The organism is Avibacterium paragallinarum (assembly GCF_011765605.1).
Classification (GTDB): domain Bacteria; phylum Pseudomonadota; class Gammaproteobacteria; order Enterobacterales; family Pasteurellaceae; genus Avibacterium; species Avibacterium paragallinarum.
The window spans coordinates 337,461-452,803 of record NZ_CP050316.1 but is presented as its reverse complement, the minus strand read 5'-3'; the positions used below and the strand labels follow the sequence as shown (position 1 = coordinate 452,803).

The following is a 115,343-nucleotide window of genomic DNA, read 5'->3' as shown; positions in this document are numbered from 1 at the left end:
CAACTCGCTTTATTTCCAATCAACTTGCGTTTATAGCTATCAAATGTACCATTCGCATCATAATGATAAACATTCACCGCAATGCCTTCTTGTGCTAAATAGTTACCTTGACGAACACCACGACCATTACGCTGTTGCAAACTATCGGGTGTCCAGCCTACCGTTAAATGATGAATAGCTTGTGTGCCTTTTTGTAGGTTGATTCCCACTTCCGCTTTCTTATTGGCAATAATGATTTCATATTTGTTTTCAGAAAGCGTTGTGCCATTTTCATCAATAACGGTGTCCGCATTAAAGCCATCTTGAATTTCTTGCACCTCTCCGCTGTCTTTCACGGATTTTGCATTAAAAATCACAATTTTATGTGCTGGGATATTGGCTTTATTGACGAGGGCGAGCTTTAATTTATTATGTGAGCCGATCATATCGCAAAAAATAATTTGCTTACACACGCCCCCTTTGGCTTTCGGATTAGCCCGCTCAAGATTAACGTTTTCTAAAAGTGCGGCCATTTTTGAACCGAGTTTTACATCAAGTGCTAACCCCGCTTTTTCAGCAAGTTTCAAAAATTTACTCTGATTTTCAAAATCCGTCGTGGTTAATTCTATCTGGTTGTTAATTAAACGAGCGATAACCTGAACAGTATAAAGCGTTTTTGTTGCGAAATCGTCAATCCCTTCTTTATCTTTCGCCATCATCGTATCAAGAATAATCTCTGCGGTTGTACCAATCAAATTCTCACGTTCTTCTTTTAAATTGAGCTTGTTAAACTGTTCGATCACCGTTTTAGCTAGCGTTTTTTGACTTGGCTCAATAAAATAACGCGTCATCTCTGAACTCAGATCTCGATCAAGTAAGGTTTTTGTTACTTTATTAATAAAATTAAATGGGTGAGCCAACACTTCTGGCGTTTCACCTGTTTTAAGTGTAAGAGCCATCATATGTTCTTGTGTTTCCAAAGACACGTCCCCGTTTTTATCCACATAGCGTTTGGCTAAACGATAATCGGTTTTTAATGTTTCAATTGCTGCTTTAGTTTCTTCAAATAAAGCGATATGAGTTTCGTTTTCTTCACTTTCTGGAATGTAATCTCGCCCATTTGGTAAATCATCAGCATTTTTAATCGCCGCAACGGATTGAATAAGTTTGCGAAGCACGCCAACATTACGTAGCCCAGAAAAAACTTCAGTTTCCACTTCTCGCCCATCTACGGTACTTTCCTCGCGGGTCTCAATATAGCAAAAATTTTCCAAAAATTGATCCGCACCTTTAATCCCTGTAAGACCATTGACTTTTTCTTCGCCGACAGCCAAAGAAAGCATTGAATAAATTTCTAATGGGGAATTCGTAATAGGGGTTGCCGTGAGACAAAGTACACCATCTTGCTTTTGATTTTGCCCTCGTATATACCAGGCTTTAACCGCACCATTCACACCTCTTGCTGAGGGATCAGCAAGTGAAAGCCATTTAACACGGCTACCAAAATTTCCTTTTTTGCCATTTTTGAAATTATGAGCTTCATCAATCACAAGACTATCAATGCCCATCAGCTCCAATAATTCGTTTTTCATTTTAGAGCCAATTAATTTTTTCAATTTGGCTAATGCCGATTTAAGCCGCTCATTATCCGCTGTACGTTCTCCAAATTCATATTGGCGATCAAATTGACCTTGTGCCGATAAATAACGTTCAAGCGTATCGTCTTTCAATGAAATGGATTCAAAAGCTTCCATTGTCATAAAAATCTTATCGTGCTTATTGTCCAAAATTGACACTAAATCAGCAGGCACTTCACTGGATTTTACGCTGAGATTGCCAGCTTTATCTTCTCTAATACCAACAAATAAACAACGTGCAAAAACCTCATCAGCGTAAATGCCTTTTGCCTCTTTTCTCCAGTTAGTCAGCGTCGTATTAGGCACACAGAAAATCGTTTTCTTTTTAATGTTAATGGATTGTAAATGCTGAATGGTTAATAACGCACTCGCCGTTTTCCCAAGCCCTACATCAAATCCACAGATCCCACCAAATTGACGTGATTGCTGGCGAATAAACGCCGCTTGATGAGGGCGGGGTTGGAAATCTGAATTTATCCCTATCATATTTAATGGTTCGCCATTCTCAATATTGCGGAACATTAACGCATCAGGATCATTGACTTTCTTATCGATTTCACCCATTAATTTTGAATTAGATTTCACCCACGCAGAGAAACGAATATTGGCAGAAGCAAGGATTTTTTTCATTAATACTCGACGTTCTTTGTCTTCTTCTTTTGTTTTCGCCGCCGTGGTAAAGCTGTGTGTGGTGACAAAGTTCGCTACACGCTTTAATACTTTGTCTTCAATGCTTTCATAAGAAGATGAACGGGAGGGCTTAAACTCAACCACCTGCTCCCCTTTCGTATTGGTACGAACAATGAAATTGCCCCTGCCATTTGAAACATATTGATTAAGAAAACGTACACGATCTTCAAGGCTAACAAAACTGGTTGTGATCTCAAAATCCATATCACGCACATTTGCACGCAATAACCGTTCTTCTGCTGCATTAAGTTGATTAATGAGCTGTATTTTATGTTCCCCCTCAGCTTGAGCAATCGCCTCTTCGTGTAATGTTCGAAAATCTCCAAAGTTTCCCGAATAATAATCCTCAGCGGAAATAATATTTTCACCGTTTAAGCTCACACACCATTCTTGAGATTGATTTAAATCAATCTCTGGAAAATGTTGTTGGAAAATGGCTTTTGAAATTCCTCCATTAAGCCCAAATTTCGCCCCTTGCTCATACAGCAATTTTTCGTATTGTTGTGAAACGCTAAGCGAGGTGTTTTGTTCTGCTATTTGTGCCGTTTGCCCGAGCCAATACTCAGAAAAACGATTATGTTTTACCTCATAAACTTTAGGCGTTGAAGTCATAATCTTCAATGTGCCTTTCATTCGTTTATCAAACCACACAGGGACGCGTGTTTTAGTAAGACGCAAGCGTTTGATTTGCTCTGAAAGCGTAGGGTAGAGTTCAAGTTTGTTAATGTTAGATTGATTGGCGTGTTTTTGTTCGGCTTCATCATAAGCCAAAACCACAGTTGCCGTGGTTAAATCATTTAAAGAGAGCATTGTTTTCCCCTTGGTCATATTTTCTCAAGAGAATTATGAATAATGTAAAGTTAGACCATTGGGAAATTTTCCTATTAGGAAAAATCAAAATTTCTCTTTTCATCTATTTCTTATTATTCACTCAAGCCCTAAAAGATAGTGCCAGTACTCACGAAAGCAGCGTTTATACTTTCCGCTCGCTGTTTCTTTTAGGGTGCTTGAGTCACCTAGCGGAAATAAGGAAAGTTAAAATGCAATTAGCCAACCCAGAAAATTTTAAACAGTTTGTACAAATTAAAGATAACAGTACGGTAACCACTTCTGAGATTGTGGCAAAAGTGTTTGGAAAGCGACACGATAATGTTATTCGTGATATTCGGGCTATTCTACAAGAATGCGATGAGGATTTTGCAAAACTCAATTTTGAGGTTTGTTTTAAAATCAATAAGTTACAGAATGGTAAACCCACACCTTATTATAATTTAACTAAAAACGGATTTATGTTACTTGTAATGGGCTATAAATCCAAAAAAGCAATGAAGATGAAAATTGCTTATATTCAAGCTTTTGATTATATGGCTGGTGAATTGGCAAAAGGGGCGGCAGGGTTACTAGAGCAGTATTATCAATTATTAGGTGAGCATAATGCCGAAAAACAATTTGCTAGTCTTTGTGGCAAAGGGTTAAACCAATGGAAAGAGAAAAAACCATTAATTGAGGCAACACTTCGATTATTTGAAGACAAAATGCAAATTGAGCTACCATTATTGAATAAGCTCTAAGCATACGAAAAATTAAATCCCTGTTGACCTCAGCAGGGTTTTCTTTTATATTACCCACATAGGCGTCGAAACCTACAACCAAAGGCGGTAATCCGCACCCGACAGCATAGCGGTTTTTTTATGCGTAAAATTTGTGTTTCTCCTTTTTTCTCATAACGAATTGAACGCACATATCACTCTATGCCGAGAGGGCGGAGAATAAAACACCCGAAAGGGGAATAATCCCGACCGTTCCTTTGGCGGTTTTCGAACCTCTTGGCAACCCAACTTAAGGACTAGAAGTGCAATTTGTCGAAACAAGTGAGAATAACATCACTTATATTCATACCGAATTTAATATTGAAAATGTAACTTATTTAGCCATTTTTTCAAAAGATGATGAAACGTTATTTTTCTTTAACGATGACGTAAATATAACAAAATACATTCATCATCGTCAGGTATATTCTATTAAATTTCTTGTGAAAGATTATCTTGAAACAGAAAATGATGATTTGTACGCGCCACCGTTGGATCATAAATTTGGCAAAAAACAAATTGCTGAATTAAAACAAAAACTTGAGGAAATTGTCTATCAGCATTATTTAAGGTTTAAGCCAGATTGCTATGTTTTTGTAGGGGAACGCCCTTCATTAATCAGAATGTATAAAAAACTTTGTGCAAACCCAAGCGATTTTATGGTAAACTTTAAGCCAATAACGGATTTAGGCAGTCATAGAGATTGTTTTGTGATAAAAACCCCATCCTACAAGGAGGAATAAAATGATGAAGAAAACGACCGCTGCCGAAATGAAAAAACAAGCAGCCCAAAAATTTAAAAAAGCGTATCAACAAGCGAAAAAAAATGGCGCACTAAAAGAAATTTCAGAATAACCCCCTTAGTACAATTACCCCTAGCAGTGAAAATTGGTAGGGGTTTTTCATTTGACAACCCAAATTTATTTCATTACTATTAGTTTCATAGGTGTCAGAACCTTAGTAGCGGGAATCCGCAACCGAAATCCAATGCGGTTTTTTTGTGTCTAAAATTTGGTGTTTCTCCTTTTCTCAGCCAAGTTTAACAAAAAACGGTAAATGACAATCAATGATCGAGTGGGTGAGGAATACAATACCCGAAAGGGAAATAACTCCAGCTTACTACTAGGCTTCTGAACCACTCGATCACCAGTTACCTTTATGATAAAGGCAACTGACATTATTCAGAAAATTAGTAGAGGCAATTATGTCAAATATCATCACCGCTGATTACAACGGCACTCAAGTTTTCTTTCAAAACGACGCTTATCTCAATGCAACAGCAATTGCTAAACGCTTTAACAAACGCCCTAATGATTGGCTAAATTTACCAACCACACAAGAGTACATTGAAGCCTTATCAAAAGCCGAAACAAGAAAATCTGGTAACGCTACCAAAGTGGAAAAATCCCACTTTGTAAAAACAGTAAGAGGTGGTAAAAATTTATCAAAGCAAGGAACTTGGCTACATCGCCGTTTAGCTGTTCCATTCGCCCGTTGGTTAAATGTTGAATTTGCAATTTGGTGCGATGAAGAAATCGAGAAAATACTAATCGGGCAAAAACAGGCAAACTTATTAACAACAGAAAACGACACCATCACCCCCGAAGAACAACGCCTTATTCAAAACGCCGTTGCTGCAACTCATCAACGTACCAAAATGAGTTATGGCGAAATCTGGGCAAGAGTGAAAAATAAATTTGCGGTGGCGAAATATGAGCAAATCAAACGCAAAGATCATCGTGATGTGATGATTTACATTGCTTCAATGCACTCAATGCAAGAATTGCCACCCAATAGCCTTGCGTTAGATATGGAAAATTTCTATATGCTAGCTAAAGCAATGAATTACATCAATCATTCTGTTGCCGCTTGGGAGCGTTTAGAAGATTTATTTTCTGATTTGGAAAGCCATAAAAACTACAAAACCGCTTTCAACCTTGGCACTGCGAGCAATCGCCTTGCACAAACGCTAGAAAGCTTTATCGCCAAGCACACCCAATCGCTTAAAGATAAAAACATACGCGAAGAAATCGAAAACTTGATTTTTAACAGCCCAAGAACAGAGCAAAGCCCCACAAAAACCGTAAATTACTTACGTTAAAAACCTAACCAAAACCGACCGCACTTCCTCGTGAACCGTGTGGCGGTTTTGCTCAACCTAAATTCAGTGAAAAGGTGGAATTATGTTCAGAATTTTAATGATTATCGGCTTGTTGTGGTGTGCGTACGAACTCGATTTAGCTTCAGACTGCGATGGGCATTATTGTGGAATAACCACAGATTTGTTAGTGAAAAAGTAAGAAAAAAACGACCGCACTTTGTTGTGCGGTTCTTTATCTTTACCACTTACTGAATAAACGTGTCCGTTTGAACAAATCGCATCGTAAATTCTTGCATTGCGTCTTCTCGGCGACTGAAATCATATTCAATGCCAACAGGGCGGGCGATAATGGTTTCTTCAAAGCCACCGTTATTTGTCGCATCATTCACAAAAGCGTGCAGAATGCGGATTTGCACTAAACCGTCTAATAATACGCCCACCGTGCCATCTTTATGGATCATTGCTGAGGCTTGTTGTTTGAAAAAGCGTTTGATTGTGCCTTGTTCATCGTCCATTGTGGTGATCGATATTTCCGCCTGTTGTGAGCTTTTTACGCCATCAATGATTGCCGAACCGACATTGTACTGATCAGCCTCAATGGAGAATGGCGTGTAATTAATTTCTGTCGCTAACATATTAAAATTAGAGGTAATCCCTCCGCCTTGTTCTCCTAATGCATTCAAAACAGGGATTGAATTAATAGCGTGATTGATGGCAGTTGTTGTAATTGATCCCGCAGCTTTGCCCCACGCACCACCGATACTAGACGAGAGTTCAGAACCGACTGCCTGACTAATCATTCCGCTTAGACTTCCAAATGCAGATCCTGAATAAGGGGAGATATTTAGGAGCCATAAATTCTTTCTTGCTTGCTCTGTCGCATAGGATAACATTATTAATCTTTTGACTTCTTCCTGAGATAACTTCGCTGTCAAAGGACTACTTGCAAGCCAAAACTTACTGGAATCGCTACCTATTAATCCTGGTATAAACTTATTGAGTACATTTGAGTTAATAATTGATCCCACAACATTTGCGACATTCTCAGCATTAAATCCTCCATTGATAAGTTGAACCGCCCCATTAAGAAAAGGGAGCTTATCAGAAGACATTTTAGACGCTGCTATTTTTACGCCCTGATTAACAAGCGTATTTCCTATCTTCCCTAATGGGCTATCGCCAAATAAGTCCATTGCTCCGTTTCCTTTAGAACCAACTTCATCAAAAATTCCCATTTACTCCTCCCCTGTTTTATTTTGTCTAATTTGTGCTTCAACTTGATGCAAGGCAGATAATACATTAAGCTTTTGTTGTGCATTTTTTCTATCTTTCCTAAATCGCGTTGGTGTTGGATTACTTAATGTTTGGCGATAACGAGAAAATAAGGTCGCTGCTATTTTTTGTTCTTGTTCACTTAAAATATCCCCATTTTCAACTTGCATTTTTGCAATATGCCGTTCCATCTGTCGCCTTGTGGTTTGCGTTTTGACTATTTTCGTCTTATCTTTCACTTGATATTGTTTCAAAATCGCTTTCACCAAAAACTTATGAAATCCTGCATTTTTCTGAATGGTTTGCATTACCCGCAAAACGTGTTTACAAGCAATACCGTGTAAATTAGGATTGCGGATTTTAGGATAGGCTGTTTCTTTTCGTGCTAATGGATTTGTCCCCACATAAGCAAACCCGCCAATGGTTGCAATATAGCGATACCAGAATGTATGCCGTCCACAATCACAATCAAATTTTAATAATGAGGTTTTAAGTTGTTTGGCATCAATTTCGGCTTGCTTTTTAGGTTCGAGGTTAATCAGATGTTTGGTAATTGAACCAAATGCAGTAAATTCAACATTGACATAATGTTTAGTCTCATTATATTTACCACTTGCTGCTGTGATAAAAGTAATCACTAAAGATCCTCTTGATGGGAGATAGCTTGCAGCAACAGGCTGTGCCCAAGGAATTTCCTTACTTGCTCTGGTTCTATCAATCGCACGAGACTTATTAATCACAAACTCAGCTGTTACCCCCTCTTTATATTTGCTATCTAAACGATGTCGTTTTCTATCAAATTCAATGAGGTCCTCTGCAGTGATCGGTCTTGACACCCCACCTAATGTGGTATTTAAAATCTCAGAAAAACTCCCCTGAGATAAATCACCATACATTTCAGCAATTCTATGTTCAGGCAATAATCGAGAATGCTCTACGTGATTTCTTCGACTAATCTCTTGTTTAGCCCGAACTTTTTGGTGATTTAATTCAATGGACGCGATAGATGCTTGTCTTGCCATCATTAAATTCTCCCTTTCTGTGCTATTCCACCCGTTACGATATGAGCAATACGACGATCAGAAACATCTTGAGTCAAATATTGAGCAGCTGGATCTAATGAATTCGATGCTTGAGCAGTAGATTGTTCGACTTTTTGTTGCTCTATTGTTGCTTTTTTTGCCGTCTCTTGCTCAACGATTTTTAGCGACTCTTTTGAGGTATCTTGTGGCTGTTTAATCTTAGGTATAACCATACCATCTATCGATGAAACCGGTTTCATCTGAGAAAGTAAGTCTGTATTTTTCTCTACATATTGTTTACTTAATCCAGTCATCTCGACAGGGTTATTCATAAATTTATCAACAGAATTTAATTTGCTTTGCCCTTTAGCAAGGCATCCCTTCCGTGAGCATTTGTCGTTACATTACCAATAATACCCGCACTAAAACGCGTAAAATCTTTTCCATAAGATCGATCTTTTAAATAAGCGTCGGCGACTTTGGCGGCGATAACTGGATCATTAACTAAGTCAGGGTTATTCACTAAATCTTCCCCGATCATTTGTCCATATCGCATATAATTAGCCCTTCCAGTCAATTGAACAAGCCCGCGACCTCTGAAACGCCAACCATCTCCCTCCTGAGTATTACCTAGCTTAGAGCCATTCGCATCAGCATATACAACGTTAGCGAGTGCCTCAGGATTACGAACTAACGTGTTTACATCCCCACCCCATTTTTTTATTTTTGCACCGTGTACAGCCATAATGCGTTCAGCCGAGCTATAATTCATATTTTCAGATGCCCCGTGTGCGAAATCGCCTGTTTCTCTCGCCATATTAGCAAGTGTAAAACGAATATCTTGTTCTGATGCACCATTCTTTCGAGCAATTTCAATATAGGCATCTCTCGCTTTAGCGGCATCCCCTTTATTATCAAATGAAACCACACTAGATGAATTGCTCACAGGCATACCGTTTTCAGTTATAGAAGAAGTCGGGTAGCCTACTTGCTCATTTATATAAGTCGCACCTCCTAATTTCTCTTTTAGAAAAGCAAAAATGTCATTTAATGTTGTAAAAATTAAACTTAGATATTCATTACTCAATGATACTCGTTCATTCGTATTACTGATTGCATTTACATTTTCTTCTTGAGAATGATTAACTTGTTGAAGCTGTTGCTCTACCTCTTGAGGCGAGTTTTCTGTAGGAGTTGAATGATTTAGCCCCAACCACCCACTGATCGTACTGATCGCAGAATCGGCTTTATCGACCGCCCAGTTTTTTACTGATGAACCAATATTTTTTGCACCCTGTACAGCTTGAATCCCAAGTCCTACTGCACCATCCTTTATTTTTGCACCAATATTTTTAGTTGTTTTCCATACGCCTGAGAAATCTAATTCATTCCAAACAGATGTAATCCAACTACTCACGCCCTCCCAAATTTGGTTTAGCTTTTCCCCAAAACTTCCCCAATCAAGACTATCCCATTGCGTTTTGATCCAACTGCTTGTGCTATCCCACGCTGCACTGACTTTAGCGGAAAAACTATCCCAACTAAGATTGTCCCAAGTATCTTTTATCCACGCAATTGAAGCATCCCAAGCACCTGTAATTTTTTTACCAATAATACTCCAATCAAAATCTGCCGCCCACGCACCAATTTTTTCACCTATCCAGTCGCCGATCATTGCCCCTGCAATCGTGCCAACAGGCCCTAAAAGCGATCCAATCCCCCCTCCAATTAAGGTGCCAACAGCCCCGCCGACACGTTTACCACGGTTTGATTTTCCCTCTTCATCTCGGCTATCATCAAATAATCCGCCAATGCCATCGCCAATTGCTAAAAGTGAACCTAATATAGGAATTTTCTTTAATGCCCCCTTCCCTAATCGTCCAAGCCCACCAAATATACCTTTACCAAGTTTGCCAATACCTCCCAAAAGCCCAGCACCCAATTTACCCGCACCGCCAAGCATTTTTAAAAGACCTCTTCCAATTGCAGTGGCAAACATAAAAGGTAATCGAGCCAAAAGGAAAGGGAAGCGGGCAAACATTCTCAATAACCCAAATAATCGCCCAAAAACGCCATTTCCATTAGGCTTCTTCCAGATCCGCTTTAGCCAACTATTTTGTTGGTTATCAGCTTTTTCCTGTTGCTTAGTGAATTTTTTAAAAAATCGAAAGAAACGATTATGCTGACGCTGCTCTTTATCTTGGCCTCCAAATAACTTGCCAAATCCTCGCCCAGTAGCACCAACAACAGTTTTCGTGGTATCAAATACCGAACCTAGCGGCCCTGTAATTTCTTTGACGCCATCAATAAGCGGATCGAGATTATCAGGGGTATCTATGGCATCTTTAATTCCACTTAGCACTTCAACCATTGCGTTTTCGCGTGCAAGTTCCTGTGTTTCCTCCTCCGAATCTGATTTAGTCGGATTTTTTATGCCTTGTTCATCAAGTTCTGCCTCTTTGACAAAACGTCCGTCTTTATCTCGAACACGCCCGTTTTTATCTCGTTGCCATTGGTTAGGAAGCACTTCAGCATTCTCAGTCCTTTCCTTTTTCTTTGGTGGTTTATTCTGTTCAAGAATAGGTTGCGTTTGCTGTTTCGAGCTTTTTGTCTGACGTGCTTTTACAACTGGATTTAATTTTTCTTTTCCTGGATGTGTTTTACGTTCTTTAAAATGTCCAGTGTCAAATCTTGATTTATCATTTCGTTCTTCTTTCTGTTTTACTTTATGCAAATTCTCCTGATTTTTTGACCGCACTTTATCAACGACCTTGGGTGTTTTCAGTGCTTGAATTAATTCCTCGTTTGTGCGTTTTTCTGACAAATGACGCGATTTTGCTTGTTTCTCGGCTTGTGCTAACAGTGCAATTTGACGACCACCAAAATTCTCCAAAATATCGCGAATAGATGCGGTATCTTCCTTAATCTCAACTAAGGTATCACGTTTTTGTTCTTCTACGGTTTGTGCTTCATTTTGATTCGGGTTTTCAAATAACCCATCTTTTTCTGACATTGTGCTACTCCTTGGCAAATTGAGATGCCACATTATCTAGCTCTGCTATCTTCTCGCCTCGGTAATTTTCCTATTAGGAAAAATCCAAAAATCCGAATTCAGCTCATTTCTAAAATGAAAGCTCTATTTACACAATACAGGAGCTTTTTATGGCATTAACAACAGCTGGACATTTGAAAAATCATTTTTCATTACGTCAAACAATGGGGGCAGACGCGACGAACTCTGATGCCACTTTAGTCATTGATGGTTACGAGAATTTCTTCATTAAAGTTAAGTCGTTTCCTGATCCCTCTAGTGGCATTAGCGGGAATATTGAAGTCCCTTCCCCACTTGGCAACATTTACTATAAGCCTCAACAAGCAAAAACGGCATTTAATGGTTCAGCATCATTTTTAGAAACCGAAGATCGTGCTGTTCAAGCAATGCTTGACGAGATCAAACTGAAAGGCGGTTACTTCAATGCGTGGCTATATCACGGCGATCCTGACAAATATGTCAATCGAAAACGCTTAGAAAAATGCTTCTTTGAACAAGCTGCACCAACACAGCGTGATATGCAGTCAAATACCGAAATCCTGCTTATCGAGGGTGATATTTCAGGCAATTACTTCGGTGAGATTGAACAAGGGAACGTTCAAACCTTAATGGGAGGCTACTAATCAATGATAGAAATGACGGTAAGCGAACTTGCTGAAAATTATTCAGGGCATTTGCGTCCGACAGGGCTTGTTATCACTGATGATGTCATTTTATCCCAAGCCCTTAAAGCTACTCGCTATTATGAGGGTTTTGGCGGATTGGCATTTTCTGAAGAAGGATCAAAGCAAATTACTCCTGATACCCCTTTAACCAAAAGTGAACTTACTGTCATTTCACCGTTATTTGAGCTTTATGTGGAACGAGAAAATGCACTCATTCTTGAAGCGAGCCGTACTCTAGGCGTTGAAGTCTATGGACGAACAGTATCGGAAATCAATAGCGATATTGTACAAAAAGAACAAGAAATTCAGCATTTAGCATTTCAATTCGATATTATCACTATCTAATAATGGAAATTATTTTACCTAATAACAAAGTGTTGCGAGGTGATTTAACGCCTCTTGTGATCAAAAGGACAGATTTAACTGCTGTGCCATCAACCCTTGAATGTTTGATTCGAGTTGATAATGAATTAAATGAATTTATTCAAGAAGGGGAAATCATATCACTCGCTGAAAAAGACGTGAAGTATCGAATTATTGCTACCTCAAAGCAAGGCGATGGAATTAGAACCCAGGGAAACCCAGACTACACCCTGACTAAAGTCATTGCAATCTTAGATTCTTGTCATCAAATTGCTTTCGCAAAACAAAAAGCCATCATAAAAGAAAATACGAATTTTAGCACAATTTATCGTGCTTGCGGAGCAACTATTGGCGTATCAAAGGATATTAAAGTGCGTCGTTTTTCCTGTTATATCGGCTCCCCACCGAGTTTTCAAATTCAACAAGCTTTGCAACGTGAAGCAGCAACGATAGTTTGGGATGGCAAACAAACTATCGCTTTTACCCGATTACGAGATCTATTTGAACAGCCACCTAAAGAAATTTTGCAACAAGATTGTACACAAGAATTTATTAGTGGTTTTGTCGAACGACACGAAATACCCGCCTATTATTCAAATACAGAAAATGGTGATGTAATTACATCAACCACCAAATTAGGACGAGGAGCGGATTTTGCAATGTTTGCCGATAAGCAAATCTTAAATAATCTATCCACTTACCTAATTCAACGAAAAGTATGGACAACTAGGCTGACTCCTAATATCAATGCTGGAGATATCATAGAAGTGGAACATAAAAAGTATGTAATCATCACTGCAACCCATCTATTCAGCCAGTTTGACGCTGGTTCAGGATCGCAATTAAGCCGATTTTGGCTGGGCGAATTATCTAATATGGTGAATAAAACAAAATAGGAGGAAAAATGAAATTATTACCTGCTGAAGTGAAAAGTTGGGACGGTGTAAAAATGCGAATCGCCATTCCAGGCTATACCGATGGAGCAGATCAATTTCCCGAAGCGGAAATTTGCTACCCGCTTGCCGATAGACCCGCTGATACGGGCTATAAAATTCTCCCCGGTGATGCCATTTGGATTATGTTTAACGGCGGCGATGAAAATAGCCCTATTGTAATGGGCTTTCGCAATAAAAATACAGGAGTCAATAAAGATAAACGCTTTCTTGAGCATAAAAACTTTGAAACCAAAGCCGAAAATGTAATGAAAGAAAGTGCCAAAACCCACGAAATAACCGCAACAGATTTATTCACCGTAACTAGCGGAAAAATTGTCTTTAATGCACCGGTACAGATCAACGGATCATTAAGTGCTTCTGGCGATGTTTCCATAGAAGGCGGATTTAATGCCAAAGGCAATATTTCAACGGAGGGAGACATTAATGCAACTGGCGATATTCATTCTAACGGCTCTATCACTGACAGTGATGGAGATGGCGGTGCTTAGTTAAGTTATTTTGTTCTGTTCGCGTGTAGTAGTATAAATGGTCACCCTACACGCCAACATCATTGAATACCCATTATTCTAACGATTAACTATAATTTCTTGCACTTACCATCAATCCTCTTACCCATTGCGGGATTTTCTGGCTATCTAGTCCCATTGATCTCACTTGGGCGATAAGTTCCAACAACCGATTTAAATCAAGATCACTTTCAATCGCAACAAGTGGCGAATGGTATTGTTCTAATTCGGTGTAAATATCATCAATCAACGTTGGCTTCGTTTCAGCTAATTTGGCATTCACCCAAGTTCCCTTTTTATATTCTTTAAGTACACCATCAAAATATAAGGTTTCGCCCTCTTGATAGGTGATGACGGGTTCATCTGCGGCATTGAGTAATGCCCAGTCAATCCGTGAACCCTCAAAACGACGTAATAATTTAGCAATATTGGCAACACTCTCATCAGACATTACCGCTAAAACATCTTCACCATATTTTGACCGCACTTTGCTTTCTGTACCCAGAATATATTGTGGGTTCGCTTTAAAATAACGCCCACTGATAAAGGTTTCCCATAAAACGTTCGCTTCTTTTAATATTTCTGGTGATGAATTTGCCAACTCATCAATAATCAGTTTGTTAGGTCGGCTATGTTTCTTAAAGACCAATACATCAGTAACCACATCAGCCCCAGCAGTTTCAAACAGTTTATTCGGCAACCGATACGCCCCCATAAATTCCGCTTTTAGAGAAATTTGATGGCGGATTTTGCGATAGCGTGTTCCCGTCATAATGCCTGTGCCACTCATAAACACAGCCAGCCCATTCGGACGTAATTTATCTAGCGAACGCAAAATAAAGTAACTTTCTAGGTTTTCTTTTTGATAACGGCTATCTTTAAATTGATTACCCCCGCGATTATCCCCAAAAGGAACATTGGTAATCACTGCATCAACAATTTCATCTTCTGTCGCAGCAGCAACCGCCTCAAAGGGACTGATCGTAACTTTATGGCTATCATCATTAAATAAAATCTGATTGATTGTGCCACTCGTCTGATCAAGCTCAATACTTTCCATTAAAACATTTTGGGGGGCTGTCGCACTAAAAATCCCCGTTCCCGCACAAGGATCAAGCACTTTCCCACCACTAAATCCCATTTCCGTTAGCAAGTCCCACATTCCTTGTGCGATGGGTTTTGGCGTGTAATATTCATAGCTTGATCCTCGAGTTCCTTCAGCGGTAGTCAACCCACCACCAGATCCAGAATAATGCGATAAAATGATTTTTTGTTCTTGTGTAATGTCATCAATATTCATCTCACCACGTTGAACTTTCTGTACAATCTCAATTGCCGCATTGTTGGCCGCTTGTCGTTGAGTTTGAGTTATGCCTTCGGGATTGTAATTAAATAAATCTGTAGGATTAACTACTGTTTGTGATTCGTATTTGTCTCCTAGCCCTAAACTTTTTTCATACAATGATTTTAAATCTGAATATTCACCTACTAATTGATAAGATTGAGCATCACCAATAGAAACCCAAGCAAAATCGTGCAATTCTTCTTTTTGTAATTTCACGTTTTGAGAGGCATCAACTACCAATAAGAAACGGTGCGATTCTCCGCCACTTGGTAGCTTTTTTTGCTCTAGAAATTCAACAGTACTAGCTTTAATACCTGTTTCTTCTTTTAATTCACGAATCGCTGCTTGTGCGGGAGTTTCGTTTTCTTCAATATGTCCGCCTGGGATCCACCATTTACCAGGTTTAAATTTGTCAGAAAGCGAACGTTGAACCAATAATATATTGCGATCTAAATCCTTAACCAGCACATCTGCATAGCTATTTTGTTTATTTGACTCACGATCAATCACGCCTAATTGAGCAAGTAAGGCCTGAACCTTACCTGCTAACGCAATTTTTTGAATAGGATTTGCTTCCGCTGTCATTGCATCGACAGCATCATTTAATTCGCCTGCCAACTTAATTTTTAATAAAGCATCCATTATCTATTCCCCTTATGCCTGTCTTGCTTTTTCAGTCATTTTGGAAACATAAGCATTTGCAGCCTGCTGAACTAACTCAATATTAGAGCTTTGCAAGCGACTTGCAATCTCTGATAATTTTGCGTTAAAAGTAGCATCAAATACATTCACATTCCCCTCAATCACATCTTGCAAAAACTGGATATCAGCTTGTTTTTGTGCATTCTCTTCTACATTATTTTCCATTGAGCTTCCCTCTTCGGCTTCTAATTGATCTAAGTCAATAAGGTTACCATTTTTATCACGAATTTCTAAGATCGTGAGCGTTGCTAATGGTTCGTCTTCTTGTGAATCATCTAAAATAGCGGTATTATTGTGCAAACCACCTTCAGCATAATTAAAGTTCCCCGCTTGCGTATTGTTACGTCCAAGACTCTGGAATGCGTTATCTAAGGTGGTTTTATAGACTGCTGATGAATAAGCAATTAACTCTTCAAATGCCTCTAATTCCCCATTTTCTTTTTCTCCAGCCTTAGCAACAGCAAGTACTTTCATTCCATCAATGTCAAGCCATTTGTCATAACGGTGGAAAGCAACAAAATCTTTTCTTGGTTTCGTAAGTTCTTCTCTATCCTGAGCATTTCCTGTTGTAAATACTTCGACAATTTTCGATACGGCAATAGCATTTAATTTCCCTTTTCTGCCATCACTAACTAGATGCTTAACACTTTGCTTACTGTTAAATCTGACTTCTTTGCCATCCACCGTTCTAATTGTTTTACCCTGTAAGTTCGCTTTTAACCATTTTTCAACTGCTGTGCTGAGTGCTTTACGGCTTGCATTCTCTGGTAGCACTAATTCGGGTAAATTCTCTTCTACGTTATTTTCTATTGCGTTTCCCTGTTCAGCTCCTAATCGATCTAAGTCAATTAAATTCCCATATTTATCGCGAATTTCAAGAATTTCCACTAAATAATCAGCGATTTCTTCTTGTGTTTCATCTAAAAATAGCGTACCTTTATTATCAGCGATGGCATAGCCCCCCGAAGGTCTTTCACCATTTGGTGATGTAAGTACTGGGGGTGCGCCATCGCTGTTACTTTCCGCATTATCTAATAACTTATGCGTATAACCGATTAGTTTACCTGTTACTTCAAGTTCCCCATTCTCTTTTTCGCCTGCTTTGGTTTGTAGCAATAACTTCATTCCGTCAATTTCAACCTGTTTTTGGTAAACGTGAAAGGCAATGAACTTATCTTTTCTCTCTTTGTAAGTCTCTTCTCTTCCTACAAATATGCCCTGTGAAAAAACCTCCGCTATTTTAGTTAAGGCTTTCGTTTCTAGCTCGCCTACCTGTGCGTTAAAAGAAAAATGTTCCACACTTTGATCACGGTTAAAATGGACAATTTTCCCATCACTGGTTTTAATGCGTTTACCTTGCAAATGTGCTTTTAAATAATCTTGAGCGATCGCATTTAACGTTTCACGATTGGCATTCTCAGGCAAGACTAACTCAGGCAAGGTTTCCCCAACAGCATTGCTTTGCTCTGACTCCACCGTTGTCTCTTGATCTTCTTTATTAGCATTAATTTCCAAAATATCCGTACCAGAGCTAAGAGTTATTTCTGGCAATGTCCCTTTCACATAAGCTCGGAAATAATTTTCTACCCCCTCTTTTAATTCAGTCAAACTATCAAAAGTCATTTCTTTTGGTTCACCAGATGACCATTGAATATAGGCTCTATATTTTAGCGTTTCTAAATTTTGCGACACATAAAAGAAATAGGTTTTACTCCGCCCCTTTGTAGCAAAATATGTTCCACTAATATAGCCTTTTTCCTTACGTAATGGGCGATAATGTTTTTCTTCTTGAATTAACTCCTCGGCCAGTTGGATCGCATCGGTAACACTTTTTGCGTTTTCATTAGCACCAGATACTTTAGCTTGTCCACCATTGTTTTCTTTGGCATCAGTAACATAGCCCTTTTGTGGCGAAACATTGACCCAATAGCTTTTTTTGCCATCACTGTACCAATTGGCAGTAATATGAATGTTGTAAGGCTCAGCAGTTTTATGCACAGAATAAGTACAAGATCTTCCCTCAACCGAAAATGGCTCTAGCGTATATCCTGCTTGTTTAAATTGTTCGATTTCTTCATCACGCCCAGGTAAGAAAGGTCTATAGCCCTCGCCTTTATAGAGTAAAGAGGTGTGAAGTAAAACAGGTTCAGATTGAATGTTTTCTGGTTGAGCATTGCTGTTTTCAGGCTCTACTTCCTCATCTTCATCTTTCAATTCAACCCAATTGCCGTTTTCGTCTTTATACTCAACGAAAAGATTAAGCACATAGCCATCATCATCGACACCATCTAATGCTGGCTGGGATTGTGAGACACTTAAGGCTTCTTTGATTGAGGCAATATGTTCACGTTCAAGCTCTGCTTGGGCGATATTCCCCTCTTGCTCGTTAATTGGCAAATTATTTTCAAGGACGCTTAATGCTGCTTCAAGCTGATCTTGTGCAAGTTGTGTCGCGTCAATAACCAATCCGTCATCAAGGGTTGCGGCATAGTTTAATGCAATCATTAAGTTAGCTTGTTGCGTATCATCAAGTAAAAGTGGATTGAGGCTATTTTTCACTTGCTTACCATTTAGAATGGCGGTATTATCAGGCTGTAGCTCAGATTGAGCTTGGATTAGGCGACTCTCACCGTATTTGCTCGGCAAGTTTGTCGCCTTTTCTACATCAATACCATCTAGAATAGCGATATTATCAAGCAGTAGCTCAGATGATTGAGCTTGGTAAAGGTTGGAAACAGAGGATTTGTTAGCCTCGTACGATCCAACCTTTTTCATTTCTATGCTATCCATAATTGCATCGAAACCGTCTTTACTATTGCATTCTCCCTCTAAGTTTTCTATACTGTTTCCAGTTGCACTTTTTGCATTGAATGTCCCTGGAATTGTGTTCAGGAAGGGTTCTATGCTATCAAGTGCAACTTTATTTTTCTCAAGCGTTAAATCATAATGAAGTAATCCATTAGTGTCCTCTTCAATTACGACATTAATTTTTAATGGTCTATTATCAACCAAAACGTGATTTTCTAAATGAAAATATCTTAATACATTAGGCTTTTTATCGCTTTTAAAATTATCTTGGATATAGTCCTTGCTGCCTTTAGCCGTTTTGATAATCTCTTCAAGTTGTGCTAATGCTTTTAATTTTAGAGGGTTGGCTGAGTTTGCTAACGTTTTCTTAATACCTCGCTTGCGGATCTCAATATCTCTATCTAAAAATAGGTTTTTAACCCACTTTCCTTTTAAAGTTTCAGTTAAATGTTCTAACACTTTACTCCGTAATGCCTTTTTGCCCTCTTCCGTCTCAGTGTCAAACTCGCCAAATTCTTTGCCTGAAATCACTATAGGTTGATCTTCTTGTAATTTATCCTCTGTTTTTTCTACTTGTACACTTCCCTCTTCCTCCTCAATCACATCGCCTTTTTCATCTAAAAGAATGATATTGATCATATATTCTTCTTGAGCTTCATCTAGAATAATGTTATTGTTTTCTCTAGCAAAAGCCGTTATGGTTGATTGATCTTTCTCTGGATAGGTATCAGAGCCGATATCAATATTATCCATAATGGCTTTTGATTTTCTTGGTAAAATGAAGTCATAATGCAATAGCCCTTTTTCATCTTGCTCAATCAACACGTCAAAATTCACGTTTTCGCCAGCAATATTTACGCTATTTGCAAAACGATAATAGCCTTTTACATTACGCTTTTTCCCCTTTTTCGTGTTTTCTTCCCAAGCTGCTATACCATTCTTAGGTTTTGCTGTTGCAATAACCTGTTCTATAACAGCCGCAATTTGCAATTTTTTAGGATTAGCAGACCACGCGATAAGCTCGTTAATTCCACGTTGTCTAATTTCAATATCTTGATCTAACGCTTTATTTCTAATCCATTTTCCTTTTAAGTTATTTTCTAAGTACTCACGCACTGCCATTCTAAACTTAGTCTTCCCCTCTTCGCTCTCCGTATCAAACTCGCCAAATTCTTTGCCTGAAATCGCTATAGGTTGTTCTTTATCTTCTTCCTTGTCACTTTCCACTTGACTTAAACGCAATGCTTTTAATGCCTTATCAACAGGTTCATTAATCATTTCTGCGATTGCCTCAGGGGTATCAGTTAATTCATCGGTGTAGCTAAGGTTTAATTCAGGAATTGAATAAGTTACGCCGATCATATTTGTGCCTGATTTTGAATAATGATAGGTTTCGGTTAAAACGTACCCCTCTTTACTTAATTCTTTGTAACTCTCACCTTTCCACCCCTTATCTCTCAACATATTGCGAACAGCAACCACTCGGGCTTGGTAAATATTATCTAACTCATCTTCGCGGTCTGATAAACGATCTAAGGCTTTTAATTCAGCGTAAAGCGAAGCGTTAAGTTCGCTATCCATTAAGCGTTCATCTTCAAGGAGCTGGTCCACCTCTTCTTGTGCCTTCAAATATTGAAGTTCATCAATTTTTTTCAATTTCTGAGCAAGAATTTTTTCCTTTTCCGCAACACGCGTACGCAACGCATTGACACGTTCAAGGCGTTCTTTGCGATTTTTATTTTGGCGAGCAAAGGCAGCAGAATTTTTAGCGGCAATTTTCATAATGCGTAATGCCACTTGACGCACATCAATATCCTTACCTTTTTCTGGGGCAACTACAATCGTAATATCTTTTTTGTTTAGCAACCATTTGAAAGAAATCACCTCATCTTGTGGGGTAATTTTTTTCGGGGTTGTATCGGGATTATGAAAATAGATAGAAACGGTTTGCCCATCAGAGAGTTCAAATAAAGCGACTACATTTGCCGTGCCTAATCGCATAAACGGATCGGAGATTTGATAACCTACCACAGTAAGCGGTACTGTTTTCCCTTCACTATCTTTTACATCAACGCCTGATCGGGACATCACACGTTGCATAATATTCATTTTTGCTGTCAATTTGGCATATTGTGCAATAATTGCATCCATAATCAGTGCATTACTTGGTTCTGTTCCATCAAGAACATCATCCATTGTGCAAGGCTCATACATCAGCCCTGCTTTCATATCATCGTTTCGTAATGCGTCAAATAATTGCTCAACAGTGGTATTTACTGGGTTTTGTTGGTTATCCCAAAAAGTCAGATTAAGTGCCATATCAAATTATCCTTTTGTGAAAATAATAGGCACAGCATACGCACTTACTTTAAAGCGATGATTGCAATTTTCCTATTAGGAAAAATACCGCACTTTTTCTCACTGTATTTTTCATAATACGGGTATATATCTCAATAAAAAGGAAATGCAATGACAAAGATGGTAACACCGATCATTCGGTACAACTTAAAAGAACGTATGCGTCGTTTTAACGGTACGGTAAGAAATTTTAATATTCCCAAATTGGTTGAAAATATTAACTCCCCCGCAATGCAAGAGCGGGTAAAACTTGGGGATTTACACGGTTATTATGGACATTGGCCACGTACAAAATTTGGGGCTGAGCCGAAAGAAGGCGGGGTAATTGATGGCAAGGTCATCAATCTTGAACCTTGCTTTCGTACGGTTTATTTAAAAGCCTATGAAGATGGCACAATTGAACATCAAGCAGAATTTTTTGATAATGATCCGGGTCGTAAAGCCTATGCTCAATCACAAGAAAAGAGCGGTGGTTTTTCGAGTGTTATTTTAGGTCGTGATCATTCTTTTCACGGTTTTGATTATGTCTTATTCCCGAATTATTCAGCGAATCGCCCTTATTCTGTAATGCTTGACTCGGCAGACGAAAATGTTGAGCAAGTCGTGCTTGTTCTTGATGAAATAGAAACCAGCACGGGGATCGCTCCAGAGTTACAAGCAGACTATATAGACTATCTACTAGACAGTATAGACCAACTCAAAAAGGATAAGCTGCAGCTACTTACTGAGAATAAACAGCTTGCTGATACTCTTGCAGAAACGCTTAATCATAATGATTTACTCACTGATGACGTGCTTTTTTTGCAACAGAAATTAGTTCGACAAAAAGAAAACGAAAAATTTAATCCGATCGACCTTGATGACGCAATTTCTCAAGCTAACCACTTTAAAACGGCTAAAATTGAAACGGTTGAAACCGAAGAACCCAAAGCGATCACCGAATCAATGAAGCGGTTTAATCAAGTTTGGGGATTTTAACAATGGCAACGCGTGCAATTAAAGAAGCTGCGGCCCATTTTATGCAACGGTTTTTTCAGCAACTTGTCGCCAATGGTAATCAAGCCATTGCCCACTTTATCACCCGCCCTGATAATAAAAAAATGGCAATTGTACCGGGCCGCCTTGTTGATCAAGTAGAAGAAGCATTAAACAAATGGCGAGAAAAAGCCGCAAATGGAACACGCAGCCCGCTACCGATCTTTTTAATGGGCTTCGCTAAGGATTATAGCTCCACGGGCTTAGAAAAAGGGCGTAGTGTGGCACTGCCAAAATACACTGTATGCGATGATCAAGGTAACTTTTTTTATCTTCGTTTAGATAAACACGATCAGCGTGTTCAAATCGTCCTTTTTGCTCCCGATCACGAAACCGCCTTTTCACTTGCTAGCCAGTTTAAATTGTATTGTGGCGATTATGGCAATCGGCATTTATTCTCTATCAACCATTACAATGACTTGAACTACGGCTTTCCAATGCAATTAGAAGATAGCCAGATCTTTGGGGCTTCTCAACAAATTGCAGATCAAGATAATTTGACCGTTTTAGTTTTTGATCTCACCTTTAATTGCAATACTCCTTACTTTTTAGGCGATAAGGTTAATCGCACCCCTTATCTACCAACAGTTCAAGCAGTAGTATTGCAAGAACAGCAAATTAAAACTCGACAAATGTTTTTTCATAATTTAGAAGGTACATCTATTTCGGAGTTATTAGACTAATGTTATTACAAGCAAACATCGGGGGATTTCAGGGGCGACCTGCAACGGTTCTCGCTGTACTAGATGAAAATGAACAGCGTCTCTATATCGATCGTGCTATTGCACTGAGAGAAGAACGAGCAAAAAACGAACTCGGTGAAATGGCAGGCTTAATCACCAATCAACCTCAGAAAGATTTTGATTATTCGTTTTCTGAAAAAGACTTCCGCCAAGCCTTTCAGGATTTTCGTTTCTATCACAATAGTAGTCGGCTTACCTTTGGACAGTTAGCCAAACAAGCCATTCCCGCTGTAGAAATTGACAAAATTACAGAAAATGGCACAAATTTTGCCATTTATGGCGAGATAACCAATGAACAATTTGCCGTAATCGCATTATGTTTCTTCGCCCAAAAAACGACGCAGATGCAAGATTCATTGAATGCCTTTGAGCATTACTCAGATTTCAATGAATGGATTACCATTTAAGGAGGAGCGATGGCACAAACTCAAGTTCATCAACAGCTACACAATATAGCAAGACAGGTTACACTTAATCACCCCAATGCGTTCGATGCAACCTGCTTTCAAAAAATCTATTTATCTGCCAATGGAAAAAATCAAATTGGGGCGTTTGATGTTCTAGGCGGAGAAGATGTATCAGAAATTGATTTTAAACATCTTGGTATGGCAAAAGTCTTATTTGTCGAGCCGTGGCAAGCCTCAAAAATTCTTGCTGACGGTGAAAATGCGAATGATACCCGCATTAAAATAATGGCAATGATTGAACCAGATATTGAGGGAGAATTTACCCTTGATAAAGGGGATATTTTTTATATCCAAATAGATCAATCGCTAGGGCTTGCCTATGAAGTTGTTGGCATTGAATTACCTATTGGGCTTCCTACTGCAATGAATGCGAAACGCTATCTACTGAATAAACGTGATGATTTGGATTACATTGAAGACTTGCCAAAATGATTAAAAAGTGCGGTCATTTTCTACCGCACTTTTTTCTTAGCTAAATTGTTGCTCAAATTCTATATCATAAAGCGAATAGAAACTCCCATCTTCCCAGATCGCAAAATCACGATTTCCTTGAAAATAATTCGCATTATAGTAGTCTTTAAATTCCCAAGCTGCCATTAATGTTGCTAATTCATCAATCTGTAATGTAGCGGGATTTTTGACCGTATAAGCATCACGCAATAGAATTTCTGTTTCCCCCTCATAGCCAACAAATCCTTTAGCGTGCATAATCGCTTTTACTGACCACCAATAAGGCCCAAATTTAAGGTAATTCAGCGGCAATTTCTTGATAAAACGATCGGTGATAGCATAAATTTCTTTATGATAATCGAGATTGGGAGAATGCTGTAAAAAATGGTGTTTGGCATCATTAAATAAATCAATTAAATACTCATATTCAAGAAAAAATTCTGTCGCTTTCATAAGGTGTCCTTAATAATCGTTCTGTTGAGATTGTGAAGATATGATAGCTTTTGCATAAAGCTCCGCTTCATCTTGATCTAACAACATCTGTTTTGTCATAAATAGCACCATCTCTTTTTCACTAAATCCGAGATTTTTTGTTTGCTCTAGGGTCTGAGAGATCAGCCCCGCACTGCCTATCGCATTAGCTCGCGTTTGCTGGCGTTCTGATTCAAAGGCTGAAATTGAGCCATAGTAATTAATTTGGAATGGACGATTTGTGTTATTCCAGCATTTACCGTATTTATATAGCATATGTTTATCAATCAAATCGATAAAAAAATCAGCCATCGCAGCTCGAATAACTCGGCTAGACTCTGCAATTTGTGCCGACATTCTGAAAAATCCGCCATCACCTAATCCGCCAGACAACTGATCAGCAAAACCTAGCATAGACAAATCAATTCCTAATGTTCCCGCCAATAAACGTGCGTGAAGCATAATATCCTCTATTGAGACTGAGCCTTGACGACGAGAGCCCATTCCTTCGCCCTGTGTAACGACTTGCTTCTCTTCGTGGGTAAATAATACGTGGCGAATGCGGCCATATTGTGGCTCACCTTGCATTGCTTTATCTGCAAGGAGTTTAGATTTAAGCAGCGTTTGCTTAACATTTTGTGCAAGTTTTATTTGCTGTTCTCGTGTACCCCCGCTCATATTCACCATAATAAAACTTTCATCAATGGCATCGACTAAACGCTGTCCGACAAGGGAAGCAAGAGAAATATAGAAATCGGTAAAAGGTTTTTCCGCAGTGAATAATAACGATCCGCCAATCATAGCGGGAACTATCGGCAATCGGTCAGGGTTATCTTCAGCAATATTATATTTATAGGATTTTGACAACATTCCCGCCTGCGGAACAGTAACAAATCTCGCCATTGCCATTCTAGCTATTTGTAAAGTCGTTAGTCTGGTCAAATGATGTCGTGTTGATCCCGCTAAAAATCCTACGGTTCGCCCGCCTTGTTCATAAGGCAAAATCAACGTAGGGTGAACCATTTCATCAGTTACTAACCCGACAAGCCCTTTGCCTTTCTCATAATAGGTTCTTGCATAACCATCACCAAAAGCCAACGCGTTGTAGGCAACAGAAAAGGCGTGCTTGTTAAACATTTCAGATAAATCAGAACGCACCTCCTCCAAAACTTTTTTATCCACTTCTGAAGCATTTGCGGCATCTTCAATAAAAACAACATCACCACTGGTTTCGTGTCCGCCCAATGCAGCTGTAACGTGCGTTTTAAGTGCTATCGAAATAACGGGATCTTTTTCCATTAATCGCCATTGCTGGTAAATTGCCGAACGAGAACGAGGCGGAGCATTACTTGTTCCCATCAATCCTGCAATAGTTAATCCACTTAAATCATCACCATAAGGCAACTCATAGGTTGAAGCCCATTGCTGACTTTGACTAATCTCTTTTTCTTCAGGAAAAAGTAAACGATGTCTATCATCATCTAATAAGCGAGAGATTGAATTCGGTTTCGCGACAAGTGCGGTACTCTTTTCCGCTTGTTTTTCACCCAATCCAAACATACTTTTAAAAAAAGGCTTTTTTTTCAAAGGAAGTTCCATTCTCTTATGCCGTTCAAAATTTTTCATAATGACATTTTGGAAGAAGTTAAGCTTAAATTTGTGGCAATTTTCCTAATAGGAAAAAATTTCAATGAAAAAGTAAAATAATAAACGGCAATATCACTTATCGCCGTTTATTTAACTTATTTCGCTTGAAGTTCGTTTAAGGTTTTGTCTGCATTTGCAATTAACTCATCTAACTCTTGTTCTCGCTGAGTTAATGTTGCTTCCTCACTGGTAATCGTTGATTTAATTTTAGGCGGCAAAGCAACTTTTGTTCTCGCTAATTTTTTCTGGAAATCTAAACGTCCTTTATCCAATTTAGCGATAATTTCTTGTATTGCTTGATCAATATTTTGTTGGTTCTTAATAGGCATTTCTTTGCCATTGATTTTCACCTTAAAAATATCGCCTGTTTGTTTAATTTGAAAAATGACTTGCTGTGAATCAGCGAACCCTAACGCCAATTCTTTATAAGAAATCCCACTTGTACGTTTAATCGCTGACAACTCACTTGAAGCTACTTCAATTCCCGCTTTGGTGAAATACTTAATCACCTCTTTCGTGCTTTTGTCATCTTTACCATTCATTTTTTCGAAATCAAAAACAATCACTTTTTATCTCCTTCAATTTGTTTTCCCCACTCAATTATCCCGTTTAGACGGCTTGCACAAATCTCACGTTCTTTCTGCACCACTCGCAAATAAATAATCGCCTCACCATAGGTTGAACCACTGAATGCCGTTTGCGGGCAAGGGATTAAATAAATGCTCGGCGGCAGGCGATATTCCGTTTCAGTTTTTGTGCTGCAACCGCTTAATAACATCATCAGGCAAAGGCTCGCGACTACAATCTTGCCCTTTAATCCTTTTATAAATAACGCGAATATCTTCATCGGCTTTTTCTCGCTGCACTTGTTCAAGTGCGGTCTGTTTTTGTGTCGTTTTTCGTTCATCTTCGAGCTGTTTTGTCTTTTCCGCTAGGTGATGATTAAGTTGCTGTATGGTTTGGGCTTGCATTTGATTTTTGGCACTTAAGCTACTTATCCTCTGCGACTGATACCAAACCCAACCACACAAGCCCAAAATCACGCATAACCACAACAGCGAGGAATATTTACGGATAAACGGCACGATGTAATTCAAAATGCGGGCCATCATAAAAACGTTCATCTTCACTTTTCCCATTACCGTTCCAATCTCCACCCCAGCGAATAGTGACATTTAATTCTTTGGCCGCTCGAAACATTGCCTTCGCAATTTCCTTAAATTTATCCCGTTCTGACCAAGGGATTTTTCCTTCAACCAGCGGGGCTAAATCCACCGCGTGACCGGTTAAATGACGGCTATTCATTGTCTTAGTTGCCCCTTGCTTAAAGAGTTGGGCTTGGCGTTCTTTTGTTCTCACCCCTTCAATCACCGCAAAATCAACAGTGCTATATTCAAGGGCTTTGTTTACTACGAGAATTAAATCTGAATGCACTCCCGAGAGTCGCTTTTTACTCATTGTTGATAGTTTAAAATTACTCATTTTTTATACCAGCTTTACTTTTAAAAAAACCTAGTAAAAGTTGCCTTACCGCACTCGTTCCAGCCAACCCTATCGCAGCTCCAGCAGGCGTTATTAAAGAAATATCAAAATGAAAGTGCATTAATACTGGTTGCATAACCCCAGCAATTAAACTACATAACAGTGCTTCTGCTGTCACACGTCTTGGACTATCTGTCTTACCATATAAAAAAGCCTTAAGTAATGATGCAAAAAATGCAACCACTACCGCACAGATAAGATGATTATGATTAGATAAATGAAATGTAATAAATGTCCAAATTTGATTCCATACATCCGGATTTTTTTCTGGCATAATTCTACAACCTTGTTTTGGCTATTGTTTTTAATAATGCTTCAAATTTTCGCTGCTCATTTTCCTTATAGCGTTTAAACTCCGCACCTTCAAATAAAGACTTCGTATCGCTTATGGTACTATTTGCAGCTTGTTTAAAGCTCCAGTGATACTCTAAAACAAGTGAATTAACCATCTTGGTCAAATTTTCCGAATAATTGTTTCGCTGGATCACTGATTGAGTCAGTAGAGCGAAATCGGGCAGGAAGTAATTCAACTTCCTCTCCTTTTTTATTAGTGGCTATAGGATAAGATGGTTGAATAATTACTCCTTGATTATCAAGATTAATATCAAAAAGATGAGTAATTGATTTCATCCCTTTATAAATAAACATCATTAGCAAAGAGCAAAAAGCACTTTCAGGTAAACGTCTTAATCGCTCAACCCGAGACTCTAGCCAATCACCATAATTTATTGCATTCAGATAAGGGGATACAACCTCCTCCTCTTTGCGAAAAAATTGGGCTGCCATCGTATAAAGAAACCAGTCCGCACGATTTGGCGTTTTATCTGCCATAAAGAGACGTTCTTCAATGACATCAAGCATAGCTCCTGTTAATGGTTGAATAAACCAAAGGTCTTCATCATCTGGAATCTGACCAATTTCAACCTGATCTAATTTATATTGTTTTTCAACTTGCAAATAATTCGTGTAATGCCCATTACCAACATTAAAATCTGGTACATCTGACACGCTAGATAAATAAGTTGCCTCAATAAAAATGCGTTCTTGTGCCGTCAAGTGATCAATTGATAGCTCTGAATAGCCTTTATGCCAAGTAAGTTCTTTGATAGCAAATCGAAGAAATGCAGAGCGTGTAGTCTCAAGTAAATGAGTAGGAATATTAAGCAGCTCTTGTATATCTGCTATAGTTAACTCTTGTAATGTGAAAGTAAAACGTGCTGTGCGTACAGGTTGAAAATAAATCATTTTTTCCCTCCATAAATCCTCTGAATGTCTGCCTTATCCCAAGCGGTCAATGATGATATAGTCAGCGAAACTTCAGCTTTAGCATAACTACCATCAGAAGTGGTTGGAGATGTTATAGGATCACTAATCATTTCTATCACCAGTGGCTTATAAATACGACCTTTATATTCCATTGCAATAAGCCTAGGTGCTTTTGATGGCATTAATACATCAAGCCATTTCCCCTCACCTGATATCGCCTGCATCACATTTACCAATGCACCATCTGGCGACAGTTCTTGTGGCATAGCCCACTTAATAAGCGTTTTAATAGGATCCATAACTTCTGACTTTGGATCGCTATATGCTCGAAATAAAAGCTTCATCGTACATTTAACTGGTGGCATTCCAGCAAACGTTTGGGTAGAGTTAAGCTTTGTTATTCCAGTTCTCCCTTCAAGACTTTTAAGCGCGCCCTGTATTGCACCTTGATTTTGGGTAGGATTCTCGCTATTTGCCCCTCCAACACCAACGGAACGCGTAAACTGACCAAAAAAGTCTGATAATAGCCCACTCTGTAACATTGCACTGATAGCTGGAGCTTTAGCTTCTGTTCCCATTTGTTCAAAAGGTGATTGCCAATTAAGTTGATATTCCATTTCCGCACCATCAAGAATCGGTGCGTATACCGCCAACTCATCAGGGTCCTTGACATATCTACGATCTTTACCTTCCCCTACAGAATTTACTGGGTAAAATCTTGCTATTAAATGATTATTTAACCCTTGCCAATCTGAGCCTAAACCAGGGTTCAAAGAAGTTAATGCCTTATCAAAAGTTCCTTTCAGGAATTCATTCGTTTTATCTACAGCATCAGAAATAAATTGTTTTGTACTATCAAAAATCCCCATAGCATCTAAACTCATAATGTGTCTTTTACGTAAAATATGCTACGGAACAAAAAATCGAACAGTGCAATTTTCCTATAATGACAATATTCAAAAAAATGACCGCACTTTATGCGGTCAATGAAAAATCACTTTATAGCGGTAAAATCCTCCGGATATTGCCGCCGTTTCACCTCGCTTTCATAGGCGGTTTTGCAATGGTCTTTGTCGAAAAACAGCCCATTCACCAGCCGAAACCAAAACCGCCAGCGGGCTTTGGGTTTGCTCTCTAACACGGCTCGGCGGTAACAACGGCTGGAAAAGGTTTCATCTGCCCCACCGCCCGTTAAGGCGTTGCAAAGTTGGTCGAGGGCAATCAAAACGTGATAGCCCCAAGTTTTAAATGGATTTTTCTTGCTCATTTTGGTATTCCTCATAGGTTTGCGACCAGCCGATTGACCAGTCATACTCAAGCGGATTTTCCGCTTGTTCTAACAAAATTTTGTGCATATAGGCGTTTTCAAACATTTTTTCTTTGAGCGTTTTCGCCGCGTTCCACACCGCTTTGAATTTACCAAAATCTAACGGTTGAGCGGTGTTATCCGCACAAATCAGGGTGAAAATACGTGGCTCGCCGTTTTCTTCCGTTTTGCCGTTTAAGTCAAAATCCGCTTTGATTTCTACCAAGGTGGCACGCCCTTTTTCATCTGTATCCACCCATTTGCCGATTTCTGGCACATACACGCCGCCATCAACACAGTTATCTCGTTTGGCATTAATTTTTGACCGCACTTGATTTCGCTGCTCGCTGAGCCGTTCCCCTTGTCTTGCCTCATCCATCACCCATTTTCCCCCTTGCAATCGGTGATATGGGCTTGGTTGTGGCTCAATCAAAACGGGATAGCCCCGCTCATCGGGGATAATCTGTTTTCCCTCACTTTGCCCTTCAAGTAAAGTGCGGTAGGTTTCTTCGCTGATTTCTATAGCACCTTCAGGTGCTGTGCCGTGATAAAAGCCTGATTTAAAATAAATCGTCATAAATTCCCCTTAATGTTAAGTTAATAAGCCAGCTTCTCTAAAATAACTTTCCAGTTCCTCTAATACTTCTGGTGCAAGTACAGTCTCTCTGCTTCTGCGGCTCGTTTTCCATCTACCGATTGCCAAAAACTGAATTCGCATCGCTCCTTGATTAATGGTTCTGTGTTCATACTCATAATAAAAACACTGTGATTTGTTAGATTTAGTTAAAATATTTATACCGAAACTGTGAGGGGTATTAACCGAAGTGGTTAGTGATGCGAAAATTAATGGTATATCAATGAAGGCTTCAGGCCACATAAAGGATTTCTCTCGCGTACCCACAATATCATTTTGATTAAAACAATAGGTCTGAATCATTGTCCCATCGGGGTACTTCATCACTTCGAACCCACCTATGACGGATTTATTTGAAATTGATCTTGCAATAGACTCTTTTATCAATAGCTTTAAATCCGTTATCTCACTTGCGGTATGCGTATGCGAAATGTCCGCTTTTTCTGCCCGCACTTGTTGGATATCTTGAGCCAAACGGCCCACCTCAAGCTCACCCGCATTGCTCACATTGCCAAAGGCTTTAATCCAAAACTGCACCCCATCGAGCGTGTTTTGTGCTTTAATGCAGAGTTTGAGAACAAGGGATTTCGGGCGCGTTTCTTCCGCAGTTCGTGTATCTTTATCCGTACCATCCTTCGTAGAAGCAAGGTAGGTTTTTGCCCTTACCCCATCGGCGACTGCCGTGTTGTTCGCCTGCACCCTGCCTTGTTGTGCAGACTTAAACGAACCTGGCTCCACATCGGTGGTATCACCATCACGAATGACGAGAGTGATATCTTTCTCGGCTTGATAATCGCCCCCTGCTTCGGTAGGAATATAGTGAAAGTGGTCTTGAAGGGTATCTTCTTGCACCTCACCCACCGCAAGCAATGCCCCCGCGTTACGAATAAAGCGGTCTTTCGCTTTCGGCACGGCGGAAAGGCTGCCATATTTCGCCACAAGGTGGCGATACAGTTCGGGATAAGCCTGTTCACTCACCTGCTCTTCAATGTCATCAAAGGCAATCCAGCCCGCCGGAATGTTATCTGTGGGAAAATACGCCGTCATTCCCACATCAGAGCGGCGTAAATCAGGCAGTTTGTTGTTATTGCCTAACGTGCGGTATAAATCGGGGTAAGTGCTACTACCAAAAGTTGAGCCATCGCATCGCAAAAATCCGTGCGGATTTTGCACCGCACTTGGAAATGCCACGACCGCGCCGACAGGAATGATGCTTTGGATTTTCTCGTCGACCCAACCCCGATACGCTACAACCTCATTTTTAGTAAGCTGCGGAAATGCTAAACAGCGTTGCTCGCCACTTGCAGAGCGATAGACATAATTAAATCTTGGGTCGGTTGCTGAGGCAGGATTGACGTCCCACTGCCAATAGCCACCATCGGGTAGGGTGGCACGGATGCGCCCCCAACGATTGTTAGCAATATTAATAAGACCTGTTGCGGTTATATCTGGTGCGGCAATATTACCCGTAAATGTCCCACCAAGCTCGGTCATAATGCGCTTTTGACCAAGGTGATTGCCATTGGCATCAAAGGCTGTCGTAAATATATCCCAAGCAATATTGCCCGTTGAGCTACCATAGCTAAAGCAAATCCCTCTAGCGTGAGCATTGGTGCTGTAGCTTGGGTGGGTAATGTGCATCATCAACCCATTGAGTGGGAGATTATTAAGTCTAGCGCCGTTTGGACGATAAAACCCGCTGTAGGTATAGCCATTAGCCTTGGTATAGTCGATGGTTTTCAAAAATGCCTCGCCACCAACCTTATCTAGCTTGATGTCGTTAAGGTCATACACTGCCTTACTGGTCGCCACGGTGTCGCTACTTGCCAAATTAATTGCATTAGATTTTTTGCTGTTGGGGATATAGTTACTCAGATTGCGGGTTAAGGCATCAATCAGCCCTTTCAACGTTTTCCCCGCTTTGGCGGTGAGCCCTAGGGTTTCTGCTTCGCTATCGGTGGCGTTGGTGAGTTGCACAATGCCCGCTTGGCTTGTGCTTGCTTTGTCGATTTCGTGGCTGTGGCCCGTTTCCTCCACGGCGTTTTGGCTAGTGGCGGTGAGAGTTTTTGGGGTATATTGAGGGTGTGGATTATCTTCATTTTCGTGCTGATTTATGAGCTGAATAAGTTTATCTTGATCTTGCATTATTTGCACATCAATACGTTCAACAGGCATTGCTTCCAAGGCAAGCGAAAATGAAATTGTTGTCTCCACTTTATCAGAGATAAAAATTAACCCTTCGCCTTTTATTTCATCCGAAGAATAAACAGCGATAAGCGTATTATTTGCCCAAAAACCAATTTCATTACACCAAAAACCTTCATCTTGTTCTGCTTTTATAACAAAACGCATCTGGATTGTTTTCTCATCTAATCTTACAGCGGATGCAATACCTACACGCAATCTCTCTTGTTTTAGGGAAGTTTCTTCTCCCGTTGGTCGATATTTTTCCGTACCAAATGCCGCGTGTGTAATAGTCAGCGATAAATGCTGATTATTATTCATCGTAGCGAGTTTTAATCCTGCCTTAGTTATTGTTGGGGGGCTATTGATTTGATTTACAGCCATCACATATCCTTAACGATAAAAATCTGTGAGGCTAGTATAAAAAGATAGATATATTTAATACTTGTTTTTTTCCTAAATCACCGTTTTATAAAATTCTCTTTTTTCTTGGTTATTTTCATATCCAGCACGAGATTTTATTTCTTTAAGCTGTTTTTCAGTAGGCAGAACAAGAATCTGTTCATTAAGTGGCTCATCAAAAGAACCAAGCCCAGCGGCTGCCATAATAGTAAGAAACTCATTTCGTCGCCCATACACCCGTAGGCTTACCAAAGTAAGATCGTGCTTTTCATCAAATTTTGTTTCATAACGAATTGCTGGTTCCCATTTTTTAGTTCTGATCGAAAAATCACGAACAAGTTGTACAAACCTATTACAAGCCATAGAATGACTTTCTATCATAAATCCCCCTGCCTTAAATAATTGGTAATCGGCACTTGCCTTTAAATGAGGCAAAATTAAACCCAGAAAATCCCGTTCCAATAACAACTTTTGAAGGCTTGTTTTTATTTCCTAGTTCTTTTTTTACAGTCAGTCCAACAACAAATCTAGCTCCTATAATTGATTGAATTGTAGATACATACTGCAGTATTTGTTGCCCATCTTCGCTTATATCGGTGATTGAAATTTTTATCCTAGATGTAAGCCAATGAGGGGTGTTTTTTCTACGAACTCCTTCGGCATTTACAAGCGATGTTGTATATGGTTTATCTGTTTCCTGCCACAATTGCTCAATAGTGAAGCCATCTGGATAAAGCATTTGTAAATAAGTACGCAGAAAATGAAAACCTCTTTTAGGGTTTTTAACTCGCCAAGCCTTAAAAAGATAACGAAGTCTATCAATATCGCCATCAGCACGCATTAGACTTAGCCCATCATTTAACGCAAATTTCGTTAATAATGCACTTTGAGCCAAATAAGGCGATCCATAATGTAATAAGTCCCTTTGTCTATGCCATAGCATTTTCTTAAAAACCCTAAGAAAAACATTTTTCCAAGCTAGTTCAATTTCCTCTGTCATTTCTGAGGCCACAAATGGATAAATAGGCGTGACCTCTTTTGCTCCTGTCTGATTTACCATAATTACTCCACTGTATTATATCCACCGCCCCACACGCTACTTTCATACCCATTAGACGTTAAATTAATTGTGATTGACTCTTTATCTAGGTATCGAAATACTTCGGGAGCGGAATTCACTCCATTAGATATTGATACATTTAAATCACTTCTTTTGTCCGCAAGTGCTGGAATTGCCTGCTCTATCAAACTAAATACTTCTTTATTTTTTACAACAACCTTCCCTTGCTTGGTTGAAAAAGCATTTTTGCCATATTCTTGTAACAAAAGATCAATGATTTGAGCTTTAACTTGTAATACATCATAAGCTCTTGCAATGATTGCATTAACGGTAATATGAATTTTTTCTGTAATTGGTTCAACGAACTTTGTCTTATAGGAGTCATCAGCTTCCGCAATGACTTGTGATATTTGTCGCTTGATAGATTCTTTACTTTCAACTGAATTATCGGGTAAAGCAAAAGAGTAAAATAGCGTATTAACATTATTAATGTCAGCCCCTCGTATTTTTTCTTCTATCTGTTCATTCCATACGGCTAGAAATGCCAAATGATTAAAGTTTTTACGAAGTAATTTATCAAACTCACCGAGAAATACAGCATTATCATCATAAGTCGAAGGATAATTACACAAGTTTCTTAATGTTGCTATGTCAATAGGATTTTTCCCCGCCCGTTTTAATGCTTTCATTTCTAAATTAATCTCGTTTTCCTCATTAGCTTGAATATATTGAAATGAAAATGTACTTCCAAGCTCAGGCTGAATGTCGCCAAAACATTGTCCGCACTCTATCGTTATAACATCATTAATCGAGGGTTGAAATCCCACAACGGAGGTTTCACCAAACTTGACATATAAACGTTTATATTCATCTGACTCAATATGAAAAACCTTTTCTCCCGCATCAACACCATTAAATTTAAAACAGGGGTCAAATACCTCACCATTGACTTTCACTTGAATAGTAGATATATAACTACCATCCTTTGGCTCTTCAACCTCAATAGCATAAAATGGATAGGACTCGCTCATAGTATGAGAGTGTTTAACAAATTGTAATTGGGTTGCCATAATTTCTCCCTCACCATTATTTTGCGTTGAAGCTGGTAATGTAACAGGGCTGTCAATTCGATACATACGTCCGCTTGCGTCAAATAAATAACGACCCGCTTCAATCCTAACAGGCGTATTGCCATTATTAATGGCTTTAATCTGAACAATCGCGGGCTTTGCAGTAAAGATTAATCCTTTCAAGGCGGCATCTGCCAATACGGTTGCGTCTCTTGATTTCAAAAAAGGCTCTTGCATTGCGACTTCAAGTTGCTGGCTATACATAGCAAGCATTTGAGCGATTGCCCCTTGCATTTGTAAAAATCTCGGATCGCCCGCGTGATACAAGGCGGCAGTCAGCTCGTTTTTTAACGCCTCTTCTTTCACCGCTTCAAGGAAGTCTTCTTTGGTGTACATTGTTCAATCCTCACATAATATCTAACACAATATTGCCAATCTCTAAGATAAAGTGCATTTTATCTGGACTCACAGGCACAGAATAAATGTTCACCGCATCAGGAGGGAGCATATCCAAAACGGGAACATCTCGACGCAATTTAGCAATCACTTCATCAGCCGCCCCCATTGTAAGCGGAGCGAATAACAGGGCGTGTTTATCAAAACCATAATCAGACCCTAAATAGCTATTCACAGGTGTTGCCAACCAATGCCGCACCATTTTTTCAACATCACTTTGTGTAATTTTTGCTGTTTCCATAATGACAATGAACCTCATCAAATTAATGCTATTATCGGGGTTTACTTTCCTTGACTTCGCTAAATTTTCCTAATAAAAAACCGCACAACAAAGTGCGGTCGTTTTTTTCTTACTTTTTCACCAATAAATCTGTTGTTATTCCACAATAATGCCCGTTGCAGTCTGAGCTTAAATCTAATTCGTACGCACACCACAACAAGCCAATAATCATTACAATCTTGAACATAATTTCACCTTTTTACTGAATTTGAGGTAAGTAAAACCGCCACACGGTTCACGGGGAAGTGCGGTCGGTTTTGGTTAGGTTTTTAACGTAAGTAATTTACGGTTTTTGTGGGGCTTTGCTCTGTTCTTGGGCTGTTAAAAATCAAGTTTTCGATTTCTTGCTGTATTTTTTTATCTTTAAGCGATTGGGTGTGCTTGGCGATAAAGCTTTCTAGCGTTTGTGCAAGTCGATTGCTAGCAGTACCAAGGTTGAAAGCGGTTTTGTAGTTTTTATGGCTTTCCAAGTCGGAAAATAGCTCCTCTAAACGCTCCCAAGCGGCAACAGAATGATTGATGTAATTCATTGCTTTAGCTAGCATATAGAAATTTTCCATATCTAACGCAAGGCTATTGGGTGGCAATTCTTGCATTGGGTGCATTGAAGCAATGTAAATCATCACATCACGATGATCTTTGCGTTTGATTTGCTCATATTTCGCCACCGCAAATTTATTTTTCACTCTTGCCCAGATTTCGCCATAACTCATTTTTGTGCGTTGATGGGTTGCAGCAACGGCGTTTTGAATAAGGCGTTGTTCTTCGGGGGTGATGGTGTCGTTTTCATTTATTGATAAAACTTTTTCTGCCTTGCCTTTATTCCAATAATCAAACAATGCTTGATAACATTCTCTTTTGTAGGTGATCAAGGTTTCTCTGATTTCAGGTTTCACCCGTTTTACATCAATGCCAAATAGCCAGCCGTTGAGGTATTGGATTGGAAGGCATAATGTTTGTTGTTCAGCACCTTGTGAAGGTATGGTTATAATGACCATACCTTGAGAAAGAACTTCATCGCGTTTAATTCTTGCATATTGAGCTTTCCAGTCCAGACCAATATTTTCACAAATTGGCTTCATTGCGACATAATGAACGTTGTTTTGCTCAAATGTAGTTAAAGTGCGGTCGTAAAATTGGATTGTTTGGAGTTGAGTTTGAATTGACATAATAGCCTCTGTAATTTTCGAAATTTTGCTAGCCAATTTAAGGTGTTCTTATAACACGAATACCTTTTGAAATTGGTGATCGAGCGGTTCGAAAGCCTACAGCAGGCTGGAGTTATTTCCCTTGCGGGTATTGTATTCCTCGCCCACTCGATCATAGATTAAAATTACCATTTTTGTCCAAACTTGGCTGAGAAAAGGAGAAACACCAAATTCTAGATACAAAAAAACCGCAATGGATTTAGGTCTTGCGGAACTGACCGCTGTAAGGTTTCGACACCTATCAGACTAATACTAATAAAAAGCCTATTGCTTGTCAATAGGCTATATTGATGTTCGGCAACAGATCACTTTCTACGTCGTTTTCGGCGTTTTTTAGATGAATTGGAACCAAAAATACCTAATATTGATATTGCAACAAACAATACAAAAAACACAATTTTAAATATCCAAACTAGGATAGAAAATATCTTTTTAAATATCTTTTTTTTGCTGCCTTTTCTTTCTGCCAGCCAAACTTCCTTAGGAATAAGATGAAGAACTGGTTTAGTCGGTTCGTTAGACATTTTCGTTATCCTCATCATCTGATTCTGTTATTTCGTTATATTGATTGGATTTTTTCATAGCTTGTGATTGGCGATATTCATTGGCTTCTGCAACCATTGTGAACTCCACTTCACAACCTAATTTTTCAGCAGCTTTTGCAATTTCGGCAAGATCGACCTCAAAAAATTCTTTTTTAGTATTAACTCTATTGACCTGACAATGTGCGAATTTTTTATGTAATGTGTTTTCTAGTTTTGGTGCATCATCTGTCCTAATTAAAGCGTGGACATCAAAAGGGAATGGAACACTGGCATCACCTAATTCTTTAACTCGATCTAACGGTTCTAATCTTCTTGTCATTCCGATTTTATAAACATTTTCCCCAAAAGAACCAATGTTAGAAATGACATATACCGTACCTTGTTTGGTGAGTTGAGCCATTGATATAGCACGTTGAGAGTCTTCTATCGCTTGCTTTAAATCTTGTTCTGCTTGAGCCAGTTTAGCTAATAACTCTTTATTGGTTTTATCTAATTCAAGCAATTTTTTATACTGTGCGATCTCTTTTTGAGCTTCCCTCTCTTTTTGTTCCGCTAGTTTTCTTTGTTTTTCAGCTTCACGTTGAACTTTTTGTTCTTCTCTCATCTCTTCTTGAATACGTTGCTGTTCCTCTTTTTCTCGTTGTTTTTTAAGTTCATATTCAAAGGCTAGGTGTAATTCTTCGTGTTTCAGAGCTAAATAATCTTCGCTAATGAAGATCCGAAATATCACGCCTTGTTTGTTTAACCTTTCAAAGGACTTAGTCATTTTATTCTTGAACAAATCAAAGTTTCGGAAAGAGACATCGTTAATCAATAAATCACATTCTTTGTCAAATGCCGTAAGCATTATAGTTGATATGTTATTCATCATAGTAAAACCATCTTTTTCAGCTGTTTTACCTAGCCCGACGACCCATTCAGCATCGGAATATGTAGCTTGCTCTGATTTTTTTAATTCAGCTTGTTTCTGTTTATTTTCATTCCATTTTTCTTTGAAACGTTTAGAAGAGCGAAATCTGAATTTTGGTGTGTAAGGAGCAATAGTGGAGACTTCTTGAGCGCATTCTGATTGACTGCCCTTAGAAAAGGGTTGTCCTTGATTGTTTTTGAGTTTCTTCCATTTTCTATAGTAAATAACAAATAAGATTAAAAAAATAGGGGAGGATAAAAACCAAATGATTGGTAATGCGGCGTCCATAAATAAACTCCTAAAATGAATGTGGGAATTTATCATACCAAAATTAAGAAACTTTTAAAGTAAGTGAGAACACCTTAATCAGATTGTATTCAACGAGCTTAAAATTGAGCTGGCCAAATTTATCACTGAGATAGCAGCATTAAAACTAACAAAAATTAACTCATTGAAAAAGTGTAGTGCTATGATATACAATAACCGTATTATTAATTAAATTCTTACCTTATGATACTTTCATTTAAGCATAAAGGCTTGGAAAAATTCTATAAAACTGGCTCAACTGCTGGGATTATTGTTGCACATTCGGCTAAATTAAAGCGAATTTTAGCGCGATTAAATAGCTCAAAACAAATACAAGATATGAATATCCCGGGTTGGAATTTGCACCCATTAGCTGGAAACCTAACCAATCATTGGAGTGTTAAGGTAAATGGTAATTGGCGAGTTACGTTTAAACTGGAAAATGGACACGCTGAAATTGTGGATTATCAAGATTATCATTAGGAGATTACGATGAATATGTATTGCCCACCGCACCCAGCAGAAGTTATCAAAGAAGATATTTTACCCGAGTTAGGCTTAACTGTAACACAGGCGGCTAAACAGTTAGGCGTAAACAGGGTAACCTTTTCCCGATTATTAAACGGCAAGTCCGCAATTAGTGCTGAAATGGCTTTACGGCTGCACGCTTGGCTAGGGGAAAATAGCCCTAGTCCAGAGAGCTGGTTACATCAGCAAGCGGATTATGATTTATGGAAAGCCTCACAAAAGCAAACATTTTCGGTTCAGCCTGCTTTTGTAGTATAGCGAATATAAGAAAAGCCTATTGATTATCTATAGGCTTTGAACATATCTATTTTATTGATAATTCAACCAACCTGAAATGGGGTCGGCTAAACTCATCATCGTCCGTGTTTTACGCTTCTTCATTTTCCGCATCTAACAGTGCCTTTCTTTCTTCCATTTCAGCACGCTCCTGCATTAACCGCGTCTCTTCCTGTCCTGAAGCTAAAATTGCGTCAAGTTCTTCGTAAACTTTATCCATACTTTTCACTTCAACGGTTGATTCGACTTGTTGTTTTGGAACTAAATCATAATTTACATTCCCCAAGAATTGCACAAGTCTTGAGTCATACATTCCAACTAAACCGCCCTCAACAAGCATTGTTTTGCCTAGATCTTTAAACCTTTTGTACGCACCGAATAATTGTTTATTTTTTATACTTCCATCTTCATTTTTCGCAGTACAATTATCTGTAAATGTTTGTTCATCAACACCACACAATAGAGCCATTCTTGTTATTGTTGGGAAAGCAACGCCAAGTATATCCATTTTCTTTCCCTCACTGTCTTTTTGAATTAACTCATAGTATTTGAGTTTCCCTTCAACATAATCATTGATCGCAGCCTCCATTTTCTCAATAGCTAAATCTGGATCAAACTTATAGGGACGTCCCCGTTTGGTTTCCCATTGCCCCTCTTCTAATTTGAGTTCCCTCTTCGAAATTGCGGCACTCACTTTTGCTTTACGTTTAACTTTTGTTTTTGCCGTTGTTGCAGCTTCCTTTCTAGTCGCCATATCTATATCCCACTAAATCCAGTTGCTTTTCGCTTCCATCACTTAACACGCTTTTGAATTGACGCAATATATTGTCATCATAGGATTCTTTTGATAGCCTTCTTCGAGTGGATGAAATACGTTGGTTGATTTTATCGACTTGCTTCATCACTAATGACCCCGCTTTAATATCCTCATCGAAATTAGGGTTGAGTTCACGCATTCGATTTACCGCATCAACGAGTTCAGCACTCTCATCACAAAGCATTGATAAGTGCATACTCAGAACCTGAGCTGACGCACCTTTAACTATGGTTTCTGTCAGCCCCTCTAAAAGCTGATTAGCATAATGCTGCACACTGCTATAAATAGCGAGTTGCTCAACACTTCTTGGATCTCGTTCTGGGTAATTCGACATACCCAGCAAATAATCCATTGACACGCCATAGCACAATGATGCCCGAGCAAGAAAATTATGATTAATCGCCGTTTTCGAGGTTTTTCTTTCCATCTTGGAAATCATACTCGTATTAGTATAGCCCATTTCCGCTGCGGCTCTCTCTGGGCTTTTCCTTGCAAGTAAACGCGCACTTAAACAACGTGCACGGATTAAATCAGGATTTAACTTAAAGTTACTAATTTTTTTCGTCATACAACAACCTTACTTAACTAATCCACTTAACCACACTCTCATTTCTAACTTTTTATAAACGACTAAATCAATATTACCGCTCCCGCTTTTCTAATAACTTCACTTTCCGTTCAAAAATCCGCTTAATCCGCCTTAAATCCTCATCGCTATAATGCCTTGGGCGTTGGTCGCTCTCGATCGATTCCACCTTCTCAATACCCAAACGCTCAATGATCCCAATGCGATATTGATGATAGTTTCCGTCAAGCCAGCGATTACAGCGTTTGCACTGACCAAAAATGTTTAACGAATAAAACCGCAAGTGCGGGGCTGAACCCCGACTACGATAATGCCCCGCGTCAAATCCCCCGCCTAATTTCTCGCTAATCAACGGCGTACCGCACGAGATACATTCCTTATTCGCATCACGAAAACGGATATATTTATTCACCGCACTTTGTGCTTCAGCAATGAGCTGATGATGCGTTTTATTCTTCTCTTTAAGTGCGGTCATTCTTTTGCGAGTTTCTGTTCGCTCCACCTTAGCCATTTTTTCACGCTTTTTGCGTGATTGTTCTGCCGATAATTTGATCGCACAATCCACACTACAGACTTTCTGTAAGCTACTTACTGTCTTTGTGTAATAAGTGCCACACACTTTGCATTTATGCTGTTTTGGTGCTTTTGCCATTATTACCCCACAAGCACGAGCGTTATCATATATGTGGTATAGCAAACCACCCCAACGCAAATTGCGATATAAAACCATTTATCGCCCATTGTTACTTTCTCCTGTTAAAAACCGTCCCAAGCCTCTTTCAATTCCATCAATAATCCCTTTTTCATTTGAATAACAACAAGAAGCTCAATCCGCCAACACCGAAAATGACTAGCAACATTAACGCCTCAATTCTATTGATATGGTGTTTACTCTGTTTTTCCGCCACCCAAAAGCCAAAGTACACACCTAAAAAACTTATAACACTTGATAAAATCGATAACATCTTTCCTCCCGTTAAAAAAATGAATGAAGTTGATTGATCACATTCGGATCGGTCGTATCGTTGAAAATATGCTTAATTGCCGCATTAATCAGAGCGGAGTAGCATTGTTCAAACTCGTCTTGTTCCATATTGCCGTAACTTAAACTTTGAGGCTCTACTCGCATTCTGCCGTCAATGGTGTAAGTAACCTCTCGAAACCCAGCAAGCACAGTAAGATTTTTGCGAAAGGTATCAAACTGCTTCGCCTCGCTTTGGAACTGCAGTTCTGTGTTTTCTGCGGCCCAATACTCAAAACAAAATTTAAAGAAAGCGAACACTTTACGATGAAACTGTGGATTGCGTGTACGTTTGATTTCAACGGAATACATTTCCCCGTTTTTGAAGCCTTGAAGTGCGGGCAAAAACATTTCATCAGCTGGCACAAACGTGCCTCCCGCACCTTTAACCATTTCAATAATCACGGGTTATACCCACCGCACTTCTTCACAAAATCCAACGTAACCGACCGCTGTACAAAATCTTCCATCGCGGGATCGAACACCACAACCATTTGCCCTTTTGTGTTGCCTTTGATTTCTTCGCCCGTGATAGGGTGAATAAAATTAATGCGGCCGCCGACAATGTCGATGACCTCATTGGCAACATTGTGAATGTGGTTTTGATACCATTGCGTCGATTTATCGTTATTGAGCAACATCACCACCAAATAACCTGCGTCGCGTAATTCCTTTGCCCGTTTGAGGTAAGGCGTAACGTTGGAGTAAGGCGGATTGACGAAAATACGCAAAGGAAAATGGCAGGTTTCCGCCACCTCATCAAGCAATCGATCGAATAAATCCTCACCGAGAAAATCTGTTGCTATGCACGTTTTATTAAATCCCTCCGCATCGTCATCATCTTCAGGGGCTGGCTTACCGATATAACGGTAAGCCAAGGCATTTTTGTGGTCGGCACAGCCGTCAATATCAAACCAGTTAAAACGCTGTAAAAGCCAGTCAAAAAAATATCTCGGGGTTCGCCACGTGTCTTTGTCAAATTGTTGTTCGGTCATTGTCTGTAGCTCTCCCAATCAAAATTTATCACTGCACCTTTACCTTCCCGCATTCGATCAATGATTCTCTCACCGACATATCTGCTCAATTCATCTTCCGATAGGTTGCTGATTAAAATTGTTGGTTTCATTTGCTCATAACGCTCATTGATGATTTCAAATAAAATAATCTTTTCCGATTCAGAGCCAAATTGAATGCCTACCTCATCAATGATAAGTAAGTCCTTATCTGTGTAGATCTCCATTACTTCATTCTCGGTTAAAGAGGAATTTTTATCCCAAGTTGATTTTACTTTGCGGATAATTCTTAACGCGGTGGTTATCAACACTTCATCTTGATGTTGCTCGATGATGTGATGAGCAATCGCACTAGCAAGATGATTTTTCCCTGTACCGGGTTTCCCACAAAGAATTAGCCCTCCACCAACTGATTTGCGATCAACCCATTTTGTTGCATAAGCCTCACAAAAACGTTTAGCCTTACGGTTATATTCGGTTTCTTGATAATTACTAAAACAAGCCTGTTCAAAACGTTTGGCAATGCCAGAAGTCATTTTTAATACGTTAATGTTATGCTCACGTTCCGTTTGTTCCTGACGCGCTTTATCTGCCTCAAGTTTAAGGATTTTTTCCTTTAGGCATTCTGGGCATTGCGTTTTTGACTCAATCCCTCCCCCCATAGGAAAGTGTATTTTTCGATAAAATTGGCGATACGATCCGTGCTTTTCACAGTCACCAATTTGTTCTTTCACTTCAGCATTTTCGACTTCAGAATTAAACCCTTCTAAAGCATTTTTCAATTCCTTTTGCAGGCCTTCTAGCGTTACTTTAAACATTAATAAAATCCTCCGCCCATTCTGGTGTTTTGGTTTCCCCGTATATTTTTTTTGCAAATCCATTGTGTGCATCTGGCTTGTTATTCAACGGATTTGGCAATGCTTTCACATTTTCAGGTTGTGAATAATCATCTTCCCAACGGCGGTTGTTCAGGTATGTTGTCGGATGTAATTTTTCAAAACCGAACTGCCCAAGTGAAAATCGCCTGCGAATATCCAAAACGAGCATATCGGTAAACTCACGAATGGATTTACCTGATGACTTAAACGCGGTGCCAAAACTTTTTAGTGCTTTTGCACGGTTGACTTTAACCAAGCCTGCCTGCCAGAAATCGGCAAAACACAGCTCAAATTCAGATTGCTCAACCGAGCTTTTTTTATTTATTTTTTTATTGTTATTTTGAGTAGTGTTTTTATTGTTATTTTGTGTGTGAACTTTTTTCACAGGATCTTGTGAACTTTCTTCACAGGTGCTATGAACTTTTTTCACAGGTGAACTTTCTTCACTAGTGAACTTTTTACACAGGTTAGGCGTGAAAACATTCACCCCTCTTGCCCCTTTTTGGCGAGTTAATAACCCGATTTCCGTTAAATGATTGCAGGCATCAATCACAGCTCTGTTGCTCAACCCTGTCACTTCCATTAACTGGCTAATAGAAATCGCATCACAATCTTTGTTCCAGCCTTTTGTTTTACGCACAATCACTAAGTAACATTTAAGTTCTGAACCAGTTAAATCGCAGATTAAGTCATCAACGACCGAATTAGGCAGTTGGAAAGAATTTGGAATAAATTGATTGCTCATAGCCCCACCGCCTTATCTTGTGTAAATTCACCGTTCCACGTTGCTTTCATTGGCAAATTGCCTTTCACATACCATTCATAGAGCTTTGCCGCCCCTTTCTTTAGCAACACAGGTTTATAAGCGATAAACGGCTCTTTGCCGTGCTGAGCGATTTCTGTAGTTTCCTCCGTGAGATATTGATCTCGGGCATAGGCTTTTACTCGCTTACGATTGCCGTCTTGATAAAGCCAATTTTTGCCTAACAGAAACTCACCCACTTTTAACGAATTTACCCCGTTCAAGCCTTTCACAAATTCAAATGGCGAAATCCCATTACGGAAATAGCTTTCCATTGATTCGATTTGTTCGGATTTTTGCTTGCTTTCTAACAAGGCTTGGTGTTCGCGAACTAATGCGAGTTGTTCACTTTCTTTTGCATCTGCCCAAGCCCGAGCGGCTGCCACAGGATCGTTAAAATTAGGCAAAAGTGCGGTGTTTTTTTGCTGATTTTCTAGCTCTTGCCAGCGATCAACCAAGCGAGCCGTAAATTCAGGTGAAAGTTGTGCTACAACAACATAAGTATCTCGCTTAATGAGTTGATACTCTAAAACGCTCTGCCCAAGATGATTTTTAACTTCCACCAATGGTGTAAGTTGAATCAATCCCTTATCTTGCAAGCGTTCAACCGTTCTTTTTACTGAGTCGTGTCTTGCTTCCACCAATTCAGCAATCTCACGACTGCTCATTTTTATGCTTGCATTTTGTTCCGAAATCATTGATAATCCGTTCATAGATAATTCCTTTCTAATGAATTACCACCGCTGCAACGGTGGTTTTTTATTGCTTTAATTCCCATTTCAGACAAACCAGCTGAGAAAGTAGCTGGTTAATCAATCCTGTTAATTTCTCACGCTCTTTTGCTGAAAGCTCTTGCCCTAAATCGGAGTTATCAGATAAGGCATTCGCACTTTCCCCACATAATTTCCCCACTGATTCAGACAAAACAACCACTTCACGCAATAAATCTAACGATCCCTTACATTCTTGCGGGCAAGGCATTAACGTGTGATCTACTGCCTGAGCAATCATTTCAACGATGTTGATTGAATCAGTGAGGGCAATGAGATGAATGGCATCAACAAAGCCAAGTTTGTTACGGTCATAATTCGTATTTAATTCCTGACCTAGTTGCGTTGTCGTTTTTCCCATTGCAGGTGCAAAATTTGAGATTTCGCGACTACGGGATAACTGCGTATGCAGGGCTTTTTGTATGTACAAAAACGGTGATTCATCTTTCATAAAATTTTCTCGTTTTTTTATGGTTACTTTTTGAGTGGGTTTGGTAAATTATGGATTAGCTGGATTCGCTAGTCGCTTAATGTCGTCAGCCGTTATTTTATTATTGAGAGCATTAGCTAGTTTCTCTGCATATTGCGTTTCTCCCGTGTAATCTGTTCTTGGCAATGTATTTGAAGCTCGCCACTTATACACAGCCCGAGAAGTAATACCGCATAATTGAGCAACATTTGAAGCTCCAATATGGTCAATAATTTGTGTAAGTGTTTTCATAATTCCTCATAAAAATATGAACATTAAGTACATAATAAATCAGAACTGAAAGTACTTCAATATTTATTTATAATTGAACCAATGGTACGGAGATAAAAAATGATTACAGAAGAAAAATTCAGAGAGAATTTTGCTAAACGATTAGATCTTGCTTGTAAAGAAAAAGGTTTAGCAGAGTGGGGGCGTGGTGCAGAAATTGCTAAAATCCTTGGAATAACGCCTAAAGCGGTCAGCAAATGGTTTAGCGGAGAAACAACCCCCTCACCGAGTAAAACTTATGCTCTTGCCAAATATTTAGGAGTAACACCAGAATGGCTAACATTTGGCGATCAAAATGTTGTTCCTGCGAACGTTAAAAAATCCCACTCTTATCCCCTTATTAGTTCAATTCAAGCAGGAACGTGGACAGAAGCGTGCGATTTTCACGATAGTATCGGTTATGACTATATTGACACAGAGATAGATGCAGGCGAAGACGCGTTCTTTTTGCGGATAAGCGGCTTATCGATGGAGCCTAAATTTAGCGAAGGGGATTTAGTGCTAATTGACATCCGAAAACGCCCTCACCCCGGTGATTTTGTAGCCGCTGTCAATGGAAACGGTGAAGCAACCTTAAAACGCTATCGTGAATTAGGCGAAATTTCCGAATCAGGTAATCCACATTTTGAGCTTGTTCCCCTTAACCCTGATTTTCCTACCCTTAGTTCAATGAAGCAAGAAATTCGCATTATTGGCGTGGCGGTTGAGCATAGGAGTTATTTGTAAGTCCCAAACCAGTAATTGAATATTATTGGGTAGGTTTGGTGTAGTGTTTGAATTAGAAACTATTTATAACTAATATGAATATAAAAGATGTAAAATCCCATATTCTAAAGGAAGACAATATAATAAAGTTTATACTCACTGCATTAGCTAGCTTTATTGTATTCTTCTTCTCTAATAAAGAAATATTTCAAGGTATATGGATTTTTGACAGGGTGTATTTTCACATTAAAGGCAATTTAAAAATTACTTTGATAGCAATTGCTTTGCTTATTAATTTTTTATATCTTTTTTTACCTATCATAAAAAAAGATATAAAAAATTAATCGGCTAAATATAGAATTAAGGGCTTTAAAAGAGGGTAAAGATATAAGAGATAGTGACTTATCTAAAATAAATGGATACATTAGTAATAAGATTAGACATATTCTTCGAAGTATATTTGATGAATATAATTTAGATAATTCAGATAGAATAACTCTATATGGACAAATGTCATCTATGCAAAATGGAATGATTGTTATTGATAGGTACTCGGGAAACAGGCACTACTCTACATACTCATTACAGAAAGTTTATAGAGATGATATAGGTATTATTGGAAAAGTAATGCAGTCTAGTTTTTATATTGATCTCGAGTCTCCTTGCATAATATCATCAAGGGGGAAAAAGCGAGATAAGGAGGTTAAACTTTATCAAGAATATCATTTAAGTAATTACGAGTTCACAGAAGCTGATATAAACTCTTTAACCACAAAAATGCGACCTAGTCGATTTATTGCAAAATCAATTATGGATAAAAATGGCTATCCATTCAGTATTTTATTAATAGAAGGAGAAAAACCTAGTTCATTATCGCATTTTGATGAAAAGCTACAAAATAAATTCAAAGAGTTTTCAGAAAATGATAAAATGCTTAGCTCAATTCTCGAAATAAATAGATTATTACATAAATATAATTTAATATCTGAAATTCAAATTCAAAATGCAAACGATCCTAAAATACCGGAGTAGTTATGAAACGCAGTGTAGATATAGTAATAAAAGAACTTATAAAAAAAATAGGAAGAAAGCTATCTCTTTTAGAAATTATCAATATGATTTATTTATTAAATTGGTATTCAACCTTAGTAGATGATGAATATTATACAGAAGAATTTGACTGGTTTACTAATCCTATATGTGCAGTATCTAATTCTTTAGAAAAACGTATTCTTTCAAAGAATATATTTACTATAAATAAAGTTAATAATATAGATTTCGTCTCAGAGGTTGATGTCCAAAATTATGAAAAACTTACGCCAAGAGAGGAGGCATATTTAGATCTTATTATCGAAAAATATAATGATGACATTGACAATATTATACGTTTAGTTAAAGCATCTTACCCTTTTGAAAAAGGTATAATGAATGCCAAAATAGACTTATTGAAATTAGCAAAAGAATATAAACAATAATAATTTTCAGGATTAATTTTTTAAACCGCTCCAATGGCGGTTTTCTTTTTCCCAACTCTCCTACCATTTTCGTGACACCACAAAAATGCTACTTCACTCAGATTTACCCCCCTGTTTTCTATTTTTTTATACTTTCTTGCTCAAAAAACAAGCAATCAAACAGATTTTTTGAAATTATTTTTCTTTATAAATCAACAATATGTGTACTTTTGGTACTTTTCTTTTTATGAGATGAACAAAAAGTTCTTTACATATATGAACCAATGGTACATAATACACCCATCAAAACGAAACAACGTTTAATGCTCTTTAACAATCAAGATGAAATAAAAAGCCCTGCGGTAACAGGGCTTGGATAATTAAACTTCGCGAACAGGTGTTTGTCGGTTAGTGTCCATAACAAGACCGATACAATGTAAGCAGTTTTGTTTGGTCGTATAACCTTCACTTTGAGCTATAGGTTCGTGATTGGCGGCTTTTAGTCGCCAATACCACTGACCATTAACACCTTTGAAAATTTCAAAATACATAGAGGTAACTCCTTATGCAAAACGAAATGAAACGCTACGCAATTTCTTATTTCTTCAAAGGAAAGAAGTGGTGTTCAGATGTCTACGCCAACTCGCTTGAAGAGGCACAAGAAAAAGTCAAAGCAATGTCCCAAGCAACTATTGATGGTGAACTTTACTGTTCAATATATGTTCCAGTCAAGCCACAATCACGCATTGCAAGGTTGCTTTTAAAGCTACTACATAAATTTAGCTAATTCAATATTTCATCTTGGTGATGATGCTCTTTAACAATTTAGATAAAACACCTTGTCGCCTGATGGTGAGTAGTTAGTCAAAGCGTGGAAGACCCTATAGCCCCACCGCTACAACAGCATTATGCCCAATAGGGGAAACAGACATAATCCGACAAGGTGTTTAGGTGAAAGCTGGTCGCACATAATAAGGTGCAAGGGAGTAGCCGAAAAGAACAGTAGGACTTTTTGATTATTTTTGACCGAACCGATGACTCGTAGTGAGGTTGAAAGGAATGTTGAAGCAAGGGCGAGGTAACTACCAAAGCGGAATTAACGAAAAAATAATCTAGCAAACGCGGCTATAAGGGCGTGACAGCTTGGAGAGACAGCTTTCTAGCAGGTTAAACCGACCGTAAGGTGCGGTTTCAGGCAACCGCGTAGCAAAAGCCTGATTAACCATTAATTTAGTCAGATTAACGGGGATTTTCAGAGGTGATAACAGTCTGCTACAAGACTGCACGAAACGATTTACAGCGTGAGCCGAATGACAAGGCGTGTCTCTTGCTGACTGTGGCAAGCCTAAATAATCACAGTCGCCCATTCAAAACCGCATTCTTAGCCACTCGTTTTTAGTCTTTTTTCCTCGTGGCTTTGAGTGTGGTTCTGAATGAGATGAGAAATAGGAGAAACTCAGTGAAAAAATATGAATTAACCGATGAATATATCGAGATCGGATTTGTAACTAAAATTAAACTCTATCGCATAAAAGCTTTAGTAGCAATCGCATCAATCGGCGTTAGTGCTGGTGATTTGGGTGGATATGTCGAGAAAGAGTCAAACTTAGATCAGAGTGGTAATGCCTGGGTGTACGGTGATGCCAAGGTGTACGGCGATGCCGTGGTGTACGGTGATGCCGTGGTGTCCGGTGATGCCGTGGTGTCCGGTGATGCCGAGGTGTACGGTAATGCCAAGGTGTATGGCGATGCCGTGGTGTACGGTAATGCCAAGGTGTACGGTAATGCCGTGGTGTGCGGTGATGCCGTGGTGTACGGTAATGCCGTGGTGTGCGGTGATGCCAAGGTGTACGGTAATGCCGTGGTGTGCGGTGATGCCAAAGTGTCCGAGAGATCTGATATTGTATGGTTTTCGAATGTTGGTACGGAGTACGGAACATTAACCGTATTTAAAACTAAGCAAGGAGTATTGTGGGCTACTAGAGGATGTTTTAGTGGCTCTGTTGAGGAGTTTTTGAAAAAATCCGCGGAAGTTCACGATGAAAAAACGAAAAGAGAATATCAACTCTTGATCGAAGTGGCTAAATCCAGATTAGGTGAATAATACGCCCACACGGAAGGCGTTAAACCCGTGCAGACATAAATACTCCTAAGTTTGCCCACTGTAACAGGTGGGCTTTTTTATAGGTACAAAAAAATGAAAATTTTTATTAATTTAACCGCAAAAGAAGCAACACCAGAGCAAAAATCTGCTGGTGTTATTGATGTCGATCCAGCGTTACGCCATCAATTCAACCGAGCATTAACCTTCTTCAGCCAGCCGAGCAAAGCATTGATTGAAGAGCGTGCCGCCTATCTAACCACAATGGCGGCACAACTTAATGCCGATTATGTGTTGGTTGATGCACCTCTGTTTTTAATTTCAACCCTTGAAAGCAAACTCAAAGCAAGAGGCATTCAGCCCGTTTATTCCCTCTATCCCTATAGTGGATTTGTTGAAGTTTAGCCTGCACAGAGGAAACAAAAAATGCACGACCTTATCAAACACACAATACAAACCCTACTCTTTCTTGTTGCCACTATCGTTGTGCTTAGCCTTGCCGAAGCCTACGCACAAACAGCGGAAGATTACTACGCAATGCAAGGTTTCAGCACTGAACAACTCGCCGAAATGGAACGCCAAGCCAACCTTGAGTGGCAACAAGAACAAGGCGACTTACAGCCCAATTTAACCGTTGAGGCTGAAAAATACCTCAAAAATTACACCGCACTTTTGCAGGAGGCGTTAGACAATGGCAAGTAAAAAACGCAAGTATCTTTACAAACTCATTCAAGACCCTGTTTCATTTTATTGGCACGGTGAATGTTGGATTAATGACAAATTATGGAAAGCCACATTAAAAATGGTGAATCAAAAAGTGGCAATCAACCGTCTAAATAAAATTATTGATAGCTACAACTTACAACATTCAGGAGCGGTGAAAACCTCAACGGTTATTCCAAACTTCGACCTTGAAAAAACTTCTCCTTATCAAGTTATTCTGCCCGCAATACCTGATGATAAATGGCGAACTGCCACACCAAAGCCCAAAAATACGCCTGAGTTGCCCGTTATTCCAATGCGAAAAGAAGAACCCACACAGACAAAGGAAGCCACAATGAACACCGAAAGCCCACAAGAAATCCAAACCGTAACGATTAAAACCCAACGTAAAAAAGTCACGCCACGCAAGCCGTTTACGCCTTATGGCTTGAATGGTTATCTCGTGGACAAAAACGGCAAAGTACGGCTAATGCTTGACCGCAAAGCCAACGCCCAAACCATCACGCTTGAACCTGAAATGTTCGCAATGCTTGCGGATATGGTCAAGGCGACACAAGCACAGGAGAGGAACAATGAATTACCTACAAATCGCACAAGCCTACGATCGCCAAAGCGAACGATTGTTAGAAGCCCATTACGCTGAAGATGGCTTTGAAGAACGGTTACAAGCAGAAATCCAACGCATTGACGAGCAAATCAGAAAGGGCGATGAAACGCTCTTTGACGAGTTCACCCAAACCCTGTGCGACAACGATTTATTTTGGCTTGCCGTAGGAAGCGGAGCGGATTACCTCCCCTACCGACAACAAACCATCGAGAAATTAGCCAAGCAAAAAAATCATTCAGAGGATTTAATAATGGAATTCAATTTAATTTTATCCACCGAAAGCAAAGTGCTTTCAACCAACATTTCCACCTTCCAACAACAAGCCGAAAACTATCTTGCCGGGCTTAGCAACAGATTTGAAACGGATGACGACTTCGCCCAAGCAAAGCAAGACATTAAAGATTTAACCGAGCTAGAAAAACGCACTAAAGAAGCCATTGCCAATGCTCAAAATGGCGAAATTAAACAGCTTATTGAACAGGCTCAAGCGATGGCAGAACGTTTCCGCCAAGCTCGTTTAGAGCGTGAAAAGCTGGTGAAAACCAAAGAAGCGGAAATCAAAGCGAGCATTGTTAATGACGCATTTGAGCGACTTGCCGTCATTAAATCAGGCTTTGAAAATGATGTGTGCATTGCACTTGAACAGGTTATCTCAAAAGCCACGATTAAAAAACGCTTAGACGAAGCAACCAAACGCCGTAGCACCCTTGCTACTCTCACGAAAGCTGTAAATGCCGAAGAAACCCTTATCGGGGCAGAAATTGCAGCAGAAGCCGCACGCCTTTCAGCGCGCCGCAAGCTAATCCCTATCTCTTATGAGTATCTCTTTAAGGATTGGCTCAACCTGATTACTGGTGATGACGACCTTGAACCTATCATTCAAGCACGCATTGCTGATGAAGAAAAACGTGAAGCGAAAATCAAAGCCAAAGCGGAGCAAGAGGCAAAAGCTCGCGCAGAAGCGAAAGCAAACCTTAACGCATTACAAACCAACGAGAAAACAGAAACCAATGAAAACACGGCGCATATTGAACCGCAAACGCCAACACAAGAAACGGCAGCAACGGCAACGCAATTTATTCTCAAAATCCCAGCTCAAGAAATCCCATTTACAGGAACGCTTGAACAATTAAGAGAATATTTCGCTCCAGTGAAAGCGTTGGGAATTACTGCAACGATTGTTAAACAATAAGGATTATACGATGACAACAGCACTTCAAACCTTAACAAATAAACTCGCTGAACGCTTTGAAATGGGCAGTAGCGAAAATCTACCACAAACCCTAATGGCAACTGCCTTTCGTGGGCAAAATGTAAGCCCCGACCAAATGACCGCCCTACTGGTTGTTGCTAACCAACACGGCTTAAACCCTTGGACAAATGAAATCTACGCATTCCCAAATAACGGTGGCATTGTGCCGATTGTCGGCGTGGATGGTTGGTCTCGCATTATGAACGACCACCCACAATTTGACGGTATTGAATTTACCTTTAATGATGATAACAGTTGCACCTGTAATATCTACCGCAAAGACCGCACTCGCCCAACAACAGTTACGGAATATATGATCGAATGTAGCCGCAACACGCAACCGTGGAAATCGCACCCAAAACGAATGTTACGCCACAAAGCGATGATCCAATGTGCAAGGTTAGCTTTTGGCTTTACTGGTATTTATGACCAAGACGAAGCTGAACGCATTGTAGAAAATCAAAAAGAACCGTTAAATGTAACGCCAAAACCGAATGTGATTGAAGGGCAAGCAGTCGAATTAGCCACATCTGAACAAATCGACACCCTCAATCAGCTTATTCAGCTCACGAACACTGACACTGAAAAAGCCTTTGCCTACTACAGTGTGCAAAGTATTGAGCAGTTGTCAAAAGCGAAAGCGGAGCATTTTATCAAGACCCTTAACGGGCGATTAGATGAATCTGCACAAAATGACAACAACAAGGCGAGCGAGGAAGTTCCACTATGATAGACGGTTTGATCACCCTTGATTGTGAACAAGGTTCGGAAGAATGGCTAACCGCACGGTTAGGCATTCCTACCGGTACGGGGTTCAAAAATATCGTTCGAATAAGCGGTGATAGATCCGCTACCTATATAAAATACCTTGCCGAGTTGGTCGAAGAAAGCATTTTAGGTTTACCTGATAGCCGTTATAAATCTGATTATATGGAGCGTGGCAACCAGCTTGAACCGCTTGCACGCGGTGCTTATGAGTTCTTGACTGGCAACAAAGTACAGCAAGTCGGCGGCGTGTACCTTGATGAGAAACGAGAAGTAATGGTTAGCCCTGATGGACTCATTCCCGAACTGAAAAAAGGGTTAGAAATTAAATGCCCGAAAATGAGCACACACATTACTTACATTATTGAAGGGGGCATACCGCTTGAATATGTTATCCAAGTGCAAGCGAATCTGTGGGTAACAGGCTATGAAACGTGGGATTTCGTCAGCTACTGCCCCGAATATCAAAAGCAGCCGCTTTATTTATTCACGGTAGAACGAAATCAAGCATTGATGGAAGCGTTTGATTACCATATTCCCGAATTTTTGACCGCACTTAAGGCACTTAAAGGAGAAAACCAATGGCAGGCATAAACAAAGCCATCATCGTCGGCAATTTAGGCAACGATCCAGAAATCCGCACAATGCAAAATGGCGATCAGGTTGCAACAATCAGCGTGGCGACATCAGAAAGCTGGACGGATAAACAAACAGGCGAACGGCGAGAACTCACCGAATGGCACAGAATTGTACTTTATCGGCGGTTAGCGGAAATTGCAGGGCAATACCTCAAAAAAGGCTCAAAAGTTTATGTGGAAGGTCGTATCAGAACCAGAAAATGGCAAGATCAACAAGGCATTGAGCGTTACACCACCGAAATTCAAGGCGATGTATTGCAAATGCTAGACAGTCGCCAAGATGGACAAGGTGCGCAAACAAACGCACCACCACGTCAAACGCAATCAACAAAATCCAATGCTTATGCCAACGCTAAAAACGGCAACTACACGCCACCAGCGCAGAATAATGGTGATGAGCTAGATGATGATATTCCGTTCTAAGTTGTCTAATTTAGACAATTCTAGACAAAATCTAGACAATTTTTTAGACAAATGCCCTCAGTTGAGGGCTTTTTTACGAGGTAACAATGAACACAGACCTACTCAACGAACGAGCAAAAACGCACGGCGATTTTATCAGCGGTGCAGAAACCTTTTATCACCTGATGAAACCGATTATTGACAGCCAGCTTTTTGAACGCAACAAAGTCAAAGCCTACGCCGCCACAATGATTGCCGCCAAACTTACCCGAATTTGCAACGGTGATGAAAACTTCCCCGACCACTGGGACGACATTATCGGCTACGCTCAATTAGCAACGGGCAAGCAATTTGAGCCAACTTCGGCAGTAAGTCTGCCTTTTGCTCAACATATTCATCCAGACTTAGGAGGAGAAAACATATGATTATCGAAATACCAACAACAAAACAAGTTAATATCAAATATATAAAACTAGTAATCCCTGTTAGATATGACGACGAAGATATCCCTTATAATTTTCCGTTGCGCGATGGTGATCAATGGTGCGGAATAATTGATTTAGATGCATCTAAAATTGAAAACTGGCCAGAAAACCATCCCGCAAAAATGAATATGAAAATCTGTGATGAGGGAGAATATTATTTACTAGATGAAAATAAAAATGTTATTAGCTCACTGATTAATGATTATATTCCTGATTGTTTACCTAATGATTATGGCGATTATATTGATTTACATATTGATGAAGCGGGTAAGGTTACCAATATGCCTAACAAATTAATATTTGATCAGTTCTTTGGTGGTTGCAGTGAATGATCATTAAAAATTCATAAAATTTAACCGCTAAATAGCGGTTTTTTATTGGAGAAAAGAAAATGTTTTGGTTTAAAAATGCAATGATTTACCGCTTAACAAAAGCGATGGATTTTTCCAACCTCTCAAGCCAACTTGAGGCCTGTGAATTTACGCCTTGCGGTAGTAGTGAGGCAAGTAAATTTGGCTGGATTGCACCACTTAGCACGAGTGAACAGCTCTGCTTTGAGGCAAATGGGCAAATCCTACTTGTGGCCCAGCGAGAAGAAAAAATCTTGCCAAATTATGTCGTAACCAAAGAGCTAACTAACCGAGTAAAAGCGTTAGAAGAAAAAGAAGGGCGTAAACTCAAAAAAGTCGAAAGGCTGTCTATTAAAGATGATGTGGTTGCCTCTCTTTTGCCTCAAGCCTTTACCCGTAGCACCTACACCGCACTTTGGATTGATACGCAAAACCAGTTGATTTATGTGGACGCGGCTTCCGCTAAACGAGCCGAAGATGCATTAGCGTTACTACGTAAATCCCTAGGCTCATTGCCAGTTATTCCACTCGCCTTTGCAAATGACGCATCGCTAGTTATGACAAACTGGGTAAATGAAGCACCTGATTGGCTAACCGTGCTGGAAGAAGCCGAATTGACGGGGTTAAAAGAAGATGGCATAGCTAAATTTAAGCGACAAGATTTAGATAGCAACGAAATTTACTCATTACTTGAGGCGGGAAAAGTGGTAACAAAAATCGCTCTAGAATGGGAAGGGAATTTAAGTTTTGTACTTTGTGATGATGGCACACTCAAACGCCTTAAATTTGCTGATGAAATCAAAGAGAAAAATGATGACATTGCCAAAGAAGATATTGCTCAATGCTTTGACGCGGATTTTTTATTAATGGCTGCAACCATTTCAGAATTAACTAAGAGATTGCTCAATGAATTTGGTGGAGAAAAGGAAAGAGTATGAACATTATAAAACGCTTGGCAGCAAAAATATTAAAAGCTGAAATTAATGCTTATGCCAAACAAATTGCTGTATTAGAAGACGCAATCAGCAAGCAAACTAAACAAATGCTCGGCTTGCAAAAAATTATCGAAAATCAAAGAATCGATATTCTTGAATTAAGAAAACAAGCACAAAAACGACCGCACTTTAAACGTAAAAGAAAATAGCAAGGGGAATAAATAATGACAGAAATAGAATATATAAATCCACAAAAAGGGAAATACATTCTTTTAGAATATTCCAAATCCTCTGGCTGGGATATAGTCCGAGAAACAAGATATGGTTTGCCACTTGATGAAATAAAACAAGTACACGCATATCAAATTAAATATCGTGATATTAGCCCTAAAAATTTATTGATTGTGCCAGTGGAGGATTGATTATGGAAATTAAAGAAACTTTACACGTACGAGACTTTATTTATCACGGCTTGCGTTTTGTCTCGGAAGATTGTCCCCTACTAAAAGAGCCAGGAGATATTAATTATGCACGTTGGATTATGTCAATGCACGATGTTCCCGCCACCTTAAGTTTTGACATTGAGGAGTATGTTAAACAATTCCCTTTATATTGTATGTATAACGGGATTAAACATAAATTTATTAATGTTTCACGGTTAGGTGATGTATTTATTACTGATAATCTAGAAAGTGAATCTTATAACAAACGAGTGTCAATTACTAACTTATATCAATTTTCAAAGGAAGTTTAATTATGTATTTAAACGATTTTGGTACAGCAATACTAACAATACTTATTTTTATAGCAGTTGTTGTTTTCGGTCTAGGTGTGCTAGTAGGTTGGTTATTTTTGTAAGGAAAATTAAAATGAAACCATTTAATTTAGAAAAAGCCTTAGCGGGTGAGCCAGTTAGATTGAGTAACGGAAGAAAAGCGTATATTAAATACGTTCTCGGTGATGAATATAGTACGAATTACCCATTACGGGGCTTCGTAGAATGGAAAAGATTTCGTGACAGAAGTATTAGTATCGGAGAACACAGTTGGACACTTAAAGGCGAGTTCGCCAAATGCAAAGAAAACGAGTTAGATATTGTCGGAATGTGGGAAGAACCTAAACCTAAACCTAAACGTTTTATTAATGGTATCGAAGTGCCTGAACCAGTAACAGAAGAAACGTGGATAAATGGTGCAAAGTATTATTACGTAACATTAGTTACACCTAATTTAATTAATATAAGTAGCTTTTATATAGATAATGCTATTGATTACCACCTAATTAAAAACAATCTAGTCTTTGAAACTCAAGAAGGGGCAGAAGCAATGGCTAAAGCATTGCTAAATTATAAAGTAGAGGTAAAAAATGAGTGAGTGGATTAGTGCGAATGAAAAACAGCCCGATATTGGTTCAGAAGTTTTATATTATTCAATAGAGAATGGAGCGGGATTAGGTTTAGTTAAAGCAATTGACTATGACTTTATCAATGACGAAGGCAAACCATACAAATTACTGCTTATCTATGATCCAAATGATGAGACAGAATTTATTACTTCTGCTGAATATTGGATACCAGTACCCCAGCCACCAAAAGCATAACAAGCCACTGTAACAAGTGGCTTTTTATTATCATAATGATTAACGGTGTTTTCGTCAAATAACAGGATTTATAAAATGAAAGTAGAAATCGCAAGATATGAACTTAATGATTTAGTGGTTTATGCAGAAAGATATGCACTAGGAAGAAGCACTTATGCAGTAAATGATGTCTGTTCTTTCATAAAAAATCATTATAAGAAATTATCAAAAAACACACTAAATATCTTGATAAAAGATATTCAAGACTACTGTGATAATCGCGGAGAGGTTACCTTCAGAGAAATGTGGAAAGAAATATTAGGTTTATTAGAAGAAGAATATGCACATTGGCAACCATTACCTGATGAACCAAAATCTTAACTCAATTACCAACATATTTATCACTAGCCTAACCTAGCAAGTTAGGCTTTTTTATTGGAATAAATTATGCAAAAACCCATTTTAGATGCCTGTTGTGGTAGCCGTATGTTTTGGTTCGACAAGCAAAATCCGAATGTGTTGTTTGCCGATAATAGACGGCTTGAAACCACAATGAAAGATAGGGATAAGCTCCGCAAACTTGAGATAAATCCTGACGTTATCCACGATTTCACCGATATGCCCTACCCCGATAAATCATTCAAACTTGTCATCTTTGACCCACCACATTTAAAGGCAGGTGGTGATAGTAGCTGGCTCGTGAAAAAGTATGGCCGTCTAAACAAAGACTGGCAAACACAGCTCAAAAAAGGTTTTGATGAATGTATGCGTGTGCTTGATGGCTGCGGCACGCTCGTTTTCAAGTGGAATGAAACGCAAATCACAGTCAGTGAAATTATTAAAGCTATCGGACATCAACCGCTAATTGGGCATAAATCAGGTAAAGCCAATAACACACATTGGCTTTTGTTTTTTAAATTCCCAGTATAATCTTAGGAAAACCTCAATGCAAAAACTCATCAAATCCAAGGCGAGGGTAAGAGCGTTTGGCGAGGTGTACACACCTCAAAAACTGGTGCAAAAAATGACCGCACTTTTACCCGAAGAGAGCTTTGAGCCTGAAAAGAAAATCCTCGAACCCAGCTGTGGCACGGGGAATTTTTTATATGACATACTCAACCGCAAGCTATGTAAAATCCTCGTAGGTCCAAAGCACCCTTATTACAAAGTGCTGAATATGTATCAAGCACTAGCGAGCGTTTACGGCGTAGATATTCAACTCGACAACGTGATCGAATGCCAACAACGTTTAAAAAGCCTATTTTACGAACGCCTCGCAATGCTGCACGTTAAGCCTTTTGACTATTTTGTCGATCACGTCTTAATTAACAACATCAGGCGAGGAAACGCCCTTGAGGACGCATTCACCTTTATTGATGTCGAGATCGTTTTCAAAGATCGTGATATTGGTATTAAGGTAGAGAAAGATAGTTTTTTGCTTAGCGAATATGAATGCCATTTGCAACAGAACACATCTCAACTCCAAGCCGTGCGATTGCTGGCATTTGAAGATGAGATAGGGATTACTCGCAACAGTCAATAATTTTCTACAGGAAATCAAAATGTTTACTTATGGCTCAATCTGTTCAGGCATTGAGGCGGTTTCTTGTGCTTGGCATAAATTCGCTACGCCATTATGGTTCAGCGAAATTGAACCCTTCCCAAGTGCGGTGCTGGCTCACCATTTCCCAACCGTGCCAAATCTAGGTGATATGACCGCCTTGCCTAACAAAATTTTACACCGTGAAGTCCCCGCTCCTGATGTGCTTGTTGGTGGCACACCTTGCCAAGCCTTTTCTGTGGCAGGGCTTCGACAATCCCTAGATGATGAGCGGGGGAATTTAACCTTAGTTTTAATCAATATTTTAGAGGCAATTGATTATGTTAGATACCAAGACGGAAAGCCCCCGTGCGTTCTTGTGTGGGAAAACGTTCCGGGTGTGTTATCCACCAAGGACAACGCTTTCGGACACCTTTTGGCTGGATTGGCTCAAGAATCAAAGCCTTTACAACCAGCAGGGCGAAAATGGACAAACGCTGGTTATGTGCATTCAAAACGCACCCTCGTCTGGCGAACCCTCGACGCTCAATATTTCGGAGTCGCCCAACGCCGTAAAAGAGTGTTCCTTGTGGCAAGTGCTAGAGGGCGAAGTGTCGCCGAAATACTCGTTGAGCGCCAAAGCCTGTCTGGGAATATTACGCCGTGCGGAAATCCGCAAGAAAACCCTACCGCCTTTGCTGAAAGCAGCTTTGGAGCATACCGTTCAACAAACATCGCTGGGACGCTAAAACGTTGCGGTGGTGCGTTAAGTGGCGGGAGTGAAACATTCATTATACACGGAACGCAAAACCCGATGATTGCTAAAAATCAAGCCCATTATTTGGGACGAAATAATGGACAAGAAAATGTCCTTTTTGAAATCAAAGGCGTGGAAGCGGTAAGGATAGCGGAAAAATCCTTATCCCCCACTTTAAAAGCCCGAATGGGAACAGGCGGTAACAACGTCCCCTGTATTGCTCTTACAGGTAACACCATCGGACGGCAGCCTCATAACGGCGGTAATGGCAACGGCTTTGATGACACGGGTGTAAGTTATACCTTAACCAGCACGGATGTTCACGCCGTTGCTTACGACAACCAATGTGTGAGCTGGAACGGCGATACAACGCCTAAGAGTAGCAATAACATTGCCCTCACAATGCGGGCAAATCAAGGTGGCGAAGGATATGGCGTTGCTTACGCCCACACCATAAGAAAACTCACCCCAAAAGAATGTGAACGATTACAAGGGTTTCCTGATGATTGGACGAAAATCCCCTATCGCAACAAACCCACCGAAGATTGCCCCGACAGCCCACGCTACAAGTCCATTGGAAACAGTATGGCTGTCCCCGTAATGGAATGGATAGGGCTACGCTTAAAACAATATTTAAAATATACCGCACTTTAACGTGCTTTTTTAACTTAAACACAGGAGAAAACAATGAAAAAATCGTATTTAGTTTTAGCACTCACGGCAGCATTAAGCCTTTCTGCTTGTACGCCATTCTCAGTGGACGAGGGGGAAATTGGGTTAGTTACCAAGTATGGCGAAATTGTCGAAACAAAATCGGCAGGTTTGCACTGGCGGTCGTGGTTGGAAGATGACATTAAGTTTTCCACCCGTGAGCAAAAAATCACGTTAGGTTCATTCGATAGTTCTGGAGATTTAACAAGTGGCATTTCTGCCTACACTCGCGATACACAGACCGTTACTACCGCTTTAGTGATTACTTATAAGCTCACTGACCCAATTTTAGTTTATAAAAACTACCGCACTACGGAGAATATGATTAACCAGCTAATTGAGCCACGCAGTCGCCAAGCCCTTGAAATTGTGTTCAGCGGCTACACGGCCCAGCGTGCTTTGGAAAACCGAGCAAAACTCACAACGGATATTACCGCTCAAATTCGCGAAGCAGTAAAAGGCTATCCACTGGAAATCACGGCGGTTCAAACGGTTATTCAGTTTAACAAAGAGTATGAAAAGCGAGTTGAAGAAAGCGTGCAGAAGAACGTTGCAATTCAGACCGCAGAGCGTGAGCTGATTATCCAGCAAAAACAGGCGGAGATTGTAAAAGTCAATGCACAAGCTAAGGCAGACGCTGAGGTTATTCAGGCAAAAGCTGACGCGGAGAAAGTACGTTTAGCGGGTGAGGCAGAGGCCGCTGCTATCCGCGCCAAGGGTGAAGCGTTGAAAGAAAATCGTCAACTCGTTGAACTCACCGCTGCGGAAAAATGGAATGGTGTACTACCAACCACAATGACACCAAATAGTTCAGTGCCATTTATTAAGGTAGGTCAATAATGGTAGATGTACTTGAGGTGATTTTTTATTTAATCTGTATCGGCGTAATGTGCTTAGTTGGCAATGTGATGTACGAGTCAAAAAAGCTACTTAAACGCCAGCAAGATCAAGTTGAGATGCAAATCAAGAAACTTCAATCAGACAATAAGGAGTAACAATGTTTATATTAGGTATGATTGCAGGAGTGGCAGTTGCGTTTGCCGTGCAAGCGTTTTTCCGCCAATATAAATTGGTTGATAGAAATAAAGATAAATAACAATAACGCCCCGCTAGTCGGGGCTTTTTATTGGAGGGAATATGGAACAACAGGATATATTACTAAGCAAATCACGAGTTATCGAAATTACTAGCTTGAGTGCCACAACAATCTGGCGTATGATGAAAAAAGGTACTTTCCCTAAGAGCGTTCGAGCTTCTATGGGGCGTGTTGCGTGGCGAAAAGTAGACATAGATAACTGGCTTGCAAACCGAATATAAGCACCTTGCTTTAATGACGGTAAAAATGTCGGTAAATAAAATCTCATCATTTAAACATTTGATTAAAAATCAACAAGTTAAGCTACAAAAAGATAATTGAATGGGAATAAAACCTCTGCTTTTCATCGCATAACATATTATTTCAAAAATAGCACAATGCCCTGTTATTACAGGGCTTTTCTATTTCGTACTATTTATAATAACAACGTAACCAAAAATAAGATTGATACCACTATTTCGATTAAGCCTACTTGTTTTACGGAAAGTTTGTATTTTGGTAGGAATACAGCACGGAGGAAAGGGGGGATAAATGCTAGGGCTAAGAGATACTGCTGAGTGAATGCCAAACCGAGAATGCAAAGTAGGTGAAAGGCGATTGAGGCTTGTAAATAGCGGGGATTTTTGCGTTCTCGCATTACGGATTTTACATATAGCGTAACGCCAACAAAAAACAGGCTAGGATATAACGCGACTTCGTAGATTTTGGCATCCAATTGCGAGTGTGGGAAATAGTAAGCTGCCATTCCTGCAAGGGCGAAGATGATAATGCCCGCGAGATCATTAAGTAACGCTCGCTCATCTTTCTTTTTAACATAGTAAATATTCACTGCCACGAAAGGGAGCATTGCCAGTAAGAAAAGCAAAATATGCCAGTTATACCATAATGCGGGCAGGGCAAATAATAAACTAGCGATGGCGTAGATCAGCGTCCATTTGCGGTAAAGCTCAAGGTTTCTGCCTTTAAATAAATTTAAAAATGGGTATGTCATTAAATAAAGGGAAAACCACGCTGCTAAAAGAAAAAAATGCAACGCAATAGGCGTGGCGAGCAGCATTCCGTATAAAAAGGGCATCAGTGCCATTACGATAGCACCGTGTTGATTAGAAATAAGCAGTTTCATTTGCAAAGTGCGGTCAAAAAATAAAAGGAATTTTAGCTATTTTTTCGCACTATCGCTATAATATTTGCAAATTATTTTTATTTACTCTAGTCGTTTGATTTCAAAATAATGCGAGTGATCTTTGGGATAACGCCTTGCTTATTTTGAACTACACAACGATATAATGATGAAAAACCAACACAAGGAGAAAAAATGACAGCAATTCAACGTTTTCATACCAATGCCCGCTTAGCCGAAATGTGCGTTTATAATAGCGTCGCCTATTTAGCGGGACAAGTGCCAGAAAATACCCAAGCCAATGCCTATGCTCAAACGAAAGAGGTACTAGGCTTGATTGATAAATTGCTCGCGGAGGCGGGTTCAGATAAAAGCAAAATCCTGAACGCCCAAATTTATTTAGCCAATATGCAGGATTATGCGGAGATGAATCAGGCGTGGGACGAATGGGTGGATCGCCAAAATCCGCCAAGTCGAGCCACCGTAGAAGCCAAGCTCGCTTCACCTGAATGGAAAGTTGAGATTGTGATTACCGCGGCGGTGTAAAATACAAAACCTTCTAACAAAGCGAATACAGTTTAGTTATAACGCTAATTCCACCAGCAAGGGGTTATGATCGGAGCTGGTAGTTTTTATCGTGCGGGCGTTTTTCACCTTGAAGCCTCGCACGAAAACCCAATCCAGCGGGTTTGAAAAAAATCGCAAACGATCATCAGGCTGAAACTGCACGGGGGTTAAACCATAAAGTGCGGTCAGTTTTTGGATTAAATCTATCCGCCCACGATTCCACGCATTAAAATCGCCCGCCAGAATAATCGGGCCTTGATGGGCTTGCAATAATTGAAACATCGCTGTGAGTTGCTGTTGATAGTGGGTGGGATTCCATTCAAAATTAACTAAATGCACATTGATGATTAACAGCCTTTGCCCGTCTGCCAGAGGAAATGCCATCGCGTTTCCTACTTTGGGAATGCGAATCCAAGGCTCAACAGAAGCCCCCGCACAATAAAAACGCGGTGTAAAACGGCTGAGCAAATCCACGCCAGATTGCTGCCCTAAATAAGCAAAACTGCTGGTATAAAGTGCGGTAGGAAATTGTGATGAAAATTGCGAATCTAGATGTTGCCCGCTGGACACTTCTTGCAAAAATAAAAAATCCTTGCCCTCGGCGAGCGTTTTCAACTGTTCCTGCCAGCCTCGATCTTGCCCTTTGTGCATATTCCACACCAGCAAGCGAAAATCCCGCTGTGCAATGGGGTCAATGTTCCCATTGGTGTGAAAACAAGCCACAGATTGATCTAAGGCTTGCCGTTGATAGGATAAAGTGCGAGCTGTTTGAAACTGAGTTTTTGGCACAGGGAAAATCGCTAAGCTGTACCAAAGATAGCCTCCCCCCATAAAAGTTAAACTAAATAAGGCAATAAAAAAGAATTTTAATTTACTCATTTTGATGTATTTTAAAAATTTATCTTTATAAATAATAACAGTTTACTTATACTACGCCAATAAATTTGGCTTGTTACTCCATTCCAATCTCACTTATCAAATGGAAAAAAATCAGCCCCTTTTCTTAGTGAAATTCATTGATTAAGGCATTTTAATGAACGTTTATACCTACATTTGTTTTCTCTCTGCTATTTCTATTTTTGTTGGTTTCATTACTCAGAAAATTAATGACAAAATTCAATATACTATAGCAATTACAGCAACCTCAATGGTCGCCTCATTACTTTTTCTGATAATGGGTCATCTTAATTGGCTCAATATTGATCAACTTGCTCGCGGAATAATGGAACAAATTGATTTCAAAAGTTTCCTACTCAACGGTATTCTAGGTTTCTTACTTTTCGCTGGAGCATTGGGGATAAAGCTCCCTGTAATGCAAAGCCAAAAATGTGAAATTACAATCCTTGCACTTTTCTCCACCTTCGCCTCTACCTTTCTGATCGGCATAACTTTTTATCTCCTTACTTATCTATTAGGTTGGGAAGTGGATTTCATCTATTGTATGTTATTTGGAGCGTTAATTTCCCCTACCGATCCTATCGCTGTTCTTGCCATTATTAAAAATCTCAAAGCACCGAAAAAGCTCTCAATGAAAGTAGAGGGTGAGTCCTTGTTTAATGATGGCGTAGGGTTAGTCATTTTTACCACTATTTTCGCCGTTGCTTTTGGAGGAAAACAGCCAACATTAAGCGATGTAAGCGAACTCTTTTTTATGGAGGCGGGTGGCGGCTTGCTGTTTGGCTTAGTACTCGGCTTAATTGCCCATTTACTTATTTCCTCCACTGATGACGGAAGCCTAGAAATACTCCTTACACTTACTATTCCAAGTGCAGGCTTTATGATTGCTAATTTACTCGAAGTTTCTGGAGCATTAGCAATGGTGGTATCAGGTATTATTATCGGGAATTGGACAAGACATACGGGATTTTCAAAACAAAGCCAACATTATTTAGATCACTTTTGGGAAATGATCGATCACTTTTTAAACTCACTCTTATTTCTATTAATTGGAGCAGCAATGCTGTTGGTGAATTTTACTTATCAAGGTATCATTCTCAGCCTGCTCGCTATCCCACTTTGCTTAATTTGTCGCTACATTAGCGTATGGACACCTTTTAAATTTCTCAGTATGAAAACCACCTATAATCCATATACTTTAAGAATTCTTACTTGGGGAGGATTACGGGGTGGACTTTCTCTTGCAATGGCAATGTCTATTCCCGTAGGCAGTCTTTACATTTCTAAAATTGGAATGAATGTACGAGATTTACTTCTCGTAATGACTTACACTGTCGTAATGTTTTCAATTCTTGTTCAAGGAACAACTATTGAAACGATGGTGAGAAAATCTAAAGAAGCTACTCTGCAAGCAAGAGGATATATAAACTTAAAACCTGAACACAAAAAATAACTCTTATATAGAAAATTGTTATATCGTAACTTATTCTATCTTTTAGAGGGATGACCTTTCGCCCCAAGAGTTAAAATATTTTGGTTAGAAAAACTAAGCCGTTGTTTATAAGGCTTAGTTTTTTATCTAATGACAGCAATCATTTAATATTAAAGCTCCCTGATATAAAAAATCTTAATTTAATATAGCTAGCGTTCTCGTAAACTCTCACTTAATGTTGCCTGTAATGGGCTAAGTAAATAATTTATTACTCTACGATTCCCTGTCTTAATTTCCGCACTTACTTTCATCCCAGCCGTTAATTTCACTTTCCGATTATCTATAAACAAAAAGTCTTCATCTAAGCTAATCACTGTTGAAAATACCAAGCCCAACTTATCATTTTCTATCGCATCAAAGCTAACACTTTTAACAGAGCCTGTAATATAGCCATAACGCGTATAGGGAAAAGCCTCTATTTTAATAGTAACGGGCTGACCAACCTTTACAAAACCAATATCTTGATTACTAATAAATGCCGTTACCTCAAGTTTATCTTCTTGAGGAACGATAACCATAAGTTGCTGAGCCTCTGTAACAACACCGCCAACAGTATGAATGCTAAGCTGTTGTACCGTACCTGTAACTGGTGATTTTATCGTTGTCGTACTCTGCCGTTGTAAAGCCTTCTGTTCTTCAAAAACAAGTTGCTCAACTTGCTCATTTGCCTGACGCAACCCCTCTCTAATATTTCGAAGAAAAGTGTACAACAATAAATCATAAGACTCTTGAGCTTGTTTAATACTAGATTCTATTTCAACAAGTTTACTTTGCTGAGAGGCAAGCTCATTCTTAAGGTTAATAAACTTACTCTCTTGTTCCAAAAACTCGTGTTTTGCAATAATTTTTTTCTTATATAGAGCATTAAAATCATTAAACCGCTCTCTCTCAATCTTTTCAAGACCTCGATATTTCTCAATCTGAAAAAGGATCGTTTCTTTTTCAGCAAGCCGCTGTTCTAATAATAATTTCGCCTGTTTACGTTCTGATGTAAAAGCTTGGTATTGTTCAGAAACAAGTTGTTGTGATTGCATAATATCAACTTTATCAAAATCCCTATTATCGGGAATTTTCAATACGGGCATCTTTTGCTCTTCAATTGCTGCTAAAAGTGATTCCGCCCTTAATTTTGTCAATAATGCGAGAGATAAGGATTTTTTCGTTTTCTCATAATCAGCCTCAACCCCTAATGTTGTCAGCTTAACTAAATTTTCTCCTTTTAAAACACGCTGTCCATCAACAACATAAATGCCATCTACTATAGCTCGTTCAATTGGTTGAATTACCTTACTACGCCCACTATAAGATAACTTACCACTTGCAACCGCAACAACATCAACTTTCCCCCAAATAGACCAAATCAATGCAATGATAATGAAACAAACAATAGCTCGGGCAACCCATTTCGGTAATGCAGATACTGGTTTTTCAATTAATTCTAAATGTGCAGGTAAAAACGCATATTCATCAGACTCACGCTTGGGTAAGTCAAATGTTTTCCGTTCTCTCCATACTTCTTTGATATGGCGATAATATTTACCTATAAAATCATGAATACCACGACAATATAACCCCATATTAAAGCCCTGACTGTAATTGATTTAAATATGAATATAGCCCATTTTCATTCTCTAATAACATATCATGAGAGCCACTCTCTACGATGTTTCCTTGTTCCATAACAACGATTTTATTAGCCATTCTAATCGTAGATAAGCGATGAGCAATGATAATAACAGTACGCCCGCGACAAATCGAATTCATATTTTGCATAATTATTCTCTCAGACTCATAATCTAATGCACTAGTTGCTTCATCAAAAATTAAAATTTTAGGATTAGAAATCAACGCTCTCGCAATAGCAATTCGCTGACGTTGTCCACCAGATAATCCCGCACCTTGTTCGCCAACCAATGTATCATAACCTTCAGATAATTGCGTAATAAAATCATGAGCACCTGCCAATTTAGCTGCAATGATCACTTTCTCCATTGAAATTCCAGGTTCACTAATTGCAATATTATCTCTAATACTTCGATTTAATAGAACATTATCCTGTAACACAACCCCAATTTGTCGCCGTAACCAATTTGGATCAACCACAGAAAGATCTTGTCCATCAATATAAATACGCCCAGATTGCGGAATATATAATCGTTGAATTAATTTAGCGATAGTACTTTTACCTGAACCAGAACGACCTACAATCCCAACAACCTCTCCCGCTGATAATTTCAACGAAAAATCTGAAATAATATCTCTATCCTCAGGTTTATATCTAAACTTAACATTTTCAAAAACAATATCCCCCTTAATTTCTGGTAGAGCTAACTTACTTTTTGCTGTCTCCATTGGTGTGTTCAGAATATCACCTAAACGCTCTACTGATATCCCTACCTGCTGAAAATCTTGCCATAGCTGAGCCAAACGTATAACTGGCGTAGCAACCTGGCTTGCTAACATATTAAAGGCAATTAATTGCCCAATACTCATATCGCCACTAATTACTAGATGAGCACCTAACCAAAGGTTAATCACCATCACTAATTTTTGAATTAACTGTACGCCGTTTTGTCCTATTATTGCTAATTTAGACACTTCAAATCCGGCTTTAACATAACCAGCTAATTGCTTATCCCAATATTCAACCATTTTAGGCGAAATAGCCATAGATTTAACAACATTAATGGCAGTAATAGATTCCACTAAAAAGGCTTGGTTATCTGCATTTCGAGCAAATTTTTCATCTAATTTCTTCCTCAATATCGGCGTAATTATCATTGACCATATGACATAGCAAGGTAATGACAATAAAACAACCAACGTAAGCCATCCACTATAGAACCACATTACACTTAAGAAAATAAACGAAAAACATAAATCCAATAATGAAGTAAGAGCCTGACCTGTTAAAAAATTACGGATGTGTTCTAATTCTCTCACTCTTGCAACCGTATCTCCAACTCGACGAGCCTCAAAATAAGCTAAAGGTAATGCTAATAGATGGCGGAAGAGTTTTGCTCCTAATTCCACATCCATACGACTTGTGGTGTGAGAAAAAACATAGCTACGTATCGCACTTAATAAGACTTCAAATAAAATAATAATACTCAAACCAACGGCAATGACGTTTAAAGTATTAAATCCTTGATGAACAAGAACCTTATCCATAACAACTTGGAAGAACAGTGGCGTAATCAAAGCCAAAATTTGTAGCACTAATGAAATGGCAATCACCTCATACAAAATTCTTCTGTATTTAATAATGGCTGGAATAAACCAAGTAAAATCAAATTTTGCTAATTGTCCTAATACAGAAGCCCTAGAAGTTAATAAAATAATTTGCCCTGTGTAACGTTGTGCAAAATCATCTGCACCTAAAACGATAGGCTGCTTTAATGCCAAATCATGAATTAAATATTTATTCTGCCTATTATCAATTTTTGCCAAAATAAAATGTTGCTTATTTTCTTCATCCCAGACCAACACGGGTAAATTAATAAAAGACAAACGAGAGATCGATTTATTAGACACCCTAACTTTAAAACCCAAAGATTTTGCTGCCAACTGCCAATTGACTAAATCAAGACCAGCTCCATAAAGATCAAACTGATGTCTTATATCCTCCGTATTAACCGCAATGCCATGAAAACGAGCTAATAAAACCAGTGCATCCAATGCATAATCATTTTTGTGTTCTTTTGTATTCATATTTATATCCATAAAAAAGGTAACTTAGCCTCCTAAGTTACCTCTATTTACCACTTAGCTTCAGAATCTATTTCCAATTCGCTGCCAAAATCATATCTAATTTTGCATGATAATCAGCTGATAAATGAATTTGCCCAGCCGCGGGAACATCAAAATTCGCCATTGCCGTAACCAGTGAATCAATCTGAGATTCTACCAATCGTTTTCCATCACCAGCAATAATCGTTTCTATTTTATGATCCTCACTATGGGTTGAGCTATACCAATCATCAATGATAATACTATCATTTGTACCAATAACATTGATCACAAGAGCATTATCCGATTTTTTAAACCATAATTGATCGGCATTGATTCCGCTATTAAATTGCAATATATCATTACCAGATTCTTCTTTAATTAAGTCATTGCCATTTCCACGAGAGAAAATATAAGTATCATTACCAACACCGCCCATTAAGAAATCACTACCATTTCCCCCTATCAATGTATCATTACCTGCATAGCCAATTAAACGGTTATTAGAGTCATTGCCTTCCAACACATTATCTAACCCATTACCCGCACCTGAAATAGGTTTTTCGCCAGATAATGTTAAATTTTCCAAATGGGTAGATAAAGTATAGGAAACTGAAGAAATCACTTTATCAATACCTTCGCCTGCCATTTCCACCACCTCATCTAAACTAGAATCAACAAGATAGATATCATCGCCTTTCCCACCAATCATAACATCATCACCTAATCCGCCATCTAAACGATTTGCTCCCGCATTACCAAGTAAACGATTGTTGTCATGATTTCCAGTTGCATTAATATTGGCATCGCCTACTAGCATCAATTCCTCAACGTTATCAGATAACTGATAGGAAACATTTGATTTAATCACATCATAGCCACCATTTAGTGTTTCAATAACAAGATCTCTAGCATTATCTACGATATAAACATCATCACCCTCAAGCCCTTCCATTGTATCGGCTCCAGATTTTCCATCTAAATAATTTCCTACGGCATTTCCTCTGAGTGAATCATTTTGAGACGTACCTAAAAAGGTTCGCTGTAATCTTTCTAAAACAGAAGGGCTGGTGTCAGTTAAATTATTCTTAATAATGGCATCTAAACGATTATTTCTTACCCCTTTCAAAGTAATATATTGCGTATCTTCGCCTGGCGTACCAAACCATAAACGAGAATAAATCTCCCCGTTAATCAACATTTCCTGCATTGTTAAAGACAATTGACCGCGATACTGGGATATATCAATTTTCTCATTAGGATTATTTACATCAAAATCAGTAATCAAGTTTTTCAACAACCCTCTTCCCACACCTTTTGAGGTATCTTTTACCACAATAAACTTATCATTACCGCTTCCCCCAGTCGCAGAAGCATTGCTAAACTTAACATTATTTAAGGTAACGGGTTTTGTATATAATTGATTATCGTACCCAATCGCCGACTCATCGCCTTCTAAGTAAATCGTATCATTACCCGCATCGCCACCCAGTGAATCTAATCCATTACCACCATAAAGGATATCATCACCAGCACCTCCACGAACAATGTCATTTCCATCACCGCCATATAGCGTATCATTTCCACCATTAGGTTGATCCGTGCTATGTTCTCCAACTAGCACATCATCCCCTAACCCGCCATATAAGGTATCATTCTTATTACCACCAAAAATACGATCGTTTCCAGCCGAACCCCAATAAACCACTTCCACATCTGGTAACCCCGTCTCTTGGGCTGAGGATGAAAACCCATAAGCATAATAATCACGAAGGAATAAAGGATTAAATTTCTCCGCCGTAATCACAACATTATCTAACCCCAAACTCTCACTTTGCACATTGACCAAACGCACAGTTTGTCCATCACCTAAATGAATAATCGTATCCTTTTCGTCCTGCTGTAGATTTAATCGTTTCAAGGTTGAAAATTCACTTAATACTAATTTATCAATGCCAACTTTAAAATCAGTGAGAATATCTTGATTGCCAGCATATTTATTTATAACAAAGATATCTTTTCCACTTCCTCCAGAAAGCTTATTATTGCCCTGAGCACCATACAAAATATCATCGCCCTCAAAACCAAACAGCATATCATCACCTCTTCCACCAATGAGCAAATTACGCTTAGCATTCCCCACTAGCACATCATCGAAATCACCACTGATAACGCCTTCAATTGCAGAGGGATCATCAATAGATAACTTTTTGCTATTTAAGTATGCTTCTCCATCAGCTAGGTTCACATAAACCGCACCATTTACGGCAGCAGCATTAATCACATCAAAGCCACCGTCCGTATCCGATAAGCGATTTTTTCCCTCTACAGATTGATATTCATCAGTATAGATATAAGTATCACCGCCATCATCGCTTGAACCATAAAGGCTTAAGCTCCAATCATGCAAAATCCCTGTTTTTCCTGTATTTGCATCAAAAACTTGCAAACGCCACTGCCCATTCGGATCTTCACCTTTTAAAAGTGCGGTGTTAAATGTGTATTGTAATGTTTTGCTATCATAAAAGTCTTTATCCCCTGTATATTCATCACTTCCCTCAACCCAACCTGGGCGATTCATTAATATAGATTCCGTACCAGAAGGTGAAATCAGCTTAATAATCACATCACTGGCTTGTTCATGGGTTAAATTGACAGACACTAACACATTCTCCAAGACAATATTCGCATTGCTCACCGTCACAGAAAATTGATGTCCGCTATTATCCTCTAGTTGAAAATCAATTTGACCAGAGGAATAGATTTTATCTAACCGCACTTCATTCTTATAGGTTTCTTGCTTATGCCAGTTCTCGGCTAAACGCACAGCCGCTTGAGCATCCACCACGCCATAACCATAGTCATGACTTACATGCCGACCGCCCCCATTCCAGTTTTTATCACCATTCCATTGCCAACTGTTCCCAACAGACTTATCCCCTCTTGCCGTCAATGAAAGTATCTCTTGTATATCACGATAGCCTAATTTTGGGTTAGCTTCCAACATCAGTGCCACAACGCCTGAAACAATCGGTGCGGAAAAACTTGTTCCATCAACGGTTGAATAAGATTCTCCCAACACGCCCCCATTTTTATTCACCAAACGGCGTGAAGAAGAAACCACATCCGAACCATGAGCACTCACCAATACACTCGCCCCCGCATTCGAATAACCCGCAACTTCAGATAAACCTTGAGCATTGAGCTGAACAGATCCCACCACAATAGTATAGGGATTACTGGTAAGATAAGAATAATTTGCATTTCCACCTTTTAATCTTTCATTACCTGCTGAATTAACAATCACCGTCCCCAAACCATCACGCCCTTCTTTCAACGCGGTCAGATAACGTTCATTCATCCACGCATCCATTTCTGATTGCTTCGCCTTATCTTTCGCGAGAATCTGCTTCGCAAAATTGACATTATTTCCCCAACTATGGTTAGCAATATCATAATTTTTCATTTTTAATAAACTAGAGGTATCCGCACCAACCCAATGGCTTGCTGTCGTTGCATGATAAGCAACACCAACCCCGCCATCACCATTACGAGCCCCCACCATCACACCTGCTACTTCTGTTGCATGCTTACTAAAAACCTTATCCTCTTCTCGGGTATGAAATTCATAATCATACAACCAATCTTTATCAATATTTTCCCGCAATTCAGGATTACGATAATCAGCCACTTCCTCAGCAACTGAAAATGGTCCACTTGGTTCAAATTGCCCTATTTTTATATTCTTACCCGTATAATGCTGCCAAACAGGCACAACATTATCTTCCTGCAAATAATATTGCTGATAAAAAAGTGGATCAGCTGGCAAATCAGGGGTTTTAAAATACACCTGCCCCACTTTTTCCTTTCCACCTACCACCAAACCATGATGATTAGACTCATCAATGATATTATATTTAAACCCAGCAACACCGCGATAATTTGGATCTGGTGTAAAAATAATTTCACGGGCTTCATTAACAGAAATCTGCCCGCCTTGCACATCAAAAGCTTGAGCAACAATTAAACGCTCCCCTTGAATATCAAAATCATTCTGTAACAATTGTTGCTGAGTGATAACAAAAGGACGCTTACCATCAATCAACCGCCCTTCTTTATCCTTATCAATAATATCCATCACCGGCAATGGATTGTGAATAGCAGTGCCATTTTGAGGTAAAATATACCCCACCACATTTTTAAAATTCGCTTTTTCAACATGGCGAACAAAATCTGTTCCATCGCGACCTTGCACCTTGTCACTAATTAACAACCCACCTTCAACTTCAGTAAATTGATAATCTTCTAAATTTCCTGAATATTCAACAATATCCTCACCTTCTCCGCCGTCAAGAAAATCATCACCTCCATCACCACTGAGCATATCGTTGCCGGCACCTCCTAATAGCACATCATCATCGGAGCCGCCCCACATAAGATCATTGCCATCATCACCTGACAAATAATCATTACCACGATGCCCACGCAACACATCATCGCCAGCCTGACCAGAAAGCGTATCACTACCATTTTCACCAGAAAGGGCATCATTGGCAGCACTGCCGAGAATAATATCATCCCCATCGCCGCCCCTCACATAAATCGTGCTATTACCCGAAGAATAAATCACATCATTTCCACGCCCGCCTTGCATAGCTTCCACTTCAGCGGCATGTAAATCAATCGTAATGCCTTTATCGCCAACAACTTGAATAATATCATTCCCTGCTCCACCATGAATATTATCTGGGTTATCATCCCCATCAATAATTAAAACATCATCCCCATCACCCGCATAAAAGGTATCACTACCAAGATTACCCGCCAACCAGTTATTCTGTCCATCGCCATATAACACATCATCGCCCGTGCCTGCTGCAATATTTTGCACCCCTAAATCCACCGCACTTAATGTTTCTCCTGTTGTCACGGTGGAAGTAAAGGCTGATGTTGCCGCAATACGCCCATCACGTTGGGTTTCAACCTTCATCCCATTTTGCAACTGCGTAAACAAATTCCCTCTTGGGTTGGCTAAAAAATTCACGGAGGCTACACCATAATGCTTAACATCCACTATGCTTGTCACGACTGTTTTACGCCTAAATCCTGAACGACGTTGCTCTGTTCTAACCGTTCCACGACTAAAGCTCCCCTCCGCTAACAATTCATTTTGCTGATAATACTCACCGCCTTTTTCTTTATACGCTAAATTTATTTCCGTAATTCCCAATGATTTCAAATCAAACAATTCTTCTGAATCTGTTATGCCGTTTTGATTTTTATCCTTCCATACTCTCACTTGAGCAAAACCACTGTCTCTTTCATTAAACAGTCCATCATGGTTGCTATCTAAGCTTCGCAACGCTTCAAAACCATTACGAAAATGTTTTTCACCGCTCTCACTATCTCGCCCTGCTCTGCCACCATAATATTCAGAAAAGACCTCACTGATATTATCAATTTTACCGTTATTATTTAAATCCCTAACTAACAAACCATCTTCAGCACTCACCCAGCCCGTTTCTTCCAAGGCTCCATCATTATCAATATCAAATAAGACCGCATTTTCCGTATAGCCCGTGAGTTTCACCCCATCACCATTTAAATCTAGCACCAACGGATCCACCGGCAAACGAGAACGACCAAAATTCGCCATATGATTAAGTTTTAAATAATCTTTTTGAGCAGTTGGCTTTGAAGAAAGAGCGGATTCAATGATAGGGCTACGAGAAAAGTTATTATTGGTCACACGATAATCATTCGACAAAATATTGGCAGTAAATGCATTAAAAGTATTATCCACACTGCCTTTTTCTCCATGGTCAAAATTTAATGCATGGGAATCAGACCATAATCCCCAACCGTGATTTTTATACACGGGATCATATTTATATTTTCCATCTGCAGTTTTTTCTAACAATTTTAAAGGCGAAACATAAAAACCATTATATTGTAAGGTGTTTGGATCAATCCTTTTAGTTAAATCTATTGTTGATTTTGTTGAAGCAAATAAGGTGTTTTCTTGCATAACAGGAATGAGTGTATTAACACCATGATCGTCTATTGCTTGAGTAAAAAAGTCGAATGGATTTTTTCCTCCTATATTGTATAAACCATATTTACTTTTTATGCTAAAAGAAGATGGGGTATATGTAAATCCCGTATCCAATACCACCATTTTTCCATATTGATTATAAGGAATGCTACTTGCTACAAGACGGATATTTGATCCTACATAATTCGTTATATTCGTTCTACCATAATTTACTTGTCTCCTCGCTAAAGCAGCGATATGTTCTAAGTCTGTGCTATTTCTTTCTAAATTAATGCCTGCTCCATTTAGCCCTATTACTTTATCAACATTATCTACTATTGAATTTAATGCCACTGCCACTGAATGCCCGAGACTGTGACCAACTAAATCAACCTTCCCACTAATTATACCTGTTCCCTGCTTTTCAGAGCTTATCAATGTACGCCTTGGAACTGGGAACGGGCTAGGTGGAGCGGGAAGCGTTTTCCAACTAACCTCATTATAAGTTTGCCCTTTGGGGGTGGTAACTTTATTGAAATAATTTAACGCGTCAATTACTTGAGCTTTCGCCAGCCCCGTTGCAACAAGCATTCCATCTTGCAAAAATCTACTGGTTCTTGCGTTCCTCGAATCACAAACAAGTTTTTGCCACTGCTCTTTTCTCTCACAACCATTGCCGAAAAGCCACTTGCTGTTTCGAGTTGTTGATCTAGAACTTCATAAGTATCCAAAAATTGATTTATTTGTGATTCTGTAAGACCTCTAACACCTTTCAAATTTTCTTCAATTTTTTCCTTGTTTTTCATATATCCATCAGAATTAAAGAAATCAATATACGAAGCTGATGCTAATAAAGCTTTATTTCCACTACTCATAGAAACCTCCTAGCTAAAAATTATAATTTTGCTGCAAAAACTTTCTTAATCTTGACTGATTATTAAAATCTTCGTCCGCCATATTGTATCCCCCGCTTAAATAATTAGGAGAAAGGGCAAAAACATCACGGACAGATGCAATAATCTTATGTATTAACGGATCATAATATAGATAATAACGAGAAGCAAATATACAACCACCAAAACGCTTTCTTTCTTTAGTCTCGTCATTATTATACAGGAGAATTTTGGTCTTCGGATCTATAAACCTAGCATTATATACTCTATTTTCAAACACTATTGTTTGAGGAAACATTATGTCACTATGCTCGACTTCCCATAAAAAGTACCATTCTAGTGGTGGTGTTGAAGCTGTGGCTACACTGGTTATACCTCTTAGCCTACGCCACTCATCGGGTTGCACATAAATCTGAATCGCATCCTCTTCTATCATTTTCTTCCGAATAGGCGTGGTAATTTCTGCAATAACCCAAGGTTGAAAAGGCAAGAAAATCAAATACATCACGAATAGACAAGCTACATGCCTACATTTTATTTTATTTAAAAAGTCTATCAGTTTACTCATTGAAAATCTCCTTTATAGATAAGGCAGAGTATTTCTGTAGTGGTATTTTTCCATTATTAATAGAAATTTATGTTTTTGTCAATATTATTTCTATACTAAAGAGAAAGGAATTAAAAAAATAGAAGTAATAAGAGGAGAAATTTATATATTAAAAGAGAAATATAACTAATAATTAAACATTATATAACGCATTAAATAAAATAATTTGGTAAAAAGAGAAAGGTTTTATATTAAAAAAGAAGTATAACTAAGAAAATAATAATTAAATATTATACAAAGCATTAAATAAAATAATTTGGTAAAAAGAGAAAGGTTTTATATTAAAAAGAGAAGCACAACTAAGAAAATAATTTGGTAAACTGGCATTATTACCCGCTAACCAGTTATTCTGCCCATCGCCATATAACACATCATCGCCCGTGCCTGCTGCAATATTTTGCACCCCTAAATCCACCGCACTTAATGTTTCTCCTGTTGTCACGGTGGAAGTAAAGGCTGATGTTGCCGCAATACGCCCATCACGTTGGGTTTCAACCTTCATCCCATTTTGCAACTGCGTAAACAAATTCCCTCTTGGGTTGGCTAAAAAATTCACGGAGGCTACACCATAATGCTTAACATCCACTATGCTTGTCACGACTGTTTTACGCCTAAATCCTGAACGACGTTGCTCTGTTCTAACCGTTCCACGACTAAAGCTCCCCTCCGCTAACAATTCATTTTGCTGATAATACTCACCGCCTTTTTCTTTATACGCTAAATTTATTTCCGTAATTCCCAATGATTTCAAATCAAACAATTCTTCTGAATCTGTTATGCCGTTTTGATTTTTATCCTTCCATACTCTCACTTGAGCAAAACCACTGTCTCTTTCATTAAACAGTCCATCATGGTTGCTATCTAAGCTTCGCAACGCTTCAAAACCATTACGAAAATGTTTTTCACCGCTCTCACCATCTCGCCCTGCTCTGCCACCATAATATTCAGAAAAGACCTCACTGATATTATCAATTTTACCGTTATTATTTAAATCCCTAACTAACAAACCATCTTCAGCACTCACCCAGCCCGTTTCTTCCAAGGCTCCATCATTATCAATATCAAATAAGACCGCATTTTCCGTATAGCCCGTGAGTTTCACCCCATCACCATTTAAATCTAGCACCAACGGATCCACCGGCAAACGAGAACGACCAAAATTCGCCATATGATTAAGTTTTAAATAATCTTTTTGAGCAGTTGGCTTTGAAGAAAGAGCGGATTCAATGATAGGGCTACGAGAAAAGTTATTATTGGTCACACGATAATCATTCGACAAAATATTGGCAGTAAATGCATTAAAAGTATTATCCACACTGCCTTTTTCTCCATGGTCAAAATTTAATGCATGGGAATCAGACCATAATCCCCAACCGTGATTTTTATACACGGGATCATATTTATATTTTCCATCTGCAGTTTTTTCTAACAATTTTAAAGGCGAAACATAAAAACCATTATATTGTAAGGTGTTTGGATCAATCCTTTTAGTTAAATCTATTGTTGATTTTGTTGAAGCAAATAAGGTGTTTTCTTGCATAACAGGAATGAGTGTATTAACACCATGATCGTCTATTGCTTGAGTAAAAAAGTCGAATGGATTTTTTCCTCCTATATTGTATAAACCATATTTACTTTTTATGCTAAAAGAAGATGGGGTATATGTAAATCCCGTATCCAATACCACCATTTTTCCATATTGATTATAAGGAATGCTACTTGCTACAAGACGGATATTTGATCCTACATAATTCGTTATATTCGTTCTACCATAATTTACTTGTCTCCTCGCTAAAGCAGCGATATGTTCTAAGTCTGTGCTATTTCTTTCTAAATTAATGCCTGCTCCATTTAGCCCTATTACTTTATCAACATTATCTACCATTGAATTTAATGCCACTGCCACTGAATGCCCGAGACTGTGACCAACTAAATCAACCTTCCCACTAATTATACCTGTTCCCTGCTTTTCAGAGCTTATCAATGTACGCCTTGGAACTGGGAACGGGCTAGGTGGAGCGGGAAGCGTTTTCCAACTAACCTCATTATAAGTTTGCCCTTTGGGTGTGGTAACCTTATTGAAATAATTTAACGCGTCGATTACTTGAGCTTTCGCCAACCCCGTTGCAACAAGCATTCCATCTTGCAAAAAATCTACTGGTTCTTGCGTTCCTCGAATCACAAATAAGTTTTTGCCACTGCTCTTTTCCCTCACAACCATTGCCGAAAAGCCACTTGCTGTTTCGAGTTGTTGATCTAAAACTTCATAAGTATTCAAAAATTGATTTATTTGTGATTCTGTAAGACCTCTCTTTTCATTTAATTTATCTCTAATGCTATCTATATCTTTTAAGTTACCATTAGAATCAAAAAAATCAATATAAGAGGCTGAAGACAATAACGCTTTATTTCCATTACTCATTTACGATCTCCTAAAATTCTTAGTTAAAAATTATAATTTTTTTGCCAAAAACTTTTTAATTTTGAATAGTTATCTAATTCTCCCACTATCAGATACCCCCTGCTAAATAAGCAGGGTACAAACCTCGAACATCTTTAGAAGTAGCAATAATTCTAAGTATAACAGGATCATAGTATATATGATAAGTAGAAGAAAATACACAACCGCCAAAACTCTTTCTATTCACTTTATCATCATTAATATATAAAATAATATGTGTTTTCTCATCAATAAAACTAGCTTTATAAGTTCTCCCTTCAAATTCAATTGTTTTCGGAAAGTGAATATCACTCTGCTCAACTTCCCATAGAAACTTCCATTTTAACGGCGGTGTTGAAGCTGTGGCTACACTGGTTATACCTCTTAGCCTACGCCACTCATCGGGTTGCACATAAATCTGAATCGCATCCTCTTCTATCATTTTCTTCCGAATAGGCGTGGTGATTTCAGCAATGATCCAAGGTTGAAAAGGTAAGTAAATCAAATACATCACGAATAGACAAGCTACATGCCTACATTTTATTCTGTTTAAGAAGTCTATCAGTTTACTCATTGAAAAATCCTTTTATGGACAAAAAGAATAATTGTTTTGTCGCTACTTATTATTAATGAGATTTCTTTTTTTATCAATATTCTTATAAAATGTAGGAAAGAAAACTAAAAAAGGAGGGAATAAATGTTAAATTATAAATCTTTTAATTTTCTCTTTTATTTTCATCTACTATAACGATCCACCTTTAATTAATTTTCTAATCAAATAAACACAATTAAAAATCATCATATTATTAATACCTTGACATACCATAAAAAAAACTACAACCATATTAGATATTAAACCGCCTGTCCAAAATAATCTATCCACTCTTGGGATATAGCCAGGAAAAATAGTACAACAAATGTAAAATAAGGAAAAGAAAATATATGAAAAAATAAAAAAATGGTATTGCCTTATAAATAGGAATTTTCACATCAAAAGCATACCAATCTCCTCGAAAAATTATGACAAACAAATAAGAAAAAGTAAAAACAACCCCAAAATAAAAAGAACAAATAAAGATAAACATTGACTTATCCGGATCTTTACTTAAAAAATTAACAGTCTCTTCAGCATTAATTAAAAGAAATTTGTTTTTTTCAATGATATAACTCTTAAATTCTAAAGGAATAGCATTATAAAATAAGACTAAACACCAACCTAACAGAACAAGAAAAATAAAATAAATAGCCAATTTTTTTATAAAAAGGATGTTCCATTTTCTCTCCTACTAATTAAACCAAGAATTTTTTAGGATCAATGCTATCAAACGGTAGTATTGTCAAATTCCATTATTTTCTCAAATACTAATCGAAAAAGAGCTAGAGAGAGGAGATGTAATTTTTGAGACGATTTCATTATAAGTTTGCCCTTTGGGGGTGGTAACTTTATTGAAATAATTTAACGCGTCAATTACTTGAGCTTTCGCCAGCCCCGTTGCAACAAGCATTCCATCTTGCAAAAAAAATTAAGGTTCTTGCGTTCCTCGAATCACAAATAATAAGTTTTGCCACTGCTCTTTTCCCTCACAACCATTGCCGAAAGCCACTTGCTGTTTCGAGTTGTTGATCTAGGACTTCATAAGTATTAAAAAACTGATTTATTTGTGATTCTTTACGGTGTCTGACTCCTACTAGACTCTTTCTAATATCGTCTTCTGTTTTAGTGCTACCATCAGAATTGAAAAAATCGACATAAGATGCTGACGCCAATAACGCTTTATTCTCGCCACTCATAATAACCTCCTAACTAAAAATTATAATTTTTTTTGCAAAAACTCTCTTAATTTTGAAGAATTATCTAGTTCCCCAACCACATTAGAGCCGGCTGATAAATAATTAGGATAATAACCAGATACATCTTGAGACACAGCGATAATTTTATGGATTATCGGATCATAATACAGAAATGAAGTTGAATCAAACACACAACCACCAAAGCTCTTATTATTTACTCTAAAAATATCATCATATAAAACAATATGTGTTTTCTTATCAAGAAAACTAGCATCATAAGTTTTTCCTTCAAATTCAATTGTTTTCGGAAACTGAATGTCAATACGCTCGCTTCCTCCTTAGATATTTCCATTCTAAAGGCGGCGTTGAAGCTGTTGCTACACTGGTTAACCTCTTAGCCTACGCCACTCATCAGGTTGCACATAAATCTGAATTGCATCCTCTTCTATCATTTTCTTCCGAATAGGCGTGGTGATTTCAGCAATGATCCAAGGTTGAAAAGGTAAGTAAATCAAATACATCACGAATAGACAAGCTACATGCCTGCATTTTATTCTGTTTAAGAAGTCTATCAGTTTACTCATTGAAAATCTCCTTTATAGATAAGGAAGAGTATTTCTGTTGTGGTATTTTTTCCATTATTAATAGAATTTATGTTTTTGTCAAAATTATTTTTATACAAAAGAGAAAGGAATTAAAAAATATATAGAAAAAGGGAGGGGATTTATATCTAAAAATAGAAATATATAACTAAAAAAAATATTCCATCATTTTAAAATTCGCTGGAGAAATTTGCTCTGAATAGCCTGACTTCATAAATTCTTCTTCACTAATAAGAATTTCAGTTTTACCCGCATTATAAGCTTTTAACACTTCTAGTGCATAATCTCCTTTTAAAGGAATAATTTTCGCTTCTTTACTCATTTAGCTTCCTCCAAATTGGTTTAAGTATTCCACAGCTATTTAGTTTATAATCAAATACGATAGAATAGGGTTTAAATAAGGTACTATAAGGTCTTTCTCCTATCCCTGTAGTATAAATATCATCATCTACAACAAAATCTACTATGCTAACTCTATTTTGTCCATTAAACAAAAAGAACTATCATTCAAATAATATATGCTTCCAAACACATCAAAAAGCACGGCTTCCAAATCAAAATTAATAGGTCCTCCATTATACACCCTCCCATTCAGTTTATCTCTCACAAATGATATATACAAATCACTAAGGCTACTATGCCTATAATCCTCCCCTGAAATAAAGTGCTCATGCTCATACGCTAGAAATAAACGATTAAACTCTTCAGGAGTAAATTTTTTATCCAAAATCCAAGCTTGACAAAAGCCAGGAAGACGACAAACATCTCTGTGTATTTGAACAAACTCTATTCTAGCAAAATAATCATCTACAATTTGATTTTTCACTATATGCTTAAATTCTTTTTCATCATAATGACAGACTTTTTTAGCAACACTTTCAAATTTTCTTATTTCTTTAGGTTCGTATATTATCCAACTTATACCAATCCATATGAGTGCTATTAGATAAAAAGATACAAATACTCCCAAAATCGCTTTAACCCACAAACAATATGCCTTACTTTACACATGGATATTCCTTAAATTGACTTTACCACTTTCCCTCACAACCATTGCCGAAAAGCCACTTGCTCTTTCGAGTTGTTGATCTAAAACCTCATAAGTATTCAAAAATTGATTTATTTGTGATTCTTTAAGGTGCCTTTTCTTTTCCAGCTCAGTTTTAATATCATCTGTATTTTTCTTATTGCCTTCAGAATCAAAAATATCAATATAGGAAACTGACGCCAATAACGCTTTATTTTCATTACTCACAATAACCTCCTAACTAAAAATTATAATTTTTCTGCAAAAATTTTGTTAATTTTGAACGATTATCCATTTCTCCCACACGTGCATACCCTCCAGCTAAATATGCTGGGTAACGCCCATAAACATCTTGAACTGATGCAATAATTCTATGTATTGCTGGATCGTAATACAAATAATAATTTACACAAAAGACACAACCATTAATACTCTTTATTGTGTCATAATTGCTATATGAAATAATACGTGTCTTCTCATCAATAAGACTGGCATTATAAATTCGCCCTTCAAAATTGATCGTTTTCGGAAATTGAACGTCACTCTGCTCAGCATTACTTAAAAGCTCCCATTCTAAAGGCGGTGTTGAAGCTGTTGCTACATTGGTTATACCTCTTAGCCTACGCCACTCATCAGGTTGCACATAAATCTGAATCGCATCCTCTTCTATCATTTTCTTCCGAATAGGCGTGGTGATTTCAGCAATGATCCAAGGTTGAAAAGGCAAGAAAATCAAATACATTACGAATAGACAAGCTACATGCCTACATTTTATTCTGTTTAAGAAGTCTATCAGTTTACTCATTGAAAAATCCTTTTATGGACAAAAATAATAATTGTTGTGTCGCTACTTATTATTAATGAGATTTCTTTTTTCATCAATATTCTTATAAAATGTAGGAAAGAAAACTAAAAAAGAGGGAATAAATGTTAGATTATAATAATCTTTTAATTTTCTCTTTTATTTTCATCTACTATAACGTTCCACCTTTAATTAATTTTCTAATCAAATAAACACAATTAAAAATCATCATATTATTAATACCTTGACATACCATAAAAAAAACTACAACCATATTAGATATTAAACCGCCTGTCCAAAATAATCTATCCACTCTTGGGATATAGCCAGGAAAAATAGTACAACAAATGTAAAATAAGGAAAAGAAAATATATGAAAAAATAAAAAATGGTATTGCCTTATAAATAGGAATTTTCACATCAAAAGCATACCAATCTCCTCGAAAAATTATGACAAACAAATAAGAAAAAGTAAAAACAACCCCAAAATAAAAAGAACAAATAAAGATAAACATTGACTTATCCGGATCTTTACTTAAAAAATTAATAGTCTCTTCAGCATTAATTAAAAGAAATTTGTTTTTTTCAATGATATAACTCTTAAACTCTAAAGGAATCGCGTTATAGAATAAGACTAAACACCAACCTAACAGAACAAGAAAAATAAATAAATAGCCAATTTTTTTATAAAAAGGATGTTCCATTTTCTCTCCTACTAATTAAAACCAATAACACTTTTAAAAAATAATTTTCGCCTCTTTACTCATTTGGCTTCCTCCAAATTGGTTTAAGTATTCCACAGCTATTTAGCTCATAATCAAATACGATAGAATAGGGCTTAAATAAGGTACTATAGGGTCTTTCTCCTATTCCTGTAGTATAAATATCATCAATCATACCAAAACCTGCTACATCAACTCTATTTTTTCCATCAAATAAAAAAGAATTATCATTCAAATAATATATATGCCCAAAGTTATCAAACAGCACTACCTCTAAATCAAAATTAATAGGTTCTCCATTATACACCCTCCCATTCAGTTTATCTCTCACAAATGATATATACAAATCACTAAGGCTACTATGCCTATAATCCTCCCCTGAAATAAAATGCTCATGCTCATACGCTAGAAATAAACGATTAAACTCTTCAGGAGTAAATTTTTTATCCAAAATCCAAGCTTGACAAAAGCCAGGAAGACGACAAACATCTCTGTGTATTTGAACAAACTCTATTCTAGCAAAATAATCATCTACAATTTGATTTTTCACTATATGCCTAAATTCTTTTTCATCATAATGGCATACTTTTTTGGCAACACTTTCAAATTTTCTTATTTCTTTAGGTTCGTATATTATCCAACTTATACCAATCCATATGAGTGCTATTAGATAAAAAGATACAAATACCCAAAAAATCGCTTTCAACCCACAAACAATATGCCTTACTTTACACATGGATATTCCTTAAATTGACTTTACCACTTTCCCTCACAACCATTGCCGAAAAGCCACTTGCTCTTTCGAGTTGTTGATCTAAAACTTCATAAGTATCCAAAAATTGATCTATTTGTGATTCTGTTAGCTGTCTATCTTCTGTTATTTTTTTCCTAATTTTTCCTTGCTCTATCAGAACTCCATTAGCACTAAAAAAATCAATATAAGAAGCAGTTGCCAGTAAAGCCTTGTTTTCACCAGTCATAATAACCTCCTAACTAAAAATTATAATTTTTTTGCCAAAATTCTTCCAATTTTGAAGACTTTATCATCCTAATTCCTAAAAAATAAAATAAGAATTTTGATTTTTTATATTTAGGCTGTTAATAATATTAAATACTTTTTCAATTATTTTGTGTTAATTAATTGTCAAATAATATTTAAATAAAAGTTATATTCAATAAGAATAAAAACCTCATACCGAATAAAAGTGATCGAGATCACATAATATAAATTTCATTCTTGAAAACCGATCTCTTATACATAATAATTCACTTGGGTCTTAGCTTAGACTTAACCTAGTATAAATTCGGAGGAAATTATGCTAAACAAACAAACAAAAAGTATCACATTGAATACAACCCTGGTAAAGGGATTTCTTTAATGGCTCATATTCGCCGTACTCGTCATATTATGATGCCTTCTCACCGTTCTTGTTTTTCCTATTCTCTATTTTCTTCTCAGAGTGGTTCTTCTGATTATCTAATCTAGTCAGAAGTGTTTTTCTTTGATTAATTTTAATTATTTATTATATAAATAATTAAATGATATTTCTAAGTCATATTATTTATAGCCAGAATAAAAAATATTTTTATTCCAAGTAATTTATTTATTAAATAATAAATAGAGGATTTAATTATGTCAATTTTAAAAATCGCACATAGCCAAGACGTTAAACAGTATTTTTCAACACAACGAGAATTAGTATTAATTGAACAGACAGACTTCACTGATATTGGGGCTATTATTCTTGATGCTAATGATATTGAAAAATATCTTGATCGTATATTAAACACTGAATTTAATATTCCTATTTTCGTTGTCTTACAAGAAAAACAAACGTTAAATCAACAATATTTCGATAAGGTATTTCATATCCAAGATCTAAATAGTTATGATCTACACCTTTATAGCAGACAAATTGAAACTGCTGCAAAACTCTATGAAGAAAAAATGCTTCCGCCTTTCTTCAAAATGCTCAGTGAATATGTTGAGATGGGAAATATTGCTTTCGACTGTCCCGGACATCAAGGTGGTCAATATTACCGTAAGCATCCAGCGGGGCGATTCTTATATGATTTCTATGGGGAGAATATTTTCCGTTCCGATATTTGCAATGCCGATGTAAAACTTGGCGATTTGCTTATTCACGAAGGAGCAGCTTGTGAGGCTCAGAAACACGCTGCCAACGTATTCAATGCTGATAAAACCTATTTTGTCTTAAATGGTACTTCAGCGGCAAATAAGGTGGTACTCAATGCGTTGCTTTCACTAGGTGATCTTGTGTTATTTGATCGCAATAATCATAAATCCAATCATCACGGTGCATTAATCCAAGCGGGAGCAACGCCTATTTATTTAGAAACTGCAAGAAATCCTTTCGGTTTCATCGGTGGAATTGATAACCATTGCTTTGAAGAAACCTATTTAAAATCATTGATAAAAGAGACCGCACCTGAAAAATTAGCATTACAAAGTCCATTCCGTTTAGCGGTAATACAGCTCGGTACTTACGATGGTACGATTTATAATGCTCGACAAGTTGTTGATAAAATAGGTCATCTTTGCGATTACATTCTCTTTGATTCTGCTTGGGTGGGTTATGAGCAATTCATTCCAATGATGAAAGATAGCTCTCCACTTCTTTTAGAATTAAATGAGCAAGATCCTGGTATCTTTGTTACTCAATCAGTTCATAAACAACAAGCTGGCTTTTCTCAAGCTTCACAAATCCACAAAAAAGATAAGCATATAAAAGGTCAAGCACGTTATCTTAATCATAAACGTCTTAACAATGCTTTTATGTTGCACGCTTCAACCAGCCCATTTTATCCTCTCTTTGCAACACTAGATGTCAATGCAAAAATTCAAGGCAGTGCTGCAGGTCGCCGTCTTTGGGATGACTGTGTAAAAATCGGAATAGAAACACGAAAAATGCTCCTAAATACCTGTGAGTTGATCCGTCCATTCATTCCTACCACGATAAATGGGAAAAAATGGCAGGATTATGATACTGAGGAAATATCAACGAATCTTGAATTTTTTAAATTCCATTCTCATGATACTTGGCATAAATTCGAAGGCTATGCAGAAGATCAATATTTTGTTGATCCTTGTAAATTATTGCTCACAACACTAGGTATTAGTCTTGAAAATGGCGAATATGAATCATTTGGTATTCCTGCCACAATTCTTGCTAATTATTTACGCGAGAACGGGATTATCCCTGAAAAATGTGATTTAAACTCTATTCTCTTCCTTCTTACTCCAGCTGAGACACTCACTAAAATGCAAACATTAGTTGCTCAGATTGCACTCTTTGAAAAACACATTAAACAAGATTCTCCGCTCCAAGAAGTCTTGCCTACCCTGTATAGAAATAATGAAGAGCGTTATCAGGGGTATACCATTCGCCAACTTTGTCAAGAGATGCACGCTCTTTATGTCAGCCGTAATGTAAAACAGCTACAAAAAGATCTTTTCCGCAAAGCAACATTCCCTGAGTATGTGATTAATCCTCAAACAGCCAATATTGAGCTTATCCGCAATCAGGTAGAACTGATCCCACTTTCTGACATTGTTGGACGCGTTGCTGCAGAAGGGGCATTGCCTTATCCACCAGGCGTACTCTGTGTTGTTCCGGGTGAGAAATGGAGTGTTACCGCACAACAATATTTCCTTGCATTAGAAGAAGGGATTAATACCTTGCCAGGCTTTGCCCCAGAAATTCAAGGCGTTTATCTCCAGAAAGAGAGCGATGGTCGCACCCGTGCCTACGGATATGTATTAACAAACTACTAATCATTTGAATTAGAAAGTGCGGTCCAAAAAGACCAGAAATTTATCAAAAAACGACCGCACTTTTAAGGAGTCTATTATGAGTTCAAAAAATAATAAAATTGGCGTACTTCAACTTACCATTTTAACAATGGTGAATATGATGGGATCTGGCATTATTATGCTCCCGACTAAATTAGCAGAAATCGGTACGATTTCTATTGTTTCTTGGCTGGTGACAGCGGTAGGTTCAACCGCCCTTGCTTACGCGTTTGCACAATGCGGTATGTTTAGCAAGAAATCAGGAGGAATGGGGGGCTATGCCGAATACTCCTTTGGCAAGGCTGGAAATTTTATGGCTAATTATACTTATGGCGTTTCACTCATTATCGCCAATACCGCTATTGCAATTTCAGCTGTTGGTTATGGTTCCGAATTATTAGGCACAGCCCTATCTCCAATTAGTATTGCTATCTGGACAATTTTTACATTATGGTTAGCAACTATTCTCAACTTTGGGGGGCCTCGCATTACCGGAAATATTAGCTCATTTACCATTTGGGGAGTCATTATTCCTGTTGTAGGTCTTTGCCTCATCGGTTGGTATTGGTTTGATGGCTCAATGTATATCAATGCGTGGAATCCTCATAATGTCCCTACTTTTGAAGCGATTAGTGTTTCTATTTCAATGACTTTGTGGGCATTTCTAGGGTTAGAATCCGCTTGTGCAAATACCGATGTGGTAGAAAATCCAGAAAAAAATGTCCCAATCGCGGTATTAGGAGGAACATTAGGGGCCGCCGTTATTTACATTGTTTCAACAAATGTCATCGCGGGTATTGTCCCTAATCTTGAATTAGCAAACTCTACTGCTCCCTTCGGTCTTGCATTCGCCCATATGTTTAATGAAACAACAGGTAAAGTGATTATGGGATTAATGGTCTTATCTTGCTTTGGCTCTCTACTTGGCTGGCAATTCACGATTGCACAGGTATTTAAATCCTCAGCTGAGGAAGGTTATTTTCCTTCTCTATTTAAAAAAGTCACCAGCAAGAATGCTCCAGTCATTGGAATGATCACGATTACTGCAATTCAAACACTACTTGCTTTTATGACTATTAGCCCATCGTTAAATAAACAATTTAACGTACTCGTTGATCTTGCTGTAGTAACAAATGTGATTCCCTATTTGTTATCAATGGCAGCACTTGCGGTATTACTAAAATATTCCAATATCTCTCGCAATAAATACAAAATCACCTTATTTGTTGCCTTTATTGGTTCTTTATACAGCATCTATGCCCTTTATGCGGCTGGAGAACAAGCAATGCTTTATGGCTCAATTGTTACCTTTATTGGCTGGACGCTATATGGCTTTGTTTCTTACAAATTTGATTATTCAGCAATAAACGCAAAAGGATAACTATAAAAAAGCTCCTAAAATTTGATCTGCCCCCCAAAAAAAATTAGGAGCTTTTTATCTAAACTGAAATACTGATAACTTATCCAGTATTAAGCAGGCTTTCCTAACAATAACGATAAAATTCCTGCAGCGATGAGTGGTCCGACAGGAATTCCCCCTAGAAATGCCACGCCCAATATTGTTCCCACTAATAATCCCGTAAGCAATGTAGGTTGGGTTCCCATTAAGCTCACTCCCCTTCCACCAAGCCAAGCAACAAGAATACCGACCCCAATTGCAGCAAACATTTTCCAGTTAAGCAACGCACTGAATTGGGGCAATGGGATTTTGCCAGAAATAATCGGGCTTAACACACCGATAGTTAAAATGATAATGCCAATATTTAGCCCATATTTTTCCATAAAAGGAATATATTTCGCCAAAAAGGTTTGTTGCATTAGTAGCAAAATCGTAGCCGAAATGGTGATTGAACTGTTGTTACCTAGCACACCAAGCAAAATTAAAATCACCAGTAGCAAGGCGATCGCGTTAAATTGTAATGACATCATTGCCTCGAAAACTCTCAAAAAAAGCACCGCACTTTTACTGTGCGTCAAATGCTGGGATTATACTCTTTTTATGAATTAGGAACATAAAAAATAAGGCTCATTATGAGCCTTATCAATCATTGCACTTTTATTGCACTTTAAACTTTAACAAGCGATTGGCATTACTCACCACAGTGATGGAAGACAACGCCATTGCCAGCCCACCAATCATTGGGTTAAGCAAAATACCAAACAAGGGATACAACAACCCTGCTGCAATGGGGATGCCTAAAATGTTGTAAATAAATGCACCGAACAGGTTTTGTTTCATATTGCGTAAAATGCCTTTGGACAGGCAAAGTGCGTCTGCAACGGCAGAAATGCTGTGTCGCATTAGGGTGAGCTCAGCAGTTTCGATGGCAATATCTGAACCGCTTCCCATTGCGATACTCACGTCAGCTTGTGCCAGTGCAGGCGCGTCGTTAATGCCGTCGCCCACCATTACCACTTTACGCCCTTGCTGTTGTAATGCTTTGATTACATTGGCTTTTTGTTCGGGTAAAACGCCAGCGATAACGCGATCAATGGCGGTATCTTTGGCTAAGAATTGTGCGGTTTTTTCTTGATCCCCCGTGAGCATTATTAGCTCATAACCTTGTTGATGTAGGCGTTGCAAGGCTTGCTCGCTGTCTTCTCTGAGCGGATCAGTAATGATGAACATTCCTGCTAATTGTTGATCAATGGCGAGAAAGACAACGGTCGCCCCCACTGCGGTTTCTTGTTGGAAAATTCCCATTGCGGGCTGAATGTCCACGCCCTGCTGTGCCATTAAAGTGCGGTTGCCTAGAATGGCATTTTTTCCGTCCACCACACCACTCACGCCTACCCCTTGCAAGGTGTTAAATTCGTCTAATGCTTTGATTGAAAAGCCTTTTTCTTGGTTAAACTGTACAATACCTTTGGCTAAAGGGTGGCTTGCACCTTGTTCTAAACTTGCGGCGAACTCACTCACTTGTTGTTCATTGTAATCATTAAAACAATAAAGTGCGGTTACTTTTGGCGAGCCTTTTGTGAGCGTGCCTGTTTTGTCGAACACGATGGTATCGGCGGTGGCGGCTTTTTGTAATGCGTCTGCATCACGCACTAATATGCCTAGCTCCGCTGCCCGTCCAATACCTGAAATAATCGACATCGGTGTCGCCAGCCCTAAGGCACAAGGGCAAGCAATAATCAGTACGGTGGTAAAAATCACCAACGCATAAGAAAATTGCGGGGTTGGACCGTAAAGAAACCAAATTAACGCGGCGACTAACGCAATGGTAATCACCACAGGCACAAAAACCCCTGCGATTTTATCCGCTAGTAGCCCGATTTTCGGCTTGCTACTCTGTGCCTGACGCACTAATTTGATGATATTCGCCAAGGTGGTTTGCTCGCCGATTTGTTCCGCTTGATAAAGCACCGAGCCGTCAGCTACCAATGTTCCCGCACTGAGCTTATCACCCCGCTGTTTTTGCACGGGGATTGGCTCGCCCGTGAGCATACTTTCATCAAACCAACCTTGCCCCTCGCGGATTGTGCCGTCCACCGCCACGCGTTCCCCCGTTTGCAAACGCAAAATCATTCCCGCTTTAACCTCTGAAAGAGGAATATCCCGCGTGCTTTGCGAGGTAACGAGATGTACAATTTTAGGGGTGAGATCGAGCAATTTCCCCAACGCTTGCGAGGAATGTTGCTTGGCTTTCGCTTCAAACATTTTGCCTAAATTGATGAAACCGATGATCATTGCCGCCGCTTCAAAATAAAGGTGGCGTGCATTTTCAGGAAAAAACTCAGGCTTAAGACAAACAAACATTGAATAAAGCCACGCTGTGCCAGTTCCTAATGCCACAAGAGTATCCATCGTGGCTGTGCGATGAAGCAAATTCTGCCCCGCTTTTTGATAGAAATGCTTGCCCGTCAATATCATCACCAACAGCGTCGCCACGCCCACAATGAGCCAGTAAGGGCGATTGCTCGCATTCACTTGCATTGAGCCTCCGAGCAAGCCCCAAAGCATTAACGCCGCCCCAAATCCCAGTGCCACAAAGCCTTGCCATTTACGCTGATGGATTTCTTGGGTGGTTTTGCGTTGTTGCTTTTCCGCACGCAATGCTTGATCTTCCACCACTTCCGCCCCGTAGCCTGCTTGTTGTACCGCATTAACGAGAGATTGTGGCGTGGCATTGCCACTCACCAAAGCGGTTTGTTCGGCTAAATTCACTTGCACTTGCGAAACCTGTGGTACGGCTTGCAACGCCTTTTGCACTTTGGCAACGCACGCGGCACAGCTTAACCCCTCAAGTGAAAGCATTACCTGATCCTGATTTCCCACTACCACAGGATCAGGCGTTTCAAATTCTGTGGTGAGTTTGGGTAGTGGGGTTACTTTGCCTCATCAGCCAAGCGTGCTTGATAACCAGCCTCGACAATGGCATTAATCAGCACTTGCGGATCAACCTCGCCCTCGATAATGGCTTTATCTAAGCTCACTTCGGCTCGTTGCACGCCCGCAATGCCTTCTAACACTTTTTGCACAGATTTCACACAATGCTGACAGGATAATTCGCTTAACGCTAAAACAGTAGTTTTCATTCTTTTTTCCTTTTGTATTAAAAATTGGGCCTAGCATAAACCTTTACGCTAGGTTAAAGTCAAGCCCTAGAGGAAAGAAAAGTGTGAGATGAAAAATTTGCGTTAAAATCTAACCGCTCTTTACCGCTATATACGGTGGCTCGCCCCTCTCTGGCAAAGCCAATGAGGGTGAGCTGACTTTGCCTTGCTTGGTTTACCGCAAGGGCAGTGGCTGCGGAAATTGCCACAAGGCATTCAATCCCTTGGCTCACCACCTTTTGCACCATTTCATAACTCGCACGGCTGGAAATTAGCACGAAGCCTTGCGGTGCAGACTGTTTGGCGTACCAACCAAGCAATTTATCCAATGCGACGTGGCGACCCACATCTTCGCGAATGGCGAGCAAATTGCCGTGCAAATCGAAAAATGCGGCAGCGTGGGTTGAGCCAGTTTGTTGTCCAAGCTGTTGGGCTGAATGTAATTTTTTCAGGCAATCGTCAAGAAGAGAAATATCCAAAACAGAAGTGCGGGGCAAAATAGGCAAGTTTTTGTGGATTTGATCAAGCTGTTCTGTACCACAAATGCCACAACCCGTTCTTCCCGCTAAAGTGCGGCGGCGTTCTTTTAGTGCAACAAAACAGCGAGTAGCCATTTCTATCTGTACTGCAATGCCATTGCAGGTTTCTTCCACATCAATACCATAAATATCCGCTGGCTTTTCGATAATGCCTTCGGTTAAAGAAAAGCCAAGGGCAAAATCTTCCAAATCTTGTGGGGAACACATCATTACGGTGTGGCTAATACCGTTATACACTAAGGCAACAGGGGTTTCTACCGCTAAGGTTTCTTCTTTTTCTTGCCAAAGTGATGTGTATTGAGAATGTTTATTATTTGTTAATTTCTTGAAAAAATTAACCTGTACTTTTATGAGCCAACTCAATCATTTTTCCTTTTTAATGAAGATTATTTATAGATTTTAAGCTAGAAAAAGCGTATCCTAGCCGCAGTATTACGTTGTGTGCATTGTAATACAATCTCGTAACAAACTATACTTTAACTGAATCAAATCATTTCTTCGCACAAAAAATAAATTTGCGAATTGAATCAATGTTCAATAAAAACGATTTGAGCCATTCGGTTACCCTAAACGAATATCTACGAAAAATCTACTACGACAAAAGAAGTTTTGTTGGTTGTTAAGGAGTATCTCTTATGCAGGTCACAAGAAGAAAATTCTTTAAGATCTGTGCAGGTGGTATGGCGGGAACATCGGCAGCAATGTTGGGGTTTGCCCCTGCAACGGCTTTCGCTGCTCCTCGCGAATACAAATTATTACGCGGTAAAGAAACCCGTAATACCTGCACCTATTGTGCCGTAGGCTGTGGTATGTTGCTCTACAGCTTAGGTGATGGCGCAATGAATAGCAAAGGTAAACTTTATCATATTGAAGGCGATCCCGATCATCCAGTAAGCCGTGGTGCACTTTGTCCAAAAGGAGCAGGAGCATTGGATTATGTAAACAGCCCTCGCCGTGTGAAATATCCTGAAGTGCGTGAAGCTGGCTCAAATGAATGGAAACGTATTTCTTGGGAAGAAGCCATTGAGCGAATTGCCAAGCATATGAAAGCCGACCGCGATGCGAACTTCATTTTAGAAAATGAAAACGGAACGCCTGTTAATCGTTGGATGACAACAGGATTCTTAGCGGGTTCAGCTTGTAGTAATGAAACGGGGATTTTAACGCAAAAATTTGTTCGTTCACTCGGAATTATTTATACCGACAACCAAGCGAGTATCTGACACGGACCAACGGTAGCAAGTCTTGCTCCATCATTTGGTCGCGGTGCGATGACCAACCACTGGGTTGATATTAAAAATGCCGATTTAGTGATCGTTATGGGCGGTAACGCTGCGGAAGCTCACCCTGTTGGGTTCCGTTGGGCGATTGAAGCGAAAAAACAAAATGGTGCGAAGTTAATGGTGGTTGATCCACGCTTTAACCGTACAGCTTCAGTTGCAGATATTTATATGCCATTACGTTCTGGGACAGATATTGCCTTTTTATCTGGCGTTATTCGTTATTTATTAGAAAACGATAAAATCCAACACGAATACGTTAGACATTATACCAATGCGGCATTCCTCGTTGATGAGAACTTCAAGTTTGAAGACGGTTTGTTCTCAGGTTATGATCCTGAAACACGCAAATATGATCGTTCAACTTGGCGTTATCAATTTGATGCGGAAGGTCAGCCAATTCGCGATCTGACTTTACAACACCCGCGTTGCGTGATTAATCTATTAAAAGATCACGTTTCACGTTATACCCCTGAAATGGTAGAACGTATCACAGGTACACCACAAAAAAGTTTCTTACAATTCTGCGAAGAAATTGCCAAAACGTCTGCACCAGATAAAGCCGCAACCTTCTTATATGCTTTAGGTTGGACACAACACACCGTAGGTGCGCAAAACATTCGTACAATGGCGATGATCCAATTATTACTCGGTAATATTGGCGTTTCTGGCGGCGGTGTAAATGCGTTGCGTGGACACTCAAATGTGCAAGGAATCACCGATTTAGGTTTATTCCCGCATATGCTCCCTGCTTATATCCCATTGCCAACAGAGGCGGATACCAGCTTAGAAAGTTTCCTAAACCGTATCACGCCAAAAACAATGCTGAAAGATCAAGTGAACTATTGGCAAAATACGCCGAAATTTATGGTGAGTATGCTCAAAACTTTCTTTGGCGACAAAGCCACCAAAGACAACGAGTTTGGCTATCATTATTTACCAAAATTGCCAAAAGGCGGTATGGATCAATTCCGTTACATTGATGAAATGTATCACGGTCGCGTAAATGGCTATTTCTGTCAAGGAATGAACCCTGTTGCCTCTTTCGCAAACTCAGGGAAAATCATCAAAGCACTGAGCAAATTAAAATATTTGGTCATTATGGATCCGTTAATGACAGATACCTCAGAGTTCTGGAAAAATTACGGCGAATATAATGATGTGAAAACAGAAGAAATCCAAACTGAAGTATTCCGCTTGCCTACCACTTGTTTTGCTGAAGAAGATGGTTCAATTGCAAATTCTGGACGCTGGCTACAATGGCACTGGAAAGCCTCAGAGCCTCCTTTCGAAGCCAAAACGGATGGTGAAATTTTGTCTGAATTACGTGCCGCACTTATTGATCTTTATCACAAAGAAGGCGGTAAAGCTCAAGAGAGCCTTGAAGCAATGAGCTGGAATTATGACAATCCGCTCGAGCCAAAAGCAGAAGAAGTGGCAAAAGAAATGAATGGCTATGCCTTACAAGATCTCCTTGATGCCAACGGCAATGTGCTCTTGAAAAAAGGTGAGCTACTTTCAAGTTTCGCACAAATGCGTGCTGATGGTAGCACCTCTGGAGCTTGCTGGATTTACACAGGGCAATGGACGCCAAAAGGTAACCAAATGGCGAATCGCGATAACGCCGATCCATCTAACTTAGGTAATACCCTCGGTTGGGGTTTCGCGTGGCCGATGAACCGCCGTATTATCTATAACCGTGCAAGTGCAGACTTATCCGGTAAGCCGTGGAATCCAAAACGCCAGTTGATTAAATGGAATGGCAAAAACTGGAACTATGTAGATGTAGCTGACTTTGGAACAGCTCCGCCAAATAGTCCAACCTTACCATTTATTATGCAACCTGAAGGGGTAAGTGGCTTATTCGTGCGTGAACGTATGGCTGATGGTCCGTTCCCTGAACATTATGAACCAATTGAAACTCCGATTGGAACTAACCCACTACATCCAAATGTGGTTTCTAGCCCTGTGGCTCGTATCTTGGAAAGTGATAAACCGGATATTGGTAGTTCAGAAGAATTCCCTTATGTAGGTACAACTTACCGCTTAACTGAGCATTTCCACTACTGGACAAAAAATGTTCTACTCAATGTAATTACACAGCCAGAACAATTCGTGGAAATCAGCGAAGCCTTGGCACAAGAAAAAGGCATTAGCAATGGGGATTATATCAAAGTAACCTCTAAACGCGGATACATCAAAGCAGTAGCCGTGGTAACCAAACGTATCCGCCCACTGGTTTCTGACGGAAAAGCGATTCACACTGTAGGGATTCCAATCCACTGGGGATTTGGTGGCATTGGCAAGCAAGGTTTCTTTGCCAATAACCTCACTATCCGTGCAGGTGATGCAAATACGCAAACCCCTGAATCGAAATGTATGCTCGTAAATATTGAGAAAGTGGAGGGATAATATGGGTACAGTTCAATCACAAAATATTATTAAAGCCTCTGCGACCTCTTCGCTCACGCCACCACCACACGCACGGGATCACCAGCTTGAAGTGGCAAAACTGATTGATGTAACCACTTGTATCGGTTGTAAAGCTTGTCAAGTGGCGTGTTCAGAGTGGAATGATATTCGTGCAGAGCCTGAAAAATGCGTGGGTTCTTACGACAATCCAATTGATCTTAATGCTAAAGCTTGGACGGTGATGAAATTCAACGAAGTTGAAGAAAATGACCGTTTGGAATGGCTAATCCGTAAAGATGGCTGTATGCACTGTAGTGAACCAGGCTGCTTAAAGTCTTGCCCTTCACCGGGTGCGATTATTCAGTATGCGAATGGGATTGTGGATTTCCAATCAGATAAATGTATCGGCTGTGGTTATTGTATCGCAGGTTGTCCATTCAACATTCCACGAATGAACCCTGAAGATAATCGCGTGTACAAATGTACGCTCTGCGTTGATCGCGTCAATGTTGGACAAGAGCCAGCTTGCGTGAAAACCTGTCCAACTGGGGCAATTCATTTCGGTACGAAAGAAGAAATGAAACATTATGCAGAAACCCGTATTGCTGATTTGAAATCCCGCGGTTATGAAAATGCTGGGCTTTATGATCCAGAAGGTGTGGGTGGTACACACGTTATGTATGTGTTGCATCACGCCGATAAACCTGAACTTTATTCTGGTTTGCCGAAAGATCCGCATATTGATACCACCATCACCTTGTGGAAAGACGTATTAAAACCAGTTGCTGCGGTAGCAATGGGAGGCTTAGTACTTTCTGAAATTGCACACTACCTTGCAGTAGGACCAAATACGGAAGATCTTGAAGAACACGAAGATGTCGTGCCAGAAGACGAACAAGCACATAAAGGAGGCGAAAATGAGTAAAGTTAAGATCAACAACGATCAACGAGTTGTTCGCCACAAATTGCCTGTGCGTTTAAGTCACTGGTTACTGGTAATCTGTTTCTTCACCACAGGCTTATCAGGGCTTGCATTCTTCTTCCCTGATTTTGCTTGGCTAACGGAAATCTTAGGTAACCCAAGAATTGCCCGTTTTATCCACCCATTCACCGGGATAATAATGTTTATTGCCTTTATCAACCTTTGCTTGATTTACTGGCCTTACAACATTCCTGAAAAAAATGACTGGGTGTGGCTCAAAAATATTAAAGAAGTCTTGAAAGGCAATGAACACGCCGTATCAGACAACGGAAAATATAATTTAGGGCAAAAAATGCTATTCTGGACCTTAATCCTTGCAATGGTTACCCTATTAGCGACAGGAATTATTATGTGGCGACAATACTTCTCCCATAATTTCCCGATTCCTGTCATTCGCATTGCAATTTTACTTCACTCTGCCAGTGCCTTTATGCTCTTTACCGGTATTATGGTACATATGTATATGGCATTCTGGGTGAAAGGTTCTATTCGTGGAATGGTTGAAGGTTGGGTAACGGTACGCTGGGCGAAAAAACATCACCCTCGCTGGTTCCGTGAAGACATTCTACCTGAACTCGAAAAAGAAGCCGCAGAAAAAGCGAAAGAAAAGCCGGCTAAATAATTATGATAAAAGTGCGGTGTTTTTTTGTTATCACTTTCTAACAAAATTTACACCGCACTTTTCTTATTGGTAAAACGATTATGAGTATAAAAATTCTTCCCAAAGATGACATTGTCCAACTGGCAAGCTCGTTTCATCACCCCGTTCTTCTTTTTTCAAATCCCAAAAATCTTTATCAACGCCGTGCTGAACGACTACGCACGCTTGCTCAAGAACATCCAATGGCAGATTATCTCAACTTTGTTGCAAACATTGCCGATTGCCAGCTTGAACTCCTCAATGAGCAACCCGTTACGCAAAAAATTGAAATCAACACCGAAACCAGCGTGCCGTTAGCCTTCGAAAAATGGCAACGCGATCCGCAATGGCGGGATCTGCTGCGTAGCCTACTGCACAAAATGAAGCAGAAAGGGAACGAAAATGTTGAGGCCACCATTGAAAATCTCACTAAAGCTGCAGACGCAGAATTAGAACAACTCGCGGATAAATTGCTTACTCAACAATTTTCCGAAGTTGGTAGCGACAAAGCTCTCTTTTTATGGGCTGCACTCTCTCTCTACTGGGTTCAACTTGCTCAGCAACTCCCCCAAAATAGTAAAATGGAAAGCAGTGAAGATTTACACCTTTGTCCAGTTTGCAACGCTCCGCCCACAGCTAGCTTAGTACATTTCGGTTCAGAACAAGGATTACGTTATTTGCACTGCTCCTTATGCGAAAGTGAATGGAATTTAGTCCGTAGCAAATGTTCTCATTGCCATCAAACAGGCAAATTGGATTATTGGTCAATCGACAGCGAATTTGCTGCCGTCAAAGCAGAAAGCTGCGGCGATTGCCATAGCTACCTAAAAATACTTTACCAAGACAAAGATCCGTATGTAGAATCTGCCGCAGATGACCTCGCTTCAATCTACCTAGACATTGAAATGGAAGAAAAAGGCTTCTCCCGTAGCGGACTTAATCCATTTCTTTTTCCAAATGAAGAATAACAACGCGTAAAGTGCGGTCAGATTTTGGCTGTTTTTTTAGATACAGAAAATAGGGAGGTCAAACACCTCCCCTCTTTATGTTTGCACATATAAGTGATCAACCACCGGCTGGACAGCAGGCTAATATAGTCGTTTAAGTTCAAAATAAGACAAGGCAACGGGCCGTAGATAGTACAGATAGTACGGCAAGGCGATGTAACGCCGTATTATTTTGAAATCAAACGACTATACTTATAGCTAAATTGATTTCCGTTTCATACAAAGTTTTGATCCGAATGCAGTACAAGCAGTACGGCGAGGCAGAATCACGTTACAGGAAAAGTGAAAGCGTTTAGCTATAAGTCACGCAACTCGCTTTTGACACCTAACAATGGCAATAAAAACGCCCGATTATTCCACCTTAATCTCTAACTCATAGCTCGCACTTTTTCCCTTTCTTGCGGAATTACGCGGTTGTGCAACTCGCACTTCGTGATCGCCACTGAGGGGGAGTACATAAGGCTCACCATAAATATAACCTTCGCGGTCAAAAAGAAAAGCCTCCGCATCGCCTGTAGTTTTTAAGGTAAGCGTAACCACTTGCCCAGCATTAGCTTTAAAATGATACGATTTGAAATCGTAGCCCACAATTTTTCCTTTATAATGTTGGGTAAACCCTTGATTTTCAATCACAACTTGAGGAACATTTTCTGTTTTAGACGAGCTTTCCGCACAGCCCGCTAAGGTAAATAATGCCCCGAAACCAAGTAGAGGCAACATTAATCGCTTCATTTTTTCTCCTTTCGAATTTTCTAACTCAATTTTGATCATTTTCTTCCTGCCCTATTATAGATAAATTGATTTTACTTTCATACAAGACTTTGATCCGATGACTGCACAAAGAATACAGCAAGGTGAAGTAATGCCATAAGAAAGTGAAGAAGTTTAACTATATCGCCCTTATCATAGAGCTTCGCACCTCATTTTCTAAACATAGATACGAGCCACTTACTAAGCTAGAGTTTTATTTCATAAAAATATTTAGATCTATGAACTTACTCGTTTACTTTCTGAGTTTTTATGTTAGCATACGATACTTATTTTTCAATAAAAAATAAGGTTTCCAATAATGCAACATTTTGATTTAAGAAAATTTTCCATTAGTAGCATAGCAGTCTTAATTTCATTTTATACAAATGCAGAGCAAAACACTCTCGATTATCAGCAGTTAGACATCATTCAAGTGGAAGCAAAAGCCCCCGTCAATGCCGCCCCCGATCATTATCTCAATACTCAACAGCGGATAAACCCAACTCAGCTTAAAAATAACCACTCCACAACACTAGGTTCAGTGGTAGATAAAACTTCTGGCGTGCAAAGTAGTGCCTTTGGACCAAATTCCTCTCGCCCTATCGTGCGAGGCTTGTCTAGCCAGCGGGTAGCGATTTTAGAAAATAATATGCCTATCAATGATTTGGCTGTCATTAGTGGTAATTTAGCCACCTCAATCAACCCGTTAAATGCGGAAGATATTGAGATCAGCAAAGGCGGGGCAACCATTCTTTATGGCGGGAGAAGCATTGGCGGGGCAATCAATGTGCTAGATGAAGCCATTCCGAAACAAATTTTGCAAAATAAAATAAGTGGACAAGTAAACCTCAATAAAGGGTTCAATGCGGCGGATCAAGGATCATTTAAATTAAATGTAAACGATGGAAGCCATTGGGCAGGGCATATTGATGCATCAATTAGCAAAATTTCCTCAATAAAAGTACCGCACAATAGTAAAGCAGCGGTCTGTTATGATAAAAGCTATTTGCAATCCCGCACAGATTTACAGCGTCAGTGCCAAGTGGTTATTCCTGTTCTAAATGACGTTATTAACCCTGCCTACTTTAAATATATTAGCCAGTACTATTTAGATAATTATCAAGACAAGAGCTTAGGTTTATCAGAGGGCGATAAATACACCAATAACCGTGGTTTTATGGGGGTAAATCCCCCCAATCCACTATATGTGCCAAACAGCCCTTACTATATGGAAGAATTCGGTGAGCTAAAAGAATACCGCTCTTATCCAAAAGGTAAAATTCCTAACAGCCATTCTGAAACAAAAACATTCACCTTAGGCACAAGCTATGTAGGGGATTTTGGTTACACAGGACTATCTTGGCATTACTTTAATACGAATTACGGTGTTCCAGGATTTGCCTATTTAGCTAGCCAAACCGATGAAGGCTACGCCCCCGTAACAGTGAAAAATCAAACCCATCGTTTAAGCTGGGACACCCATTGGGGTTTCCCCCTCAAAGGCATTGATAGCCTTGATTTTCAAGTGAATTATCAACATTCTAAAGATCAAGAATTACTCAACAGTACCGTTTCTAACGGTTTTTTATCCCACAACTATGCCTATCGCCTTTCCCTCAGCCACACACCGCTGTTTGAACGTTTTGTCGGTACGATTGGCACAGATTTCTCTTATCAAACCGTGAAAGCCAAAGGACAAGATAGCTATCTCCCTGATTTGAAACGCAAAGCCTACAGCTTATTTGCCATTGAAACCCTTGACCTCGCTCCTTTTATGTTGGAATTTGGGCATCGTATCGGCAAAGTCAGCTACAAACTGGGTGATTTACATAATAGTCGCTCTCAGAGTGTCGGGGCATATTATGCCAAAGATCGCACATTCGCCCTGCAAAATACCCATTTCGCCTTGCAATTTAACCCAACGAAAAACAGCTACCTCAAACTGCAACGCACTTGGGCTGAACGAGCCTTAGAAATGAATGAGCTGTATGCCAACAATAATCATTATGCTCTCCTCATTGAAGAACAGGGCGATGCACGCTTGCAAAAAGAAAAAAATAAAGCGTGGGAACTCTCCGCAGGCATCGAGCAAGGTGGCGTGAACGCCTCCGTAAGCTGGTATCGAAACCAATTCAATCACTTCACCTACTTAGGCTACACCAGTATTGTGCGTAATGGCTTAATGGCGAAACAATGGCGACAAACACCGCTCACCTTAACTGGCTGGGAAGTAGATCTAAGTTATAAATTGGATACCCAACAGTGGGGAACGTGGAATTGGCACGTCTTTTACGATCATATCCAACAAAAACTTCCGCACCGCTTAACGGGCTTAGGCAACTACTTGCCAAATCTCCCCTCTTCCCGCTTTGGCGGCGATCTCAGCGTGGAATATCAAAACTGGCGAGCGTTCTTCTCAGCCATTCATTACAAAGCCCAAAAACACGTCAGCAATGAAGTCGATGAAAAGCTAATCAACCCATCATTCACCCTCGTTGATGTCGGGGTTAGCTATGTTTACCCGTGGAAGCAAAACGAAGTGGAAATTTACTTTAACATCAACAACCTCACTAACCGCGAGGCAAGATCAAACACCTCCCCACTCAAATTCCTCGCCCCACAAGCAGGAAGAAATGCGGTGCTAGGCTTAAAAGTAAATTTCTAACCCCACCTCTCCCCCGCCATTATCTGTGGCGGGGCATTCCATTTACACAGCATACTTCAGCCCGCCATACCAACGCCCAATCCCTCACAATCAAAAAACGACCGCACTTTAATGCTTCAATTTTCAGACTTATATAAATTACCTGAGCAAAACAGACGCTAAACGGGCGAACACATAGGTTCGCTCCTACGAGGTTGAGAATGCAAAAGTAAGTCGCCAACAGCGAACCCCGTTAAATTTCCCAAAGAAAAAACCATTCACCAATCAAGCAAAACAACTAGAAATATAAACGAAAACAGCTCCCTATCACACAAAAATAATCTCCACCAACACCATATACAACCCTGTTCCCGCGATCATTGACAAAAACATATTCCGTTTCCAAAAATGTAGCCCTAGCACCACCGCACCTGCAATAAAATCAGGTAATCCGTGATTACCCGTAGCGAAATCAACATTTTTGTAGCAATACACCACTAACATTCCAAACATTGCCCCCGGCAACACTTTGCCTAAATAGCGAATATAAGGCGGAACAGGGCGATGAGCGGGAAAGATCACAAAGGGCAAAACACGACAAAGTTGCACCGCTAAGATGGCAATACCGATGGTGATAATCTGTTCAGTTAATGTCATTTAATCCACCTTTTCTAATTTGCTGGCTAATTTTAGTCGCCAAAGGGTGAGTGCCACTAAAATACCAATCAGGGTTGGAATTAAAAAGTGATGTTTTCCCACCACCACTAAACAAAGCAAGGCTATCCCTAAGCCTAACAAGGAGCTTTCGTGGGATTTTTCTTTCATCCAATTTTCTGCAAAAATCACTAAAAAAAGTGCCGTCATCGCAAATTCAATACCTTTTAGATCGAACGGAATCACATCACCAAAGAGATTACCTAGCACCGCGCCAATCACCCAATAGCAATGCAAATATAGGCTGACAAAAAGCATATACCAACCTTTGTCTAAGTGCGGTGGAATTTTTGCCATATAATTGAGCGAGAAACTTTCATCTACCAGCGTGCTGATCAAATACCAGCGTTTTTTGCCCAATTTTGAATGGTATTTTTCCAGCATTGAAAGGCTATAAAAGAGCTGGCGTAAGCTCACCATTAAGGTCAGCAAGAAAATATGTAAGGGTGCAAAAGCCATCACTAATGCCCCTGCGACAATAAATTCTACTGATCCTGCGTAAATTAATGCCGCCATAAAAAAGGGATACCACGCGCCAAAACCTAGGGCTTTCATATAAAGGCCGTAAGCCACGCCAAGAAAAAGAAAGCCGATCACCATTGGCAAAGAATAAGGAAATGCCGCCTTGGCTGCCGCCCAAATTGGGCTGTTATGTTGTGCTGGTTGGTTACTACTACTCATCTAAAACAGATAACCCCGGTAAGGTAGAAAAACTTTGTGCTTTTACGGTTTGATAAAAATCATCAACAAACGCGACTTCTGCATCCATTTCACGAAATGCCGCATAAAGATTGCTATACAACCCTTGATTGGTAATTTTTTTCGCCACAATATAACCGCGATCCAAATAAGGTTTGGCCGCCCAAAATGGCAACGCTGCAATCCCGCGCTTGCTCGCCACTAACTGAATAATCGCAATGGTTAATTCACTGGTGCGACGTGTAGGATTAATGCCTTTCGGATTTAACACTTTTTTCAGCAAATCCAACATATCATCAGGCACAGGATAGGTAATTAAGGTTTGATCGATAAAATCTTCCGCTTGCCAAATGTCTTTATTCGCTAAAGGGTGATCTTTGGCACACAAGCCCACCATTTCATAAGAAAACAACGGCTTATGCACAATGCCTGCGGTTTCTTCAATTTCCGAAACCACCGCCCAATCCGCACGATGGCTCAGCAACAGCCCCACCGTGTCTGTATGAAAGCCTGATACAATATCCAGCTCCACCAACGGCCAATTTTGGCGAAAGCTATCCATTGCAGGCATCAACCAATCAAAACAAGTGTGGCATTCCACCGCAATACGCAACTCACCCGCCTCACCTTGCTTAACGCGCGCCAAATCTCGCTCCGCCTCCACCACTTTCGGCAAAATATCATTTGCCAACTTAATTAACCGTTCCCCCGCCGAAGTAAAACGCAGGGGCTGGCTTTTACGTTCAAATAAAGGCAAGCCATATTGATCTTCCAACAATTTAATTTGATGAGAAAGGGCTGACTGGGTTAAATAAATCCGCTTCGCTGCCAACGAAACACTGCCCGTTTCCTTTAATGCCAACAGGGTTTTAAGATGTCTAAGCTCTAAAAATATAGGTTTCATTAGAAAAATTAATACAGATAATCAAAATGATGAAAATTATACAATAAAACGACCGCACTTTCAGTTTTAGCGAATAAAAAGTGCGGTCATTTTTGAGAGTGTTTTTTCACTCTTTTAATATTAATTAAATTCATAGAAAACGTGAAAATTATGATATTGCATAATACAACCGCTTTGGGCATTATAAATGACAAGAAAGACGTTTAGACGTCTATTTGATTAAATCACAAAGACAGGAGTTTGATTATGACAACATTTCACGTTTTAGGTTTTCCTCGCGTTGGTGCAAAACGTGAGCTTAAATTTGCTCAAGAGCGTTATTGGCGTGGGGACATTGCAGAACAAGATTTATTAGACATCGCAAAAGCATTGCGTGAGATCAACTGGAAGCACCAAGCGGCGGCGAAGGCGGATTATGTCGCAGTGGCTGACTTCACCTTCTACGATCATATTTTAGATCTGCAAGTGGCAACTGGGGCAATTCCTGCACGTTTTGGTTTCGACAGCCAGAGCTTAACCCTTGAGCAATATTTCCAACTGGCGCGTGGGAATAAAGATCAATTTGCCATTGAGATGACAAAATGGTTCGACACAAACTATCACTACCTTGTGCCAGAATTTCACAAAAATACCGAATTTAAAGCCAATCCAGCCCATTATGTGCAACAAATTCGCGAAGCAAAAGCCCTTGGTTTGAATGTTAAACCAACCATTGTTGGGCCATTAACATTCTTACATTTAGGGAAAGAAAAAGGCGAAGCCTTTAACCGTTTTGATTTATTAAACAAACTCGTGCCTGTTTATGTGGAAATCTTAAACGCGTTGGCAGCTGAGGGCGTGGAGTGGATTCAAATTGATGAACCTGCTTTAGCGGTGGATTTAGCCCCTGAGTGGGTTGAGGCTTACAAAGCGGTGTATGCCACATTAAGCGAAAAAGTAAACGCAAAATTATTACTCGCGACTTATTTTGGCTCGGTGGCACAGCACGCGGAATTGCTCAAAGCCTTACCTGTGGACGGTTTGCACATTGATTTAGTGTGTGCGCCTGAGCAACTGGCTGCCTTTGCTAATTATGACAAGGTGCTTTCCGCTGGTGTGATTGACGGGCGTAACGTATGGCGTGCCAACCTCAATCAAGTGCTAGATGTGCTTGAGCCGTTAAAAGCCAAATTGGGCGAGCGTTTATGGATTGCACCAAGTTGCTCTTTATTGCATACCCCTTATGATCTTTCTGTGGAAGGGCAACTGAAAGAGAACAAACCTGAGCTTTACAACTGGTTGGCGTTCACGCTTCAAAAAGTGCAAGAATTGTCCGTCATTAAAACCGCACTTGAACAAGGGCGTGCTGCCGTGCAAGCGGAGCTTGATGCAAGCCAGGCAGCGGCTGATTCGCGTGCCAACAGCAAAGAAATTCATCGCCCTGAGGTGGCAGCACGTTTAGCTAACTTACCAGAAGGTGCGGATCAACGCAAATCGCCATTTGCTGAGCGTATCGCCAAACAAAATGCGTGGTTAAATTTACCGTTATTACCAACCACAAATATCGGCTCATTCCCGCAAACCAGCGAAATTCGTCAAGCTCGTGCCCAATTCAAAAAAGGTACACTAAGCCTTGAAGATTACGAAGCGGCGATGAAAAAAGAAATCGAGTTGGTGGTGCGTGAGCAAGAAAAACTCGACCTTGATGTCCTCGTTCACGGCGAAGCGGAACGTAACGATATGGTGGAATACTTCGGGGAATTATTAGATGGTTTTGCCTTCACCAAATTCGGCTGGGTGCAAAGCTACGGTTCACGTTGCGTGAAGCCACCAATTATTTACGGCGATGTAGTACGCCCTGAGCCAATGACAGTACGCTGGTCGCAATACGCCCAAAGCCTCACCAACAAAGTGATGAAAGGAATGCTCACTGGTCCTGTTACGATTTTACAATGGTCTTTCGTGCGTAACGATATTCCGCGTGCGACCGTATGTAAGCAAATCGGCGTAGCATTGTCTGATGAAGTGTTAGACTTGGAAAAAGCGGGTATCAAAGTCATTCAAATTGACGAACCAGCGATCCGCGAAGGCTTACCGCTTAAACGTGCAGACTGGGACGCGTATCTCCAATGGGCAGGCGAAGCGTTCCGTTTAAGCTCAATGGGTGTGCAAGATGATACACAAATTCACACCCATATGTGTTATTCCGAATTTAACGACATCTTGCCAGCCATCGCGGCACTGGATGCGGACGTGATCACCATTGAAACTTCACGTTCGGATATGGAATTGTTAAACGCATTCGCCGATTTCAAATATCCAAATGATATTGGCCCAGGCGTGTACGACATTCACAGCCCACGCGTACCAAAACCAGAGGAAATTGAACATCTGCTACGCAAAGCCTTGAAAGTGGTACCAAAAGAGCGTTTATGGGTAAACCCAGACTGTGGCTTAAAAACCCGCGGCTGGACAGAAACCTTACAACAATTAGAAGTAATGGTTGATGTAACGAAGAAATTGCGTGCTGAACTAGCTCAATAAAAACTAAAAAGTTGAGAAAAAATCACCGCACTTAAGTGCGGTGTTTTTTTGTCATTTTTCTCTAGAAAAAAGTCCCGACCTTTGCTGTCTAATTCTTCGCTAAACTAAATGAACAGCGGATAACAACATTATCCACACAATCGTTAATGCTGGCCCAAGCAGCCCAATAATGACCCCGCCTAAACGAAATTCAGATTGTTTGATCAAGCCTGTACTAAAAGCAATGGCATTTGGTGGTGTGGAAACGGGTAAAAATAACGCACAAGAAGCACTTAACCCAATGACTAACGGCAAAATCGTTGGATTGGAATTTCCTCCGCCTACCATTGCAAGCAAAGATACGCCCATTGGTATGAGAATGGTTGTGGCGGCGGTGTTACTCATAAAATTCGATAATAACACCGTGATAAAGCCAAATAAGATAAGCAATAACACAAAGCTTACTTGAATATGGCTAATTTTCTCCACAAAATGCGTTGCAATTTGCTGCTCTTCAATCGCAAGCCCTAACGCCAAACCGCCTGCAACCAGCATTAAGGTATCCCAAGGTAAGCGGCGGACATCTTTTGCTTCTAGCACGCCTGTCATTGTTAAAGCCACAATAGGAATCCCCGAAGCTGCGGCAACAGGAATACCAATCCATTTGGAGGTCAGCCAACAAAATAAGGTGATCGCTAAAATAATGAGCACAATGGTTTTGTGTAATTTTTCTTGGCGGGTAACTTCTGTTTCATCTTGGGTTAAAAAATCAAAACGCAAAGGGGCTTGATGTTTTAATTTGTATTTATAAATTAGCACTCGCCAGAAAATAAAAAGCAATAAAAATGCTAAAGGTGCCCCCACCATTATCCACTCCAAAAATGAAATGGGATAGCCCAATTTTTCTAATGCGCCCACCGCAATGGCATTAGGTGCCGAGCCAATAATTGTTCCCATACCGCCTACGGAAGCCGCAGCGGGAATACCTAATAACAAAGCTTTAGACAAATGCCCTCGCTCCGATAAACGAGAGAATAACGGGCTGATGGTGGCGATCATCATTGCCGTGGTGGCGGTGTTACTCATTACCATCGACATTACGGCAGTAGCAAGCATCAATCCCCACAGCACATTGCAAGGATTTGTGCCAAATCTTGGTAGCACAGCTTTTAGCAGCATTAAATCAAGTTTTGTTTTCTTCATTGCTTCAGCAAGAAAAAATCCTCCTAAAAACAACCAAATCACGCTATCTGACCAAGTTTGCAAATATTTCATTGCATCATAAGCCTCACTTTTTCCCATTATCAGTACAAGGAATCCCACAATCAAAATACTGACGGAAAAAGGCGGGATCGCCTCGGTTACCCATAAGCTAATGGAAAAAAATAACAGAAATAACACATAATTTTGAATTTTCGTGAAACTTGCATCAGAAAAAAACAAGGTAAGCAATAAAGCAAAAATAATAGAAAAAAGAAAGCAAAAAAGTTTTTTATTATTCAAGGTTTGCATTCCTTGCCAAAGTTGTCTAATTCCCATATAACCCCTCAAACTGTTTGATTACTGCTTGTTTAATATAAAAAACTTTCTTAGAATTTACTGTGATCCCATTCAAATAAATCATTTCTTTGATTTATTTTTTTCAATAAATTATTAACAAACAGTTAAAATTTTTAAGAAATATTTTTGCTATTGTTAATTTTCTCGTTATTAACGACTTCATTAAGGAGAACAGGATGAAAGTAACCAGCCAAGCCATTGAACAAGGTGTATTTTTGGATAAATATGGAAAACGCGGCACACAATTTAGCCCAAACGGAATGCCAACTTACTCTATTCCTTTTGAAATTGAAAATGCCCCAGAAGGCACAAAATCTTTCGCTGTGGTGTTAGAAGATAAAGATGCTATTACCGCCAGCGGTTTTGTGTGGATACATTGGCTCATTGCCAATTTAGAACGCACCTCCGTGCAAGAAAATGAAAGCCAAAGTGCGACAGATTATGTGCAAGGCACAAACAGCTGGGCGAGTGTATTAGGCAAATTCGACATCGCTGAAGCCTCATTCTACGGCGGAATGGCACCACCAAATTGCCGCCACCGCTATGAATTAATCGTTTACGCCTTAGACACCAAACTCGATCTTAAAGCAGGTTTTAGATTTAATGACTTACACTTCGCGATGCAAAACCATATCCTTGCGCAAGCGAGCGTAATGGGCACTTATGATGTTTAAGGTTAAGTTATGAAAAATAATAAGTGCGGTGTAATTTTCTGAGATTTTTAATATCTGAAAAATTTCCACCGCACTTTATATTTAAGTTATTTATTCTATGTTAAATCTAGTTTTTCTTTGTGATTAATAACGGATTTCACTCGTTGAGCGACCTACTTTCTTTTGCGTCCCCTAATGGAAGCAAGTAAAGTTTTTATGTCGCGTTAAATCGCTTTTTTCTTTGTGATTAATAACCAGTTTCGCTCGTTGAGCGACCTACTTTCTTTTGCTTGCTCAAAAGAAAGTAGGCAAAGAAAAAAGCCCCCGGCTAAATTGCTTACCTTCATTTCTTACAAATTTTCTTAACGAAAAGTAAGCCCATACTCGCTTCGCTGCGTTCAGGCGTTACTTTTCTAAAAATTTGTTAAAAATGAAGGCAATTTACACGGGAAATTAATTCTTTCTCTCTTCTACATTTTGTTTGAAAATTAGACCAAAGTAGAATTTTCCTATTTTGTAAGAGCAAAAGTGCGGCCATTTTTCACAAAATTTTAAAAATTTCAAAAAACCACCGCCCTTAAAATTTAGCGTTACATTCCCCATCCAAACCGCCCGAATGGAGATAAAATTTTTAGGAAAATCACGCCGAGCGAGAGCGAAGCGAATATCAGGCTGATTTTTCGTGAAGAAAATTTTATCGGAATGAGGAAAAGCGGTTTGATCGGGGTTCCCTTTTCTTTGCTTACTTTCTTTTGGGAACGCAAAAGAAAGTAAGTCGCCAACGGCGAAATCCGTTAATAATCTCAAAGAAAAAAGCAACTAATAAAGTGCGGTCATTTTCCACAGAGTTTCAAAAATTATAGAATTCCTACCGCACTTTAAAATTCACTCTAACCGAATTTCCCCGTCCAAACCGCCCGAGTGGAGATAAAATTTTTAGGAAAATCACTCCGAGCGAGAGCGAAGCGAACATCAGGCTGATTTTTCGTTAAGAAAATTTTATCGAAATGAGGAAAAAGCGAGTTCGTCAAATTTCTCACTTACAGACAAAATAACACAGTCTGAAAGTAAGAGAAATTTGACAATGATCGGGTTTGCTTACTCTCTTTTGGGAACGCAAAAGAAAGGAAGTCGCCAACGGCGAACCCCGTTAGCTACGCCAAGAAAAAAGCAATAAATAAAGTGCGGTGATTTTTCAATAATTGTACTGCTACCCCACCTCATTAATCACATTCAAAATCCGTTTATCTGAAATAGGATATTTCGTGCCGAGTTGTTGGGCGAATAGGCTGACGCGTAGTTCCTCGATCATATAAGGGATCTCTGCCACTTCTGCAGGGATTGGCTTGGATTTTGGCAATTTTAATAATAACTGCTGATACGCCTTTTCTACGTTTTCTACTCGCAACATTGCGGCACGATCACGGTTGGGATCTTGCAATAATTTGTCAATGCGTTTATCAATGGCTTGCAAATAACGTAATAAATCTGGCAAGCGTTGATAGCCTGTTTTCTGCACAAAGTTTGGGTAAATAAGATGGTTAATTTGCGCTTTAATATCTGAAAGGGCAAAGGCTAAGGTGAAATCCATTTTGCCTTTTAAGCGTTTGTTGATTTCAAACACGAGCGTCAGAATCTCTTCCACCTGTTTGGCAATATCCACTGTGGTTTCGTTTAAATTAGCTCGAATATAGTCTTTTAGGCGTTCAAAATCCTGCTCATTCCACACAAAACCACCGAAATCTTGCACCAATTTATCCACAGCGCAGGCGATACAATCGTCAATCAATTCCAGCACTTTGCCAAATGGTGTGAAATACAGCCCTAATTTTGATTTGTTAGGCAGTTTTTCGTGTAGATATTTTATCGGCGATGGCACGTTAAGCAATAATAAGCGGCGTAGCCCCTGTTCCATTGCGACAGCCTGCTCAAATTCTGTTTCAAATAATTTGATCCCAACAGAATCTTTTTCGTCCACAATGGCAGGATAGGCTTTGATGGTAAAGCCTTGTTTTTTCTGCTCATAATATTGTGGTAATTGATCGAAATTCCATAAATGAATCCCTGTTTGCTCAATGCCTTCGTCTGCCACCGCTGACAAGGTTTCCTGCACTTGCGCTTTCAAACTCACTTTGAGTTCATCTAAATTTTTGCTCTCGGCAATTTTCTTACCTTTCTCATTAACCACGCGGAATGTCATTGTTAAGTGCGGTGGAATTTGCGCGAGATTCCATTCATCAGGGGCTACATAAACACCCGTGATTTTGCGTAATTCTGCAGACAGCGTTTCTAGCAAGGGTTTGTCCACATCATTCACGCGCCCAAGAAAGGCTTCCGCATAATTCGGTGCTGGAACAAAATGGCGGCGTAATGTTTTTGGTAAAGATTTAATCAGGGCGATAATCAACTCTTTGCGTAAACCCGGAATTTGCCAGTCAAAACCCTGCATTTCCACTTGGTTAAGCAGTGGCAAAGGAATATGCACGGTTACGCCATCGGCTTCCATACCCGGTTCAAATTGATAGCTAAGCTTTAATTTTAAATTGCCTTGATGCCAGAAATTAGGGAAATCTAGCTCGCTGACATTGGCGTTGTCATTGGTGAGAAAGGCTTTTTCAAAATTCAGCAATTCAGGATCTTTTTGCCGCGCTTTTTTCCACCAAGTATCAAAATGCTTTTGCGACACCACTTCTGTGCCAATGCGTTGATCATAAAATTCAAATAAACGGCGTTCGTCCACCAAAATATCTCGGCGGCGCGTTTTGTGCTCTAACTCTTCCACTTCGCGAATCAGCCGTTGATTTTGCAAGAAGAAGGTGTGTTTCGTGTGCCAATTTCCTTCCACCAAGGCAGATTGAATAAAAATTTCACGGCTTACCGCCGGATCAATTTTGCCATAGTTCACCGGGCGACTTGCCACAATCGGCACACCATAAAGGGTGACTTTTTCATTGGCGATAACCGCCCCTTTGGATTTTGACCAGCGAGGCTCGGCATAAGATTTTTTCACTAAATGCTGTGCCAATGGCTCGATCCATTCGGGATCGATCTCAGCCACCATTCGTCCCCATAATTTTGAGGTTTCCACTAATTCCGCTGCCATACACCATTTGGGCTGCTTCTTGAATAGCACGGAATTAGGAAAAATCGCAAAATGGGCATTTCTTGCGCCTAAATATTGCTGTTTTTCCGCTTCTTTCATACCAATATGAGAAAGCAAACCCGATAAAAGTGCGGTGTGAATTTGCGGATATTCTGCTACTTGCGAATTAATCGGTAAGCCCATTTCACGCACGGTTAAACGAATTTGATGATAAATATCCTGCCATTCGCGTACGCGGATATAACTCAAATAATCTTTCTGACACAAACGGCGGAACTGATTTTTGCTTAAGGCTTTTTGCTGTTCTTGCAGATAATTCCACAAATTTAAGAATGCGAGAAAATCTGATTTTTTATCTGCAAAACGGCGATGTTTTTCATCTGCCGCTTGTTGTTTTTCTTGTGGACGCTCTCTAGGATCTTGAATTGAAAGTGCCGCCACAATGATCATCACTTCGTGCAACGCATTGCTGTTTACAGCACTCAGCAACATTTTACCCAAGCGGGGATCAACAGGTAGCTGAGCAAGCTGGCGTCCAATTTGCGTAAGCTGGCGTTTTTCGCCGTGCTTAGTTTTCACGATTTGGAAGGCTTGCAATTCTTCCAACAACTTAATGCCATCTTGAATATGACGTTTGTCAGGGGCATCGACGAAAGGAAATGCACTAATATCATCTAGCCCAAGAGCGGTCATTTGTAAAATGACCGAGGCGAGATTAGTACGCAAAATTTCAGGATCGGTAAATTCTGAGCGCTGATTAAAATCCTCTTCTGAATAAAGGCGGATACAAATCCCTTCGGATACCCGTCCACAACGCCCTTTGCGTTGATTTGCTGAAGCTTGCGAAATCGGCTCAATAGGCAAGCGTTGCACTTTGGTGCGGTAGCTATAACGGGAAATGCGTGCCGTGCCGGGGTCGATCACATATTTAATCCCTGGAACGGTCAGTGAAGTTTCTGCCACGTTGGTGGCAAGCACAATGCGATTTAAGCCACTTGGATGAAAAATTTTATTTTGCTCTTGTGCCGATAAGCGAGCAAAGAGCGGTAAAATTTCAGTGTGTTTTAAGTGCTGTTTTTCCAAGGCTTCTGCGGTGTCACGAATTTCACGCTCACCATTTAGGAAAATCAAAATGTCGCCCCACCCCTCTGCCTGCAATTCATCAACAGCATTGAGAATAGATTGGATTTGATCTTGTTCTTCCGTTTCCGCCACAGGGCGATAACGCACTTCCACAGGATAAGTTCGCCCCGAAACTTCAATAATTGGCGCATTATTAAA

Annotated in this window: 117 protein-coding genes (2 of these 117 cut by a window edge); 52 read left to right on the top strand and 65 right to left on the bottom strand. The window is 39.3% G+C overall.

The window, feature by feature from the left end; genetic code table 11:
• Positions 1 to 3,116, bottom strand: partial view of an SNF2-related protein gene (locus HBL79_RS02370; protein WP_035688181.1) — the 5' portion only. The gene continues 2,011 nt to the left of window position 1, outside the view; 3,116 of the gene's 5,127 nt are visible here — the first part of the coding sequence; it begins with the start codon at positions 3,114 to 3,116; its stop codon lies off the left edge, out of view.
• Positions 3,117 to 3,346: 230 nt separating this feature from the next.
• On the opposite strand from HBL79_RS02370, the gene HBL79_RS02365 reads away from it, so the two are divergent.
• The 3 genes from HBL79_RS02365 (at position 3,347) to HBL79_RS02355 (ending at position 5,996) form a co-directional block, all read left to right on the top strand.
• Positions 3,347 to 3,877: a Rha family transcriptional regulator gene (locus tag HBL79_RS02365; protein ID WP_035688183.1), complete on the top strand. Its 531-nt coding sequence runs from the start codon at positions 3,347 to 3,349 to the stop codon at positions 3,875 to 3,877.
• 281 nt (positions 3,878 to 4,158) lie between these two features.
• Positions 4,159 to 4,638: a hypothetical protein gene (locus HBL79_RS02360; RefSeq protein ID WP_017807194.1), complete on the top strand. Its 480-nt coding sequence runs from the start codon at positions 4,159 to 4,161 to the stop codon at positions 4,636 to 4,638.
• 461 nt (positions 4,639 to 5,099) lie between these two features.
• On the top strand, positions 5,100 to 5,996 hold the full coding sequence (locus tag HBL79_RS02355; RefSeq protein WP_051128105.1) for a KilA-N domain-containing protein: 897 nt from the start codon (positions 5,100 to 5,102) through the stop codon (positions 5,994 to 5,996).
• A 245-nt stretch (positions 5,997 to 6,241) separates the two neighbouring features.
• Here HBL79_RS02355 and HBL79_RS02350 read toward each other — a convergent pair whose 3' ends face one another.
• From HBL79_RS02350 to HBL79_RS02335, 4 genes are read right to left on the bottom strand one after another with little or no spacing between them, the layout of a single operon-like run.
• Positions 6,242 to 7,231, bottom strand: a complete 990-nt coding sequence (locus HBL79_RS02350; RefSeq protein WP_051128106.1) for a hypothetical protein — start codon at positions 7,229 to 7,231, stop codon at positions 6,242 to 6,244.
• The gene (locus tag HBL79_RS02345) at positions 7,232 to 8,293 is read right to left on the bottom strand and encodes a hypothetical protein (RefSeq protein WP_021724768.1); all 1,062 of its coding nucleotides are present in this window, start codon (positions 8,291 to 8,293) and stop codon (positions 7,232 to 7,234) included.
• Positions 8,293 to 8,622 (bottom strand): hypothetical protein, encoded by a 330-nt coding sequence (locus HBL79_RS02340; RefSeq protein WP_167316910.1) that lies wholly within the window; start codon positions 8,620 to 8,622, stop codon positions 8,293 to 8,295. The genes HBL79_RS02345 and HBL79_RS02340 overlap by 1 nt, the downstream gene beginning before the upstream one ends.
• Positions 8,623 to 8,639: 17 nt before the next feature.
• Positions 8,640 to 11,303 (bottom strand): glycoside hydrolase family 19 protein, encoded by a 2,664-nt coding sequence (locus tag HBL79_RS02335; protein ID WP_167316909.1) that lies wholly within the window; start codon positions 11,301 to 11,303, stop codon positions 8,640 to 8,642.
• A 149-nt stretch (positions 11,304 to 11,452) separates the two neighbouring features.
• Here HBL79_RS02335 and HBL79_RS02330 point away from each other — a divergent pair, with 149 nt between their 5' ends.
• Genes HBL79_RS02330 through HBL79_RS02315 form a run of 4 tightly spaced genes read left to right on the top strand, consistent with a single transcriptional unit; the run spans position 11,453 to position 13,814 of the window.
• Positions 11,453 to 11,965 carry a hypothetical protein gene (locus HBL79_RS02330; protein ID WP_017807187.1) on the top strand — a complete coding sequence of 171 codons (513 nt, stop codon included), beginning with the start codon at positions 11,453 to 11,455 and terminating at the stop codon, positions 11,963 to 11,965.
• Positions 11,966 to 11,968: 3 nt separating this feature from the next.
• Positions 11,969 to 12,352 (top strand): hypothetical protein, encoded by a 384-nt coding sequence (locus HBL79_RS02325; protein WP_017807186.1) that lies wholly within the window; start codon positions 11,969 to 11,971, stop codon positions 12,350 to 12,352.
• A gap of 2 nt (positions 12,353 to 12,354) precedes the next feature.
• Positions 12,355 to 13,266: a hypothetical protein gene (locus HBL79_RS02320; protein ID WP_035688185.1), complete on the top strand. Its 912-nt coding sequence runs from the start codon at positions 12,355 to 12,357 to the stop codon at positions 13,264 to 13,266.
• An 8-nt stretch (positions 13,267 to 13,274) separates the two neighbouring features.
• Entirely contained in the window at positions 13,275 to 13,814 is a 540-nt protein-coding gene (locus tag HBL79_RS02315) for a hypothetical protein (protein ID WP_035688187.1), read from the top strand.
• Between the two features lie 85 nt (positions 13,815 to 13,899).
• Here the strand turns inward: HBL79_RS02315 and HBL79_RS02310 are convergent, their stop codons facing one another.
• Both HBL79_RS02310 and HBL79_RS02305 read right to left on the bottom strand, forming a co-directional pair.
• Complete coding sequence (locus HBL79_RS02310; protein WP_035688188.1) at positions 13,900 to 15,819, bottom strand: NUDIX domain-containing protein; 1,920 nt, start codon at positions 15,817 to 15,819, stop codon at positions 13,900 to 13,902.
• 12 nt (positions 15,820 to 15,831) lie between these two features.
• Positions 15,832 to 21,006 (bottom strand): LPD3 domain-containing protein, encoded by a 5,175-nt coding sequence (locus HBL79_RS02305; protein WP_035688190.1) that lies wholly within the window; start codon positions 21,004 to 21,006, stop codon positions 15,832 to 15,834.
• A gap of 150 nt (positions 21,007 to 21,156) precedes the next feature.
• Between HBL79_RS02305 and HBL79_RS02300 the strand changes: the two genes are divergently transcribed.
• From HBL79_RS02300 to HBL79_RS02285, 4 genes are read left to right on the top strand one after another with little or no spacing between them, the layout of a single operon-like run.
• The gene (locus tag HBL79_RS02300) at positions 21,157 to 22,023 is read left to right on the top strand and encodes a hypothetical protein (RefSeq protein ID WP_051128108.1); all 867 of its coding nucleotides are present in this window, start codon (positions 21,157 to 21,159) and stop codon (positions 22,021 to 22,023) included.
• A 2-nt stretch (positions 22,024 to 22,025) separates the two neighbouring features.
• Complete coding sequence (locus HBL79_RS02295; RefSeq protein ID WP_035688192.1) at positions 22,026 to 22,763, top strand: hypothetical protein; 738 nt, start codon at positions 22,026 to 22,028, stop codon at positions 22,761 to 22,763.
• Positions 22,763 to 23,230 carry a hypothetical protein gene (locus HBL79_RS02290; protein ID WP_035688194.1) on the top strand — a complete coding sequence of 156 codons (468 nt, stop codon included), beginning with the start codon at positions 22,763 to 22,765 and terminating at the stop codon, positions 23,228 to 23,230. Before HBL79_RS02295 ends, HBL79_RS02290 begins: the two co-directional genes overlap by 1 nt.
• A 9-nt stretch (positions 23,231 to 23,239) precedes the next feature.
• Positions 23,240 to 23,722 carry a hypothetical protein gene (locus tag HBL79_RS02285; protein WP_035688197.1) on the top strand — a complete coding sequence of 161 codons (483 nt, stop codon included), beginning with the start codon at positions 23,240 to 23,242 and terminating at the stop codon, positions 23,720 to 23,722.
• 36 nt (positions 23,723 to 23,758) lie between these two features.
• On the opposite strand, the gene HBL79_RS02280 is transcribed toward HBL79_RS02285, so the two are convergent.
• The 19 genes from HBL79_RS02280 to HBL79_RS02190 form a co-directional block, all read right to left on the bottom strand.
• Positions 23,759 to 24,193 (bottom strand): hypothetical protein, encoded by a 435-nt coding sequence (locus HBL79_RS02280; protein ID WP_035688200.1) that lies wholly within the window; start codon positions 24,191 to 24,193, stop codon positions 23,759 to 23,761.
• A gap of 9 nt (positions 24,194 to 24,202) precedes the next feature.
• Positions 24,203 to 25,810, bottom strand: a complete 1,608-nt coding sequence (locus HBL79_RS02275) for a hypothetical protein (RefSeq protein ID WP_051128109.1) — start codon at positions 25,808 to 25,810, stop codon at positions 24,203 to 24,205.
• Between the two features lie 143 nt (positions 25,811 to 25,953).
• Entirely contained in the window at positions 25,954 to 26,424 is a 471-nt protein-coding gene (locus HBL79_RS02270; protein ID WP_035688204.1) for a defense against restriction DarA-related protein, read from the bottom strand.
• Positions 26,421 to 26,639, bottom strand: a complete 219-nt coding sequence (gene lysC / locus HBL79_RS02265) for an Rz1-like lysis system protein LysC (RefSeq protein WP_226537699.1) — start codon at positions 26,637 to 26,639, stop codon at positions 26,421 to 26,423. The genes HBL79_RS02270 and lysC overlap by 4 nt, the downstream gene beginning before the upstream one ends.
• Positions 26,605 to 26,970: a DUF2570 family protein gene (locus tag HBL79_RS02260; protein ID WP_223810411.1), complete on the bottom strand. Its 366-nt coding sequence runs from the start codon at positions 26,968 to 26,970 to the stop codon at positions 26,605 to 26,607. The genes lysC and HBL79_RS02260 overlap by 35 nt, the downstream gene beginning before the upstream one ends.
• Positions 26,927 to 27,340, bottom strand: coding sequence for a M15 family metallopeptidase (locus tag HBL79_RS02255; protein WP_035688213.1), 414 nt, complete (start codon positions 27,338 to 27,340; stop codon positions 26,927 to 26,929). Before HBL79_RS02255 ends, HBL79_RS02260 begins: the two co-directional genes overlap by 44 nt.
• Complete coding sequence (locus HBL79_RS02250; RefSeq protein WP_017807437.1) at positions 27,333 to 27,674, bottom strand: phage holin, lambda family; 342 nt, start codon at positions 27,672 to 27,674, stop codon at positions 27,333 to 27,335. Before HBL79_RS02250 ends, HBL79_RS02255 begins: the two co-directional genes overlap by 8 nt.
• 167 nt (positions 27,675 to 27,841) lie before the next feature.
• The gene (locus tag HBL79_RS02245) at positions 27,842 to 28,645 is read right to left on the bottom strand and encodes a hypothetical protein (RefSeq protein ID WP_035688220.1); all 804 of its coding nucleotides are present in this window, start codon (positions 28,643 to 28,645) and stop codon (positions 27,842 to 27,844) included.
• Positions 28,642 to 29,550: a hypothetical protein gene (locus HBL79_RS02240; protein ID WP_017807434.1), complete on the bottom strand. Its 909-nt coding sequence runs from the start codon at positions 29,548 to 29,550 to the stop codon at positions 28,642 to 28,644. The genes HBL79_RS02245 and HBL79_RS02240 overlap by 4 nt, the downstream gene beginning before the upstream one ends.
• 110 nt (positions 29,551 to 29,660) lie before the next feature.
• Positions 29,661 to 29,933, bottom strand: coding sequence for a hypothetical protein (locus HBL79_RS12350; protein WP_035696072.1), 273 nt, complete (start codon positions 29,931 to 29,933; stop codon positions 29,661 to 29,663).
• Entirely contained in the window at positions 29,911 to 30,549 is a 639-nt protein-coding gene (locus tag HBL79_RS12345) for a DUF4376 domain-containing protein (protein WP_046097309.1), read from the bottom strand. Before HBL79_RS12345 ends, HBL79_RS12350 begins: the two co-directional genes overlap by 23 nt.
• 15 nt (positions 30,550 to 30,564) lie before the next feature.
• Positions 30,565 to 33,174: a tail fiber protein gene (locus tag HBL79_RS02225; RefSeq protein WP_052716807.1), complete on the bottom strand. Its 2,610-nt coding sequence runs from the start codon at positions 33,172 to 33,174 to the stop codon at positions 30,565 to 30,567.
• 72 nt (positions 33,175 to 33,246) lie between these two features.
• The gene (locus tag HBL79_RS02220; RefSeq protein WP_026138624.1) at positions 33,247 to 33,573 is read right to left on the bottom strand and encodes a hypothetical protein; all 327 of its coding nucleotides are present in this window, start codon (positions 33,571 to 33,573) and stop codon (positions 33,247 to 33,249) included.
• 13 nt (positions 33,574 to 33,586) lie between these two features.
• Positions 33,587 to 34,252, bottom strand: coding sequence for a hypothetical protein (locus tag HBL79_RS02215; RefSeq protein WP_035689181.1), 666 nt, complete (start codon positions 34,250 to 34,252; stop codon positions 33,587 to 33,589).
• A 2-nt stretch (positions 34,253 to 34,254) separates the two neighbouring features.
• Positions 34,255 to 35,718: a hypothetical protein gene (locus HBL79_RS02210; protein ID WP_017807431.1), complete on the bottom strand. Its 1,464-nt coding sequence runs from the start codon at positions 35,716 to 35,718 to the stop codon at positions 34,255 to 34,257.
• Between the two features lie 10 nt (positions 35,719 to 35,728).
• Positions 35,729 to 36,019: a hypothetical protein gene (locus HBL79_RS02205; protein ID WP_017807430.1), complete on the bottom strand. Its 291-nt coding sequence runs from the start codon at positions 36,017 to 36,019 to the stop codon at positions 35,729 to 35,731.
• 308 nt (positions 36,020 to 36,327) lie between these two features.
• Positions 36,328 to 37,227 (bottom strand): phage antirepressor N-terminal domain-containing protein, encoded by a 900-nt coding sequence (locus tag HBL79_RS02200; RefSeq protein WP_082082237.1) that lies wholly within the window; start codon positions 37,225 to 37,227, stop codon positions 36,328 to 36,330.
• Between the two features lie 344 nt (positions 37,228 to 37,571).
• The gene (locus tag HBL79_RS02195; protein WP_035689183.1) at positions 37,572 to 37,790 is read right to left on the bottom strand and encodes a hypothetical protein; all 219 of its coding nucleotides are present in this window, start codon (positions 37,788 to 37,790) and stop codon (positions 37,572 to 37,574) included.
• Positions 37,783 to 39,009: an SNIPE associated domain-containing protein gene (locus HBL79_RS02190; protein ID WP_081637567.1), complete on the bottom strand. Its 1,227-nt coding sequence runs from the start codon at positions 39,007 to 39,009 to the stop codon at positions 37,783 to 37,785. Before HBL79_RS02190 ends, HBL79_RS02195 begins: the two co-directional genes overlap by 8 nt.
• A gap of 222 nt (positions 39,010 to 39,231) precedes the next feature.
• On the opposite strand from HBL79_RS02190, the gene HBL79_RS02185 reads away from it, so the two are divergent.
• Complete coding sequence (locus HBL79_RS02185; protein ID WP_046097530.1) at positions 39,232 to 39,510, top strand: type II toxin-antitoxin system RelE/ParE family toxin; 279 nt, start codon at positions 39,232 to 39,234, stop codon at positions 39,508 to 39,510.
• Positions 39,511 to 39,519: 9 nt separating this feature from the next.
• Positions 39,520 to 39,813, top strand: coding sequence for a HigA family addiction module antitoxin (locus tag HBL79_RS02180; RefSeq protein ID WP_026138622.1), 294 nt, complete (start codon positions 39,520 to 39,522; stop codon positions 39,811 to 39,813).
• A gap of 109 nt (positions 39,814 to 39,922) precedes the next feature.
• Here the strand turns inward: HBL79_RS02180 and HBL79_RS02175 are convergent, their stop codons facing one another.
• The 10 genes from HBL79_RS02175 to HBL79_RS02130 form a co-directional block, all read right to left on the bottom strand.
• Complete coding sequence (locus tag HBL79_RS02175; protein WP_017807426.1) at positions 39,923 to 40,585, bottom strand: hypothetical protein; 663 nt, start codon at positions 40,583 to 40,585, stop codon at positions 39,923 to 39,925.
• Positions 40,575 to 41,216, bottom strand: a complete 642-nt coding sequence (locus tag HBL79_RS02170; RefSeq protein ID WP_017807425.1) for a hypothetical protein — start codon at positions 41,214 to 41,216, stop codon at positions 40,575 to 40,577. Before HBL79_RS02170 ends, HBL79_RS02175 begins: the two co-directional genes overlap by 11 nt.
• A 73-nt stretch (positions 41,217 to 41,289) precedes the next feature.
• On the bottom strand, positions 41,290 to 41,886 hold the full coding sequence (locus HBL79_RS02165) for a recombination protein NinG (protein WP_035689190.1): 597 nt from the start codon (positions 41,884 to 41,886) through the stop codon (positions 41,290 to 41,292).
• 324 nt (positions 41,887 to 42,210) lie between these two features.
• Entirely contained in the window at positions 42,211 to 42,660 is a 450-nt protein-coding gene (locus HBL79_RS02160) for a DUF1367 family protein (RefSeq protein ID WP_046097531.1), read from the bottom strand.
• Positions 42,657 to 43,250: a DNA N-6-adenine-methyltransferase gene (locus HBL79_RS02155; RefSeq protein ID WP_035689193.1), complete on the bottom strand. Its 594-nt coding sequence runs from the start codon at positions 43,248 to 43,250 to the stop codon at positions 42,657 to 42,659. Before HBL79_RS02155 ends, HBL79_RS02160 begins: the two co-directional genes overlap by 4 nt.
• Positions 43,247 to 44,086, bottom strand: coding sequence for an ATP-binding protein (locus tag HBL79_RS02150; protein WP_035689196.1), 840 nt, complete (start codon positions 44,084 to 44,086; stop codon positions 43,247 to 43,249). The genes HBL79_RS02155 and HBL79_RS02150 overlap by 4 nt, the downstream gene beginning before the upstream one ends.
• A complete protein-coding gene (locus HBL79_RS02145; protein ID WP_035689199.1) occupies positions 44,079 to 44,891 on the bottom strand; it encodes a replication protein in 813 nt (270 codons plus the stop codon). The genes HBL79_RS02150 and HBL79_RS02145 overlap by 8 nt, the downstream gene beginning before the upstream one ends.
• Positions 44,888 to 45,661 (bottom strand): Rha family transcriptional regulator, encoded by a 774-nt coding sequence (locus HBL79_RS02140; protein WP_035689202.1) that lies wholly within the window; start codon positions 45,659 to 45,661, stop codon positions 44,888 to 44,890. The genes HBL79_RS02145 and HBL79_RS02140 overlap by 4 nt, the downstream gene beginning before the upstream one ends.
• 46 nt (positions 45,662 to 45,707) lie before the next feature.
• Positions 45,708 to 46,169: a phage regulatory CII family protein gene (locus HBL79_RS02135; protein ID WP_035689204.1), complete on the bottom strand. Its 462-nt coding sequence runs from the start codon at positions 46,167 to 46,169 to the stop codon at positions 45,708 to 45,710.
• A 48-nt stretch (positions 46,170 to 46,217) separates the two neighbouring features.
• Complete coding sequence (locus HBL79_RS02130; protein WP_046097532.1) at positions 46,218 to 46,439, bottom strand: hypothetical protein; 222 nt, start codon at positions 46,437 to 46,439, stop codon at positions 46,218 to 46,220.
• A gap of 99 nt (positions 46,440 to 46,538) precedes the next feature.
• Here HBL79_RS02130 and HBL79_RS02125 point away from each other — a divergent pair, with 99 nt between their 5' ends.
• The 3 genes from HBL79_RS02125 to HBL79_RS02115 all read left to right on the top strand — a co-directional run bounded on the left by HBL79_RS02125 (position 46,539) and on the right by HBL79_RS02115 (position 48,658).
• Positions 46,539 to 47,204, top strand: a complete 666-nt coding sequence (locus HBL79_RS02125) for a LexA family protein (RefSeq protein WP_046097533.1) — start codon at positions 46,539 to 46,541, stop codon at positions 47,202 to 47,204.
• Between the two features lie 510 nt (positions 47,205 to 47,714).
• Positions 47,715 to 48,215, top strand: a complete 501-nt coding sequence (locus HBL79_RS02120) for a hypothetical protein (RefSeq protein WP_167316908.1) — start codon at positions 47,715 to 47,717, stop codon at positions 48,213 to 48,215.
• A gap of 2 nt (positions 48,216 to 48,217) precedes the next feature.
• Positions 48,218 to 48,658 carry a hypothetical protein gene (locus HBL79_RS02115; RefSeq protein ID WP_035689467.1) on the top strand — a complete coding sequence of 147 codons (441 nt, stop codon included), beginning with the start codon at positions 48,218 to 48,220 and terminating at the stop codon, positions 48,656 to 48,658.
• A gap of 359 nt (positions 48,659 to 49,017) precedes the next feature.
• Here the strand turns inward: HBL79_RS02115 and HBL79_RS02110 are convergent, their stop codons facing one another.
• Positions 49,018 to 49,188: a YegP family protein gene (locus tag HBL79_RS02110; protein ID WP_017807323.1), complete on the bottom strand. Its 171-nt coding sequence runs from the start codon at positions 49,186 to 49,188 to the stop codon at positions 49,018 to 49,020.
• 14 nt (positions 49,189 to 49,202) lie between these two features.
• Here HBL79_RS02110 and HBL79_RS02105 point away from each other — a divergent pair, with 14 nt between their 5' ends.
• The 24 genes from HBL79_RS02105 to HBL79_RS01985 all read left to right on the top strand — a co-directional run bounded on the left by HBL79_RS02105 (position 49,203) and on the right by HBL79_RS01985 (position 62,798).
• Positions 49,203 to 49,424 (top strand): hypothetical protein, encoded by a 222-nt coding sequence (locus HBL79_RS02105; protein WP_035689240.1) that lies wholly within the window; start codon positions 49,203 to 49,205, stop codon positions 49,422 to 49,424.
• Between the two features lie 651 nt (positions 49,425 to 50,075).
• Positions 50,076 to 50,741, top strand: coding sequence for a bactofilin family protein (locus tag HBL79_RS02100; protein WP_035689268.1), 666 nt, complete (start codon positions 50,076 to 50,078; stop codon positions 50,739 to 50,741).
• Between the two features lie 93 nt (positions 50,742 to 50,834).
• Complete coding sequence (locus HBL79_RS02095) at positions 50,835 to 51,143, top strand: hypothetical protein (RefSeq protein ID WP_046097548.1); 309 nt, start codon at positions 50,835 to 50,837, stop codon at positions 51,141 to 51,143.
• Between the two features lie 21 nt (positions 51,144 to 51,164).
• Complete coding sequence (locus tag HBL79_RS02090; RefSeq protein WP_035689243.1) at positions 51,165 to 51,440, top strand: hypothetical protein; 276 nt, start codon at positions 51,165 to 51,167, stop codon at positions 51,438 to 51,440.
• On the top strand, positions 51,430 to 52,104 hold the full coding sequence (locus HBL79_RS02085) for a hypothetical protein (RefSeq protein WP_051128138.1): 675 nt from the start codon (positions 51,430 to 51,432) through the stop codon (positions 52,102 to 52,104). The genes HBL79_RS02090 and HBL79_RS02085 overlap by 11 nt, the downstream gene beginning before the upstream one ends.
• Positions 52,034 to 53,260, top strand: coding sequence for a hypothetical protein (locus HBL79_RS02075; RefSeq protein WP_233570690.1), 1,227 nt, complete (start codon positions 52,034 to 52,036; stop codon positions 53,258 to 53,260). The genes HBL79_RS02085 and HBL79_RS02075 overlap by 71 nt, the downstream gene beginning before the upstream one ends.
• Positions 53,261 to 53,270: 10 nt before the next feature.
• Positions 53,271 to 54,050 carry a phage recombination protein Bet gene (gene bet, locus HBL79_RS02070; protein ID WP_035689246.1) on the top strand — a complete coding sequence of 260 codons (780 nt, stop codon included), beginning with the start codon at positions 53,271 to 53,273 and terminating at the stop codon, positions 54,048 to 54,050.
• Complete coding sequence (locus tag HBL79_RS02065; RefSeq protein WP_046097549.1) at positions 54,047 to 54,679, top strand: YqaJ viral recombinase family protein; 633 nt, start codon at positions 54,047 to 54,049, stop codon at positions 54,677 to 54,679. The genes bet and HBL79_RS02065 overlap by 4 nt, the downstream gene beginning before the upstream one ends.
• Entirely contained in the window at positions 54,667 to 55,146 is a 480-nt protein-coding gene (gene ssb / locus HBL79_RS02060) for a single-stranded DNA-binding protein (protein WP_035689249.1), read from the top strand. Before HBL79_RS02065 ends, ssb begins: the two co-directional genes overlap by 13 nt.
• An 86-nt stretch (positions 55,147 to 55,232) precedes the next feature.
• Entirely contained in the window at positions 55,233 to 55,550 is a 318-nt protein-coding gene (locus HBL79_RS02055) for a hypothetical protein (protein WP_051128139.1), read from the top strand.
• On the top strand, positions 55,547 to 55,942 hold the full coding sequence (locus HBL79_RS02050) for a hypothetical protein (RefSeq protein WP_051128140.1): 396 nt from the start codon (positions 55,547 to 55,549) through the stop codon (positions 55,940 to 55,942). Before HBL79_RS02055 ends, HBL79_RS02050 begins: the two co-directional genes overlap by 4 nt.
• A gap of 59 nt (positions 55,943 to 56,001) precedes the next feature.
• A complete protein-coding gene (rdgC, locus tag HBL79_RS02045; RefSeq protein WP_035689252.1) occupies positions 56,002 to 56,898 on the top strand; it encodes a recombination-associated protein RdgC in 897 nt (298 codons plus the stop codon).
• Positions 56,895 to 57,104 carry a hypothetical protein gene (locus HBL79_RS02040; protein WP_035689255.1) on the top strand — a complete coding sequence of 70 codons (210 nt, stop codon included), beginning with the start codon at positions 56,895 to 56,897 and terminating at the stop codon, positions 57,102 to 57,104. The genes rdgC and HBL79_RS02040 overlap by 4 nt, the downstream gene beginning before the upstream one ends.
• A 15-nt stretch (positions 57,105 to 57,119) precedes the next feature.
• Positions 57,120 to 57,317 (top strand): hypothetical protein, encoded by a 198-nt coding sequence (locus HBL79_RS02035; protein ID WP_017807560.1) that lies wholly within the window; start codon positions 57,120 to 57,122, stop codon positions 57,315 to 57,317.
• A gap of 2 nt (positions 57,318 to 57,319) precedes the next feature.
• Entirely contained in the window at positions 57,320 to 57,649 is a 330-nt protein-coding gene (locus tag HBL79_RS02030) for a hypothetical protein (RefSeq protein WP_035689257.1), read from the top strand.
• A 115-nt stretch (positions 57,650 to 57,764) separates the two neighbouring features.
• Positions 57,765 to 58,268, top strand: a complete 504-nt coding sequence (locus tag HBL79_RS02025; protein WP_051128141.1) for a hypothetical protein — start codon at positions 57,765 to 57,767, stop codon at positions 58,266 to 58,268.
• Positions 58,261 to 58,494 carry a hypothetical protein gene (locus HBL79_RS02020; RefSeq protein ID WP_035689260.1) on the top strand — a complete coding sequence of 78 codons (234 nt, stop codon included), beginning with the start codon at positions 58,261 to 58,263 and terminating at the stop codon, positions 58,492 to 58,494. Before HBL79_RS02025 ends, HBL79_RS02020 begins: the two co-directional genes overlap by 8 nt.
• A gap of 75 nt (positions 58,495 to 58,569) precedes the next feature.
• Positions 58,570 to 58,854 (top strand): hypothetical protein, encoded by a 285-nt coding sequence (locus HBL79_RS02015; RefSeq protein ID WP_035689262.1) that lies wholly within the window; start codon positions 58,570 to 58,572, stop codon positions 58,852 to 58,854.
• Between the two features lie 66 nt (positions 58,855 to 58,920).
• The gene (locus HBL79_RS02010) at positions 58,921 to 59,403 is read left to right on the top strand and encodes a class I SAM-dependent methyltransferase (RefSeq protein ID WP_035689265.1); all 483 of its coding nucleotides are present in this window, start codon (positions 58,921 to 58,923) and stop codon (positions 59,401 to 59,403) included.
• A gap of 16 nt (positions 59,404 to 59,419) precedes the next feature.
• Positions 59,420 to 60,016: an N-6 DNA methylase gene (locus HBL79_RS02005; RefSeq protein WP_052716794.1), complete on the top strand. Its 597-nt coding sequence runs from the start codon at positions 59,420 to 59,422 to the stop codon at positions 60,014 to 60,016.
• 19 nt (positions 60,017 to 60,035) lie between these two features.
• Positions 60,036 to 61,424: a DNA cytosine methyltransferase gene (locus HBL79_RS02000; RefSeq protein ID WP_035689148.1), complete on the top strand. Its 1,389-nt coding sequence runs from the start codon at positions 60,036 to 60,038 to the stop codon at positions 61,422 to 61,424.
• 33 nt (positions 61,425 to 61,457) lie between these two features.
• Positions 61,458 to 62,321: an SPFH domain-containing protein gene (locus HBL79_RS01995; RefSeq protein ID WP_035689146.1), complete on the top strand. Its 864-nt coding sequence runs from the start codon at positions 61,458 to 61,460 to the stop codon at positions 62,319 to 62,321.
• The gene (locus HBL79_RS01990) at positions 62,321 to 62,476 is read left to right on the top strand and encodes a hypothetical protein (protein ID WP_156127763.1); all 156 of its coding nucleotides are present in this window, start codon (positions 62,321 to 62,323) and stop codon (positions 62,474 to 62,476) included. The genes HBL79_RS01995 and HBL79_RS01990 overlap by 1 nt, the downstream gene beginning before the upstream one ends.
• A 142-nt stretch (positions 62,477 to 62,618) precedes the next feature.
• Positions 62,619 to 62,798, top strand: a complete 180-nt coding sequence (locus HBL79_RS01985) for a helix-turn-helix transcriptional regulator (RefSeq protein ID WP_017806764.1) — start codon at positions 62,619 to 62,621, stop codon at positions 62,796 to 62,798.
• A gap of 194 nt (positions 62,799 to 62,992) precedes the next feature.
• On the opposite strand, the gene HBL79_RS01980 is transcribed toward HBL79_RS01985, so the two are convergent.
• Positions 62,993 to 63,700: a YwiC-like family protein gene (locus HBL79_RS01980; RefSeq protein ID WP_035689144.1), complete on the bottom strand. Its 708-nt coding sequence runs from the start codon at positions 63,698 to 63,700 to the stop codon at positions 62,993 to 62,995.
• 192 nt (positions 63,701 to 63,892) lie between these two features.
• Here HBL79_RS01980 and HBL79_RS01975 point away from each other — a divergent pair, with 192 nt between their 5' ends.
• Positions 63,893 to 64,243 carry a RidA family protein gene (locus HBL79_RS01975; RefSeq protein ID WP_035689137.1) on the top strand — a complete coding sequence of 117 codons (351 nt, stop codon included), beginning with the start codon at positions 63,893 to 63,895 and terminating at the stop codon, positions 64,241 to 64,243.
• Between the two features lie 36 nt (positions 64,244 to 64,279).
• On the opposite strand, the gene HBL79_RS01970 is transcribed toward HBL79_RS01975, so the two are convergent.
• On the bottom strand, positions 64,280 to 65,143 hold the full coding sequence (locus HBL79_RS01970) for an endonuclease/exonuclease/phosphatase family protein (RefSeq protein ID WP_035689134.1): 864 nt from the start codon (positions 65,141 to 65,143) through the stop codon (positions 64,280 to 64,282).
• Positions 65,144 to 65,297: 154 nt separating this feature from the next.
• On the opposite strand from HBL79_RS01970, the gene HBL79_RS01965 reads away from it, so the two are divergent.
• On the top strand, positions 65,298 to 66,614 hold the full coding sequence (locus HBL79_RS01965; protein ID WP_017806769.1) for a cation:proton antiporter: 1,317 nt from the start codon (positions 65,298 to 65,300) through the stop codon (positions 66,612 to 66,614).
• Between the two features lie 188 nt (positions 66,615 to 66,802).
• Here the strand turns inward: HBL79_RS01965 and HBL79_RS01960 are convergent, their stop codons facing one another.
• The 16 genes from HBL79_RS01960 to HBL79_RS01880 form a co-directional block, all read right to left on the bottom strand.
• Positions 66,803 to 68,230, bottom strand: a complete 1,428-nt coding sequence (locus HBL79_RS01960) for an HlyD family type I secretion periplasmic adaptor subunit (RefSeq protein WP_035689131.1) — start codon at positions 68,228 to 68,230, stop codon at positions 66,803 to 66,805.
• 1 nt (position 68,231) lies between these two features.
• A complete protein-coding gene (locus HBL79_RS01955; protein WP_046097351.1) occupies positions 68,232 to 70,364 on the bottom strand; it encodes a type I secretion system permease/ATPase in 2,133 nt (710 codons plus the stop codon).
• Positions 70,365 to 70,431: 67 nt separating this feature from the next.
• Positions 70,432 to 77,007 carry a S8 family serine peptidase gene (locus HBL79_RS01950; RefSeq protein WP_244300927.1) on the bottom strand — a complete coding sequence of 2,192 codons (6,576 nt, stop codon included), beginning with the start codon at positions 77,005 to 77,007 and terminating at the stop codon, positions 70,432 to 70,434.
• Complete coding sequence (locus tag HBL79_RS01945; RefSeq protein ID WP_244300925.1) at positions 76,971 to 77,291, bottom strand: hypothetical protein; 321 nt, start codon at positions 77,289 to 77,291, stop codon at positions 76,971 to 76,973. Before HBL79_RS01945 ends, HBL79_RS01950 begins: the two co-directional genes overlap by 37 nt.
• 13 nt (positions 77,292 to 77,304) lie before the next feature.
• Positions 77,305 to 77,877, bottom strand: a complete 573-nt coding sequence (locus tag HBL79_RS01940; protein ID WP_035689529.1) for a hypothetical protein — start codon at positions 77,875 to 77,877, stop codon at positions 77,305 to 77,307.
• A gap of 262 nt (positions 77,878 to 78,139) precedes the next feature.
• Positions 78,140 to 80,338, bottom strand: a complete 2,199-nt coding sequence (locus HBL79_RS12430) for a DUF6792 domain-containing protein (RefSeq protein ID WP_233570692.1) — start codon at positions 80,336 to 80,338, stop codon at positions 78,140 to 78,142.
• 88 nt (positions 80,339 to 80,426) lie between these two features.
• Positions 80,427 to 80,930 (bottom strand): hypothetical protein, encoded by a 504-nt coding sequence (locus HBL79_RS01925; RefSeq protein WP_244300924.1) that lies wholly within the window; start codon positions 80,928 to 80,930, stop codon positions 80,427 to 80,429.
• A gap of 1,007 nt (positions 80,931 to 81,937) precedes the next feature.
• Positions 81,938 to 82,147, bottom strand: a complete 210-nt coding sequence (locus HBL79_RS12425) for a hypothetical protein (protein WP_244300923.1) — start codon at positions 82,145 to 82,147, stop codon at positions 81,938 to 81,940.
• A 386-nt stretch (positions 82,148 to 82,533) separates the two neighbouring features.
• Positions 82,534 to 82,731: a hypothetical protein gene (locus tag HBL79_RS12420; RefSeq protein WP_244300921.1), complete on the bottom strand. Its 198-nt coding sequence runs from the start codon at positions 82,729 to 82,731 to the stop codon at positions 82,534 to 82,536.
• A 166-nt stretch (positions 82,732 to 82,897) separates the two neighbouring features.
• Complete coding sequence (locus tag HBL79_RS01910; RefSeq protein ID WP_156127761.1) at positions 82,898 to 83,071, bottom strand: hypothetical protein; 174 nt, start codon at positions 83,069 to 83,071, stop codon at positions 82,898 to 82,900.
• 141 nt (positions 83,072 to 83,212) lie between these two features.
• Positions 83,213 to 83,737, bottom strand: coding sequence for a hypothetical protein (locus tag HBL79_RS01905; protein ID WP_244300919.1), 525 nt, complete (start codon positions 83,735 to 83,737; stop codon positions 83,213 to 83,215).
• Positions 83,738 to 83,752: 15 nt separating this feature from the next.
• A complete protein-coding gene (locus tag HBL79_RS01900) occupies positions 83,753 to 84,004 on the bottom strand; it encodes a hypothetical protein (protein ID WP_046097344.1) in 252 nt (83 codons plus the stop codon).
• Between the two features lie 13 nt (positions 84,005 to 84,017).
• Complete coding sequence (locus HBL79_RS01895; protein WP_046097343.1) at positions 84,018 to 84,581, bottom strand: hypothetical protein; 564 nt, start codon at positions 84,579 to 84,581, stop codon at positions 84,018 to 84,020.
• A gap of 169 nt (positions 84,582 to 84,750) precedes the next feature.
• Positions 84,751 to 85,281: a hypothetical protein gene (locus HBL79_RS01890; RefSeq protein ID WP_046097342.1), complete on the bottom strand. Its 531-nt coding sequence runs from the start codon at positions 85,279 to 85,281 to the stop codon at positions 84,751 to 84,753.
• 55 nt (positions 85,282 to 85,336) lie between these two features.
• Positions 85,337 to 86,035: a hypothetical protein gene (locus HBL79_RS01885; RefSeq protein ID WP_046097341.1), complete on the bottom strand. Its 699-nt coding sequence runs from the start codon at positions 86,033 to 86,035 to the stop codon at positions 85,337 to 85,339.
• Complete coding sequence (locus tag HBL79_RS01880; protein ID WP_046097340.1) at positions 86,028 to 86,279, bottom strand: hypothetical protein; 252 nt, start codon at positions 86,277 to 86,279, stop codon at positions 86,028 to 86,030. The genes HBL79_RS01885 and HBL79_RS01880 overlap by 8 nt, the downstream gene beginning before the upstream one ends.
• A 365-nt stretch (positions 86,280 to 86,644) precedes the next feature.
• On the opposite strand from HBL79_RS01880, the gene speFL reads away from it, so the two are divergent.
• From speFL to potE, 3 genes are all read left to right on the top strand, one after another.
• Positions 86,645 to 86,785, top strand: coding sequence for a leader peptide SpeFL (gene speFL, locus HBL79_RS12535; RefSeq protein WP_319019288.1), 141 nt, complete (start codon positions 86,645 to 86,647; stop codon positions 86,783 to 86,785).
• Between the two features lie 147 nt (positions 86,786 to 86,932).
• Positions 86,933 to 89,095: an ornithine decarboxylase SpeF gene (speF, locus tag HBL79_RS01870; RefSeq protein ID WP_046097339.1), complete on the top strand. Its 2,163-nt coding sequence runs from the start codon at positions 86,933 to 86,935 to the stop codon at positions 89,093 to 89,095.
• Positions 89,096 to 89,171: 76 nt separating this feature from the next.
• Positions 89,172 to 90,494 carry a putrescine-ornithine antiporter gene (potE, locus tag HBL79_RS01865; RefSeq protein WP_046097338.1) on the top strand — a complete coding sequence of 441 codons (1,323 nt, stop codon included), beginning with the start codon at positions 89,172 to 89,174 and terminating at the stop codon, positions 90,492 to 90,494.
• An 89-nt stretch (positions 90,495 to 90,583) separates the two neighbouring features.
• Here potE and HBL79_RS01860 read toward each other — a convergent pair whose 3' ends face one another.
• From HBL79_RS01860 to fdhD, 4 genes are all read right to left on the bottom strand, one after another.
• Entirely contained in the window at positions 90,584 to 91,039 is a 456-nt protein-coding gene (locus HBL79_RS01860; RefSeq protein ID WP_017806783.1) for a DUF441 domain-containing protein, read from the bottom strand.
• Positions 91,040 to 91,169: 130 nt separating this feature from the next.
• On the bottom strand, positions 91,170 to 93,374 hold the full coding sequence (locus HBL79_RS01855) for a copper-translocating P-type ATPase (protein WP_017806784.1): 2,205 nt from the start codon (positions 93,372 to 93,374) through the stop codon (positions 91,170 to 91,172).
• A gap of 71 nt (positions 93,375 to 93,445) precedes the next feature.
• A complete protein-coding gene (locus HBL79_RS01850; protein ID WP_035688542.1) occupies positions 93,446 to 93,655 on the bottom strand; it encodes a cation transporter in 210 nt (69 codons plus the stop codon).
• Between the two features lie 59 nt (positions 93,656 to 93,714).
• A complete protein-coding gene (gene fdhD, locus HBL79_RS01845) occupies positions 93,715 to 94,575 on the bottom strand; it encodes a formate dehydrogenase accessory sulfurtransferase FdhD (protein ID WP_021724219.1) in 861 nt (286 codons plus the stop codon).
• A gap of 272 nt (positions 94,576 to 94,847) precedes the next feature.
• On the opposite strand from fdhD, the gene fdnG reads away from it, so the two are divergent.
• The 4 genes from fdnG (at position 94,848) to fdhE (ending at position 100,494) form a co-directional block, all read left to right on the top strand.
• The gene (gene fdnG / locus HBL79_RS01840) at positions 94,848 to 97,904 is read left to right on the top strand and encodes a formate dehydrogenase-N subunit alpha (protein WP_147277874.1); all 3,057 of its coding nucleotides are present in this window, start codon (positions 94,848 to 94,850) and stop codon (positions 97,902 to 97,904) included.
• A gap of 1 nt (position 97,905) precedes the next feature.
• Positions 97,906 to 98,829, top strand: a complete 924-nt coding sequence (fdxH, locus tag HBL79_RS01835) for a formate dehydrogenase subunit beta (protein ID WP_017806788.1) — start codon at positions 97,906 to 97,908, stop codon at positions 98,827 to 98,829.
• On the top strand, positions 98,822 to 99,508 hold the full coding sequence (locus HBL79_RS01830) for a formate dehydrogenase subunit gamma (protein ID WP_046097337.1): 687 nt from the start codon (positions 98,822 to 98,824) through the stop codon (positions 99,506 to 99,508). Before fdxH ends, HBL79_RS01830 begins: the two co-directional genes overlap by 8 nt.
• Positions 99,509 to 99,588: 80 nt before the next feature.
• Positions 99,589 to 100,494, top strand: a complete 906-nt coding sequence (gene fdhE, locus HBL79_RS01825; protein ID WP_046097336.1) for a formate dehydrogenase accessory protein FdhE — start codon at positions 99,589 to 99,591, stop codon at positions 100,492 to 100,494.
• Between the two features lie 390 nt (positions 100,495 to 100,884).
• Here the strand turns inward: fdhE and HBL79_RS01820 are convergent, their stop codons facing one another.
• A complete protein-coding gene (locus HBL79_RS01820) occupies positions 100,885 to 101,265 on the bottom strand; it encodes a hypothetical protein (RefSeq protein ID WP_130230734.1) in 381 nt (126 codons plus the stop codon).
• Positions 101,266 to 101,602: 337 nt separating this feature from the next.
• On the opposite strand from HBL79_RS01820, the gene HBL79_RS01815 reads away from it, so the two are divergent.
• A complete protein-coding gene (locus HBL79_RS01815) occupies positions 101,603 to 103,948 on the top strand; it encodes a TonB-dependent receptor (RefSeq protein ID WP_052716793.1) in 2,346 nt (781 codons plus the stop codon).
• Between the two features lie 306 nt (positions 103,949 to 104,254).
• Here HBL79_RS01815 and HBL79_RS01810 read toward each other — a convergent pair whose 3' ends face one another.
• From HBL79_RS01810 to HBL79_RS01800, 3 genes are read right to left on the bottom strand one after another with little or no spacing between them, the layout of a single operon-like run.
• On the bottom strand, positions 104,255 to 104,584 hold the full coding sequence (locus HBL79_RS01810; RefSeq protein WP_017806796.1) for a branched-chain amino acid transporter permease: 330 nt from the start codon (positions 104,582 to 104,584) through the stop codon (positions 104,255 to 104,257).
• Complete coding sequence (locus HBL79_RS01805) at positions 104,585 to 105,322, bottom strand: AzlC family ABC transporter permease (RefSeq protein ID WP_035688556.1); 738 nt, start codon at positions 105,320 to 105,322, stop codon at positions 104,585 to 104,587.
• Positions 105,315 to 106,244, bottom strand: coding sequence for a LysR family transcriptional regulator (locus HBL79_RS01800; protein WP_035688558.1), 930 nt, complete (start codon positions 106,242 to 106,244; stop codon positions 105,315 to 105,317). Before HBL79_RS01800 ends, HBL79_RS01805 begins: the two co-directional genes overlap by 8 nt.
• 246 nt (positions 106,245 to 106,490) lie before the next feature.
• On the opposite strand from HBL79_RS01800, the gene metE reads away from it, so the two are divergent.
• Complete coding sequence (metE, locus tag HBL79_RS01795; RefSeq protein WP_035688560.1) at positions 106,491 to 108,767, top strand: 5-methyltetrahydropteroyltriglutamate--homocysteine S-methyltransferase; 2,277 nt, start codon at positions 106,491 to 106,493, stop codon at positions 108,765 to 108,767.
• A gap of 99 nt (positions 108,768 to 108,866) precedes the next feature.
• Here the strand turns inward: metE and HBL79_RS01790 are convergent, their stop codons facing one another.
• Positions 108,867 to 110,285, bottom strand: a complete 1,419-nt coding sequence (locus HBL79_RS01790) for an SLC13 family permease (RefSeq protein WP_233570693.1) — start codon at positions 110,283 to 110,285, stop codon at positions 108,867 to 108,869.
• 197 nt (positions 110,286 to 110,482) lie between these two features.
• Here HBL79_RS01790 and HBL79_RS01785 point away from each other — a divergent pair, with 197 nt between their 5' ends.
• Positions 110,483 to 110,980, top strand: coding sequence for a YbhB/YbcL family Raf kinase inhibitor-like protein (locus HBL79_RS01785; protein ID WP_046097334.1), 498 nt, complete (start codon positions 110,483 to 110,485; stop codon positions 110,978 to 110,980).
• Between the two features lie 1,189 nt (positions 110,981 to 112,169).
• Here the strand turns inward: HBL79_RS01785 and hrpA are convergent.
• Positions 112,170 to 115,343, bottom strand: the 3' portion of a protein-coding gene (hrpA, locus tag HBL79_RS01780) for an ATP-dependent RNA helicase HrpA (protein ID WP_124994864.1). It continues 735 nt past the right edge of the window; only the last 3,174 of its 3,909 coding nucleotides appear in the window; the start codon falls outside the window, past its right edge; its stop codon occupies positions 112,170 to 112,172.

Bases quoted from the DNA above. Each gene is read 5' to 3' on its own strand.
- HBL79_RS02365 (WP_035688183.1), top strand. From the start codon at position 3,347: ATGCAATTAGCCAACCCAGAAAATTTTAAACAGTTTGTACAAATTAAA.
- HBL79_RS02355 (WP_051128105.1), top strand. From the start codon at position 5,100: ATGTCAAATATCATCACCGCTGATTACAACGGCACTCAAGTTTTCTTT.
- HBL79_RS02350 (WP_051128106.1), bottom strand. From the start codon at position 7,231: ATGGGAATTTTTGATGAAGTTGGTTCTAAAGGAAACGGAGCAATGGAC.
- HBL79_RS02345 (WP_021724768.1), bottom strand. From the start codon at position 8,293: ATGATGGCAAGACAAGCATCTATCGCGTCCATTGAATTAAATCACCAA.
- HBL79_RS02340 (WP_167316910.1), bottom strand. From the start codon at position 8,622: ATGAATAACCCTGTCGAGATGACTGGATTAAGTAAACAATATGTAGAG.
- HBL79_RS02335 (WP_167316909.1), bottom strand. From the start codon at position 11,303: ATGTCAGAAAAAGATGGGTTATTTGAAAACCCGAATCAAAATGAAGCA.
- HBL79_RS02330 (WP_017807187.1), top strand. From the start codon at position 11,453: ATGGCATTAACAACAGCTGGACATTTGAAAAATCATTTTTCATTACGT.
- HBL79_RS02325 (WP_017807186.1), top strand. From the start codon at position 11,969: ATGATAGAAATGACGGTAAGCGAACTTGCTGAAAATTATTCAGGGCAT.
- HBL79_RS02320 (WP_035688185.1), top strand. From the start codon at position 12,355: ATGGAAATTATTTTACCTAATAACAAAGTGTTGCGAGGTGATTTAACG.
- HBL79_RS02315 (WP_035688187.1), top strand. From the start codon at position 13,275: ATGAAATTATTACCTGCTGAAGTGAAAAGTTGGGACGGTGTAAAAATG.
- HBL79_RS02310 (WP_035688188.1), bottom strand. From the start codon at position 15,819: ATGGATGCTTTATTAAAAATTAAGTTGGCAGGCGAATTAAATGATGCT.
- HBL79_RS02305 (WP_035688190.1), bottom strand. From the start codon at position 21,006: ATGGCACTTAATCTGACTTTTTGGGATAACCAACAAAACCCAGTAAAT.
- HBL79_RS02300 (WP_051128108.1), top strand. From the start codon at position 21,157: ATGACAAAGATGGTAACACCGATCATTCGGTACAACTTAAAAGAACGT.
- HBL79_RS02295 (WP_035688192.1), top strand. From the start codon at position 22,026: ATGGCAACGCGTGCAATTAAAGAAGCTGCGGCCCATTTTATGCAACGG.
- HBL79_RS02290 (WP_035688194.1), top strand. From the start codon at position 22,763: ATGTTATTACAAGCAAACATCGGGGGATTTCAGGGGCGACCTGCAACG.
- HBL79_RS02285 (WP_035688197.1), top strand. From the start codon at position 23,240: ATGGCACAAACTCAAGTTCATCAACAGCTACACAATATAGCAAGACAG.
- HBL79_RS02280 (WP_035688200.1), bottom strand. From the start codon at position 24,193: ATGAAAGCGACAGAATTTTTTCTTGAATATGAGTATTTAATTGATTTA.
- HBL79_RS02275 (WP_051128109.1), bottom strand. From the start codon at position 25,810: ATGGAACTTCCTTTGAAAAAAAAGCCTTTTTTTAAAAGTATGTTTGGA.
- lysC (WP_226537699.1), bottom strand. From the start codon at position 26,639: ATGATGTTATTAAGCGGTTGCAGCACAAAAACTGAAACGGAATATCGC.
- HBL79_RS02260 (WP_223810411.1), bottom strand. From the start codon at position 26,970: ATGATGGCCCGCATTTTGAATTACATCGTGCCGTTTATCCGTAAATAT.
- HBL79_RS02255 (WP_035688213.1), bottom strand. From the start codon at position 27,340: ATGAGTAATTTTAAACTATCAACAATGAGTAAAAAGCGACTCTCGGGA.
- HBL79_RS02250 (WP_017807437.1), bottom strand. From the start codon at position 27,674: ATGCCAGAAAAAAATCCGGATGTATGGAATCAAATTTGGACATTTATT.
- HBL79_RS02245 (WP_035688220.1), bottom strand. From the start codon at position 28,645: ATGATTTATTTTCAACCTGTACGCACAGCACGTTTTACTTTCACATTA.
- HBL79_RS02240 (WP_017807434.1), bottom strand. From the start codon at position 29,550: ATGAGTTTAGATGCTATGGGGATTTTTGATAGTACAAAACAATTTATT.
- HBL79_RS12350 (WP_035696072.1), bottom strand. From the start codon at position 29,933: ATGAGCAAGAAAAATCCATTTAAAACTTGGGGCTATCACGTTTTGATT.
- HBL79_RS12345 (WP_046097309.1), bottom strand. From the start codon at position 30,549: ATGACGATTTATTTTAAATCAGGCTTTTATCACGGCACAGCACCTGAA.
- HBL79_RS02225 (WP_052716807.1), bottom strand. From the start codon at position 33,174: ATGGCTGTAAATCAAATCAATAGCCCCCCAACAATAACTAAGGCAGGA.
- HBL79_RS02220 (WP_026138624.1), bottom strand. From the start codon at position 33,573: ATGATAGAAAGTCATTCTATGGCTTGTAATAGGTTTGTACAACTTGTT.
- HBL79_RS02215 (WP_035689181.1), bottom strand. From the start codon at position 34,252: ATGGTAAATCAGACAGGAGCAAAAGAGGTCACGCCTATTTATCCATTT.
- HBL79_RS02210 (WP_017807431.1), bottom strand. From the start codon at position 35,718: ATGTACACCAAAGAAGACTTCCTTGAAGCGGTGAAAGAAGAGGCGTTA.
- HBL79_RS02205 (WP_017807430.1), bottom strand. From the start codon at position 36,019: ATGGAAACAGCAAAAATTACACAAAGTGATGTTGAAAAAATGGTGCGG.
- HBL79_RS02200 (WP_082082237.1), bottom strand. From the start codon at position 37,227: ATGTCAATTCAAACTCAACTCCAAACAATCCAATTTTACGACCGCACT.
- HBL79_RS02195 (WP_035689183.1), bottom strand. From the start codon at position 37,790: ATGTCTAACGAACCGACTAAACCAGTTCTTCATCTTATTCCTAAGGAA.
- HBL79_RS02190 (WP_081637567.1), bottom strand. From the start codon at position 39,009: ATGGACGCCGCATTACCAATCATTTGGTTTTTATCCTCCCCTATTTTT.
- HBL79_RS02185 (WP_046097530.1), top strand. From the start codon at position 39,232: ATGATACTTTCATTTAAGCATAAAGGCTTGGAAAAATTCTATAAAACT.
- HBL79_RS02180 (WP_026138622.1), top strand. From the start codon at position 39,520: ATGAATATGTATTGCCCACCGCACCCAGCAGAAGTTATCAAAGAAGAT.
- HBL79_RS02175 (WP_017807426.1), bottom strand. From the start codon at position 40,585: ATGGCGACTAGAAAGGAAGCTGCAACAACGGCAAAAACAAAAGTTAAA.
- HBL79_RS02170 (WP_017807425.1), bottom strand. From the start codon at position 41,216: ATGACGAAAAAAATTAGTAACTTTAAGTTAAATCCTGATTTAATCCGT.
- HBL79_RS02165 (WP_035689190.1), bottom strand. From the start codon at position 41,886: ATGGCAAAAGCACCAAAACAGCATAAATGCAAAGTGTGTGGCACTTAT.
- HBL79_RS02155 (WP_035689193.1), bottom strand. From the start codon at position 43,250: ATGACCGAACAACAATTTGACAAAGACACGTGGCGAACCCCGAGATAT.
- HBL79_RS02150 (WP_035689196.1), bottom strand. From the start codon at position 44,086: ATGTTTAAAGTAACGCTAGAAGGCCTGCAAAAGGAATTGAAAAATGCT.
- HBL79_RS02145 (WP_035689199.1), bottom strand. From the start codon at position 44,891: ATGAGCAATCAATTTATTCCAAATTCTTTCCAACTGCCTAATTCGGTC.
- HBL79_RS02140 (WP_035689202.1), bottom strand. From the start codon at position 45,661: ATGAACGGATTATCAATGATTTCGGAACAAAATGCAAGCATAAAAATG.
- HBL79_RS02135 (WP_035689204.1), bottom strand. From the start codon at position 46,169: ATGAAAGATGAATCACCGTTTTTGTACATACAAAAAGCCCTGCATACG.
- HBL79_RS02130 (WP_046097532.1), bottom strand. From the start codon at position 46,439: ATGAAAACACTTACACAAATTATTGACCATATTGGAGCTTCAAATGTT.
- HBL79_RS02125 (WP_046097533.1), top strand. From the start codon at position 46,539: ATGATTACAGAAGAAAAATTCAGAGAGAATTTTGCTAAACGATTAGAT.
- HBL79_RS02120 (WP_167316908.1), top strand. From the start codon at position 47,715: ATGATTGTTATTGATAGGTACTCGGGAAACAGGCACTACTCTACATAC.
- HBL79_RS02115 (WP_035689467.1), top strand. From the start codon at position 48,218: ATGAAACGCAGTGTAGATATAGTAATAAAAGAACTTATAAAAAAAATA.
- HBL79_RS02110 (WP_017807323.1), bottom strand. From the start codon at position 49,188: ATGTATTTTGAAATTTTCAAAGGTGTTAATGGTCAGTGGTATTGGCGA.
- HBL79_RS02105 (WP_035689240.1), top strand. From the start codon at position 49,203: ATGCAAAACGAAATGAAACGCTACGCAATTTCTTATTTCTTCAAAGGA.
- HBL79_RS02100 (WP_035689268.1), top strand. From the start codon at position 50,076: ATGAGAAATAGGAGAAACTCAGTGAAAAAATATGAATTAACCGATGAA.
- HBL79_RS02095 (WP_046097548.1), top strand. From the start codon at position 50,835: ATGAAAATTTTTATTAATTTAACCGCAAAAGAAGCAACACCAGAGCAA.
- HBL79_RS02090 (WP_035689243.1), top strand. From the start codon at position 51,165: ATGCACGACCTTATCAAACACACAATACAAACCCTACTCTTTCTTGTT.
- HBL79_RS02085 (WP_051128138.1), top strand. From the start codon at position 51,430: ATGGCAAGTAAAAAACGCAAGTATCTTTACAAACTCATTCAAGACCCT.
- HBL79_RS02075 (WP_233570690.1), top strand. From the start codon at position 52,034: ATGAATTACCTACAAATCGCACAAGCCTACGATCGCCAAAGCGAACGA.
- bet (WP_035689246.1), top strand. From the start codon at position 53,271: ATGACAACAGCACTTCAAACCTTAACAAATAAACTCGCTGAACGCTTT.
- HBL79_RS02065 (WP_046097549.1), top strand. From the start codon at position 54,047: ATGATAGACGGTTTGATCACCCTTGATTGTGAACAAGGTTCGGAAGAA.
- ssb (WP_035689249.1), top strand. From the start codon at position 54,667: ATGGCAGGCATAAACAAAGCCATCATCGTCGGCAATTTAGGCAACGAT.
- HBL79_RS02055 (WP_051128139.1), top strand. From the start codon at position 55,233: ATGAACACAGACCTACTCAACGAACGAGCAAAAACGCACGGCGATTTT.
- HBL79_RS02050 (WP_051128140.1), top strand. From the start codon at position 55,547: ATGATTATCGAAATACCAACAACAAAACAAGTTAATATCAAATATATA.
- rdgC (WP_035689252.1), top strand. From the start codon at position 56,002: ATGTTTTGGTTTAAAAATGCAATGATTTACCGCTTAACAAAAGCGATG.
- HBL79_RS02040 (WP_035689255.1), top strand. From the start codon at position 56,895: ATGAACATTATAAAACGCTTGGCAGCAAAAATATTAAAAGCTGAAATT.
- HBL79_RS02035 (WP_017807560.1), top strand. From the start codon at position 57,120: ATGACAGAAATAGAATATATAAATCCACAAAAAGGGAAATACATTCTT.
- HBL79_RS02030 (WP_035689257.1), top strand. From the start codon at position 57,320: ATGGAAATTAAAGAAACTTTACACGTACGAGACTTTATTTATCACGGC.
- HBL79_RS02025 (WP_051128141.1), top strand. From the start codon at position 57,765: ATGAAACCATTTAATTTAGAAAAAGCCTTAGCGGGTGAGCCAGTTAGA.
- HBL79_RS02020 (WP_035689260.1), top strand. From the start codon at position 58,261: ATGAGTGAGTGGATTAGTGCGAATGAAAAACAGCCCGATATTGGTTCA.
- HBL79_RS02015 (WP_035689262.1), top strand. From the start codon at position 58,570: ATGAAAGTAGAAATCGCAAGATATGAACTTAATGATTTAGTGGTTTAT.
- HBL79_RS02010 (WP_035689265.1), top strand. From the start codon at position 58,921: ATGCAAAAACCCATTTTAGATGCCTGTTGTGGTAGCCGTATGTTTTGG.
- HBL79_RS02005 (WP_052716794.1), top strand. From the start codon at position 59,420: ATGCAAAAACTCATCAAATCCAAGGCGAGGGTAAGAGCGTTTGGCGAG.
- HBL79_RS02000 (WP_035689148.1), top strand. From the start codon at position 60,036: ATGTTTACTTATGGCTCAATCTGTTCAGGCATTGAGGCGGTTTCTTGT.
- HBL79_RS01995 (WP_035689146.1), top strand. From the start codon at position 61,458: ATGAAAAAATCGTATTTAGTTTTAGCACTCACGGCAGCATTAAGCCTT.
- HBL79_RS01990 (WP_156127763.1), top strand. From the start codon at position 62,321: ATGGTAGATGTACTTGAGGTGATTTTTTATTTAATCTGTATCGGCGTA.
- HBL79_RS01985 (WP_017806764.1), top strand. From the start codon at position 62,619: ATGGAACAACAGGATATATTACTAAGCAAATCACGAGTTATCGAAATT.
- HBL79_RS01980 (WP_035689144.1), bottom strand. From the start codon at position 63,700: ATGAAACTGCTTATTTCTAATCAACACGGTGCTATCGTAATGGCACTG.
- HBL79_RS01975 (WP_035689137.1), top strand. From the start codon at position 63,893: ATGACAGCAATTCAACGTTTTCATACCAATGCCCGCTTAGCCGAAATG.
- HBL79_RS01970 (WP_035689134.1), bottom strand. From the start codon at position 65,143: ATGAGTAAATTAAAATTCTTTTTTATTGCCTTATTTAGTTTAACTTTT.
- HBL79_RS01965 (WP_017806769.1), top strand. From the start codon at position 65,298: ATGAACGTTTATACCTACATTTGTTTTCTCTCTGCTATTTCTATTTTT.
- HBL79_RS01960 (WP_035689131.1), bottom strand. From the start codon at position 68,230: ATGGGGTTATATTGTCGTGGTATTCATGATTTTATAGGTAAATATTAT.
- HBL79_RS01955 (WP_046097351.1), bottom strand. From the start codon at position 70,364: ATGAATACAAAAGAACACAAAAATGATTATGCATTGGATGCACTGGTT.
- HBL79_RS01950 (WP_244300927.1), bottom strand. From the start codon at position 77,007: ATGCTTGTTGCAACGGGGCTGGCGAAAGCTCAAGTAATTGACGCGTTA.
- HBL79_RS01945 (WP_244300925.1), bottom strand. From the start codon at position 77,291: ATGAGTAGTGGAAATAAAGCTTTATTAGCATCAGCTTCGTATATTGAT.
- HBL79_RS01940 (WP_035689529.1), bottom strand. From the start codon at position 77,877: ATGAGTAAACTGATAGACTTTTTAAATAAAATAAAATGTAGGCATGTA.
- HBL79_RS12430 (WP_233570692.1), bottom strand. From the start codon at position 80,338: ATGAGTAATGGAAATAAAGCGTTATTGTCTTCAGCCTCTTATATTGAT.
- HBL79_RS01925 (WP_244300924.1), bottom strand. From the start codon at position 80,930: ATGAGTAAACTGATAGACTTCTTAAACAGAATAAAATGTAGGCATGTA.
- HBL79_RS12425 (WP_244300923.1), bottom strand. From the start codon at position 82,147: ATGAGTGGCGAGAATAAAGCGTTATTGGCGTCAGCATCTTATGTCGAT.
- HBL79_RS12420 (WP_244300921.1), bottom strand. From the start codon at position 82,731: ATGAGTAAACTGATAGACTTCTTAAACAGAATAAAATGCAGGCATGTA.
- HBL79_RS01910 (WP_156127761.1), bottom strand. From the start codon at position 83,071: ATGAGTAAAGAAGCGAAAATTATTCCTTTAAAAGGAGATTATGCACTA.
- HBL79_RS01895 (WP_046097343.1), bottom strand. From the start codon at position 84,581: ATGAGTAAACTGATAGACTTCTTAAACAGAATAAAATGTAGGCATGTA.
- HBL79_RS01890 (WP_046097342.1), bottom strand. From the start codon at position 85,281: ATGGAACATCCTTTTTATAAAAAAATTGGCTATTTATTTATTTTTCTT.
- HBL79_RS01885 (WP_046097341.1), bottom strand. From the start codon at position 86,035: ATGTGTAAAGTAAGGCATATTGTTTGTGGGTTGAAAGCGATTTTTTGG.
- HBL79_RS01880 (WP_046097340.1), bottom strand. From the start codon at position 86,279: ATGACTGGTGAAAACAAGGCTTTACTGGCAACTGCTTCTTATATTGAT.
- speF (WP_046097339.1), top strand. From the start codon at position 86,933: ATGTCAATTTTAAAAATCGCACATAGCCAAGACGTTAAACAGTATTTT.
- potE (WP_046097338.1), top strand. From the start codon at position 89,172: ATGAGTTCAAAAAATAATAAAATTGGCGTACTTCAACTTACCATTTTA.
- HBL79_RS01860 (WP_017806783.1), bottom strand. From the start codon at position 91,039: ATGTCATTACAATTTAACGCGATCGCCTTGCTACTGGTGATTTTAATT.
- HBL79_RS01855 (WP_017806784.1), bottom strand. From the start codon at position 93,374: ATGCTTTCACTTGAGGGGTTAAGCTGTGCCGCGTGCGTTGCCAAAGTG.
- HBL79_RS01850 (WP_035688542.1), bottom strand. From the start codon at position 93,655: ATGAAAACTACTGTTTTAGCGTTAAGCGAATTATCCTGTCAGCATTGT.
- fdxH (WP_017806788.1), top strand. From the start codon at position 97,906: ATGGGTACAGTTCAATCACAAAATATTATTAAAGCCTCTGCGACCTCT.
- HBL79_RS01830 (WP_046097337.1), top strand. From the start codon at position 98,822: ATGAGTAAAGTTAAGATCAACAACGATCAACGAGTTGTTCGCCACAAA.
- fdhE (WP_046097336.1), top strand. From the start codon at position 99,589: ATGAGTATAAAAATTCTTCCCAAAGATGACATTGTCCAACTGGCAAGC.
- HBL79_RS01820 (WP_130230734.1), bottom strand. From the start codon at position 101,265: ATGAAGCGATTAATGTTGCCTCTACTTGGTTTCGGGGCATTATTTACC.
- HBL79_RS01815 (WP_052716793.1), top strand. From the start codon at position 101,603: ATGCAACATTTTGATTTAAGAAAATTTTCCATTAGTAGCATAGCAGTC.
- HBL79_RS01810 (WP_017806796.1), bottom strand. From the start codon at position 104,584: ATGACATTAACTGAACAGATTATCACCATCGGTATTGCCATCTTAGCG.
- HBL79_RS01805 (WP_035688556.1), bottom strand. From the start codon at position 105,322: ATGAGTAGTAGTAACCAACCAGCACAACATAACAGCCCAATTTGGGCG.
- HBL79_RS01800 (WP_035688558.1), bottom strand. From the start codon at position 106,244: ATGAAACCTATATTTTTAGAGCTTAGACATCTTAAAACCCTGTTGGCA.
- metE (WP_035688560.1), top strand. From the start codon at position 106,491: ATGACAACATTTCACGTTTTAGGTTTTCCTCGCGTTGGTGCAAAACGT.
- HBL79_RS01790 (WP_233570693.1), bottom strand. From the start codon at position 110,285: ATGGGAATTAGACAACTTTGGCAAGGAATGCAAACCTTGAATAATAAA.
- HBL79_RS01785 (WP_046097334.1), top strand. From the start codon at position 110,483: ATGAAAGTAACCAGCCAAGCCATTGAACAAGGTGTATTTTTGGATAAA.